Origin of the sequence: Rossellomorea aquimaris TF-12 (genome assembly GCF_001648555.1) — a bacterium.
Lineage (GTDB): Bacteria > Bacillota > Bacilli > Bacillales > Bacillaceae_B > Rossellomorea > Rossellomorea aquimaris.
In genome coordinates this window covers 114923-230265 of the sequence record NZ_LQXM01000028.1, presented here as the reverse complement: position 1 = coordinate 230265, position 115343 = coordinate 114923, and the positions used below count along the sequence as shown (strand labels likewise).

134 protein-coding genes, 1 pseudogene and 2 riboswitches (2 of these 137 running past the window's edge) are annotated in these 115343 nt (G+C 37.7%); of the genes and pseudogenes, 101 read left to right on the top strand and 34 right to left on the bottom strand.

Annotation, left to right across the window (positions count from 1 at the left end; translation table 11 throughout):
- Positions 1-565, bottom strand: partial view of a sensor histidine kinase gene (locus tag IQI_RS12565; RefSeq protein ID WP_064092991.1) — the start only. The gene continues 797 nt to the left of window position 1, outside the view; only the first 565 of its 1362 coding nucleotides appear in the window; its start codon is at positions 563-565; its stop codon lies off the left edge, out of view.
- A 195-nt stretch (positions 566-760) separates the two neighbouring features.
- Here IQI_RS12565 and IQI_RS12560 point away from each other — a divergent pair, with 195 nt between their 5' ends.
- From IQI_RS12560 to IQI_RS12430, 30 genes and pseudogenes are all read left to right on the top strand, one after another.
- Positions 761-1357, top strand: a complete 597-nt coding sequence (locus IQI_RS12560; RefSeq protein ID WP_082892693.1) for a YdhK family protein — start codon at positions 761-763, stop codon at positions 1355-1357.
- A 246-nt stretch (positions 1358-1603) separates the two neighbouring features.
- A complete protein-coding gene (locus tag IQI_RS12555; protein WP_156509898.1) occupies positions 1604-2065 on the top strand; it encodes a CopY/TcrY family copper transport repressor in 462 nt (153 codons plus the stop codon).
- Between the two features lie 16 nt (positions 2066-2081).
- Entirely contained in the window at positions 2082-2297 is a 216-nt protein-coding gene (locus tag IQI_RS12550) for a heavy-metal-associated domain-containing protein (RefSeq protein WP_064092990.1), read from the top strand.
- A gap of 19 nt (positions 2298-2316) precedes the next feature.
- Positions 2317-4773, top strand: a complete 2457-nt coding sequence (locus IQI_RS12545) for a heavy metal translocating P-type ATPase (RefSeq protein WP_064092989.1) — start codon at positions 2317-2319, stop codon at positions 4771-4773.
- A gap of 26 nt (positions 4774-4799) precedes the next feature.
- Positions 4800-5081, top strand: coding sequence for a glutaredoxin family protein (locus IQI_RS12540; protein WP_064092988.1), 282 nt, complete (start codon positions 4800-4802; stop codon positions 5079-5081).
- A gap of 164 nt (positions 5082-5245) precedes the next feature.
- On the top strand, positions 5246-5482 hold the full coding sequence (locus tag IQI_RS12535; protein ID WP_082892692.1) for an SHOCT domain-containing protein: 237 nt from the start codon (positions 5246-5248) through the stop codon (positions 5480-5482).
- Between the two features lie 152 nt (positions 5483-5634).
- Positions 5635-7161 (top strand): multicopper oxidase family protein, encoded by a 1527-nt coding sequence (locus IQI_RS12530; RefSeq protein WP_064092987.1) that lies wholly within the window; start codon positions 5635-5637, stop codon positions 7159-7161.
- 124 nt (positions 7162-7285) lie between these two features.
- Positions 7286-7765, top strand: coding sequence for a hypothetical protein (locus tag IQI_RS12525; RefSeq protein ID WP_064092986.1), 480 nt, complete (start codon positions 7286-7288; stop codon positions 7763-7765).
- Between the two features lie 159 nt (positions 7766-7924).
- Complete coding sequence (locus IQI_RS12520) at positions 7925-8122, top strand: hypothetical protein (RefSeq protein ID WP_064092985.1); 198 nt, start codon at positions 7925-7927, stop codon at positions 8120-8122.
- Between the two features lie 174 nt (positions 8123-8296).
- Positions 8297-8818 (top strand): DinB family protein, encoded by a 522-nt coding sequence (locus IQI_RS12515; RefSeq protein WP_064092984.1) that lies wholly within the window; start codon positions 8297-8299, stop codon positions 8816-8818.
- A gap of 127 nt (positions 8819-8945) precedes the next feature.
- Positions 8946-9542 carry a YdeI/OmpD-associated family protein gene (locus IQI_RS12510; RefSeq protein WP_064092983.1) on the top strand — a complete coding sequence of 199 codons (597 nt, stop codon included), beginning with the start codon at positions 8946-8948 and terminating at the stop codon, positions 9540-9542.
- A 72-nt stretch (positions 9543-9614) separates the two neighbouring features.
- On the top strand, positions 9615-9773 hold the full coding sequence (locus IQI_RS20650; RefSeq protein WP_156509897.1) for a hypothetical protein: 159 nt from the start codon (positions 9615-9617) through the stop codon (positions 9771-9773).
- Between the two features lie 71 nt (positions 9774-9844).
- Positions 9845-10216 carry an iron chaperone gene (locus IQI_RS12505; protein WP_064092982.1) on the top strand — a complete coding sequence of 124 codons (372 nt, stop codon included), beginning with the start codon at positions 9845-9847 and terminating at the stop codon, positions 10214-10216.
- Positions 10217-10315: 99 nt separating this feature from the next.
- The gene (locus IQI_RS12500; RefSeq protein ID WP_064092981.1) at positions 10316-10918 is read left to right on the top strand and encodes a TetR/AcrR family transcriptional regulator; all 603 of its coding nucleotides are present in this window, start codon (positions 10316-10318) and stop codon (positions 10916-10918) included.
- Positions 10919-10987: 69 nt separating this feature from the next.
- Positions 10988-12250 carry an MFS transporter gene (locus tag IQI_RS12495; protein ID WP_064092980.1) on the top strand — a complete coding sequence of 421 codons (1263 nt, stop codon included), beginning with the start codon at positions 10988-10990 and terminating at the stop codon, positions 12248-12250.
- Between the two features lie 153 nt (positions 12251-12403).
- Positions 12404-12883, top strand: a complete 480-nt coding sequence (locus tag IQI_RS12490) for a DUF2975 domain-containing protein (RefSeq protein WP_408007461.1) — start codon at positions 12404-12406, stop codon at positions 12881-12883.
- A 9-nt stretch (positions 12884-12892) separates the two neighbouring features.
- Entirely contained in the window at positions 12893-13111 is a 219-nt protein-coding gene (locus tag IQI_RS12485; RefSeq protein WP_064092978.1) for a helix-turn-helix domain-containing protein, read from the top strand.
- Positions 13112-13154: 43 nt separating this feature from the next.
- On the top strand, positions 13155-13946 hold the full coding sequence (locus tag IQI_RS12480; RefSeq protein WP_064092977.1) for a DUF817 domain-containing protein: 792 nt from the start codon (positions 13155-13157) through the stop codon (positions 13944-13946).
- Positions 13947-14049: 103 nt separating this feature from the next.
- Positions 14050-14436 (top strand): annotated as a pseudogene (locus tag IQI_RS21325) (PAS domain-containing protein); the annotation flags it as partial.
- Between the two features lie 45 nt (positions 14437-14481).
- The gene (locus IQI_RS21320) at positions 14482-14871 is read left to right on the top strand and encodes a methyl-accepting chemotaxis protein (RefSeq protein WP_408007525.1); all 390 of its coding nucleotides are present in this window, start codon (positions 14482-14484) and stop codon (positions 14869-14871) included.
- A 145-nt stretch (positions 14872-15016) separates the two neighbouring features.
- Positions 15017-15322 (top strand): PadR family transcriptional regulator, encoded by a 306-nt coding sequence (locus IQI_RS12470; protein WP_064092975.1) that lies wholly within the window; start codon positions 15017-15019, stop codon positions 15320-15322.
- Between the two features lie 16 nt (positions 15323-15338).
- Complete coding sequence (gene chrA / locus IQI_RS12465; protein WP_064092974.1) at positions 15339-16541, top strand: chromate efflux transporter; 1203 nt, start codon at positions 15339-15341, stop codon at positions 16539-16541.
- 382 nt (positions 16542-16923) lie between these two features.
- On the top strand, positions 16924-17355 hold the full coding sequence (locus IQI_RS12460; protein WP_064092973.1) for a cytidine deaminase: 432 nt from the start codon (positions 16924-16926) through the stop codon (positions 17353-17355).
- Positions 17356-17650: 295 nt separating this feature from the next.
- Positions 17651-17827: an amino acid transporter gene (locus IQI_RS20645; protein ID WP_156509896.1), complete on the top strand. Its 177-nt coding sequence runs from the start codon at positions 17651-17653 to the stop codon at positions 17825-17827.
- Between the two features lie 96 nt (positions 17828-17923).
- On the top strand, positions 17924-18376 hold the full coding sequence (locus IQI_RS12455) for a nucleoside deaminase (RefSeq protein ID WP_231893418.1): 453 nt from the start codon (positions 17924-17926) through the stop codon (positions 18374-18376).
- A gap of 784 nt (positions 18377-19160) precedes the next feature.
- Entirely contained in the window at positions 19161-19742 is a 582-nt protein-coding gene (locus IQI_RS12450; protein WP_064092971.1) for a hypothetical protein, read from the top strand.
- A gap of 197 nt (positions 19743-19939) precedes the next feature.
- Positions 19940-20386, top strand: coding sequence for a chemotaxis protein CheX (locus IQI_RS12445; RefSeq protein ID WP_064092970.1), 447 nt, complete (start codon positions 19940-19942; stop codon positions 20384-20386).
- Positions 20387-20604: 218 nt separating this feature from the next.
- The gene (locus IQI_RS12440; protein ID WP_064092969.1) at positions 20605-20988 is read left to right on the top strand and encodes a glyoxalase superfamily protein; all 384 of its coding nucleotides are present in this window, start codon (positions 20605-20607) and stop codon (positions 20986-20988) included.
- A gap of 220 nt (positions 20989-21208) precedes the next feature.
- Positions 21209-21553, top strand: coding sequence for a DoxX family protein (locus IQI_RS12435; protein WP_064092968.1), 345 nt, complete (start codon positions 21209-21211; stop codon positions 21551-21553).
- A 233-nt stretch (positions 21554-21786) separates the two neighbouring features.
- Positions 21787-22623 (top strand): STAS domain-containing protein, encoded by an 837-nt coding sequence (locus IQI_RS12430; RefSeq protein WP_064092967.1) that lies wholly within the window; start codon positions 21787-21789, stop codon positions 22621-22623.
- A gap of 117 nt (positions 22624-22740) precedes the next feature.
- Here the strand turns inward: IQI_RS12430 and IQI_RS12425 are convergent, their stop codons facing one another.
- A complete protein-coding gene (locus IQI_RS12425; protein ID WP_064092966.1) occupies positions 22741-23844 on the bottom strand; it encodes an HD-GYP domain-containing protein in 1104 nt (367 codons plus the stop codon).
- A gap of 192 nt (positions 23845-24036) precedes the next feature.
- Between IQI_RS12425 and IQI_RS12420 the strand changes: the two genes are divergently transcribed.
- From IQI_RS12420 to IQI_RS12370, 11 genes are all read left to right on the top strand, one after another.
- Positions 24037-24483, top strand: a complete 447-nt coding sequence (locus IQI_RS12420) for an NUDIX domain-containing protein (RefSeq protein WP_064092965.1) — start codon at positions 24037-24039, stop codon at positions 24481-24483.
- A 334-nt stretch (positions 24484-24817) separates the two neighbouring features.
- Positions 24818-25357: a GNAT family N-acetyltransferase gene (locus tag IQI_RS12415; RefSeq protein WP_064093178.1), complete on the top strand. Its 540-nt coding sequence runs from the start codon at positions 24818-24820 to the stop codon at positions 25355-25357.
- A gap of 102 nt (positions 25358-25459) precedes the next feature.
- Entirely contained in the window at positions 25460-26014 is a 555-nt protein-coding gene (locus IQI_RS12410; RefSeq protein WP_064093177.1) for a sigma-70 family RNA polymerase sigma factor, read from the top strand.
- Complete coding sequence (locus tag IQI_RS12405; protein ID WP_064092964.1) at positions 25998-26996, top strand: hypothetical protein; 999 nt, start codon at positions 25998-26000, stop codon at positions 26994-26996. Before IQI_RS12410 ends, IQI_RS12405 begins: the two co-directional genes overlap by 17 nt.
- A gap of 312 nt (positions 26997-27308) precedes the next feature.
- Positions 27309-27665: a membrane lipoprotein lipid attachment site-containing protein gene (locus IQI_RS12400; RefSeq protein ID WP_064092963.1), complete on the top strand. Its 357-nt coding sequence runs from the start codon at positions 27309-27311 to the stop codon at positions 27663-27665.
- A 142-nt stretch (positions 27666-27807) separates the two neighbouring features.
- On the top strand, positions 27808-28185 hold the full coding sequence (locus tag IQI_RS12395) for a hypothetical protein (protein ID WP_064092962.1): 378 nt from the start codon (positions 27808-27810) through the stop codon (positions 28183-28185).
- Entirely contained in the window at positions 28182-28670 is a 489-nt protein-coding gene (locus tag IQI_RS12390; protein ID WP_064092961.1) for a hypothetical protein, read from the top strand. Before IQI_RS12395 ends, IQI_RS12390 begins: the two co-directional genes overlap by 4 nt.
- A 237-nt stretch (positions 28671-28907) precedes the next feature.
- Positions 28908-29831, top strand: a complete 924-nt coding sequence (locus tag IQI_RS12385; RefSeq protein WP_064092960.1) for an AAA family ATPase — start codon at positions 28908-28910, stop codon at positions 29829-29831.
- The gene (locus IQI_RS12380; protein WP_082892691.1) at positions 29828-30922 is read left to right on the top strand and encodes a DUF58 domain-containing protein; all 1095 of its coding nucleotides are present in this window, start codon (positions 29828-29830) and stop codon (positions 30920-30922) included. Before IQI_RS12385 ends, IQI_RS12380 begins: the two co-directional genes overlap by 4 nt.
- A gap of 79 nt (positions 30923-31001) precedes the next feature.
- Positions 31002-31682 (top strand): hypothetical protein, encoded by a 681-nt coding sequence (locus IQI_RS12375; protein ID WP_156509894.1) that lies wholly within the window; start codon positions 31002-31004, stop codon positions 31680-31682.
- A 170-nt stretch (positions 31683-31852) separates the two neighbouring features.
- Positions 31853-32404 carry a 2'-5' RNA ligase family protein gene (locus IQI_RS12370; RefSeq protein ID WP_064092957.1) on the top strand — a complete coding sequence of 184 codons (552 nt, stop codon included), beginning with the start codon at positions 31853-31855 and terminating at the stop codon, positions 32402-32404.
- A gap of 11 nt (positions 32405-32415) precedes the next feature.
- Here IQI_RS12370 and IQI_RS12365 read toward each other — a convergent pair whose 3' ends face one another.
- On the bottom strand, positions 32416-32910 hold the full coding sequence (locus IQI_RS12365) for a L,D-transpeptidase family protein (RefSeq protein ID WP_064092956.1): 495 nt from the start codon (positions 32908-32910) through the stop codon (positions 32416-32418).
- Positions 32911-32991: 81 nt separating this feature from the next.
- Between IQI_RS12365 and IQI_RS21055 the strand changes: the two genes are divergently transcribed.
- Entirely contained in the window at positions 32992-33084 is a 93-nt protein-coding gene (locus IQI_RS21055) for a putative holin-like toxin (RefSeq protein WP_231893417.1), read from the top strand.
- Between the two features lie 123 nt (positions 33085-33207).
- On the opposite strand, the gene IQI_RS12360 is transcribed toward IQI_RS21055, so the two are convergent.
- A complete protein-coding gene (locus IQI_RS12360) occupies positions 33208-34653 on the bottom strand; it encodes an MDR family MFS transporter (RefSeq protein ID WP_064092955.1) in 1446 nt (481 codons plus the stop codon).
- A gap of 129 nt (positions 34654-34782) precedes the next feature.
- Positions 34783-34935, bottom strand: a complete 153-nt coding sequence (locus IQI_RS20885) for a hypothetical protein (RefSeq protein ID WP_197489749.1) — start codon at positions 34933-34935, stop codon at positions 34783-34785.
- Positions 34936-35093: 158 nt separating this feature from the next.
- Between IQI_RS20885 and IQI_RS12355 the strand changes: the two genes are divergently transcribed.
- On the top strand, positions 35094-35363 hold the full coding sequence (locus IQI_RS12355; protein ID WP_064092954.1) for a helix-turn-helix domain-containing protein: 270 nt from the start codon (positions 35094-35096) through the stop codon (positions 35361-35363).
- A gap of 45 nt (positions 35364-35408) precedes the next feature.
- Here the strand turns inward: IQI_RS12355 and IQI_RS20640 are convergent, their stop codons facing one another.
- The 3 genes from IQI_RS20640 to IQI_RS12345 form a co-directional block, all read right to left on the bottom strand.
- On the bottom strand, positions 35409-35561 hold the full coding sequence (locus IQI_RS20640; protein ID WP_156509893.1) for a hypothetical protein: 153 nt from the start codon (positions 35559-35561) through the stop codon (positions 35409-35411).
- 221 nt (positions 35562-35782) lie between these two features.
- Positions 35783-36337: a CBO0543 family protein gene (locus IQI_RS12350; RefSeq protein WP_064092953.1), complete on the bottom strand. Its 555-nt coding sequence runs from the start codon at positions 36335-36337 to the stop codon at positions 35783-35785.
- A gap of 202 nt (positions 36338-36539) precedes the next feature.
- Positions 36540-36872, bottom strand: a complete 333-nt coding sequence (locus IQI_RS12345; RefSeq protein ID WP_064092952.1) for a hypothetical protein — start codon at positions 36870-36872, stop codon at positions 36540-36542.
- Positions 36873-36969: 97 nt separating this feature from the next.
- On the opposite strand from IQI_RS12345, the gene IQI_RS12340 reads away from it, so the two are divergent.
- On the top strand, positions 36970-37596 hold the full coding sequence (locus tag IQI_RS12340; RefSeq protein ID WP_064092951.1) for a LysE family transporter: 627 nt from the start codon (positions 36970-36972) through the stop codon (positions 37594-37596).
- A gap of 60 nt (positions 37597-37656) precedes the next feature.
- Here the strand turns inward: IQI_RS12340 and IQI_RS12335 are convergent, their stop codons facing one another.
- A complete protein-coding gene (locus IQI_RS12335; RefSeq protein ID WP_064092950.1) occupies positions 37657-38742 on the bottom strand; it encodes a diguanylate cyclase in 1086 nt (361 codons plus the stop codon).
- 185 nt (positions 38743-38927) lie between these two features.
- On the bottom strand, positions 38928-40571 hold the full coding sequence (locus IQI_RS12330; RefSeq protein WP_064092949.1) for a M4 family metallopeptidase: 1644 nt from the start codon (positions 40569-40571) through the stop codon (positions 38928-38930).
- 365 nt (positions 40572-40936) lie between these two features.
- Here IQI_RS12330 and IQI_RS20150 point away from each other — a divergent pair, with 365 nt between their 5' ends.
- The 4 genes from IQI_RS20150 (at position 40937) to IQI_RS12310 (ending at position 44329) form a co-directional block, all read left to right on the top strand.
- Positions 40937-41092: a DUF1540 domain-containing protein gene (locus IQI_RS20150; protein WP_064498968.1), complete on the top strand. Its 156-nt coding sequence runs from the start codon at positions 40937-40939 to the stop codon at positions 41090-41092.
- A gap of 273 nt (positions 41093-41365) precedes the next feature.
- Positions 41366-42337: a nuclease-related domain-containing protein gene (locus tag IQI_RS12320; protein ID WP_064092947.1), complete on the top strand. Its 972-nt coding sequence runs from the start codon at positions 41366-41368 to the stop codon at positions 42335-42337.
- Between the two features lie 81 nt (positions 42338-42418).
- Positions 42419-43267, top strand: a complete 849-nt coding sequence (locus tag IQI_RS12315) for a VOC family protein (RefSeq protein ID WP_064092946.1) — start codon at positions 42419-42421, stop codon at positions 43265-43267.
- Between the two features lie 84 nt (positions 43268-43351).
- On the top strand, positions 43352-44329 hold the full coding sequence (locus IQI_RS12310; RefSeq protein ID WP_064092945.1) for an LLM class flavin-dependent oxidoreductase: 978 nt from the start codon (positions 43352-43354) through the stop codon (positions 44327-44329).
- Here the strand turns inward: IQI_RS12310 and IQI_RS12305 are convergent.
- Positions 44271-44867 (bottom strand): DUF6944 family repetitive protein, encoded by a 597-nt coding sequence (locus IQI_RS12305; protein ID WP_064092944.1) that lies wholly within the window; start codon positions 44865-44867, stop codon positions 44271-44273. The genes IQI_RS12310 and IQI_RS12305 overlap by 59 nt on opposite strands.
- A gap of 161 nt (positions 44868-45028) precedes the next feature.
- Positions 45029-46111 (bottom strand): MBL fold metallo-hydrolase, encoded by a 1083-nt coding sequence (locus tag IQI_RS12300; RefSeq protein ID WP_064092943.1) that lies wholly within the window; start codon positions 46109-46111, stop codon positions 45029-45031.
- A 185-nt stretch (positions 46112-46296) separates the two neighbouring features.
- Between IQI_RS12300 and IQI_RS20325 the strand changes: the two genes are divergently transcribed.
- Genes IQI_RS20325 through IQI_RS12275 form a run of 5 tightly spaced genes read left to right on the top strand, consistent with a single transcriptional unit; the run spans position 46297 to position 50358 of the window.
- A complete protein-coding gene (locus IQI_RS20325; protein ID WP_082892689.1) occupies positions 46297-46830 on the top strand; it encodes a DM13 domain-containing protein in 534 nt (177 codons plus the stop codon).
- A 13-nt stretch (positions 46831-46843) separates the two neighbouring features.
- Positions 46844-47551, top strand: coding sequence for a response regulator transcription factor (locus IQI_RS12290; protein ID WP_064092942.1), 708 nt, complete (start codon positions 46844-46846; stop codon positions 47549-47551).
- Positions 47541-48596: a sensor histidine kinase gene (locus IQI_RS12285; RefSeq protein WP_064092941.1), complete on the top strand. Its 1056-nt coding sequence runs from the start codon at positions 47541-47543 to the stop codon at positions 48594-48596. Before IQI_RS12290 ends, IQI_RS12285 begins: the two co-directional genes overlap by 11 nt.
- On the top strand, positions 48593-49732 hold the full coding sequence (msrB, locus tag IQI_RS12280; RefSeq protein ID WP_064092940.1) for a peptide-methionine (R)-S-oxide reductase MsrB: 1140 nt from the start codon (positions 48593-48595) through the stop codon (positions 49730-49732). The genes IQI_RS12285 and msrB overlap by 4 nt, the downstream gene beginning before the upstream one ends.
- The gene (locus IQI_RS12275) at positions 49729-50358 is read left to right on the top strand and encodes a Crp/Fnr family transcriptional regulator (protein ID WP_064092939.1); all 630 of its coding nucleotides are present in this window, start codon (positions 49729-49731) and stop codon (positions 50356-50358) included. The genes msrB and IQI_RS12275 overlap by 4 nt, the downstream gene beginning before the upstream one ends.
- Positions 50359-50400: 42 nt before the next feature.
- Here the strand turns inward: IQI_RS12275 and IQI_RS12270 are convergent, their stop codons facing one another.
- A complete protein-coding gene (locus IQI_RS12270) occupies positions 50401-50814 on the bottom strand; it encodes a VOC family protein (protein ID WP_064092938.1) in 414 nt (137 codons plus the stop codon).
- Between the two features lie 124 nt (positions 50815-50938).
- Complete coding sequence (locus IQI_RS12265; RefSeq protein WP_064092937.1) at positions 50939-51361, bottom strand: organic hydroperoxide resistance protein; 423 nt, start codon at positions 51359-51361, stop codon at positions 50939-50941.
- A 182-nt stretch (positions 51362-51543) separates the two neighbouring features.
- Here IQI_RS12265 and IQI_RS12260 point away from each other — a divergent pair, with 182 nt between their 5' ends.
- Positions 51544-51975 (top strand): MarR family winged helix-turn-helix transcriptional regulator, encoded by a 432-nt coding sequence (locus tag IQI_RS12260; protein WP_064092936.1) that lies wholly within the window; start codon positions 51544-51546, stop codon positions 51973-51975.
- 251 nt (positions 51976-52226) lie between these two features.
- Positions 52227-53285 carry a nuclease-related domain-containing protein gene (locus tag IQI_RS12255; protein ID WP_064092935.1) on the top strand — a complete coding sequence of 353 codons (1059 nt, stop codon included), beginning with the start codon at positions 52227-52229 and terminating at the stop codon, positions 53283-53285.
- Here IQI_RS12255 and IQI_RS21050 read toward each other — a convergent pair.
- The 3 genes from IQI_RS21050 to IQI_RS12245 form a co-directional block, all read right to left on the bottom strand.
- A complete protein-coding gene (locus IQI_RS21050) occupies positions 53188-53475 on the bottom strand; it encodes a hypothetical protein (RefSeq protein ID WP_082892688.1) in 288 nt (95 codons plus the stop codon). The genes IQI_RS12255 and IQI_RS21050 overlap by 98 nt on opposite strands.
- Before the next feature lie 104 nt (positions 53476-53579).
- Complete coding sequence (locus tag IQI_RS12250; RefSeq protein ID WP_064092934.1) at positions 53580-54116, bottom strand: flavodoxin family protein; 537 nt, start codon at positions 54114-54116, stop codon at positions 53580-53582.
- A 21-nt stretch (positions 54117-54137) separates the two neighbouring features.
- Complete coding sequence (locus IQI_RS12245; RefSeq protein WP_064092933.1) at positions 54138-55412, bottom strand: APC family permease; 1275 nt, start codon at positions 55410-55412, stop codon at positions 54138-54140.
- Positions 55413-55521: 109 nt separating this feature from the next.
- Here IQI_RS12245 and IQI_RS12240 point away from each other — a divergent pair, with 109 nt between their 5' ends.
- A complete protein-coding gene (locus tag IQI_RS12240; RefSeq protein ID WP_064092932.1) occupies positions 55522-56400 on the top strand; it encodes a LysR family transcriptional regulator in 879 nt (292 codons plus the stop codon).
- Positions 56401-56501: 101 nt separating this feature from the next.
- Positions 56502-57665, top strand: a complete 1164-nt coding sequence (locus IQI_RS12235; RefSeq protein ID WP_064092931.1) for an iron-containing alcohol dehydrogenase — start codon at positions 56502-56504, stop codon at positions 57663-57665.
- 550 nt (positions 57666-58215) lie between these two features.
- Here the strand turns inward: IQI_RS12235 and IQI_RS12230 are convergent.
- Complete coding sequence (locus IQI_RS12230) at positions 58216-58671, bottom strand: hypothetical protein (RefSeq protein WP_064092930.1); 456 nt, start codon at positions 58669-58671, stop codon at positions 58216-58218.
- A 91-nt stretch (positions 58672-58762) separates the two neighbouring features.
- On the opposite strand from IQI_RS12230, the gene IQI_RS12225 reads away from it, so the two are divergent.
- The 5 genes from IQI_RS12225 (at position 58763) to IQI_RS12205 (ending at position 65784) form a co-directional block, all read left to right on the top strand.
- Complete coding sequence (locus IQI_RS12225; protein ID WP_156509892.1) at positions 58763-60148, top strand: DEAD/DEAH box helicase; 1386 nt, start codon at positions 58763-58765, stop codon at positions 60146-60148.
- A gap of 863 nt (positions 60149-61011) precedes the next feature.
- The gene (locus IQI_RS12220; protein WP_064092928.1) at positions 61012-62592 is read left to right on the top strand and encodes a long-chain-fatty-acid--CoA ligase; all 1581 of its coding nucleotides are present in this window, start codon (positions 61012-61014) and stop codon (positions 62590-62592) included.
- A 119-nt stretch (positions 62593-62711) separates the two neighbouring features.
- Positions 62712-63188, top strand: coding sequence for a hypothetical protein (locus tag IQI_RS12215; protein ID WP_064092927.1), 477 nt, complete (start codon positions 62712-62714; stop codon positions 63186-63188).
- A 180-nt stretch (positions 63189-63368) separates the two neighbouring features.
- Positions 63369-64226 carry a dimethylarginine dimethylaminohydrolase family protein gene (locus IQI_RS12210; protein WP_064092926.1) on the top strand — a complete coding sequence of 286 codons (858 nt, stop codon included), beginning with the start codon at positions 63369-63371 and terminating at the stop codon, positions 64224-64226.
- Between the two features lie 178 nt (positions 64227-64404).
- On the top strand, positions 64405-65784 hold the full coding sequence (locus tag IQI_RS12205; RefSeq protein WP_064092925.1) for an alkaline phosphatase: 1380 nt from the start codon (positions 64405-64407) through the stop codon (positions 65782-65784).
- Positions 65785-65838: 54 nt separating this feature from the next.
- Here IQI_RS12205 and IQI_RS12200 read toward each other — a convergent pair whose 3' ends face one another.
- Entirely contained in the window at positions 65839-66018 is a 180-nt protein-coding gene (locus tag IQI_RS12200; protein ID WP_064092924.1) for an H-type small acid-soluble spore protein, read from the bottom strand.
- A gap of 117 nt (positions 66019-66135) precedes the next feature.
- Here IQI_RS12200 and IQI_RS20635 point away from each other — a divergent pair, with 117 nt between their 5' ends.
- The gene (locus tag IQI_RS20635; RefSeq protein WP_156509891.1) at positions 66136-66291 is read left to right on the top strand and encodes a hypothetical protein; all 156 of its coding nucleotides are present in this window, start codon (positions 66136-66138) and stop codon (positions 66289-66291) included.
- 50 nt (positions 66292-66341) lie between these two features.
- On the opposite strand, the gene IQI_RS20880 is transcribed toward IQI_RS20635, so the two are convergent.
- Positions 66342-66482: a hypothetical protein gene (locus IQI_RS20880; protein ID WP_197489748.1), complete on the bottom strand. Its 141-nt coding sequence runs from the start codon at positions 66480-66482 to the stop codon at positions 66342-66344.
- Positions 66483-66669: 187 nt separating this feature from the next.
- Between IQI_RS20880 and IQI_RS12195 the strand changes: the two genes are divergently transcribed.
- A complete protein-coding gene (locus tag IQI_RS12195) occupies positions 66670-68070 on the top strand; it encodes an esterase/lipase family protein (protein WP_064092923.1) in 1401 nt (466 codons plus the stop codon).
- A 187-nt stretch (positions 68071-68257) separates the two neighbouring features.
- Here IQI_RS12195 and IQI_RS12190 read toward each other — a convergent pair whose 3' ends face one another.
- Entirely contained in the window at positions 68258-68572 is a 315-nt protein-coding gene (locus IQI_RS12190; protein ID WP_064092922.1) for a thioredoxin family protein, read from the bottom strand.
- 133 nt (positions 68573-68705) lie between these two features.
- Here IQI_RS12190 and IQI_RS12185 point away from each other — a divergent pair, with 133 nt between their 5' ends.
- Positions 68706-69746, top strand: coding sequence for an oxidoreductase (locus tag IQI_RS12185; RefSeq protein WP_064092921.1), 1041 nt, complete (start codon positions 68706-68708; stop codon positions 69744-69746).
- A gap of 44 nt (positions 69747-69790) precedes the next feature.
- Here the strand turns inward: IQI_RS12185 and IQI_RS12180 are convergent, their stop codons facing one another.
- The 5 genes from IQI_RS12180 to IQI_RS12160 all read right to left on the bottom strand — a co-directional run bounded on the left by IQI_RS12180 (position 69791) and on the right by IQI_RS12160 (position 75781).
- Positions 69791-70897: a Ger(x)C family spore germination protein gene (locus IQI_RS12180; RefSeq protein WP_064092920.1), complete on the bottom strand. Its 1107-nt coding sequence runs from the start codon at positions 70895-70897 to the stop codon at positions 69791-69793.
- The gene (locus tag IQI_RS12175) at positions 70894-71985 is read right to left on the bottom strand and encodes a GerAB/ArcD/ProY family transporter (protein WP_064092919.1); all 1092 of its coding nucleotides are present in this window, start codon (positions 71983-71985) and stop codon (positions 70894-70896) included. The genes IQI_RS12180 and IQI_RS12175 overlap by 4 nt, the downstream gene beginning before the upstream one ends.
- Positions 71986-72000: 15 nt before the next feature.
- Positions 72001-73506, bottom strand: coding sequence for a spore germination protein (locus tag IQI_RS12170; protein ID WP_064092918.1), 1506 nt, complete (start codon positions 73504-73506; stop codon positions 72001-72003).
- A gap of 658 nt (positions 73507-74164) precedes the next feature.
- A complete protein-coding gene (locus tag IQI_RS12165) occupies positions 74165-74686 on the bottom strand; it encodes a GNAT family N-acetyltransferase (RefSeq protein ID WP_064092917.1) in 522 nt (173 codons plus the stop codon).
- A 135-nt stretch (positions 74687-74821) separates the two neighbouring features.
- Complete coding sequence (locus IQI_RS12160) at positions 74822-75781, bottom strand: ABC transporter substrate-binding protein (RefSeq protein WP_064092916.1); 960 nt, start codon at positions 75779-75781, stop codon at positions 74822-74824.
- A 231-nt stretch (positions 75782-76012) separates the two neighbouring features.
- Here IQI_RS12160 and IQI_RS12155 point away from each other — a divergent pair, with 231 nt between their 5' ends.
- Genes IQI_RS12155 through IQI_RS12135 form a run of 5 tightly spaced genes read left to right on the top strand, consistent with a single transcriptional unit; the run spans position 76013 to position 79949 of the window.
- On the top strand, positions 76013-77002 hold the full coding sequence (locus IQI_RS12155) for a FecCD family ABC transporter permease (protein WP_064092915.1): 990 nt from the start codon (positions 76013-76015) through the stop codon (positions 77000-77002).
- Between the two features lies 1 nt (position 77003).
- Positions 77004-78059, top strand: a complete 1056-nt coding sequence (locus IQI_RS12150; protein WP_064092914.1) for a FecCD family ABC transporter permease — start codon at positions 77004-77006, stop codon at positions 78057-78059.
- A 15-nt stretch (positions 78060-78074) separates the two neighbouring features.
- Positions 78075-78893 (top strand): ABC transporter ATP-binding protein, encoded by an 819-nt coding sequence (locus IQI_RS12145; RefSeq protein ID WP_064092913.1) that lies wholly within the window; start codon positions 78075-78077, stop codon positions 78891-78893.
- A complete protein-coding gene (locus IQI_RS12140) occupies positions 78890-79627 on the top strand; it encodes a (2Fe-2S)-binding protein (protein ID WP_064092912.1) in 738 nt (245 codons plus the stop codon). Before IQI_RS12145 ends, IQI_RS12140 begins: the two co-directional genes overlap by 4 nt.
- Before the next feature lie 58 nt (positions 79628-79685).
- Positions 79686-79949 carry a DUF2573 family protein gene (locus IQI_RS12135; protein WP_064092911.1) on the top strand — a complete coding sequence of 88 codons (264 nt, stop codon included), beginning with the start codon at positions 79686-79688 and terminating at the stop codon, positions 79947-79949.
- Between the two features lie 320 nt (positions 79950-80269).
- Here IQI_RS12135 and IQI_RS12130 read toward each other — a convergent pair whose 3' ends face one another.
- Positions 80270-80614 (bottom strand): spore coat protein, encoded by a 345-nt coding sequence (locus IQI_RS12130; RefSeq protein WP_064092910.1) that lies wholly within the window; start codon positions 80612-80614, stop codon positions 80270-80272.
- A gap of 16 nt (positions 80615-80630) precedes the next feature.
- Complete coding sequence (locus IQI_RS12125; protein WP_064092909.1) at positions 80631-80894, bottom strand: hypothetical protein; 264 nt, start codon at positions 80892-80894, stop codon at positions 80631-80633.
- Between the two features lie 272 nt (positions 80895-81166).
- On the opposite strand from IQI_RS12125, the gene IQI_RS12120 reads away from it, so the two are divergent.
- A complete protein-coding gene (locus IQI_RS12120; RefSeq protein ID WP_064092908.1) occupies positions 81167-82084 on the top strand; it encodes a proline dehydrogenase family protein in 918 nt (305 codons plus the stop codon).
- Between the two features lie 51 nt (positions 82085-82135).
- On the opposite strand, the gene IQI_RS12115 is transcribed toward IQI_RS12120, so the two are convergent.
- Positions 82136-82516 (bottom strand): hypothetical protein, encoded by a 381-nt coding sequence (locus IQI_RS12115; protein WP_064092907.1) that lies wholly within the window; start codon positions 82514-82516, stop codon positions 82136-82138.
- 209 nt (positions 82517-82725) lie between these two features.
- The gene (locus IQI_RS12110; protein ID WP_064092906.1) at positions 82726-83661 is read right to left on the bottom strand and encodes a bile acid:sodium symporter family protein; all 936 of its coding nucleotides are present in this window, start codon (positions 83659-83661) and stop codon (positions 82726-82728) included.
- Between the two features lie 393 nt (positions 83662-84054).
- Here IQI_RS12110 and IQI_RS12105 point away from each other — a divergent pair, with 393 nt between their 5' ends.
- The gene (locus tag IQI_RS12105) at positions 84055-84543 is read left to right on the top strand and encodes a hypothetical protein (RefSeq protein WP_064092905.1); all 489 of its coding nucleotides are present in this window, start codon (positions 84055-84057) and stop codon (positions 84541-84543) included.
- A gap of 126 nt (positions 84544-84669) precedes the next feature.
- Positions 84670-85065, top strand: a complete 396-nt coding sequence (locus IQI_RS12100; RefSeq protein WP_064092904.1) for a DUF4181 domain-containing protein — start codon at positions 84670-84672, stop codon at positions 85063-85065.
- A gap of 165 nt (positions 85066-85230) precedes the next feature.
- On the opposite strand, the gene IQI_RS12095 is transcribed toward IQI_RS12100, so the two are convergent.
- From IQI_RS12095 to IQI_RS12090, 3 genes are all read right to left on the bottom strand, one after another.
- Positions 85231-85863 carry a YczE/YyaS/YitT family protein gene (locus IQI_RS12095; RefSeq protein ID WP_064092903.1) on the bottom strand — a complete coding sequence of 211 codons (633 nt, stop codon included), beginning with the start codon at positions 85861-85863 and terminating at the stop codon, positions 85231-85233.
- A 295-nt stretch (positions 85864-86158) separates the two neighbouring features.
- Positions 86159-86296: a YuzL family protein gene (locus tag IQI_RS20315; protein WP_082892687.1), complete on the bottom strand. Its 138-nt coding sequence runs from the start codon at positions 86294-86296 to the stop codon at positions 86159-86161.
- 63 nt (positions 86297-86359) lie between these two features.
- Positions 86360-87931 (bottom strand): bifunctional metallophosphatase/5'-nucleotidase, encoded by a 1572-nt coding sequence (locus IQI_RS12090; RefSeq protein ID WP_064092902.1) that lies wholly within the window; start codon positions 87929-87931, stop codon positions 86360-86362.
- A 428-nt stretch (positions 87932-88359) separates the two neighbouring features.
- On the opposite strand from IQI_RS12090, the gene IQI_RS12085 reads away from it, so the two are divergent.
- From IQI_RS12085 to IQI_RS12040, 10 genes are all read left to right on the top strand, one after another.
- Positions 88360-90744 (top strand): 3-hydroxyacyl-CoA dehydrogenase/enoyl-CoA hydratase family protein, encoded by a 2385-nt coding sequence (locus tag IQI_RS12085; RefSeq protein ID WP_064092901.1) that lies wholly within the window; start codon positions 88360-88362, stop codon positions 90742-90744.
- 36 nt (positions 90745-90780) lie between these two features.
- A complete protein-coding gene (locus tag IQI_RS12080) occupies positions 90781-91959 on the top strand; it encodes an acetyl-CoA C-acetyltransferase (protein WP_064092900.1) in 1179 nt (392 codons plus the stop codon).
- Positions 91960-92027: 68 nt separating this feature from the next.
- Positions 92028-93812: an acyl-CoA dehydrogenase family protein gene (locus tag IQI_RS12075; protein WP_064092899.1), complete on the top strand. Its 1785-nt coding sequence runs from the start codon at positions 92028-92030 to the stop codon at positions 93810-93812.
- A 221-nt stretch (positions 93813-94033) separates the two neighbouring features.
- Positions 94034-94813, top strand: coding sequence for an SDR family NAD(P)-dependent oxidoreductase (locus tag IQI_RS12070; RefSeq protein ID WP_064092898.1), 780 nt, complete (start codon positions 94034-94036; stop codon positions 94811-94813).
- Positions 94814-94845: 32 nt separating this feature from the next.
- Positions 94846-95148, top strand: a complete 303-nt coding sequence (locus tag IQI_RS12065; protein ID WP_064092897.1) for an ArsR/SmtB family transcription factor — start codon at positions 94846-94848, stop codon at positions 95146-95148.
- A gap of 152 nt (positions 95149-95300) precedes the next feature.
- Entirely contained in the window at positions 95301-95657 is a 357-nt protein-coding gene (locus IQI_RS12060; RefSeq protein WP_064092896.1) for an arsenate reductase family protein, read from the top strand.
- A gap of 127 nt (positions 95658-95784) precedes the next feature.
- Positions 95785-96168: a glycine cleavage system protein GcvH gene (gcvH, locus tag IQI_RS12055; protein WP_064092895.1), complete on the top strand. Its 384-nt coding sequence runs from the start codon at positions 95785-95787 to the stop codon at positions 96166-96168.
- A 95-nt stretch (positions 96169-96263) separates the two neighbouring features.
- Positions 96264-96500: a YusG family protein gene (locus IQI_RS12050; protein WP_064092894.1), complete on the top strand. Its 237-nt coding sequence runs from the start codon at positions 96264-96266 to the stop codon at positions 96498-96500.
- 153 nt (positions 96501-96653) lie between these two features.
- Positions 96654-97013, top strand: a complete 360-nt coding sequence (locus IQI_RS12045) for a toprim domain-containing protein (protein ID WP_408007430.1) — start codon at positions 96654-96656, stop codon at positions 97011-97013.
- 5 nt (positions 97014-97018) lie between these two features.
- Positions 97019-97333: a thioredoxin family protein gene (locus IQI_RS12040; RefSeq protein WP_064093175.1), complete on the top strand. Its 315-nt coding sequence runs from the start codon at positions 97019-97021 to the stop codon at positions 97331-97333.
- A gap of 378 nt (positions 97334-97711) precedes the next feature.
- Here IQI_RS12040 and IQI_RS12035 read toward each other — a convergent pair whose 3' ends face one another.
- A complete protein-coding gene (locus tag IQI_RS12035; RefSeq protein WP_268874492.1) occupies positions 97712-98287 on the bottom strand; it encodes a GNAT family N-acetyltransferase in 576 nt (191 codons plus the stop codon).
- A gap of 374 nt (positions 98288-98661) precedes the next feature.
- On the opposite strand from IQI_RS12035, the gene IQI_RS12030 reads away from it, so the two are divergent.
- From IQI_RS12030 to IQI_RS11950, 18 genes are all read left to right on the top strand, one after another.
- Positions 98662-99015 (top strand): hypothetical protein, encoded by a 354-nt coding sequence (locus IQI_RS12030; protein ID WP_064092891.1) that lies wholly within the window; start codon positions 98662-98664, stop codon positions 99013-99015.
- Positions 99016-99123: 108 nt separating this feature from the next.
- Positions 99124-99231: riboswitch (SAM riboswitch) on the top strand.
- A 150-nt stretch (positions 99232-99381) separates the two neighbouring features.
- Positions 99382-100404 carry a methionine ABC transporter ATP-binding protein gene (locus IQI_RS12025; protein WP_064092890.1) on the top strand — a complete coding sequence of 341 codons (1023 nt, stop codon included), beginning with the start codon at positions 99382-99384 and terminating at the stop codon, positions 100402-100404.
- Complete coding sequence (locus IQI_RS12020) at positions 100401-101069, top strand: methionine ABC transporter permease (RefSeq protein WP_064092889.1); 669 nt, start codon at positions 100401-100403, stop codon at positions 101067-101069. The genes IQI_RS12025 and IQI_RS12020 overlap by 4 nt, the downstream gene beginning before the upstream one ends.
- Positions 101070-101084: 15 nt before the next feature.
- Positions 101085-101906: a MetQ/NlpA family ABC transporter substrate-binding protein gene (locus tag IQI_RS12015; RefSeq protein WP_064092888.1), complete on the top strand. Its 822-nt coding sequence runs from the start codon at positions 101085-101087 to the stop codon at positions 101904-101906.
- Positions 101907-102034: 128 nt separating this feature from the next.
- Positions 102035-102400, top strand: coding sequence for a carboxymuconolactone decarboxylase family protein (locus tag IQI_RS12010; protein WP_064092887.1), 366 nt, complete (start codon positions 102035-102037; stop codon positions 102398-102400).
- A gap of 319 nt (positions 102401-102719) precedes the next feature.
- The gene (locus tag IQI_RS20875) at positions 102720-102878 is read left to right on the top strand and encodes a hypothetical protein (RefSeq protein ID WP_197489747.1); all 159 of its coding nucleotides are present in this window, start codon (positions 102720-102722) and stop codon (positions 102876-102878) included.
- A gap of 309 nt (positions 102879-103187) precedes the next feature.
- Positions 103188-103973, top strand: coding sequence for a Fe-S cluster assembly ATPase SufC (sufC, locus tag IQI_RS12005; protein WP_064092886.1), 786 nt, complete (start codon positions 103188-103190; stop codon positions 103971-103973).
- 17 nt (positions 103974-103990) lie between these two features.
- The gene (sufD, locus tag IQI_RS12000; RefSeq protein ID WP_064092885.1) at positions 103991-105301 is read left to right on the top strand and encodes a Fe-S cluster assembly protein SufD; all 1311 of its coding nucleotides are present in this window, start codon (positions 103991-103993) and stop codon (positions 105299-105301) included.
- Positions 105301-106530, top strand: coding sequence for a cysteine desulfurase (locus tag IQI_RS11995; RefSeq protein WP_064092884.1), 1230 nt, complete (start codon positions 105301-105303; stop codon positions 106528-106530). The genes sufD and IQI_RS11995 overlap by 1 nt, the downstream gene beginning before the upstream one ends.
- On the top strand, positions 106520-106960 hold the full coding sequence (gene sufU, locus IQI_RS11990) for a Fe-S cluster assembly sulfur transfer protein SufU (RefSeq protein WP_064092883.1): 441 nt from the start codon (positions 106520-106522) through the stop codon (positions 106958-106960). Before IQI_RS11995 ends, sufU begins: the two co-directional genes overlap by 11 nt.
- Before the next feature lie 38 nt (positions 106961-106998).
- Positions 106999-108396, top strand: coding sequence for a Fe-S cluster assembly protein SufB (gene sufB / locus IQI_RS11985; protein ID WP_064092882.1), 1398 nt, complete (start codon positions 106999-107001; stop codon positions 108394-108396).
- Between the two features lie 390 nt (positions 108397-108786).
- Positions 108787-109629, top strand: coding sequence for a DUF72 domain-containing protein (locus IQI_RS11980; protein WP_064092881.1), 843 nt, complete (start codon positions 108787-108789; stop codon positions 109627-109629).
- A 24-nt stretch (positions 109630-109653) separates the two neighbouring features.
- Complete coding sequence (locus IQI_RS11975; RefSeq protein WP_064092880.1) at positions 109654-110478, top strand: sulfite exporter TauE/SafE family protein; 825 nt, start codon at positions 109654-109656, stop codon at positions 110476-110478.
- Between the two features lie 23 nt (positions 110479-110501).
- Positions 110502-111860 (top strand): bifunctional metallophosphatase/5'-nucleotidase, encoded by a 1359-nt coding sequence (locus IQI_RS11970; protein ID WP_064092879.1) that lies wholly within the window; start codon positions 110502-110504, stop codon positions 111858-111860.
- Between the two features lie 58 nt (positions 111861-111918).
- Positions 111919-112221, top strand: coding sequence for a YunC family protein (locus IQI_RS11965; RefSeq protein WP_064092878.1), 303 nt, complete (start codon positions 111919-111921; stop codon positions 112219-112221).
- Between the two features lie 248 nt (positions 112222-112469).
- The gene (locus tag IQI_RS11960) at positions 112470-113582 is read left to right on the top strand and encodes an HD-GYP domain-containing protein (protein ID WP_064092877.1); all 1113 of its coding nucleotides are present in this window, start codon (positions 112470-112472) and stop codon (positions 113580-113582) included.
- A 59-nt stretch (positions 113583-113641) separates the two neighbouring features.
- Positions 113642-114406 carry a sporulation protein YunB gene (gene yunB, locus IQI_RS11955; RefSeq protein WP_064092876.1) on the top strand — a complete coding sequence of 255 codons (765 nt, stop codon included), beginning with the start codon at positions 113642-113644 and terminating at the stop codon, positions 114404-114406.
- A gap of 80 nt (positions 114407-114486) precedes the next feature.
- A riboswitch (Lysine riboswitch) is annotated at positions 114487-114670 on the top strand.
- A 118-nt stretch (positions 114671-114788) separates the two neighbouring features.
- Positions 114789-115343, top strand: the 5' end (the start) of a protein-coding gene (locus IQI_RS11950; protein ID WP_064092875.1) for a Na+/H+ antiporter NhaC family protein. The gene runs 1005 nt beyond the window's last position; the window shows 555 of its 1560 coding nt (coding positions 1-555); it begins with the start codon at positions 114789-114791; its stop codon lies off the right edge, out of view.

Sequence of the window (115343 nt, the reverse complement as noted above, 5' to 3'; positions counted from 1 at the left end):
TCTTGATTAATGGGCGGGTCAGCATTTTCGATAAGAGAAAATGAATGCCGGCTAATATCATGATGCTCATGATTCCTGCCAGTAAAAAATGTCCATTTAATTTACTAATTAAGTTTCGTAAAGGGGAAGCGCTTTTAAACATATACACATAACCTTCGTTACTGTCATTCTTGTAAGATGTGACGGTAGCTAAATAATTCACGTCTTTCCAGTTTGCTTCGATGACTCTTCCTTCACGAGGTAAGGAGTTGGGTTTATCGTTGATTAATTCATGCATTCCATTCGTTAATTGTTTTGAGCTGATAATGACATGATGGTTCTTATCTGTAATGACAACTTCCGTTTCCGTTTTGGATTCCATGAGGGCAATATGGTGCAAGGTGTTATTTGAATAACGATCCTCAAGCACGTCACGATGACTGTTCCCCCGGGATAATATAGACTGAAACTCCTCCTGGATCCTGGAATCGATAATATTATCATGGAGATAGAGCATCAATAACCCTTCCATGATGAATACGGCTATCGTAAAATAAGCAGCTAATTTAGTTGAAATTTTATTCAAAGTGAAAACCTCATTTATACATTTGTTTCTCTAGTTTATCGGAAAAGTATGAAAAAAGTATGCAAAAGAAAACCTCTCATTTAAAAAGATAGCATTTGTCATGAAAATAACATACTTCATTGTTATTTTCTCCATATTTTCTGCGTATTTACAGGATAAAATTTATTAGATACTATTTGAAAGGAAGATCCTACCATGGTGAAACATAGAAGAAAGTCGTTCCTATTCATTCTGACCGCTTTGTTTCTCATTTTTGGCGCTTGCTCAAACAATCAAGGTGAGAATAAAGGTAAGAATGATAGTGAACATGACGCTGAGATGAAGGAAGAAATGGACGGAATGGAACATGGTGACGTGAATTATTCTGGTTCAGGAGAAGTACCAGAGGGCTTGAAAGAGTCATCAATCCCAACATATGAAATAGGGAGCAAAGCTATCCTTAAGGATAACCATATGGAAGGGATGAGGAATGCAGAAGTAACGATAACAAGTGCTTATGATACTTTCGTTTATACCGTTACCTATACACCAACCACAGGTGGAGACAAAGTGGAAGAACATAAATGGGTCATTCATGAAGAGCTTAAAGATTTCCGTGATCAGCCGTACAAACCTGGAGAAGAAGTTCTCCTCAATACCGATCATCTGAAAGGGATGAAGGGAGCAATAGCTACGATTGACTCTGCTGAAGAAATGACTGTGTATATGGTGGACTACACGTCAACCACAAGTGGAGAAGAAGTAAAGAATCATAAATGGGTCACTGAGAGCGAATTATCGTCAGTTGAATAAATAGAATAAAGAGATGATTCGCGTTTTTACGAATCGTCTCTTTTTTGATCTACTTCCTCATTATCTTTTTTTATAAAGGTAACGAAGTTTATAGAATATCGCTAGTGGTACAGAATAAAAAAATAGGACAAGGACAAAAGTACATTTTTAAAAAATCCAAATCAAATCAGTTGACCAAAATCGATTACAGTTGTAAACTATAAATATAAATCGATTACAAATGTAAACTGAAAAGGGGGGATCACCTTGCCCAAAGAAGAAAAACCGGAAATCACGGATTCTGAGTGGGAAGTCATGAGAGTCGTCTGGACGCTTAAAGAAGTGACCAGTAAGGAGATAAGCTCTGTCCTTCAGGAAAAGAAAGAGTGGAAGCCGGCCACGACGAAGACCTTTATTGGGCGACTTGTCAAAAAAGGAATGCTGACAACTGAGAAAATTGGCAACCGGTTCATCTATAGGGCAGGAGTCAGTGAAGAAGAAAGCCTTAAGACCCTGAAGTCTGGATTATTCGCTCATATATGCAGCCGGGCTGTCGGAAAGACGATCGCCGACTTGATTGAAGAAGCAACCCTGAGTCATGATGATCTCGCCCTGCTCGAACAAGCTATACAAACCAAGAAAAAGGATGCTGTCGATCACATCCCATGCAATTGCGTGCCTGGACAGTGTACCTGCAAAAAAAATCATGGCATGGACTGCCAACATTAAAAGGAGTGTTTATACAATGGAAAAAACATTATTAAACGTATCGGGAATGACATGTGGAAATTGTGTAAAAAAAGTAGAAACGGTTTTGAATGAACTGGACGGAGTGGAAAAAGCAAAAGTGGATCTTGAAAATGGAGCGGCAAAGGTGAAGTATGATGAATCAAAGCAATCTCCAGCCAGTTTAAGTAAAGCGGTGTCTGATGCGGGGTACCAAACAGAACCAACGAAATAATAAAAGGTGGTTGGCGGAAATGACGGACAAAACAGTAAGCATCGAAGGAATGACCTGTGCCTCATGTTCCCAGGCTGTTGAGAAAGCAACGAAGAAGTTGGCCGGTGTTCAACAAGCAAGCGTAAACCTTGCAACGGAAAAATTAAATATTACCTTTGATGAAAATAAAATTTCACTTGAAGATATCAAGAAAGCGGTGGATGACGCAGGTTATAAAGCGGTGACTGAAATGGAGAAAAGGACATTCAGTGTGACTGGGATGACGTGTGCATCTTGTGTGCAGTCTGTAGAAAAGGCGACAAAGAAGTTGGATGGCGTCACGGAATCGACTGTCAACATGGCAACAGAGAAAATGGTTATTCAATACGATCCCGCTCTTGTATCGGTTTCTGATATCAAGGATGCGGTTTCGGATGCTGGCTATGAAGCACATGAAGACACAGACTCAGAAGATTCAGTGGACGTAGACAGAGACAAGAAAGAACAACATATCAAGAGCATGTGGAAACGCTTCTGGGTTTCAGCGGTATTCACGGTACCCTTACTCCTGATCTCCATGGGGCATATGTTCGGCATGCCGCTACCGGAAGCCATCGATCCGATGGTGAACCCAACTGGATTTGCATTGATACAACTCGTTCTTACGATTCCTGTCATGACGATGGGAAAACCATTTTTCACCGTAGGGTTTAAGACGCTTTCCAAACTCCACCCTAATATGGATTCACTGGTGGCACTCGGGACAGGCGCAGCGTTCTTCTACAGTTTGTTTGCCACCATCATGATCATAACGGGTAGTGAAGGCTATTCACAGAATCTCTATTATGAATCGGCAGCTGTCATCCTGACCCTCATTACATTAGGGAAGTATTTCGAGGCCCTTTCGAAAGGGAAAACGTCTGAAGCGATCAAGAAACTGATGGGGCTGGCACCTAAAACAGCTAAAGTAGTAAGAGATGGAGAAGAAGTCGAGATTTCAGTTGAAGAAGTGGAAGTTGGAGATATCATTATCGTGAAACCTGGTGAGAAGATCCCTGTGGACGGAGTGGTAACAGAAGGAAAAACATCCGTCGATGAAGCGATGCTTACAGGGGAAAGTATCCCCGTTGAGAAAACGCCTGGATCGAATATTATCGGAGCGAGCATCAATAAAAACGGTACCATCCGATACGAGGCCACAAAAGTCGGGAAAGATACGGCATTATCTCAAATCATCAAGCTGGTTGAAGAGGCTCAAGGCTCAAAAGCACCCATCGCCAAAATGGCAGATATCATTTCAGGGTATTTTGTTCCCATCGTCATCGTTCTTTCCATCCTATCTGGTCTTGCCTGGTATATTGCAGGGGAGTCAGGCCTCTTTGCTTTTACGATTGCCATTTCGATTCTAGTCATCGCCTGCCCTTGTGCATTAGGACTCGCGACACCTACCGCAATTATGGTTGGTACAGGTAAAGGTGCTGAAAATGGCGTACTGATTAAAAGCGGAGGTGCCCTTGAAACGACACATAAAATAGAAACCATCGTGTTCGATAAAACCGGTACCATCACAGAAGGAAAGCCTGTAGTGACGGATATTGTGACGTCTAAAGATATTTCAGAAGATGAGCTCCTTACTCTTGCCGCTTCAGCTGAAAAAGGATCTGAGCATCCCCTTGGTGAAGCGATTGTCAAGGAGGCAGAGGAGAGAGGACTCACTCTTCGGAAGACTGACTTTTTTGATGCCATTACAGGACACGGGATTGAAGTGACGGTAGAAGGAGACGATCTACTGCTTGGAAACCGCAAGTTGATGGATGAAAATGGCGTAGAAGTCGGTGAATTGGCAGAAGTCTCGGACCGATTGGCAGCCGAAGGAAAAACACCGATGTATATCGCGATTGAAGAAGAAATCGCAGGTATCATTGCAGTCGCCGATACAGTGAAAGAAACTAGTTTTAAAGCCATTGAAAAGCTTCACAATATGGGCCTTGAAGTGGCGATGATCACAGGAGACAACAAACGGACAGCAGAAGCAATCGCGAAGCAAGTCGGTATAGACCGCGTGCTGAGTGAAGTACTGCCGGAAGACAAAGCAAATGAAGTCAAGAAGCTTCAGGAGGAAGGCAGGAAAGTAGCGATGGTAGGAGACGGAATTAATGACGCTCCTGCACTTGCACAAGCCGATATCGGGATTGCTATCGGCTCTGGTACAGATGTTGCCATGGAGTCCGCAGACATCGTCCTGATGAGAAGTGACCTCATGGACGTACCGACAGCCGTCGAACTAAGTAAAGCCACCATCCGGAACATTAAGCAAAACCTTTTCTGGGCATTTGGTTATAACATCCTTGGTATTCCCATTGCCATGGGTATCCTGTATTTGTTCGGAGGCCCCTTATTGAATCCAATGATTGCAGGAGCAGCGATGAGCTTCAGTTCCGTATCTGTACTGCTGAACGCACTTCGCCTAAAAGGTTTTAAACCTTCAGGAATTTAGTCCTTTACGAAAGGAGCTGAGCTACCATGAGTAACGACCTAACATTAGAGCTTTATACCCGACCAACCTGTTCAGATTGTCAAGCTGCAAAAGAATACTTGAGTGGTAAGAATTTCTCCTATGTTCATAAGAATGTAGGGGAACATGAAAAATTTGAAAAAGAGCTCAAGGAGGTTTCTGGTTCCAGAATCGTTCCTTCCTTTGCCATTTACAAGAAAGGACTGTTCGGTAAGAAAAAGCTTGTAAAGAATTATATTGGATTTGAGAATAATAAAGAAGAGATCAAGGAATGGTTAGGATTGAAATAACTTAATTAGGTGAACCAGAAATGTCCTGTGAATTGTCACAGGGCATTTTTTTGTTTTGGATCTTTAGGTAATTCATAATTTGTTAAATATTCTTGAAGGAGTAATCGTTTATTTTATACTAATAGGGGTATATTATAAGTGAAAATAATAAAGGAGATGATTCTATGATGAATGGTGGAGGTATGGGCGGTGGCTTCTTTGGAGCTGGCTTTCTTTTTATCCTATTGATTGTGGCGATTGTGGGCGTATTTTTTTGGATGATGAGGACGAACTCTGGGAAAGAAAATAATCCAACTCAAGATAAGAATCATCATTCATTAGGGTTATTAAAGGAACGTCTGGCAAAAGGGGAAATTACGGAAGAAGAATATGAACGACTTAAACGAAAAATCGACGAATAGAAGGATATTTGTCATATGAAATTCTAGGTTTATTCCTTATTTAAGATACAGCCTTATATTTGAGGAGTTTTCATAAAATATGTTTCTTGCAAAGATTCTGCAAGAAAAAAAGGTAACATGAAAGTGGGTTTGAAAAATAAGGAGAGACAGCGATGAATAGAAAAATAATTGGGACTATCCTCATTGCTATATTAGTGGCAATCGGGGTCATAGTGTTTCTTCAATCTCCTTGGTATAAAAGCGGAGAAATGACATTACCAAAGGGAGCGAAAGACGGAGAAACGAGTATTTTAGAAGTGAGTGCACAAGAAAAGAGTGACCGTGATGTAAAAAAATTCGTTTTAACTGCAGAGGAAAAACAGTGGCAAATCAGTGAGGGAGAAAAAGTCACTGCGTGGACCTATAATGGTACGGTCCCTGGAGAATCTCTTCGTGTCACAGAAGGTGATTTTGTACAGGTGAAGCTGAAGAATGAGCTTGATGTCCCGGTTACGATCCACTGGCACGGAGTCCTGTTGCCAAACAAAATGGATGGAATTCCAGGGCTGACTCAGGATGCCGTGCAACCTGGGGAAAGCTTTACCTATGAGTTTATCGCAAATGATGCAGGTACTTATTGGTATCATTCCCATCAACAAAGCTCAATACAGGTGGACAAAGGTTTATATGGATCACTCGTTATTGAAGAGAAGGAAAAAGAGTATGAGAGGGATGAAGTGTTCATCCTGGACGAGTGGGCAGTAAATCAGGAAAGAGAGGATTTGTCCAATATGGGAGGTATGATGATGGGGGCCATGTCCGGAGATGGTGAAGCGGATACGAAACAAATGTACGATACCTTTACCGTGAACGGAAAATCGGGGAGTGCCATTGATCCTCTTACGATGGAAGCCGGGGAAAAGGCACGTTTGAGATTCGTTAATGCCGGGTACCAGGTGCATCACTTAGTTTTCCCTAAAGGGTCTATGAGGGTGATTGCAAATGATGCAGAAAAAGTGGCCTCTGACGATCACGAATCCAATGTTCTTGAAATTGCACCTGGAGAACGGATGGATGTGGAATTCACGAAGCCCAACCAGGAAACGGTGTTCATCGGTCAGGAACAGAATGTGGAACACGCAGAAGATATGATCATACCGGTCGTTTCAAAGAAAAACCAAGGTCCTTATGAAAAAGCTTCACTTGCTCAAGAAGCAGGGGTTGCAAAAGGAATTTCATATGGAAGTGAGAAACGTATTTTCGAAAAAACACCTGAACCAGATGTTACCTACAACATGGATCTAAGCATGGGAATGTCAATGGGTGAAGGCATGTCCTTCCAAATTAACGATCAAACCTTTCCCGATACGCCACCTATTAAGGTGAAGGAAGGGGACATCGTCAAAGTCACTCTTCGAAATAAAGGCAGGATGAATCATCCCATGCATCTTCACGGCCATCGCTTTCAAGTGAATTCTAAGAATGGAAAGAAATTTGAAAAGCCCATCGTCAAAGACTTGATTCATGTCAAACCCGGCGAGGAATACGTCATCTACTTTAAAGCGGATAATATGGGAGAATGGTTGTTTCATTGTCACGATAACAATCATGCTGCCAGGGGAATGGTGACGATTGTTGATTATAAGGAGGTATATTCACCGTTTGAATTAGGAGGGAAAGACGAGAACCAACCTAACTGAAGTATGGACCTGTATCAGATTGATATGATGATAACGAAGTTTATATAAAAATGAACCCTACTAAATTCTAAAGTTTTTTAATAGAATAAAGTAGGGTTCGTATTTTATATAGGAGGAGATCATAATGAAATTATTTAATAAATGGATATTTGCTTTGTCTTTCGTTCTTTTCATTGCTGGTTGTAGTAACACGTCTACAAACCCAGTTGCAGAAACTGCAGAAGATAATATTCTACTATTTAATAACCATCATTCAACTTCACTTCTCCAATTTGAGATGATATTAAAAAGCTTATTAAACAATGATAGATCTCATGATTATACACTAGGCTTAATCGACCAATTTGATTCCAATAATATTCGTTTGATTGCTCATGTAACTTTAAACAATATGGAGATTCCCGGTAATCAAAGGCATAATCTGCTAGTACTATATGACAATATACAAGATTTCGTCTCAAATATTAATCCTGAAGAGATAGAAAAAATAGATAAAGAAAAATTAAATAAGATGATTATCCTATCAGAAGAGCTCAGAGGAATAGATGTAACGAAAATAAACTATGATGAATCAGTCAAAGAATTGAACGATTTATTGGACTAATTTATTAAAATATGCTTTTTACAACGCGATAGAAAATATATATTTAAAGAATAAGAAGATTGCTATGAAAGAGTTCGCAGGTAATGAATGTTCAACATACCAGGGAGCATACGGATTAAAGTGGTTGTGACAAAGTGATCCATGAAGGAGTGGAGTTGAATGTCAAAATACATTACAATTTTCTTCTTGTTTCTATTAGTAAGTGGAATATTATTTATCATCCTTGGATCAATCATTAAAGGAGGAGATCCTGCTGAGGATGTTACTCGTATCTTCGGAATAATTATTGTTATCCTACTTTCATTTCTGATCTCGCAAATTTTCTACTTAATAAATATTGTGAAAAAGAAAGGCTAGTATGCTTGTTTGTTAGTGTCTAGTAATTTTATATAAAAAGGCAGCCTGCAAAAACAGGCTGCCTTTTTTGTATCTACTTTAATTGTAACACTACTTTCATAAAAATTTCAGTCTTTATTTAATTGAATAAAATAAATTGGTAACCTTAATATAGATTTGACGGGAGGTAACGGGATGATAGATTACCGAATTAAAAGCATTGGGGATTTCACACCAAAGATTGGTGAACTCGTATCTATGTTAACACATACAAGAGCAGTTACATTAGAAGAGGTTAAGGATTTAAGTGAAGAGGACTTAGATTATTTGGTAGATGAAAGTTCCAACTCGATCGGCTCCCTTTTGCTCCATATGGCTTCAATTGAATTTGTGCATGGGGTTATTTCATTTGAACAACGTGATCTTAATGAGATGGAACTGAAAAAATGGAAAACGGCACTGGAACTTGGTCTAGAGGCTAGAAAAAAGATAAATAATAACTCCATTCGTTTTTATTTAAATGAATTAACTAAGGTAAGAGAGAAAACCTTGTCGCAACTCAGTGGATTTAATGATGAGTGGTTATTTGAGGAGAAGAAATGGGGAAATGGAGTTCCTTATAATCATTATTATCTTTGGTTTCACGTATTTGAAGACGAAATGAATCATCGTGGTCAGATTAGAACGATTAAACGTATACTCCAAAAAAACAAATAAAGGATTATTTTAGCAAGAAATGAACTTATTCTAAAGAAGTAGTAGAATAAAAATAATTAATACATTGTATAATCAAATAGATTCAAAACTGACAAAAGAATGACAAATGCTGAGGGGTGTTTCCATAATGACAGATAGTAGAAAGACTCGTAAGGTTGATGGATTTTTAAAAAAAGCGAAGAAGTGGAAGGAAGAGTTTGAGAAGCTAAGAAGTATTATTCTTGACTGTGAGGAGCTGACCGAAGAAATTAAGTGGATGCATCCCTGTTACACATTAGAGGGTAAAAACATTGTGTTAATGCATGGATTTAAGGACTATTGCGCACTTCTTTTTCACAAAGGGGCCTTGTTAAAGGATACCCATGAGATTCTCATCCAACAAACAGAGAATGTGCAGGCAGCGCGCCAGATCCGATTTACCAGTTTACAAGAGATCATTGAAATGGAAAGCATCTTGAAAGACTATATTCATGAAGCTATTGAAGTGGAAAAAGCCGGTTTGGAAGTAGAATTAAAAAAGACGGAAGAATACTCAATTCCTGAAGAACTTCAAACTAAATTCGAGGAAGTCCCTGACTTGAAATCGGCTTTTGAAAGATTAACGCCGGGACGGCAACGAGCATACATTCTTTATTTTTCTAAAGCCAAACAATCCAAAACCCGCGTGTCAAGGATTGAGAAATATATGGAGCACATTCTTGATGGTAAAGGAATGAATGATTAGGGTCTTTGTTAGTCTGAAAGGTACACTTTTCGAATACGTCTTATAAACAAATGAAGCGATAGGGGTAGAGAAATGGAAGTCACTATTATGGGTGTATTCTTTTACGTAATCCTATTCCTTGGCATTTTCGTATTTATACAAAACCGTCTTCGTTCGAGAAATGATAAAATAAATAAAATGGAAAAACGAATGAACAGGCTAGAAGATGACGTGGAAGAACGAAAATCATAAACATGGTCATCCTGTTAAAGGGGCTTGTTGCACATATTGCGTAGAGGGATAAAGAGATAGGAGGGAATACCGTGGAAGTTTTCGCAGAATATTTAGCACGTATTGATAACCAGGAACACCGTGCCCGAACGGAGGAGGTTTTGGCTTGGGTAACGAAGAAATTCCCGAATTTAATGCCTAAAATTGCGTGGAATCAACCTATGTTTACTGATCATGGTACGTTTATTATTGGCTTTAGCGTATCTAAGAATCATCTTGCTGTTGCTCCTGAAAAGGAAGGAATTCATCATTTTTCTGATGACATTGTCCAGGCTGGTTATGATTATACCAAGCAGTTGGTGCGTATCAAGTGGGGTAGTTCCGTAGATTTCTCATTACTTGAGAAAATGATTGAGTTTAATATTTTGGAAAAGGCAGACTGTTCAACTTTTTGGCGGAAATAATGCTCATATGTAATAATAAAAATTCAGTTTACTTCTTTTTACAAATAGCATATAATAATGATTGATTAATAAATCATTCGTAAAATGGAGTTGGTCAGGTTGCCTTTATCAGACAAACAAATAAAAGCGATGGAACAAAAACGAGAGAAAATTTTACAGCAGGCGATCATTTTATTTGCTGAACAAGGGTATGAAAGCACGACAATTGCTCAGGTTGCAAAAGCATCGGGTGTGAGCTTCGGTAGTGTTTTTACTTATTTTGAAAACAAAGATCAGCTTTTTTATCATGCCGTTACAGAGCCTTTGGAGAAATACTATAAGACTGAGCTTCTAGATTTCAATCCTGATGCAGTGGATTCGCTGAGTGAAATCAAGAGTATGATAGACAATCATCTACGGATATTTACCGAGATGCGTATGTATTTACAGTTAGTTGTGCAAGTGGTAGGGCAACATACTAAATATCCAGAACCCTTTAAAATACTTGATGAATTTAGCTTAGAGTTTCAAAAAAAAATCAGTCATGCCATACAAAATGGTCAAAAAAATGGTGTTCTTGAAGAATCCAATCCTGAAATCACAGCCTCGGCTTACCTCAGCTTTTTATTAGGGGCGAGATTGACCTTTACCGACCATGCTGTGTCACAAATTTGGGAGCAGCTTAAAGTCCCAGTTCTTCGTTTATTTAATCCGAAACGTTAAGTATAAGTTTCGGTTTATTTTTAAATTAAAAACGATTGATTAATCAATCGTAAAAGGGAGGGTGTCAAAATGAATTTTCTTTCGTTTCATCGAAACATTCAATTGCGGTTAACTTTGCACTTCTTCACCACTCTTGCAACATCGGCTGTGATCCCATTTTTGGCTATTTTTTTCTCAAATCAGGTAGGAGAGGTAGCAACAGGGCTCATGTACATTGGAGTTATATTATCGGGTATAACTGGAGCTTTAGCAGGAGGAAGAAGAACAGATCGTGTCGGAAGGAAAAAGACGATCTTGTTAAGTGAAGGGATGATTAGTGGTGGTTACTTTGTAGCTGGAGTTAGTAACCTCATATTTCCACTATCTCCATACGCAAACTTTGGCATTTTTATCGTCATCTTATTTTTTACCGGGATGGTTGCACCTGCTTATGGTGCAATCATTATTGATGCAAGCTCTAAAGAAAACAGAAAAGCGGTTTATACCTTCTCGTACTGGCTTACTAATTTGGCAATGGCAGCAGGAGGTTTAATAGGAGCTCTTCTTTTTAAAAAATATCCTTACGAGCTTTTTATTGGAATTTCGGTTGTGGTTTTTTTCTCTTGGGTCGCGACAAAGTATGTACTGGAAGATACCTTTTTAATTACGGATAAAACCCTGTTGAATGCTCCAAGTACAACATCGGGATTTCAAGATTATAAAGGTATTTTAATGAATAAACGTTTTGTATTGTTTACTGTTGCGGGCTTGTTCCTACTTTCCCTGGAAGAGAGTCTAACAACGTACATGGGAATTAAGCTTGTTGAGGAGATTACAACCCCTGTTCCCCTGCTGGAATTCAACTCTTTTGTTGAAGTAAATGGCTTCCAACTGATCGGTTTGCTTAGAGCAGAGAGCACAATCATCGTTGTAGTCCTCAGCTTGGTGGTTGCAGGTGTGCTGAAAAAGTTTCAAGATCGATGGTTACTGATTAGCGGAGGTTTTTGTTATGGTTTCGGCTATATTGTTATTAGTTATAGCAGCATTCCCCTTGTATTGATCATTGCAATGTTTATCGCTACGGTTGGAGAGCTAGCGCACATCCCTGCTAAACAAGCATATGTAGCTTCACTGGTTCCAGATGATGCACGGGGTACTTATATGGCTGTGTACGGATTGTCTTTTCAGCTATCGGGTATGATTGCTGCTTTATTTGTTATGGCAAGCGCCGTACTTTCACCAGAAGTCATTACTTCAATCTTTATCATTATGGCGCTATCCAGCATCGTTATCTACTTTGTTTTATTTATGAAAGAACAGGAAAGACAAATGAATCTTAAAACGATTGCATAAAGAATGGATTCAAATAAGGAGAGCTCCCAAAACTGGATTACGACTTATTAGGCAATAACAATATCATTAAAATCAATAATTATTTATTGTAAAACAATAAATAATAAATTAAAATTAAAATTAAATAGATAATAAATAAGTGAGGTGTGTTTGATGAAACGAGAAACACTCTTTTTGAAGGTGGCTGTTTTTCTAATTGGTACTCCAGTTCTTGGCCTGTGCCTTTTTGGATTACCGTGGTTAGCTAAAGATGCAGCAGAAAGTGGTTCAGAAATGGCTTATATCATCTATGGCATTTTAGCCGTCATGTATGTATCAGCCATACCTTTTTACATTGGGTTGTATCAGGCATTTAGGCTTTTGAATTATATTGATAAGAATAATGCATTCTCGGAACGATCTGTAAAAGCTTTAAAGACAATAAGAAATTGTGCACTGGCAATCAGTCTCGTGTATGTGGCAGGCATGCCATTCTTTTATATGCTTGCGGAGAAAGATGATGCCCCAGGTCTCATAGTGATCGGAATGATGTTTATTTTCGCTTCACTTGTGATTGCAGTTTTTGCCGCTGTTCTTCAGAAGCTATTGAAAAATGCCATCGAAATAAAATCAGAAAATGACTTAACGGTCTGAGGTGAAAATATGGCGATTATAATCAATATTGATGTAATGCTGGCTAAAAGGAAAATGAGCGTAACAGAACTTTCTGAAAGAGTTGGAATCACGATGGCTAACCTTTCTATATTGAAGAATGGAAAGGCGAAGGCAATTAGGCTATCTACTTTAGAGGCCATTTGCAAAGCATTAGAATGCCAACCTGGAGACATTTTAGAATATAAAAGTGACGAAGATACTCTATAAACAGGATATTTCGTAGATTCAAAAAATCTTTGGAGGCAAAATTATGAGAGCACTAAAACAACTCCTTCGTTTTGGTTGGGAGCAGGCACTATCCTGCTTGTTTCCTGTCGTTATTTTTGCCTTTTTGGCTATTACGCAAATGATTCCCCTTCCCTTCCTGCCACGGTATGACTGGCTGTTCATCATCTGCCTCCTCATGCAGTGGGGGATGGTCCGTTCTGGACTTGAAACACAGGATGAATTGAAGGTGATCACATTGTTCCACGTTATTGGCCTAGCTCTAGAAATCTTCAAGGTATATATGGGCTCCTGGTCTTATCCAGATGAAGGATATTTTAAGGTTTTTGGAGTGCCTTTGTATAGCGGTTTCATGTACGCAAGTGTAGCGAGTTATCTTTGCCAGGCATGGAGGAGGTTAAAGGTTGAACTGGTTAGGTGGCCGCCGTTCTTGATCGTTGTGCCTCTTGCAGCTGCAATTTATTTGAATTTTTTCACTCACCATTATTGGATAGACATTCGCTTTTGGTTATCCGGACTTGTCATAATCGTCTTTTGGCCATCCAGGGTCATATACGAGGTGGGTGGAGTCCGTTACCGCATGCCACTTGCCCTTTCTTTTGTGCTCATCGGATTTTTTATATGGATAGCCGAAAATATTGCCACGTTCTTTGGAGCTTGGGAATACCCAAACCAAAGCGATGCATGGAGTCTCGTTCATCTTGGTAAAGTGAGTTCCTGGCTCTTATTGGTCATTGTCAGCTTTCTTATAGTAGCGACACTCAAACAGGTGAAAGGAAAAAGTGTCCACGGGATGGATACTAGTCAATTTTTATAACGCCAGCGTTTATTGTAAAAAGAGTTCCAATTTAATATTTCCTGAATTTTTCCGATAATAGAAGTAAGAATCAAATTATAATTGGAGAATAAAAGGAGCCTATATGACTAATCTTTCAAATATTAATAGAAGCACACAGGTTTTAGACCCCATATCTATCTTATCTTCCCTAGAAAAAAACTTAGCCATGATTGAATTCGACCTTGATAGAAGAGTAATCTGGGCAAATGATAATTTTTCACAAGCCATCGGTTACAATTCCAGCGAAATCATTGGTATGGATCACCTGGAATTTTGTACTCCAGAATTACAGAATAGCCCCGATTATGTAGAGCTATGGAATAATCTCCGAAAGGGCAAAAAATTTCAAGAAAAGATAGAACGAGTGAATAAGGAAGGTCAGTTATTATGGCTTGAGGCTACATACATACCGATCTTAAACGAGGACGGAAAAGTCCATGCTGTCTTAAAAATAGCAACAGATATTACGAATCGTGAAAATAACACAATAGAAATAATCGATAAATTAAAAAAGATGCCAAATGAACTTGTGAATGTAGTAATGGAAAATTCCACGGAGAAAATGAAAGCTGTCCATGCTTTGGAAAACCAAATAAATCTAATTGATGAAACATCCAAGTTGATTAAAAACATTTCTGCTCAGACGAATTTATTGGCATTGAATGCAGCCATAGAGGCAGCTCGTGCCGGGGAGCATGGCAGAGGGTTTAATGTAGTAGCCCAGGAAGTCCGTAAATTATCAGGTAACGCAGACGAAGCGATTAAAGAAGTAAACTCTAACATTGAAAACATCACAAAGGAGCTTTCAAAAGTTAATCAAATAACGAAAGACCTCCAAGAAATGGTGGAAAAAACGAAACTTACATTTGATCAGACGATAGAAGAATTTGAAGGAATGTATTAATATTATTGGAGGCTTATCTTTAAAGATAAGCCTTTTTTTATTGTTACTAGTGTGAAATTTTGCTGAATAGCCTTGATTAATGCCTTTATTTGCTATATATTCATATTCGAAAATCGATATCGGAATTCGATATAGGAGGGATCGTTTGGAACATAAAGTGTTGAGAAAACTTTTCCTGGGATTTATCCACATTCATATTTTGCATCACGCGAAAGAGGAACAGATTTATGGATCATGGATGTTAGAGGAGCTGCATGAGCATGGGTATGATATTAGCGCTGGAACCCTCTATCCTATTCTTCACAATATGGAGAAAGATAAGCTCTTAAGCAGAGAAAACGTCAATGTGAGTGGAAAGATTCGAAAATATTATCGCATTACGGATAGAGGGGAAACTGTGCTACAAGAAGCAAGAGCGAAGGCGTATGAACTTTTTAAAGAAATAAAATAAAAGCAGGTGAACGAAGTTGGAAAAACAGTCAAGAGAGAAAAGTCGTTTATCGACGCTATTAGAAATATTATTCATATCAACCAAATTAGGGCTCACATCGTTTGGTGGACCAGTAGCCCACTTGGCTTACTTTAAAGATGAATATGTAGATAGAAGAAAATGGTTGAATGATAAAACCTATGCAGACTTGATTGCTCTGTGCCAGTTCCTTCCCGGTCCAGCGAGCAGTCAGGTAGGGATCTCAATTGGCATGCTTCGAGGTGGAATACTAGGAGGAATCATTTCTTTCTTAGGATTTACGCTTCCTTCTGTCATTGTCCTTGTCATTTTTGCTTTACTCTACCAGAGCTTTTCCCTTGGAGATGCTGGATTTATACATAGCCTGAAGGTAGTCGCAGCCGCCGTTGTTCTTCATGCCCTCCTTGGATTGGGCAAAAAGCTGACTCCAGATAAAAGCAGGCTCGCCATTGCTATTGTAGCAGCGGTGATTATGCTATTCTACCCATCGGCTTGGATACAGATCTTCATTATTTTGGCAGCGGGATTGCTAGGCTTAAAACTGTTTAAAGATAAAGCCGAATCAAAAATCGAGCCATTTCACGTGAGTATATCGAAAAGAACAGGTCTAACCTCTTTACTGATTTTAGTAGGAACTTTAATCCTTTTGCCCGTCCTAAACAACACATTCAACAATTCATTGCTCAACATTTTTGATATCTTCTTCAGGGTTGGATCGTTAGTATTTGGCGGTGGGCATGTGGTCCTGCCCATCATTGAAAGAGAACTAGTCCCACAAGGCTTCCTATCACCCGATGAATTCTTGGCAGGGTATGGAATGGCTCAAGCTGTCCCAGGTCCATTGTTTACTTTCTCCAGTTATCTAGGAACCATGATGGAAGGAATCGCAGGAGCAGTAGTGGCGACCATCGCTATCTTTCTACCCTCTTTCCTGCTAATTGTAGCTGCCTTGCCTTTCTTAAGTGAACTGAGAAAAAGAGCCGCCTTTCAAGGCATCCTTATGGGGGTAAATGCCAGTGTGGTGGGCATTCTGTTAGCAGCCTTCTATGATCCAGTAATAAAAAGCTCCATCCTCGATGGATCTGATTTTGCCCTGGGTGTGATACTATTTGCTTTACTGAATGTATGGAAAGTACCTGCCTGGCTGATCGTCATCATCGGAGTGGTAGGAGGATATATCTTTAATTTATTAGGCTTTTAATATCTGTCACCCCCTCGTTTAGTATTGAGGGGGTTCCGTTTAGGGAGAGAAAATAACAAAAAGCATAATAAATAGCAGACTAATTCGCAAATGAATTAGACCTGTTTTTATTATTGTTAAATCAATGGTTATACCCATTTTTACACTGAATTAGCACACCAACTAGCACCCTAATCTGCAAGCGTACAATAATTATTGTCCAGCTATAAAACGTGTTGCAAATTAGAATGTTAAAGACTTACCAATTCACATCCTGCTCCACTCAGTATTAAATCTCTCTTACAAGGAGTTTTATGATAAAATTGTAAATATTGGATATTCCATTAAAGGGCAGGATTGTTGAATATAAGATTTTTTGAACCATCAAAAGGGGAGAATAATTATGTTAAAAGTAAGACCTTTAGAAGATAGAGACTATGAATTGATTAAGCAAGCAGAAGAAGTAATAGAAAAGAATTATAGATATGGACGACATCACATTGGTTCAGCAGTTAGAACTATAAATGGAAATGTTTTTTCAGCAGTTCACGTAGAAGCGAATGTGGGAAGAATAACAGTATGCGGTGAAGCAATGGCTATTGGTAAGTCTATATCTGAAGGAGACCACGAATTTGAAACAATTGTAGCAGTTGCTCACCCTCATCCACACGAAGATATAAAAAATTGTTGGGTAGTTGCTCCTTGTGGTATGTGTCGAGAGTTAATTAGTGATTATGGAAAAAATACAGATGTAATTATTTCTTATAATGATAAATTAGTGAAGTGCAATATAATGGAGTTACTACCAGAAAAATATACAAGCGATATGGAATAACATCTTCAACAAACTAGGAGCTTTAATGGAGTAAGAGTAAATAAAAATACAAAAAACCCAGAAATATTTGTTCTGGGTTTTTTGCTGTGTAAATTTAGTTACTAAATGCAGTGTTAATTTCACTGCTATTTCAATTACTATTTAGGGTGTGATTTAAGGTTTTCCCTCCCTATACGGAACCCGTTAGTTTAGTATTGATGGAGTTTTATTTATCCGGAAATTTGTTATTGAGTTAATGTTAGTAATTTGAAATAATTGGTATTAATAAGATCTTTTTTAAAGAAAGAGGGATATTATGTCCAAAAAGAAGCCAATGAATGATGCAATGGATCATTTGAGAAATATTGAAGGATATCCAACTGATGTAAATCTAAATACATTGCCAAAGCCTTTAAAGTATTTTGGTTATTTTTTTATTGTGTTCTTTGCTTTAGCTGTGCTTTTTATCTTGATAGGTAATCTGTTTACTTAGTATTTGGGGATAATCCTAGGCAAGGGGAGAAAAATATGAATATAAATAAAGATAGATATTTTTTTAGAATTAGCTCTTGAGGAAGCAGAAAAAGCATTGAATGAGAATACCTATCCTGTTGGAGCTGTTATTGTAGATGAGAATCAAAACATAATTGCAACCGGGCGTAATAAAGTACACCCTCAACAAGATGCAACTGCCCATGCTGAAATTGACGCTATTCGTAATGCTGGAAATTCAATATTTAAAGCGAAAATAAACCGTGAAAAATTTACAATATACACCTCTTTGGAACCTTGTCCAATGTGCACTGGTGGAATCCTTTTTGCCAATATTAAAAAAGTAGTTTGGATACTAAACGACGACATAGGTTTTGGTGGTTTTAATAAAATAAAAGATGCAAGAATATTTGATAAGAGGTTTCGAGAGGTTGAAGCGATCGAAGAACCTTGTGAAGACTTAAAAGAGAAACAAATGGATTTGATGAGTAAATGGCTAACTAATTCTAACAATGTTGTAAACTTACGAAAAGCTGCCATCCGGGAATAAGGAATTTTAATATATGAAAATTTTCATTCCAGGGGGGATTTTGTTGAGACGACTATTTATAGGTTTATTTTTCTTAATGATGATCCTTATAGGTATGTACTTTTTGACTACTGCTGGTTCTTAGAAGACTTCTTAAAAAATAAAAGTTGATAATAAAGCTTTTTAGATGATAAAAAACAATCATTGTTGATACTAAACGATTAAAGTTGATTATATTTTCAAGCTGATTATTAAAGTTGAAAATAAAAGTAAAGAAGTTGAAAATAAAATCCGAAAAGTTGAAAATAAATCCTTGAATTTCGCTAATATCTCTTAAATGAAGTATTCATCCTGTCTATAAATACCCCAATTTGGTACTTAATTGCTTTAAGAATACAATTATATTAGTAATTTGCTTGTATATATGTAAAAACGTGTACAAAAAGAGTATAAAATATAAAAAAATTCAGCGATTATTACGTTAGAAATCGCTTTTCCACTCCCCAATGCACCACTACCTGTCAAAAACCCCATAATCGATCACCATTCTTAACATTTCAAAGAGGGACGGACCTTAATCACCAACAAAAATGCGTCCTACCGCACTTTCTCTGAATAAAGGTCCGTCCCTCAAAACTAATCCCCTAATTAGATTAAAATTCAGATGGAAGAATAATACTCTGTGTTAATCTTGTTAAATCAATTAGGTTTACTGGTTGTTTAAACCACTTTATAAAGGGAATAAAAACTAGTAATCTCTTCATCATTGATCTTTATAAAAACTACAATTAAGGGAGGAAATCGAATGAAGTTTGCGAAGGTTATTTACTATAATAACCGGGGATATAGGTGTGATTCACCCATTTCTAATGCCACAATCGGAAGTGGAAATCCTCCTATATTTATTAATCGAAAAATCAATAATCTATATAAAACGAGACAAAAAATCATTACTTCAGAAATGACCATGCCCCGAGAGGAAGATGGAAATTGGTCTGGTTGTTTCTGCTACTTAAATGAACATAAACTTACATGGTCCTTCCATATGCCACATAAAGAGAGAGAAAATAGGAATATCGGTTTTCTTCCTGTCAGGAGTGAAATATGGGTAAGGAATTTGAGTCATTTAGAAGGGATGCCACCCTATTTTAGTCATTTTTCTTTTGGAACAGATGAAGCAAAAAGTACGAATCTAGGAAGTGTGTTTCCAAATACATGGGTGAAAATGAGCGTGAAAGACGCTTTGGAACGCAAGAGATTATGGAAAGAGAAATATCAGATGATTCCACAAGGGTTAACAGAGTGTTTTCTTTTTGAAGATCAGATAAAGGAATTATTCTATCCTTCTAAGGAAAAAGCAATGGAGTTTTGGTTAAGTGAAATGTAACCATCTTTTCTAGGATAATATGCAAACTAAGGTCTAAAATCTCTATTTCTTTTTTGGAGAGATTTTGGCCTTTTTTATGTTGTATTGAAGTAAATAATAGGATTTTAGTCCCGGTTTTTTCTATTTTTTTGACTGAATAAATCCCTTGTATATCCGATATATAAATTAAATAAACGATTTGTTTTAGGAGTGTAGGGATGTCTAACCAGGTAGTAACGAATCTATTAAATTCAACAACATCAGCTATAAAATCAGTAGTCCCTTTTGACATTCAAATGGATAAGCCGACTCTTTATACTGAGAAGGAAATCAACACTGAATTAGGTGTATTGATTGGGATTACTGGAGATATAAGAGGCTCAATTTATTTAAACACATTAAGAAAGACCAGTAGTAGTATTGCAGAAAAAATGTACGGTATGAAAATAGATGGAGATATGTTGGTCTCATTTCAGGGTGAATTAGGGAATATGATATCAGGAAATATTAGTAGAATTATATATGAGAATGGGGTAGAAATTGATATTACACCTCCTACAATTGTGGAAGGTAGAATCATCACAAATGGACACAAAGTAGCACTTAAAATTTCTACCAATATAGAAGATATCGGAGGCATTGATATCATTTTGACGATCCATTAGTGACAAATGACACTAACTTGAAAATTTAGCAGGGCAATTGGGAGTGACAGGTAAAGGATGAGGAACTTCCTATTATTTTTTAAATTTTAATGACAAGTTTATTTGGTTTACTTATGTTTTTTATCTTCTAGCAGCATTGTGCTTTGTTATTTTGACTTTTATGATAAGAAAAAATTGATTTCATTCTTCCAGAATAGTAGTAAAGGTGGTCGCAATCAATGAGTACCTCTAAAATAACGATGAATAACCTGACACCAATTCTCCGTATTTTTGATGAGGAAAAGGCGAAAGAATTTTATTTGACATTATTGGAGTTTACGTTGGACTGGGAACATCGCTTTGAGGAAAATCTTCCTTTATACATACAAATTTCTTATGGGAACTGTAAAATCCATCTTTCAGAGCATCATGGAGACTGCTGTCCTGGAGCTGCGATCAGAATTGAAGTTGATGACATTGAGCTTTTACATTCAACTCTTTTATCAAAGAATGATAGATTCTCTCGTCCTGATCTGGAAACCACCCCATGGAATACGAAAGAGGTTAACATAAAAGACCCATTTGGCAATCGAATCATATTCTTTGAAAACACGGAAAATTAATTTTGTGTCAACTAAAACTTAAGTCCTTATTGAACGTCCATATATCAAAAAACATGCCATGGTCCTTTCCCGGCTAATGCGAGCTCGGATGCCGGATAAATCTCCCAACCTAATAAAACGGCACCCATTTGCCCTTTGAGAAATAATGTATGAAATGGCAATCACTCTTATATATATAAGAGTGATACCATTTGTGTGTAATCGATAAGGGGGAATAAGGGTGACTATTTTTCCTTGGATTTTACAGGGCTTATTAGCTCCAATGTTTTTAATGGCGGGTCTTGGAAAAGTGGCAGGATTAAAAATGCACAGGGAAGCATTTGTTCACTGGCGTCTACCCCAGTGGTTCCGAGTGGTTACAGGGTTAGTAGAACTAACGGCGGCAACGTTGTTAATCGTTGGTTTTTGGCAAAAAGATTTCGCTCTTGCCGGAGCAGTACTACTTACTGTGACAGCCATAGGTGGGTTCATTACCCATTTACGTGTGAAAGACGGCTTTAAAGACACATTTATGATTGTATTATTAGGGATTATTGCTATTATCTTAGTATTCATTTTAGTTTAAACTTGCAGAGTCATAGAATTATATAAAACGGGCATACAAAAAATTCAGTATGCCCGTTTTATATGTTTCTAGGATTAGAGAAAAAGATGTGGCGAGAGGATATCCTAGAAGTGATTTATAATTATCTTCCAATTCAAAAATTTATATAGTAAGTTAATCTTAAAGCATTATTTTTTTAATAGACACTTTTTACCGCTTTATAAATAATGATTAACATAGAAAGTTGGGGGAGAATGGAAGCAAATCAGCAACTATATCAATTTATGAGCGATAATACATGGAATTTAACAGAGGATTGGTATGAGTCATTAGATAAGAGTGATCCGTCAGGGATATATTCTTCAAAAGACCCCGTTGTCATACAGAATATGAAACGACAAAACCATGCCTTCCATGAGCATTTCTGCGAACTTTTTCGTCAAAATAAATGCGAAGGAATTGAGAGTTTCGAAGAGTGGATAACAGAAATTGCACAGGATGAGGAACATTTAAAAACTCCCATTCATTATATTTTAAGAGAATTTTTTAGGACACAAGAACAGTACTTAGAGTTAATTCAAAAATTTATTGAAATTCATGAAGGTGAGTATACCGAACAAGTAAAAAGTACTTGGAGAGACATGGTTGTTAAGGTGTTCTCATTAGTGATGACTAGGTTTTCAGAGGAAAACTATAATTATTCTCAAGTCAGACTGAATGCCCAGCAAGCAGTTATTAAAGAGTTAAGCTCCCCCGTCATTTCTTTAAATAAGAACACTGCTGTCTTGCCTTTAATTGGAGATATAGATACTGGGAGAGCAAGATATATCTTAGAAAATACACTAACAGAATGTGCCAGTAAAAATGTTGAACACCTCTTTATCGATTTATCCGGTGTAATAATGGTGGATACGATGGTTGCACACCAAATTTTTCAAATAGTCGATAGTTTAAATTTACTAGGAGTGAATTGTACTTTATCAGGAATTAGACCTGAAATTGCTCAAACGGCCATTCAATTAGGAATTTCTTTTGAAAAAGTCTCTGTCACCTCAACATTGGAAAGAGCAATAAATAATCTAGGTTTATAGAATGAACTGAGCTACTTTCATTGAAAAAATCTCAACAAAATTAAATCGAGATAAAATCTTATTGATTTTATCTCGATTTTTATAAATACCCCTTTATTTTTAACACAAGTAATTCAACTACACGGTCGCTTTCCTTTCAATAATCGCATCACACTTCACAATCATTGCGGTTAGGTCCGTTAATAGATCTATATCATAAAACTCAGATATAGCCAGCTTTTTCCCTTCTTTATCCTTAAATATTCTGACCTTTGGACGTTGAGGATATTTTGGGTTATACCCGATGACAACACCACGTTCCCCAGTACTTAACGTAACCGTTACACCAATTGGGAAAATGGCTACGGCTTTTTTAAAAGCCTCAATGATGTCAATGTCATATCGTATATAGCAGTATCCATACAGTACTTCGATGGCTTCATGAGGAAGCATGGACTTCTGCCTGATCAATTGATCAAATTTTTCTGCAACAGCAACAATTCTTGCAAACAGGTGAATATCATCTTTTTTCAACCCTCTTGGATAACCACTTCCGTCTACATGCTCATGATGTTGAAAGGCACAGTGAGCAACCAGCAAATGAAGTTCAGATTCTTTTCTCAGCATTTCAAAACCAATTTCAGTGTGCAATCTCATCATTTGCTTTTCTTCTTCAGATAAGTTCGTTTTCGTCAGAAGTGAATTTGGTAATTGGAGCTTCCCGATGTCATGGAAAAGTGCCCCAAGCCCTAAAATATGCAGTGAATTCTCCGGGATGCCAAGTGCTCTTCCGATAGAGATTGAGTACAGGCTTGTATTTAAAGAATGCTCAAACATGAAATCATTATTGATTTGTAAATGTGAAATCAAGTTCAAATGATCACTTGAATTTTGAAGCTCATGGACAACTTTAGAGAATGTATCTTTCAAATTTCTAAAATTATTCAGCCTGTTTGTTATAGCTACCTTGTTCACTGGTTTACTTGTCATTGTTGAAAAAACATTTGAGATGGTGGAAATAGTCTTTGTTCGTAGCTCAAATGGAATATCATCATTAACCTGTACAATATCATCCGTCATTTCAGATTTAACATATATAAAGGAAATACGCTTTTTGATCCGAGTAATATGCGCTTCAGTCAGTACGGTCCCGACATTTAAAAGAAGTCGGGCATCTTCGTTATAAATTGGTTTTGCTAAAACCATTCCGGTTTCGCAGTTGTTAATGGAAACTAACCTCACCTAAACCCCTCACTTTTGAACGTGTAAATATATAAACTGTTCAATACTATTTTACTATGAATTTAGACCTGTTAACATAAAATTCTAAATAAAAAATCATTATTATTCTTTTTTCTGCTGTTGGGAAATAAAGGGTTCTATAAGAAGTGTATCGAATAGGTAAACTTACTCAGTTTTAGGGGGAGAAATACCTTGAATGAATGTAAAAATAATGGGTTAGAGTTTTTGGATTTTATTTATACAAAAGAAAAAGAAATTGTTACATATCAACCAGTAGCCGGCTCCTTTGCAGTCATAAAATGTAAAGGAAAGTATCTGATGTGCTACAACGTATGGCGAAAACAATGGGAATTGCCAGCAGGGCGCAGAGAAGGGGAGGAGACTCCTAAGGAATGTGCCATTAGAGAGCTTTATGAAGAAACAGGGCAAGTGATATCTGAATTAGAATATAAAGGTTTAATGAAATCTAAAAAAATAATAAACGGAGAAATAAAATTTAATCCTGTTTATTTTACAGAAGTTGAAGAACTTCAACCATTTAAAGAAAACGAAGAGACGTCTGAAATTAGGCTTTGGGATTTAGAGGAAGAGATTGGATATATTGATTGTGTTGATATTAGAATACTAGATTTTATTTAATCATTGATAAGGTGAAAAAGTGTTGATGCTGTAATTTCAATGAAACCAAAGAGGGAATTTTGACTGTGCGAATCAGAAGAGTACATCATTTTTTACAGATGGGGGAATAGAGAGTAATGAAAATCATGCAATGTGCCTCAACCAGGGGATAATGGAAGAGACGGGATACGGCATAGAGGTGGGCAGTTTCATAGGAATCCTAAGAGGTATTTTATATCATCCTGTAACCGACGACCACGAATTGAAATGGATCAGTTTACAGGAATTAGAGTCTAAACTGCTTCTCCCCGTCATATTTGGGCAGTACAACAGACAAGACATAGGGAGAATAAAAATGAAAATAAAATCAAAAGAATTTAATGTTCGTAATGTACGGTATATAGTGAGATCCGCCGATAAAAATGATGCGAAAGCATTGTCGCAAGTGAGATTGCAGGTTGACGGAGAAACAGAGAATTTAGATCGGGAAAAAGGTGAGAATTACATAGATGAATCAGGTTTTAAGCAGGTCATTGAAAATGATACAGATAGTATGACGAACCTGTTTATAGTAGCTGAAGTAGGTAGTAGAATTGTAGGTTTTGCAAGGTGTGAAGGGAATAAATTGAAAAGAAGCGCTCATAAGGTTGAGTTTGGTGTATGTGTATTAAAAGAATTTTGGGGATACGGAATAGGCAGGACTTTATTAAACGAATCAGTGTCTTGGGCAGATGGAAATGAAATAAAGAAAATAACGCTGAAAGTACTTGAAACGAATCGTAAAGCAATAGAGCTTTATGAAGGATGTGGATTTGAAGTGGAAGGTATTTTAAAACAAGATAAATTACTTTCTGACGGAAATTACTATAATACTATTTTAATGGGAAGGTTATAAGGGGATTCCATCAAATTGGGAGTTCCCTCTTTTACTAAAAAAAATGAAACCAATACAAAACTTATTCGTCTTAGCATTAAAGGGGATTGGGGGGAGAAGAGGTTGAGGGGAATTAGAGATAATGCAACTCTCGAAGGTATGGACGAATGGCTTGAGACAATCATGGATGAATATGGGGAACGACTGACAAAAGTGGCTTTCAACTATGTGAAGGATTGGAAGATGGCCGAGGATATTGTTCAAGAGGTTTTTATCACTTGTTATAAACAATATGAAAACATAGATAAGATTATTTCTTTCAAGTCCTGGATCTTTCGAATAACCATTAATCGATCAAAGGATGTATTGAAAAGTTCTTCTTTTCGGAAAATGGTTATGAACTCTTCTCTCTTCAATCTTTTCACGTCACAAGACTTGTCCCCTGAAAGGTCCATGGTGAAGCGTACCGAGGAAGAGTTTCTGTCTAAATGTGTTCTTGCCCTGCCTGTAAAGTACAGGGAAGTTATTATCCTTTATTACTATGAAGAGTTATCGATGGAAGAGATCGGTGGAATTCTTAACATGAATCTCAATACGATTAAAACCAGATTAAATAGAGGAAGAAATAAGCTAAAGAATATGATGGAAAGGGGTGAGTACAGTGGAGAACAAGCTTAAAAACCTGCGGAGAGCGATGAACTCTACGACTCACAAAGGCCATCACTTCACGGAAATTCAAAAAAATAATATTAGAAGAGCGACTCGGACAGAAGCGAGTTTTAGGAGAGACAGACCTAATAAATATTTGATATTCTCACTAATCATTGCAGCGGTGTCAATATTCATCTTATTGATATCGACTGAAGTTATGATACCACCTGGAACTTCAAATGGAAATACGGATGAATCAACAGTTGATCAATGGGAAGTGCGACATGAATATAGGGAAAACAATCAAATACTATTTAACGTATATCCAGATCCTCAACTGACAGCCGGTAAACCATTCGGCTATCTCTTCAGCTTCAGGGAGCCCTTTGAAACTTATGAGGGAAAAGAACTTTCTATTAATGCTTACAATAAGAAGACCGGCGAACGAATGTTAGTATCTCCTCCGCAAAAAATAACAGCCCCGTCCCCTGGTTATGTAAGCTTGCAACGATTCACGACAACATTCCTAGTACCTTACAGTGGCCTGTGGAAATATGAAGTTCTCCTGAATGGAAAAGTGTACGGCGATGTCATCGTCTCCGTTAGTGAAAAGCCTGAAGACAATCTTCCTGAATTCGTTCAGGAGAGCGATTATGAACAAATTAATTGGGATCGTAAAGCAACAGCATTCGGTCACAATATCATTGGAAATAAAAATAAATCAGGCGTAATCGGTGCAGATATGCCAAGTCTAACCAATCAAAAGTGGATGTGGCATCTTTGGGGTACTGATGCTAAGGAATTAACGGTAGTCGGATACCATAGAGAAACAGGAACTGTTCATCCTGTTCTAAACAATGGCTGGACAATCGATCTCGCGGGAGAGCATAACGGAGCAGATGCCCATGCAGTATCCAGTGTTAAAATTCCAATGCAAGGAGAATGGGCCATCCTTCTTTATGCTGATGGTGAATTATTTGATGTGTTGGTTTATGACATAGAGGAATGAGTTGAAGGAAGAGAGTGGCAAGTTGATCTTAAAGAATTTTGTTGATAATAAACAAGAATAGTTGGTAGTAAATATTGGAAGTTGATAGTATCTTTGCGTGGATTTTAAAAGTTGAAAATAAAAGTCGAAAAGTTGAAAATAAAGTTTGAAAAGTTAAAAATAAAAGTTTGAAAGTTGAAAATATATTTTATTTTAAGGACTAGTTTTGTCTATTTACCAAGCAATTTAGCTAATAAAGTGTACTTTTTATATAAACGACACAGTAATTCCAGTGAAAATGAGGAAATTAATCCCCTATAAAGGAGCATTCTCTTGAAAAAAATTATTTACCTAACGTTTGCCATCGTCCTGTTTTTAACGGGCTGCTCCATTTCTTCTCCTGAACCTCAAGTGGAAGTTGAATGGTCAGATGTTGTGAAATGGAATAATGATATTTATTCTTTTGATGAAGTGAAAAGTAGACAAAAAGAATATAGAGAAGCCGATAAAGAAGTAGGAGTGATCGCATTTAGCTTGGTGGGAAGTAAACAGGAAAAAAATCCAAAGTATCAACTCAAAAATGGGGAAGCTACATTTGCAGGAAAGGGAAGTAAAATCTATTCAATAAAGGGTATGCCCACCGAAAAATTAATTCTCGTTCAAAACAAAGTATATCGTGTTAGGGACTAGAACATTTGTAACAAACATATAGGGGATTTTCTGTTAGGAACACAGGACTTTTGTGGTATTTTGTCGTTTTAAATCGAATTCCCTTGGTAGTCGAGGTATAATTTACTTTGATAAAAAAGATTCATATAAGGGGGATCACATGATGGGATGGGTTTTAGCCATTTTGTTTGGTTCGGCAGTTGTGCTGCTCATTTTATCGTTTATTAAAACGACGCATTCAAAATCACAACTTGAGCAACAAATTGAACATGTTTCCATTGCCGTAATGAATGAAGTTCACGAACTGGAGAAGCAGGTGCGAAACATTGAATTAGATGCAGAAATTACAGCACACCAGTCAGGAGTATTACCAGCTGCTTCAGAAGATCGTGTTTTGCTGCGGGATATTCTTGATCTGCACAAACGCGGGTATTCATTAGAAAGTATTGCATCAAAAAAACAGATTACACCAATTGAGGTAGAGCATATGCTTGCTCCTTACATGACAAGAAGGGCTGAAAGGGGAATGGTAGCGCAATGACACCTAATTCCTTACGCATTTTTGCCATCGGCCTATTAGTGGCAACAACATTAATTAGTGCAGTATATATCTTTGGTCCTTCGGAAGCGAAGAGTACGGAAAAGACGACAAAAACAGTCAATTCCGCCAAGCTTTCAGAAGACGAAATGATTGATCAGCTGGCATCTAAAGGCTTTGTCATACATACAAAAGATGAATGGAAGAATTATCTCACTAATAATGCGAAATCAGCAGAAAAAACTGAAAAGAAACCAGAGAAGAAGTCTGATGAAAACATCGTTTACCGAACCATACTTACCGTTTCCTCAGGAATGACGAGTATTGATGTTGGTACTGCTCTTGAAAGAGGGAACATTATTGAGAGCGGAATAGATTTTTATAAAGAAGTAGAGAAGCGAGGACTTGAGAACGATTTAAGACCTGGTACGTTCGAAATTGAAAGTGGAATGACCACAGATGAAATGATTTCAATTATTTTTAAATAGTATGATTGGAAAAGCTCTTTTTTTAGAAAAAAGGAGCTTTTTTGTATGGCGATTTTGGGGAAAGAGCCATCACTATAACTTCTCTTGTTTTTCTTCCATCAACTACCCCTTTCTCCTCGTAACAAAAGAACTTCTTATAAATCCAGTCGAAATTATTGCAATTTTCAGTTTTAAAGTACCGCGAGTCCACCGAAAATGTTACCATATTATTACATATACAAGCTGAGGAGTGAAGAAATGCTAGAACACATAAAAGAAAACATATCAAAAGTGATGATAGATAAAGAAAAAGAAATCGAATTGATGATTATTGCTCTGTTAAGTGACGGTCATGTTCTATTGGAGGATGTACCAGGTACGGGAAAGACGACAATGGCAAAGTGTTTTGCAAGAAGTATTGATGGTACGTTTAACCGATTGCAATTCACGCCTGACACGCTGCCATCTGATATAGTTGGACAGGAATATTTTGATGTGAAAACGAGTGATTTTAAAGTGCGGAAGGGACCTGTCTTTAATAATGTTCTTCTCATTGATGAAATCAATCGCGCTGTTCCTAGGACTCAATCTGCTCTTTTAGAGTTAATGGAAGAGAAGACGGTGACATTAGGGGGGGTAACCCACCCACTGCCAAAGCCGTTCTGTGTCATTGCGACCCAAAACCCGTTTGACTCCATTGGAACCTTTCCCTTACCAGATGCTCAACTGGACCGTTTCCTTTTGACAATTAAACAAGGCTATCCATCACCTGAAAAAGAGAAAACCATGCTAAGAAGATTCCGTTCATCTAATCCAATGGAAACCATTGAAACTGTGATTTCTAATTTAGATATTATCGAGCTTAAAGAAAAAGTTAAGGGGATAACCCTCTCAGAGGAAATTGAAGACTACTTAATGAACATTATTCAGGAAACGAGAAAGCACAAATATGTAGAGATAGGCGTAAGTCCAAGAGGGTCTATTGCTTATATGAGGGCCATTCAATCAAGGGCATTTCTATATGGACGAGACTTCTGCACCCCTGAAGATGTAAAAGAGCTGGCATTGCCTTTACTTGCCCATCGAATTTCTTTAAATGTAGAAGGTGAAGTGAAAACATCGAAAGAAACGATCATCGAAGAAATACTCCACAGCACTTCTGTGCCTGTTGAAACTGTATGAGGGTTCATAAAGAAACACCCTTTATCCTCTTACCGGTGGTCTTGGTACTGGTGGTCGTCCTCTTCATCATCAGTAGTTTGTCAGGCTCATCCGTACTCGTATTTTTGTTTGCTATGATTTTATCTCTGGCTATTCTGTCTTTCGTTTATTTAAAGTATCAGCACGATAAGGTTTCTTGGAGTATCAAAAAATATCAGGATTCATCAAGTATTGATGAGACATTCAAGTGCTATATTGAAGTGACGAACGATTCAGCTCTGCCCTTGTATCATCTTAAACTCAACATCGAAAGCAGAAGCGATAAAGAACTGGTATTTATTGATAATGAGAGGGAAAGTAGTATTCTCTCGATGGTGATGGATCTTCCTGCAAAATCACAAAAAACCATTGTTGTGATGATGAAAGGGAAGAGTAGGGGGAACCACCAGTGGTCTAATTTTGAATTTCTGGTGAGAGATCCTCTCATTCTTCAATCTTTTCGCCTGGAATTCGATGATTTACCACAATTCAAGGTAATTCCACGTATTTTAAAATTAAATGATTTAAAATTAAAATCATTGCTTCAAGGGTACAAACAGACCAACTCTTCTTTATATATGGACGAAGCAAGCATTATTGGAACGAAAGACTACGAGAATGAAAGCTTTCGGCATATCCATTGGTTAGCGACGGCAAAAGAAAACAAGCTACTCGCAAAGAAATACCAGAAGGTTCATGGGGATGTTTATTCGATCTTCCTGAATATAGTAGGGGCGGGACAGTTCCATCTTCGAAAGGACATGGAGGAGCTCATTGAATACGCAGTTTCAGTTTGTCTTTACCTCATTAAGGAAGGCTGTAAGGTTGAGTTATGGGTAAATTACTCAACAGAACAAAATGGCATTTTAAAGTTAGAAAATGATTTAGATCGCTCCCAGGTGAAAAAGATTATCGGTACTCTGGCCATGATTCATACAAATGGAGTGTTTTTTTCAACAGAACGTTTTTTTCAATATTCACTACGGAAGAAGGATAGTAAATCACTAGGGTTGATTATTGGTACGCCACCAGTTCCTAATAGACGTGATCAGCTTCTGCATATTAAACAATAAGCTGCTTTGGTTGGCACCCGTTCTAATCAACTATCTTGCCGAGCTTATCCATACTTAAAAGTATTGGGGGGGATTTACAGTGCACAAAAAAATAGTATATAGTTTTCTATTCATCGTCCTGCTTTCAAGTATTAGTTATTTTTTAGGGAGTACATCTTTGATGGTAGCTGAAAAAGTAAAAGCACAGTATACCTATGAAGAAGAGGAAGAGTCAGTTGGTGGTCTCACAATTATTAAGTATGTTTCCAAGTGGACGGAATTAGATGAGGAACCAGATCCTGATCGGAAGGGAAATAGAGTGATCGTTTTAAAATGGGGAGAAGAGATAATAAATGGTAGTAATGAATTTATTGAAACATTAAAGAAGACGGCAAAGGTTATTCTTCCATTTCTTATTCTCATTAGTTCTCTCTATTTGTATAAACGTTATAAAAAAAGAAAGAAACAAAGAATGAACGAAGAAAGCTTTGTTTCTGAAATGAATTCCTACAAAAAAGATGAAGTCCCAGACAATCTAGGGGATGTTTCTATGCCAACTCCAACTCGCGATATTCATCAAATTCGAAAACTATTAATTGAATGGGAGAAAGGTTTAACTAATATAAAGAAGAAAAAACCACAAGAAACTATCCAAGAATGGTTCAAAAGAATAAATGGACCTTCTGATATTATTCCAATCTATGAAAAAGTTCGCTATGGAGAGAAGGAGTGTACTCATCAAGAAATAGTCTATTTGAGAAAATTATTAAAATGGAAGTGAAATAGTGTTAAAAAGGAGGGATAATTAAGCACTAAGAAGGTAATGGATATCTTGTTTTTATGAATCTCTCAAGAACGTATATAAAGAAAAGCGATCGTAAACATTGAGTTAATCCAAACTCTTTGAAATAATTGTACGAAAGAGATAAAGAGTTGAAAGGTGGTTTAACCATGTATTGGGTCATCGCTCTATTTGATGAAGAGACGGAACAAAAGATCAAACAGATTTGGAAAGAGCTTAGTGAAGAGAAGATTTCATACTATGAAGAAGAAATCAACGATGCGAGACCGCATATTACATTAGGAAGCTATACTGAATTAGACAAAGACGAATATATCAAACAACTGGAGAGCTTCTATGAACAAAAAACCTCCATCCCTCTTACATTTAACACGATAGGTTCGTTTTTAAATTATGGGACACTCTTTTTCTCCCCAACCATCACAAGAGAATTACTTGATTTCCATAGTGATCATCATAAATCGTTCCAGCAGTTTAAGGCTACTGCGAACTCGCTATATTTACCTGATCAATGGATTCCCCATTGTACTTTAGCTAATAAATTGCCCCCTGAAAAATTATCCGAGGGATTCGAGTATTGCTTAAAAAGAGGTGATACGATTAAAGGGCAGATAAAAGAAGTCGCCCTGATCGAACTGGTTGAAGAAACGGAAGAGTGTGTGGAGGCCCCTGTTATCTATTCAAAACAATTAAAAGAATAAAGGGTAATTATTTATGGACGAATGAAAACTGATGTCCCTATTGGAACCGTCCTTGCTAATTCCTCCACATCTTTATTGTACATTCGAATGCATCCCTTTGAGACGGCTTTTCCAATCGAGCTGGGATTATTCGTTCCATGAATCCCATAGTGTTGTTTTGATAAACTCATCCACATCGTACCAAAAGGCCCTCCAGGATTGGGGGCTTTATTAATGATGATGAAATTTCCAATCGGTGTCTCGTTTAGGATTCTGCCAACAGCAATGGGATATTGCTTTTGTTTTATACCGTTTTTGTATAATAGTAGCCATCGATTGTTGACTGACACTTCAATTTGAAAAGGAATTGTACCTGCCGATGGGATCCCTGGTATCACAATGGACTGACCTGGATAAATGATGTCAGGATTGATGGAGGGATTCGCATTCAAAATGACGTTTAAAGGCTTGCGATAATCTTTAGCTATCTGAGTCAGTGTTTCTCCTGTTTTGACCGTATGAATCAAAGGGTGCACCTCCATTTTAATCCTTTTGTATAGGACAAACTTAGTTACGGGAAGGCTTTAGAGTAAGGAGGCGATTTATCAATGGAGACATTTGAAGTCCTGACTCTAATGCTGAGCTTTGGTATGTTTGTCATCGCTATTCTAAACAGTAACAACAAAGATAAAAATTCTTAAACACGCTCAGGCGCGTGTTCTTTTTTTGTTTCTTTCTTTTTAACTATATTCTTATTAGTGTTCAATGGTGTAATTAAAAAGAGCCTCGTTACATTGTAACGAGGCTCTCTTTACGAACTGAAACTAATTTTGTGAGGCATCTTCATTTGACTCAAAATCAGGAGCAATGGCTTTTCGAATAAATAATGAAATGATGAAAGCCACTCCTGTTAACCCTAAGGCAAACCAATAAGCATGATGGACGCCTAGGGTCATCGCTTCACTCATTAGTTTTTCCGTTGTCGGCACTGTTTGTTCCTCTAAAAATTGCATTCGACTTTGTGTCATGATGCTGACAAATACAGAAACCCCTAATGCCCCTGCAACGGGTTGTAATGTGTTGGCAATGGCTGTCCCGTGAGGATACAGTTTCTTTGGTAATTCATTTAAAGCATTCGTTTGTGCAGGCATTAATATAGCTGAAATGGATAGCATCAACACAATATACGCAAATACAAACAACCAAATAGGAGTGGAAGGATTAATGTTGCTAAAGAAGATCATGACTCCAACTAAGGTAACGGTACCAGGAATAATGAGCTTTCTTGGTCCATACTTGTCAAATAAAGCACCCATAGTAGGTGACATAAGACCATTTAATAAAGCACCAGGTAAAAGTAATAATCCAGCGACTTTGGCTGAATAACCAAGTGGTCCTTGTAAATACATTGGCATAACAATTTCTGAAGCAAACATGGCCATAATCACTATGACGAAAATACTTACCCCTCGCAAATAGCTTTTATATTGAAACACTCGAACGTCTAGTAATGGTTCCTCTAACTTCAATTGTCGTACTGTGAAAAGCACGATACTAATGATGCTTATGGAGATAATCAAAATGATCTTGATGCTCATAAATCCTTCAGGGTCTTCACCTGCGGAGCTAAATCCATATACAATTCCACCAATTCCGATGGTAGAAAGGATGATGGAGAAAACATCCACGCTTGGTCGAGTCACCTCTCCAACATTTTGTAAGTACTTTAGGGCAAAAAGAATAGAAAATACGGCGAAAGGAATAACCGTGATGAATAGCCATCGCCAGCCTAAAAAATCAACAATGACACCTGATAATGTCGGCCCTATAGCAGGAGCAAACATGATGACGAGTCCAAAGGTCCCCATGATTTTCCCTCTGACTTCCGGGCGATAGATCAATAGCAAGGCGTTCATAATGACTGGAATTAACAAACCTGTACCGATAGCCTGAATCATTCTTCCCGTTAACAGCATGGGGAAATTCACGGCACAGGCAGCAATAATGGTCCCGAGTAAAAAGACGGTCATAACACCGATAAACATTTGTCTAGTCGTAAACCACTGAATAAGTAAAGCGGAAATAGGCATTAGAACACCCATCACCAGCATAAAACCTGTGGCAAGCCATTGAACAGTGGGAGCATCCACATTAAAAACAGCCATAAGCTCTGTTAAAGCAATGTTTAATAACGTTTCGTTTAATATGGCAAAGAATGCTCCGATCATAAAGGTAATCAATATCGCTTTTGAATTTATTTGTGATTCCATGTAGTCCTCCAAAATGTATGATAATCTCACTTTTCTATAATCCATCATTCGAAGCCATACCACAAGTATAATTCACTGTTTTTTTGGGAGAGTCACAATAAAAAATAAACGCCTCAAAAGGCGTTCCATTTATTCTTCCTTGTTATTCTCTTTGCCATCATTTCCTTTATCAAGTCCAGTCATGTTATTAACGATTTGGGAAATAAGGTTTATCCCTTGATCCATAGAATTCATGGAATCGAACTTTTGACCAGTTTTATTTGATGTTGTTTCCTTTTCCAACTGAAACACCTCCAGTAAGTAGGGTTTGTTATCTGTGAAAAAGTATTCTTATCTGTAAGAAATTATACTGATATATCCAATTTAGGCTTGAAACCTTAAGGGATTATCATTATATTTAGTTAATAATGATAAACAGGAACGCAAGGGAGCTGAATTTTATGGAGGATATGACCAAATTTTGTACTGCTTTTTGTAATCAATTCAGTCATATATCTTATTCTGGAAAAATGGATATAGGCAAAATCATTTATATCTTCCGTGTGAAATCCTTATTAACACAAGAAGACTTAGCCAGTCGTGCCAATTTATGTACGCAAACAATTAAAAGGATTGAAAGAGGAAAAGGAGGGGTGACGGATATCACTTGTAAAAAGATACTTGATGCTCTTGGGATCAATATCGTTGCACTAACTAAATTATTAGATTAATGAGGTTTAACATTAGGCTCCTAATATAAGGAACCGTCTGTTAAGTTAATATGTTCGAAACTGCGTTACCTCTGAACATTTCACCAGTTTATAATTGATGTCATCTTGAGTGATTTCAATAAAACCACTCTCATAAATCCAAAACACACTGTATTCCTCTTCTTCATACAGGACTTTATCACCTGGTTGAAGCCTCATTTTCTACCTCCAAAACAAATGTTAGGTATATTTTACTACAACCCGCTCCATGGTGAAATCTCATTCTATCTGCTAATTTCTAACAAATTCAGTATATTTCTACTTGATTCATCCGTTAAGAGCAAAAAATATTCATTTAGGCATTATTTGTAGATGAAAGTACTTTACACCTAAAAGGCATTTGCATCAAGGTTATTTAAAGTATTTAAAAGAAGATACTGCTAGGAACGCAATTGTTTATTGCATAGTATATTCATGATTATTTTTGAAAATAGCCCTATTCCAAAATAAGCTAAAAATGAGTAAAATGAATTCCAATGAATATATTGATAAATATGTAACAAACGCAATAATTTTTCTATAATAAAGGCTAAAAAAATACATGTAATGATATTTGCAACTAGATATGACTTCCAGCTGGAGAAAAGCTGATATAACAGCATATATATCACAGGTAGAATGATATATGTTGATACGAAAAAGGATGGGGTTAGAGGTGTTAAGCTAGTTGGATAAGAAGTTAAACCATATTGTATAAGGATCGTGTCTAACATCGTACTAAAGGAAATGATGATTCCCGCAACTGTTAATAATTCGAACAATCGGCTTCTATCCAGTATTTTTACAGCCATATATATGAATAAAAGATTTATGGCCAAAAGAAGCCACCAGCCAAATGAAAATAAGTCATTATGCTTCCAATATTCCCAATAGTACTCCCTATAATCTGCTCTTGTTTTTGAAATCATTTCCCAAGTTGGATGATGGCTCTTCAACTAAATCACTCCATCTCATTAAGTAGACAGTGTTTATAGTGGGCACTTTTTGTGTTATTTATTCAAGAATATTATAGCAGGGTACTAGTATATGCTGGTGAGGTGAATCATGACTATATCCATTGATATTTGGTCGAGGGATCTTTTTTGATTGCACATAACAAAAAGGCTGATTACCCCAGTAGGGTAATCAGCCCATCCGTCAGTTTAATTCTTGGAATAATAAATAGCGATCATCATCTGTTTTAGCTATCACATATTCCCCGGAATCCTTTACACTGTATATACTTGTTCCTGCTTCTAGAATATTTGATGTGAAATCTTCCACTGGATGATAGTTTTCTCCAATTTTTTCTGTAATAAGCCCAATTTCAGAACCGATAATTACTTTCTTTTTTACAGGTAAATGAACATAATCTTTTCCATTCACCTTCATCATAGAACCGTAAACGCACAGTTCTTGGGATACAGATTCCTTAATCCCACAAGCGCTTAACATTATGACACATATCAAGAACAGAACAAGTCGTTTCATCTTTCTCCTCCTTACTCTAAGTACCTATATGAATGATATTCAAGCTTGTCTAAAAACATGTATAAATTGATAGGTCTCATTATCGAAAGGGGTTATCATGAGTATCTTTTTCAGTTACATATTATTAGGACTTTCTTTATCTGCTCCTATGGGCCCCATTAATGCTGCCCAGCTGGATAAAGGAATACGTTTTGGTTTTTTACATGCATGGTTAGTGGGCATAGGAGGAATGGTAGCGGATGGAGTCTTTATGCTGATGATTTATTTCGGCTTGGCTCAATTTTTAGATAAGCCAGTGATCCAAATTCTGTTGTGGTTACTGGGCTTTGTGGTATTAATCTATACTGGTGTCGAAAGCATTGTTCAGTCAAAAGATATAAAAAGTGGTCCATTCATTACCCCTAATGAGACTAAAGGGAAAGCCTTTCGGACTGGCTTTCTTATGGCCATTTCAAATCCACTTAGCATATTGTTTTGGATTGGTATTTATGGCTCGATATTAGCTCAAACTTCTCAATCCTATGAATCCCTAGAAGTTCTCATATACAGCGCGGGAATATTTATTGGAATCAGTCTTTGGGATGTAACGATGGCTGGTGTATCAGCTGGGGCAAAAAAATGGCTAAAGCCTCATTTTCTTATATGGGTTTCCATCATTTCTGGGGTGGTTTTGATCGGGTTTGGACTATATTTTGGAGTGCAGGCATTTTTATTAATCATTTAGCTTAATATTACTCATTCATAAGAGCACAGATCTTATAAGATATGTGCTCTTCGTAACCCTTTATACTGCTTGAACCATCTGAAAATCACAAACTTTATTTCGGCCTGTTCGTTTCGCTAAATAGAGTGCTTTATCTGCCTGCTCAAAAATTTCCTCCCCTGTAGAAGAAACAGTGTCAGGAAAAGTAGATACCCCAATTGAAATCGTGATGGAAATGGATTGTTCTCCATTAATAGGGAAGGTATGTTGTTCTACTTCTTTTCTAATCCGTTCAGCAATTGTCATGGCATGCTCATGAGGGCAATCTAATAAAAGAACACTGAATTCTTCTCCCCCATTTCGGGAAACGATATCAAATGATCTTGAATGAAAAGTAAGAACCTTACCGAGTTCTTTTAATACTTCATCTCCTGCATGATGTCCAAACGTATCATTCACGGTTTTAAAATGATCGATATCAATCAATAAAAAGGAAAGCTTTTCGTTTTTTTCTTTTGCCTGTCTAAGGGCATCGTTATAGCTAATATCAAACTGTCTTACATTATTAAGGTTTGTTAAGAAATCCTTCGTAGCACTTCTTTCTAGACGGTGGAATTGTTCATTCGCCCGTTTGATTTGTTCAGCGATAGCGTAAGCAATAAAACCGGCAAGAAGTGAAGTAATAAAGTGAAACGGGAAGATTTGAAAGGTTAATGGTAGTCCTAAATTTATAAATAAGGCGATAAAAATAATGAGTAAGCTCGCAATATTCATCACTTGAAGCTTGTGAAGATTTTTAAGGGGAATACGAGTAAATAAACTGCAAATCAACCCGATACCTATCATCCCAATTCCTGCGACAACCGATGAAGTACTTACACCATACATAACGATTCGCCCTATAGTAATAATGATGGCAGATATGAGAGCTGGTACCCACCCAAAATAAACTGCGGGAGTAACGGCAGCCAAATGTCTTAAGTCGACTATCGTGTTATTGTTCAAAGGGATCGTAAAATACATAAGAGCCAGACCGAGTATTCCAAAAAACAATCCCATTAATAATAATAATCTAAAGTGTAAACTCTCTGTCTTCTTAAGAATCATTCCCGTGAAGTATAAAAAAGAAATGATGATACAAACATTAACAAATAAGTGCTCTAGCATTTTAATCCCTCCTAGGAAAGGTCAACTTGGTATGAAAAGATAAAAGCGTGACAATTTTCCTATATTTCTATTATATAATGAAATCGATTCATTGTGGATATTTTTGTGATTGAAAGAGGAGAAATGAAGAAAGTACAAAAAAACCATCCTAATGGATGGCTTTTTTTGAGGTTTACCCTATTAAATTAGTATACTCCCACAGCATCCCATGCTGATTTAACAGAGTTGTAGGTAGAGCTTCCGCTTCCATATAAGTCAGCAGCTGACTGAAGAAGAGCGGCGCGAGCGTAGCTAAAGTTACTAGTTGGTGTTAAGTATACGGTTAACGCACGGTAGTAAATTTTCTCAGCTTTTGTTTTGCCAATGCTGGAAATGGTGTTATAAGCAGCTTTATTTGGGATACCTGAGTTTGTATGAACTCCTCCATTATCGGAAGACGTGTTCACATAGTTGTTCATATGTGCAGGCTGTCCAAAACGTGTCGGATCTGAAAGACTGCGAAGGGCATCTCCTGAAACTCCTGGAGTATAAATGTCTTCCCCTAATAAGTAATCACCTGGATCAAGGAAATAACCAAATACATCAGAGAAGGATTCATTTAGAGCACCTGACTGATATTGATATTGTAAACCAGCTGTACGCTCCGTCACTGCATGTGTTAATTCATGTGCAACGACATCCAGTGCGCCGGAAAGAGAAGTGAAAGTAGATCCATCACCATCGCCATACACCATTTGAGAGCCATTCCAGAAAGCATTATTGTAATTAGATCCATAATGAACAGTGGAACGAATCGTTGCACCATTGTTATCATAGCTGTTGCGGTTATGGGTGTTCTTATAGTAATCATAGACTTTCCCTGCATACGCATGGGCATCGACTTCAGCAGCTTGAGAGTAAGCATACCAAGTATTACCACTATCAACTGTATAGTATCCTGGAAGACTTGAGCCATTACTTGCTGTTCGAGTCTCGATTACTCCATTCATTGGCTTGGTTACATCGTATAAGTAATACGTTCCATTAGAATAATAAGTATTTAAAGTCTTATAGTCATCTAGTACACCGTAACCAGAACCTGTTGTTGCCCCATCAGCTACTGCGTTATACGATTCCAGGATGGAACCATCTTTAGCATCAACAAAAATTTGCCAATTCGCTCCATAAGGCTGAATGAATTGAAGCTGCACTTTATATGCAAGATTAAATTCTCCATCCTTTTCATGAATCACTAAATCGTTTTTCACTGTTGTGCTTTCAACATCACTTTCTTTATGTGCATCAATCACTACTTCATCATGAGAACCATCAAGTGTATCCTTTTCTGTCAAGGATATATGTTTCCATGCCTGATCTGTGGCAGTACTTTTATTAATATTCGACTGAGTCTTCTTCACTTTAGTGGAAGCTTCTTTATATAGTTGACCAGTCGTAGCCGTAACCTCGTTATTCTTATTCGTGTGAACAATAAAGATTGCTCCATCAATAGGAACGTCATTTATGGATTGGGTAAACTTATAATGAGTCATTCCTAGATCGTCTGTTGTCTGTTCTAGCAATGTTAATTCAGAATGTGGATCGATAGAAAATAGATCTTTATTGTCCTGCATAAACTTCTTTACATCTTTATCGTTCTTTACAACACCTTTTGATAGTTTACCAGATAAGAAGCTTGGACCATTTTTATCTATATTCATCACTTTTTGATGGATTTCCATCTTTGAAGTAATTGAATCTGAAGACGATTGTGCAAAAGTAGAGGCTCCTGTGAAAGAAGCACTAAATACAAGAGAAGTTCCTAAAGCTAAACTTACCAATTTTTTCGACATGTTTACAATTCCCCTTTTTGATAGAAATGGAGAAATAGCTATTTCTTTATAACCTCCGGCGGCTAATTAAAGTTTAGTAGAAATAGGTGAAGTAGACAATGTAAAAAATGGAAATTATCAGTAAATTTAAACTATTTTGATTTTCCGTTTTTCCGTACTAAGAAAATTGTCAGGGGCTATCTACTTAAATCTCTTCATTTTGATTAAAATTATTTTTCTAGGCATATTTTAATATTACTTAGGTATTATTGGATACGTAGGAAAAAACAGGTAAATAATGATGGTTCCGCTTGCGGATTTACAAAAGAATCACGAATGAAATAAACTCCCTTAGCAAATTCTAAACGATAGGGAGGTGAGATACGATGGCACAAGATGTACTATGTGAAGTAAGCAATTGCAAATTTAACCGTGAAGGTAAAATGTGTTCAGCTGATCAAATTTTTGTGGTGAGCCATAAAGGAGACAAAGCCCAAAAAAGTGAAGAAACAGATTGCAAAACATTTGAAGCGGGTATGTAAGGATACAGAAGGCAGCCATGAGGGTGGCTGTCTTCTTTTTTTATATTATTGATAATAGTTCTCAGTATTATGCAAAAAAAGTTGGTTTGATTTGTCGAAAAATCTTTGACTCGCAAATATATTTGATATTTCGCAAATATTTTAATGATTTCGCTCGATATAATGAAAATTTCGCAAATATAATTTTCAATGCACAAAATTTTTCATACATTAAAGGATTTATCCTTCTATTTATAGAATCTTGTAGTACTAAAACTGAATTGGAGTGTTGAAATGATTGTTAAAGAACGAAAATACCCTCGTACTCTTCAAAAATTAGACGCACTTCTGAAAAGGTTGCATTCACAGCATCCTAAAATTCCACTTATTCAAGAGGAATGGAAAAAAAGAAAAGCCGGTTACAAAGGAGAAGCTTCAATTGACTATCCTCTTAGTTTTTTAGACCCAAGTGAATATTTCATTTTCCATGACTTACGACTACAGGATACAAACAGTTATTTTCAGATAGATACACTGATATTATCAAAGAAATTTTTTCTTATTATAGAGGTGAAAAATCTGGCGGGTACTATATTTTTTGATTCAGTCTTTAACCAACTCATCCAATTAAAGGATGGTCAGGAAACGGCTTTTTCAGATCCAACCATACAAATTCAACGTCAAGAAAACCAATTGAAAAAATGGCTAGTAGACAAAGGTATTCCCCTTGTACCCATCTCTTCTATTGTTGTGATTAGCAACGATAGGACCATTATCAAATCCTCCCCTGAAGACAAATATCTTAACGAAAAAGTAATTCATAGACATCTTCTCCCTCAAAAGATCGATAAAATAAAAACCTCTAAAATTGGCAACTCTCTCTCAGACAAACAAACCAAAAAAGTCATTCGTCTACTTAAAAAGCATCATAATGAAGCAAATTACTCTATCCTCAAAAGGTTCAATCTTACAAAAGAAGATCTTTTACCTGGAGTATTTTGTGGGAATTGCGATTACGCTCCTTTAGAAAGGAGACATGGTACATGGTTTTGCCCTAGATGCTTAATAAAAGATAGTAAAGCCCATCTTCAGGCATTAAAAGATTATGAGCTTTTGATCTCTCCAACCATTTCAAATCAAGAATTACGTTCTTACTTATGTATCCCATCAACCTATGTTGCATCAAGAATTTTAAAAGCAATGAATTTACCTCAAATAGGGAACAATAAAGGGAGAAAATACACTCTAACCTCCCCCAAAAAATAACCCATCCAAGTCTTCAAATATCTCTAAAACCTTCAATAATGATACAATTTCCCTAAAGACCCATTGATCAGGAGGATTCCTATGAACTTTCATCAAAAACCAAACATATTTGTAACGGAAGTAACGATAAAAGTGCAGAACTTAGAACGTTCGCTTTCTTTTTACCAAAAAGTGATGGGGTTTAATATACTGCAGCAAACGAAAGAGACGGCAATATTAACAGCAAATGGTCAAACGCCTTTGGTTACGTTAGAACAGCCTCCAAACGCAACACCAAAACAGGCGAGAACGACTGGTTTGTATCATTTCGCCTTACTTCTTCCGAGTCGTTCGGATTTAGGGAGAATGTTACAACACTTATTAAATCAAAACATTCCGTTAGGTTCCTCTGACCATCTTGTGAGCGAGGCCGTCTATTTATCAGATCCAGATGGAAATGGAATTGAGGTTTATTGTGATCGCCCTTCTTCACAGTGGACGTGGAATGACGGACAGGTGAAAATGGCTGTGGACCCAATTGATGCTACTGCTATTATTGAAGAAGCAAGGGGACAGAAGTGGACCGGATTGCCTGAAGGAACTGTCATGGGACATATCCATTTACATGTTTCTGAATTGGAAAAAACAGAGGAATTCTATACAATGGGACTCGGATTCGAAGTGGTTAGTCGATTTGGACATCAAGCCCTATTCATTTCAACTGGAGGCTACCATCATCATATTGGATTGAACACCTGGAATGGTGCAGGTGCGCCTAAGCCTTCTGATAACAGTGTAGGATTGCGTTCCTTTACAATACATTTCCCTTCCAAAAAACAACTAAATGAATCAATCCAACTGCTAACAACCATGGGGGCAACTGTCACTGAAGAAGATGGAAGAATGCATACAGAGGATCCATCTGGTAATCGAATCTTTATAAAAGCATAGGGACGGACCTCTAAAACAGTCAGCAATTCAAATTCAATCTGATCAAGATTTTACATTCACGGCTTTTTTATAGGAGTGACACCAATGAAATTAAGTGTACTAGACCAATCGGTCCTCACTAAGGGAGAACGGGGGGGAACAGCATTTCACCATACAGTACAGTTAGCGAAGCATGCGGAAGAGCTGGGGTATACTCGATTTTGGGTAGCAGAGCATCATAATACGAACGGGTTAACAGGATCAGCTCCACAAATACTGATTTCTCATCTTGCCTCTATGACAAACAGGATTCGTGTAGGGTCCGGTGGAGTGCTGCTACCTCAATATAGTCCTTATAAAGTAGCGGAGGATTTTAAGGTACTAGAAACGCTTTTTCCAGACAGAATTGATTTAGGGATTGGCCGATCACCTGGTGGATCATATGAGACTCGATTAGCTTTAACGGATGGAGTAAACAAAAGCATGAATGAGTTTCCAAGACAGGTGAGTTCGTTACAAAAGTATTTGCATGATAAAAACGAGAGTGTAAGGGCATATCCTTTAGTGGACACTCCACCTCTGATTTGGATATTAGGAATCACACATCGAGGGGCTAGAGTTGCTGCTGAAAAAGGGACTGCTTTTACATATGGGCATTTTATCAACCCTACAAATGGAAAGAGAGCTTTAGACTATTATCGATCTCATTTTCAACCATCATTTGGGTCAGCAAAACCGACTAGTAATGTGTGTATTTTTGTCGTATGTGCTGAAACAGATGAAGAAGCTGAAGAAATGGCACTGACTCAGGATTTATGGTTATTAGCAGTGGAAAAAGGAGTAGACACCCGTATTCCTTCGAAAGAAGAGGCGAAAAGACGTGTGTTAACGTCAAGAGAAAAAGAAAAGATAAAAGAAAATAGAAAAAGGACCATTGTGGGAAGTCCCCAAAAAGTGAAGGACGAATTGCTTTTACTTCGTGAAATATATGAAAATGAAGAGTTTATTCTCATCACGAATATCGCTAATTTTGCAGACAAGCTTCGGTCCTATGAGTTGGTAGCCAAGGCTTTTCAGAATTAGAGGAGCTTTCTTTGCTTTGTACTAAGGCTGAAATAATAGAACCTATCGCTTGAATCCAGCTACCAACTACATTGATGTTTCCACTATCCTTTCCATTTAACTCAAGGATTCCGGATATGGCTTGTAAAGAGTTACCGATGACTTGGAGAAGGTTTCCGTATATCGAAAAGAGTTCATCTAACGTATGTTCTTGAAGATATGATTCGCCAACAGCTGCACTTCCTCCTAAAGCTTGTAGGAGGTTTCCTTTAATATTCAATTCTTGTTTTGTTACGTCTCTAAAATCAATCACAAGACCTGCGACGACCGTAACATTTCCGATGGCTTGAATTTGATTTCCTATTTTGGTTAAGGTGACCTTTTCAGCAGCGTCTGCTTGTAAAGCATTTCCAGTACCTTGTAGTTCATTTCCAATAAGATTGAAGGCACCCAGTGTATCTTCAGGAATACTCTCAATCGGAGTACTACCGATAGCAGCCAAAACTGTACCGATGGCTGCTATCCATGCCCCAAGTGTCGCTTTCTGTTCATTCCCCATATTTAACCGCCTACTTTAGAGTACTGAGATATTGTATACAAAAACTCTATAAACGGTTAAAAAAAGGTGTTTTTCGTAAGGCTTTCTTCTTGAAAAATAAAGTTTTATCGTATCAATCAAAAAGCCAAACAAAATAATTGTTTGGCTTTTTGTCTCTATGTTCACTTCCACCATTTATAGGTTGGGTGCAATTCTTCATGTACTAAAAAGGTTTCCCCTAGCATTGGCGTCACAACCTTAACTCCCTGTTCCTCTCCAGCCTTTGTTACGCGTTTTATTGGATCGGTCCATTCATGGAAGGACAGGGTGAACGCTCCCCAATGAATGGGAAGTAAGAGCTCTCCTTTTACATCTAGATGAGCTTGAACTGTTTCTTCAGGAAGCATGTGGATGGGTGCCCATCTCGGATCATATTGTCCACATTCCATTAAGGTAAGGTCAAAGGGGCCATACACTTCTCCGATGTCTTTAAAGTGGGGACCATATCCACTGTCTCCACTAAAGAAGATATTAGAATCTTTTCCTTTAATGACCCAGGAACACCACAGCGTACTGTTACGGTCATGCAAGCTTCTCCCGGAAAAATGTCGTGCAGGGGTGGAAGCCAAAGTAAGACCTTCAAATTCAATTTCATCCCACCAATCAAGTTCACTGATGTTTTCAGGATCAATGCCCCAACGTTCAAGGTGACTTCCTACTCCAATGGGTACAAAGAATTGTTCGACTTTATTACGTAGTTTTTGAATCGTCCCGTAATCAAGGTGGTCATAATGATCATGAGAGAAAATAACGGCATCGATTTTTGGAAGCTCTTCTATTGAAAAGGGCAAGATTTTGCTATACCTCTTGCCTCCAATCCATGGAAATGGAGATGGGGCATCGCCAAACATAGGATCAAGAAAGAGATGTTTTCCGTCAATCTCAATCATACAGGCTGAGTGACCGAACCAAGTGACATTTGTTTTATGATACGGGTGAATGAGGGTAGGGAAATTCGTAATCGGAAGGACATCAGCAGGCTTTCGATTAGCACTTCTCTTCATAAGATCTCGAACCATCGTAATGGAAGAAGACCAATCAGTACTCATAGAAGTGGAAATTTGATTATTAAATACTCCGTTTAAATACTGCGGAGAATCTTGAACCCTACTTTGTGATGGTTTCTGCCCAAAAGCCGGGTAAAATTTTAATAGTAAATAGACCAATAGTACAATCACACATAGGAGTAATAAAACAGTTAACATACTAGGAATCCCCTTTAATAAGTAATCAATCTTTATTTAACTATCTCAAATAACAAACTCTCTGTCCAAATTTAAGATGTACGCTGGTCTTACAGTTATTTAAGAAATAGTTAAGAATTTCGTTAATCTTCTATAATGTTTGTTTCTTACACTATCCTTAACGCTGATAAAAGAGGAGAGATAAAATGAAGAAGTGGATGATTAGTATAGTTGTAGTAGCAGGGTTAGGCATCGGATGGTGGCTCGCTTCTCCTTTGTTTATCGATAAAGTAGTAAACGAGGAACCAGTAATGGCTGAGCATGAAACTGAAAAGGATGATATGAAAGAAGAAGAAATGGATAGCGATATGAAAGAAGACGACTCATCTTCGCAAGACGGGTTGACAAACGATACAATGGAGAAAAGCGAAACATATACAGGATCTTTTACGGGAGCGGATTCTTCTCATCAAGCAATGGGAATCGTAACTGTTTCTGAAAAAAATGTTCGATTGGAAGATTTTGAAGTGACCAATGGACCGGATCTTTACGTTTACTTAGTAGAAGAAGGTCAGGAGACAAAAGAAGGAGTGTCCCTGGGTAAGCTAAAAGGAAATATAGGAAATCAGAATTACGAGCTTCCTGAAGATAAGATGGCAACAGATGGTATGAAGATTGTGATTTGGTGTAAACAGTTTAATAAAGACTTTGGAATGGCAGAATTAAGTAAAGGAATGTAAGGGAGAGTTTAGAATGGCGAACAAAGTGCTGTTAGTAGATGATGAAGAGAATATTATTGACGTATGTTCTCGTTACTTGGATCGAGAGGGGTATGAGGTTCAAAGTGCCTCCAATGGAAGGCACGCTCTTGAAATTTATCACACATTCAAGCCGAACATTGTGGTATTGGATATTATGATGCCTGAGATGGATGGGTGGAAGGTGGCAGAGAGAATTAGACAAGAAGACGATACCCCGATTATCATGCTAACAGCCCTTGGTCAGGAGAAGGATCGCATATATGGACTAACAATCGGAGCCGATGATTATGTGACCAAACCCTTTAGTCCCCGAGAACTTTTGCTTAGAATAAAAAATATTTTAAGGCGGTCTGTTGCAGTACCTTCTTCGACAGTTGAGGAGGAGGTACTTCAGTGGAACGGGTTAGTGATCGATCGTAAAAAGAGAAAAGTGTTAGTGGATGAGAAAGAAATGGATATGACTGTGAAGGAGTTTGAGTTGTTGTCTTTATTGGCAAGACATCCTTCCCAAGTGTTTTCAAAATCACAATTGATAGAGACATTGTGGGGATATGATTATTTAGGTGATGCCAACACTATTAATGTTCATATTAGAAGACTAAGAGAAAAGATTGAAGACGATCCGTCGAACCCCCAGTGGATCAAAACGATTTGGGGAATCGGATACAAATTCGAAGGACGTCATCATCATGAAAATTAGAACCCTTCTTATATTAGCAAATACCATTTCCCTGGTTGTGATATTTGTTTTTTTACTTATTTCCTACGTCCAAATGTTTATTTCAAACGATATCATCATCCTGCTGTGCCTCATCACCCTTGGTGCGGGAATTTTATCCTTTGGAGTGAATTTACTCATTACCTCTCCATTATTAAAATCAGTGGGGCAAATGACAAATGAAGCTGAAAGGATAGCAAAAGGGGACTTTGATGTGAGAGTCACAGAATCAGGGCCCCAGGAGATAAAGGAACTGGCTTCAAATTTTAATCATATGTCTGAGAGAATTCATGAGATGTTTGAAGAATTGAAGGAGTCAGAACGCTTCAAAAGTGAACTGATTGCCAATGTTTCTCATGATTTACGTACTCCTTTATCATCTATTCATTCATTTGTTTCTGCATTGAATGATGACATTATAGAAGACAAAGAAACTCGAAAACATTATTACGAAACGATTTTATCTGAGACTAATCGATTAAGTTTATTAATAGAGGAAGTGTTAGAGCTTTCACAATTAGAAAATAGGAAGATTCCCTTTGAACCTGTTCCAACATTAGTCGATCGATTGGTAGTAGAAACCATTCCTCAATTCGAACGAGTACTAGAAGAAAAGAAAATGGCTATTGAAGTGGAGTATGATGATGCACTGCCTATGATGTCTTTAATGCCCTTTCATATTAAAAGAGTCATGACGAATTTAATCCAAAATGCTGTTGAGTTTTCCCTTGAAAACAAAACCATAAGGATCACTGTGAAGAAGGAAGAGGACTACATGTATTTTGCTGTTAAAGATGAAGGCAAGGGTATACCAATTGAGGAGCAGAGCTCAATCTTCCAACGGTTTTACCGTGTGGAAAAATCTCGGCATAAATCCAAGGGTGGTTCAGGCTTAGGTCTTTCTATCTGTAAAGAAATTATTGAACTACATGGTGGATCCATTGGAGTTGAAAGTAATGGATTAAATGGCAGTACTTTTTGGTTTAAGCTGCCACTGAAACGAGAATCAAAGGAGGAGATCAAATGAAGAAGGTAGGCATAGCAATAGGCTCACTTGTGTTCCTAAGCCTCGTTGTCTTTTTTGGTCCGAAATTATATGCAAGCATGACACAAAAATCCTTAGGAAGTGAACCCGTAGAGCAAAATGAAATCAATTCGGATTATGCTATTGCCACATTCGCAGGAGGCTGCTTCTGGTGTATGGAGCCTCCTTTTGAAAAATTAGACGGGGTGTATTCAGTTATATCAGGTTATACGGGTGGAGAAGAAAAGAATCCGACTTATGATGAGGTTTCGTCCAAACAAACAGGTCACGTAGAAGCAGTTCAAATTCAATATGACCCGGATGTGATTACCTACGAGCAATTGCTAAAAGTATTTTGGAGACAAATAGATCCCACAGACGCTGGCGGGCAGTTTGTTGATCGGGGTCCTCAATATGTAAGCGGGATTTTTTATCATAGTGAGGAACAGAAGCAACAAGCCGAAGCATCCAAACAAGAATTAGCAGATTCAGGTCGATTCGATAAAGATCTTGTAACAGAGATTCTTCCTGCCAAAACCTTTTATAAGGCAGAAGAGTATCATCAGGACTACTATAAAAAGAACGAGCTGAGCTATAAATTTTACCGGAATAACTCAGGTAGAGATGATTTCCTCGATGAAGCCTGGGGAGCGGATCGTGAAATAAAGCTAGAAACAAACTCAGCCTATCCTTCCTATTCAGAAGAAGAGTTAAAAGAAATGCTGACAGACATCCAATACGAAGTGACTCAGGAGGATGGAACGGAAAAAGCATTTGACAATGCCTATTGGGATAACAAAGAAGAGGGAATATACGTAGATGTTGTATCTGGAGAGCCCTTATTTAGTTCCAAGGATAAATACAAAAGTGGAACCGGGTGGCCTAGTTTCACCAAACCATTAGTAGAAGAGAACATTGTAGAAGTAGAAGATCGAACGTTTTTTATGGTACGGACTGAAGTGAGAAGTAAACATGCAGATTCACATTTGGGCCATGTATTTAATGATGGCCCAGAGCCTACTGGTTTACGATATTGCATGAATTCAGCATCCCTTCGTTTTGTTCCAAAAGATGAATTACAAGAGCAGGGATATGGGGAGTTTGCTGCATTATTCGATGAGGAGGGAGAAGGGGAATGAACACGGTTGCTTCGTTCGAAGTTTATGATGAATTTTCTTTAAGGAACGTTCCAACATCGGTTTTCCGATACAAGAAGAAAGAAATCATATTTCAGCCCTTTACCTTAAGCAAAAATCTCTATTTTGTTCAAAATGGCAGTGTCAAAATGTATAAATACAATGAGGATGGAAGAAAAACCATTCTTGCTTTGATAGGAAAAGGAGGAGTCTTCAGCAATATTTCTCCTTTTACACTCGATGATGAGGGTGTGTATGCCAAAGTCATGGATGATACCATCTTATACGGAATTTCACATAAGCAGCTTGATCAACTAAGTGTAACTCAGCCGAGTATTTTTACCACTTTGTACTCGAATATCAATGAACATATCAAAGATCGTAACGTATTTTTAGAAAAAATCATGTATGCAAGTGTCAAGGAAAGAATCCTTCATCTTTTTTCCCACCTGGTGCCTCAATTCGGAGAGAGGCAGGGAAATGGCATAAAAATAAATGTATCTCTAACACATCAAGACATTGCCTGCTTCATCGGCTCAACAAGAGAGACGGTTACCTCCCTCACTAAAGAGCTCTTATCAGAAGGCCATATTCAAAAAAAGAAACGAATCTATCACTTATGTTTGTAGAAGAGGGACGGACCTCCCTGGGAGGTCCGTCCCTCTATGTAATTATTGCTGTTTTGTATAGTTTAGATCCCAAATAACCCCGAATGGATCTTTTACTTTTGCATAAATGGCGCCCCAGAAAGTATCCTGAAGCTCCATGATAGGAGATCCCTTTTCAGTTAAACGTTTATAGTATTTATTGATTTCTTCTTCACTTTCAAGCTCTAAAGCTAATGAAATATGATTGCCTGTTGTAACTTCGTGATCTGGAAAAGAATCTGACATCATAAGAAAGAGTTCACCTTTTTTAAATTGAGCATGCATAATGTGATCATCAATTTCAGGAGGATTTGGAAAATCTGCTTCTCCAAAGGTTTGAATACTTAAAGACTCTCCTTCAAACACTTCTTTGTAATACTCTAATGCTTCTCTTGCCTGGCCATTGAAACTTAAATAAGGTGTAGCTTGATGCTTCATACATTCTCCACTCCAATTCACAAGAATTTTCTTACTTCTTTATTATAGACAGGTTCCTTGGAAATAACAAGAACATACGTTTGTTTTTTGAGAAAAGGATTGGCTGCTATGCCAATCCTTTTCATTAAAATAATTCAGTGTGCAATTCTACGTCAATATTTCCACTAGTTGCTTTAGAATAAGGACAAACGCCGTGAGCTTTTTCAACCAATAGTTTTGCTTCTTCCAATTCAACACCATTCATTGCAACGGAGAGGACCACTCCTAATTTGAAACCGCCATCTGTATCTTTTCCAATCGAAACTTCAGCTGACACTTTAGACTGGATAGACTTTTTCTCTTGTCTAGCGACTAGATTAAGAGCGCTATCGAAACAAGCGGCATATCCGGCAGCAAACAATTGCTCAGGATTTGTCGATCCTTCAGAACCGCTTCCTCCAAGTGCCTTTGGCATAGCCAATCCAATATCCAAAACTCCATCACTACTAGTTACTTTCCCTGTACGTCCACCTTGTGCTGTTGCTTTTGCTGTATATAATGCGTTCATGTATGAAACACTCCTTTTTTAGTTGTGCGCAATTTAATATCACAAGATCATCATACCTCTTTCATTTTATATAGTCAACAATTAAATAGTCAACAATTAAATTGTACACAATTTAATTTGATGTATGATATTTTCTTTTGTATGATGGATACATTAAGTATGGTTTAGAAGGGAATCAAAATATGAAGGATCCACTTTTATTAGAAAATCAAATTTGTTTTAAAATATATACAGCAGAACGGGAAATTACGAAATTGTATCGAGGCCTTCTAGAAGAAATAGGTGTTACGTATCCTCAATACTTGGCTTTACTTGTGTTGTGGGAAGAAAAGAGGGTAACCGTAAAGGAATTAGGAATGAAATTATTCCTGGATTCCGGAACATTGACTCCTATGCTCAAGCGAATGGAAGCGAATGGACTAATAGAACGCCGTCGATCTGCAGAAGATGAGCGTAGCGTCATCATCACCCTCACTCAAAAGGGTGAAGACTTTAAAGAAAAAGCAAACTGCGTTCCTACACGCTTACTGGAGCGATTGGATATGAAGCCTGATGAATTAGAGCAGTTGGACTCAATGTTAAGTACGATATTGGGGACGTTGCAGGGGAAGTAGAGAAAAGGTGGCTGTTGCCACCTTTGAATTAGTTTTGTTATAATTTGTAAAAAAGAGAGTGTTAGAGATTTTTTAAAATGTTATAATTTGTAAAACTGATTGAAACGTTCTTAATTTGGCTCGATTTTCGTCAATATTGGATCGATTTCACCTCAAATCGGCTTAATTCCTCGTCAAACCCGCTCGATATCTCTCTATATCGGCTCGATTCCAATCCAAATCCCCTCAAATCCCACCAAAGGAGCAGTTAAATGATCAAAAAACAACGCACTCCCCCTCTAAAGCTACTAAAACTACAAGCACTATTAAGGTATCTTCCTCCCAATCATCAGAAAAAGCCAGACGTAGAGTCTCAATTAGCGAAGTTTCAAGCAGGATTCCGAGGAGAGGAATCGATTGACTATCATTTGAATTTCCTTCCAGAAAAAGAGTATGTAATTCTTCATGATATCCGTCTTCAACACCGTAACTCCTTCTTCCAGATCGACTCTTTAATCCTACATTCAAGTTTTATCCTTATTTTAGAAGTGAAAAATATTGCTGGAGAAATCTTTGTGGATCCATATTTTAATCAGATGAAGAGAAGCATAAACGGGGAAATAGAGGTATTTCCTGATCCAATTCTGCAAGCGTATAAACAAAGTGTGGAGTTGGAAAAGTGGCTTCATCATAATCATTGTCCAACTGCTCCTATTGAATATCTGGTTGTTTTAGCAAACCATCATACTTTAATAACTAATTCTCCTCAAGACAATAAGGTACACCAAAGGCTTGTTAGGAGTACAGCACTACCATATCGAATCATGAGCTTCTCAACAAAACATCGAGGGCATCAGCTATCAAAAAAAGATCTAACAAAGATTGAAAAACGAGTAATGAACCATCATGTTTCTCTAAATAAAAATGTCCTGGAACATTTCGGTATCTCTCCATTCGAATTAAGTACAGGTGTATATTGTTTAAAGTGTGATACTTTATCAATGGAAAGAATAAGTGGTACATGGAAATGCAGGCTTTGCTCACAAGAAGAGAAAGAAGCCCATATCCTGGCATTAAAGGATTACGCACTTCTTCAAAACGCCTCTATATCAAATTGGGAAATGAGACAATACTTAAACCTGGATTCCAAATCAATAGCAAGTAAGCTCCTAAAACAAATGAATCTTCCATCCACTGGCTCCACCAGGAACAGGAAATATATCTTAACCTCCCTCACCGGACAACCTCTTTTTGACGACGAAAAGCTAAAACAGTCGTCTTCAGGGAAGCATAGTTACCAATCGCAGCGTACCCATAAAAGAATCCCATAAAAATACCCGTGGCAAGGTGTCCTTTATGACTAATAAAAATAGAGATGAGTAGGCCTATAATGACGGCTATATTTGGAACAAGGAAGGCAGGTGGCTTAAAGTAAATTTTGATGAGCTGAGTCAGAATAATAATAACTGGAATGGCAATGACGGCATCCCAGAAATTTGTGTGAATGGTTGGGAACTCCATATAGCATCCTCCGATAACAAGTGTAATTGGTATATTCTTTCCACAATTGAAGGTTTTTTATGAAATTCAAAAAGGATGATTCACATTGAACCATCCTCTTTCACTTATTTAAACTTTTTATTCCAAACATCTGCCTTCTCTAACGCCGCAACGTCATTCACAATCTCGAAAGGCTTCACCCCTGCACCAATCATGTAATCAGTAAACTCCATATTCACAAATTCAAAAATATATTGGAACTGCTGAACGAGAGGTAAGCCTTTAATCTTTGCGCTGCTGCCACCTGTAATGACGACATAGGCTTTTTTCTTCGTTAGTTCTTCTTTTAAATTGAAGCGCTCATCCCGTAAATATTGACTCCATCGATCAAAGAAGTTTTTCATAGGACCACTCATGCCGTACCAATATAGTGGAGTAGCAAAGAGTAAAACATCATGGTCCTGCATTAATTGAACGAGCTCTTCGTAATCATCCTCCACTGGTGAAAATCCTTCTTCCGTATGTCTCATATCAACAATCGGCTCAATATGTTGTTCAGCTAAGGATACAATCGTGTGATCCGTGCCTTCCACAATTTTATTGACAAGGTACTCAGAGTTCCCGTTTTTTCTTGTACTTCCTAATAGGGCTAATACTTTCATGTTATTTACACTCCTCTATCGTTATTGTATTTGAGAAGAAACGGTGTGTTTCCATTTTTTTCTTTTTGAATTCCAAAAAAACACGACAAGAAATACGCTAATGGGGTAAAGGGCAATCCACCCTAGAAAAGGGAAGAATCCAATAGTCAATACTAGTGAGATCATAGAAGATTTGCTTCCAACAGGGTGGTCTTTTAATAGCTTAACCCCAGCAGCTGCTCCTCCAATATAAGTAGCAAAATACGTTGCGTTTGGGAAAGGAAGAAGCGTCTCAAAGGAGAGCACCTTAGAAAAGACTCCTATTAATATTAACGCAAAAATAAGACCAATAAATAATAATCCACCCGTAGGAGTTTTATATTTTGAGTGTACAGCACCGAACCATTTTGGTGCTACCTTTTGATTCGACAAGGTATAGGCAATTCGTGAACCTGCACTCACATAAGCATTGGAGCTGGCAACTGAGATAAATAATGCTGTAACACTCACTCCAATGGCTCCGGCTTTGCCTAATGAAAGCTCCACCATGTTGCTTAGAGCTGTTTCAGCTAGTCCGTATTGATAACTTTGGGTCCCAACAACCATAACAGCTAAAAGAATATAAAGAATAGAGACGATTCCTGCACTCCATAGTACTCCTTTTAAAGCATCTTTGCCCGGGTCATTAAATTCTCCAGACATATGCGTCACACTCTCCCATCCAATAAAGCACCAGAAAAGAATGGCGATAGTCGGAATCGATGACCAAAGTCCATTTGGAGCAAAAGGAGTAAAGTTTTTTGTGTCAACGTGGGGGACGCTTGAAAATATAGCAAATAAAAGTACAAACAGTATGAGTGAAATGACTAAGGTTTGAATAAAGCCCATTGTCTTAACTCCAAAGAAATTAATCATTAGCACAATCCCTAATATTACTGCCGCACCGGTGACCATTTGACCGTGACTCCAGTTAAAAATCTGTCCTAAGTAAGAGCTTCCTGTTAAGGCAATAATCGGAACTCCTGTTGGTACTGAGAGTAAGAACATCCACCCGATCACGGTTCCAAAGGATTTACCAAATGCCTCCGAAACAAAATGGGAAACCCCTCCTGAACTGGGATGGAATGCAGATAACAGCCCCATAGTCAGAGCTAGTGGAATCGCAGCAAGAGAAATGATTGCCCAAGATACAATAGAAAGGGGGCCGCTCATATTTGCTGCCACTCCAGGTAAAAATAATACACCTGAACCAAGGACAGCTCCTATATATAAAGCAATGATTTGTGGTAATCGTAAAGATTTTTGTAGTTGACTCATGTGAAACCTCCAGCTTTTTTGTCCAAAGAGGAGTATATCATTGAATGTACCATTAAAGTTATCTATAATTATCGATACTAACTATCGGAAAAAGTGATGGAGGTTTAGGATGGATTTAAATTACTTTTATACCTTTAAAGAAGTGGCGAAATGGGGAAGTTACACGAGAACGGGTGAAGAATTAGGATATGCCCAATCAAGTGTTACCACGCAAATAAAGAAATTAGAAGAACATTATCATGTGAAGCTTTTCGAACGTGTCGGTCGCAAAATGAGACTTACTCAATCTGGGGAAGAGCTTTATCACTACGTAGAAAAAATTCTAGCTCTAGTAGATGAGGCAGAAGCACAAATATCGAAAGAAAGTAATTTACGAGGAACTCTTCGGGTAGGAACGGTTGAATCTCTGGCAGCCTATTTTATTACACCCTACATTAAACAATTAAAAGAAAAGCATCCGGAATTGAAAATTCTTCTTGAATCAGGGCTGTGTCCTAATTTGAAGGAGGGTACCTTAGATGGGAAGTTTGATCTGTCTATTTTACTCGACCGTTATGTTGAGCATCCGGAACTAACAACCATTCCAGTTCGAAAAGAGCAGCTGGTGATGATTGCTCCACCTAAGCACAGACTCCTTTCCCTTACAGAAATGAGTTTAAAGGAACTTGAAAACGAGACTCTTATTTTAACAGAAGAAGGCTGTTCGTACAGAGTTTTATTAGAACAATTACTTAAAGAAGATAATGTGCAAGCGAAGTCAGTGATTTCCTTTAGTAGTCTTGAGGCCATCAAACAATGTGTTGCCGACGATCTCGGAATAGCTATTTTACCTAAAATAGCCGTAAGAAAAGAGATTGAAAGTGGAAAAGTGATTCAACTGCCCTTCGATCATGAAAAAATCAATGTATTTACCCAAATTGTCTATCAAAAGAAAAAATGGTTAACACCACCACTCACACAGTTAATAAATCTATTAACTCATGAGTAATATCAATATTATTGATAGCACATATGGCAAAGTATCAATATCACATATTATTTAACTCGTGCTAAACTGAAGTCTCAAAATCTTAAATATGAGGTGCTAACATGAATACATTTTTACAATATAATCCTACCAAGCTTTACTTTGGAAAAGGTCAAATTGAGCAAGTTTCAACCATTTTAGAAAAAGGGTTAAAGGTTCTTGTCGTATATGGGGGAGGAAGCATTCAGCGAAATGGTGTTTACGATGACGTCATGAAAGAGCTTAAAAAAATAGAAGCAAACATATTCGAGCTGTCAGGTGTAGAACCGAATCCACGTTTAACCACGGTTCGTAAGGGAGTAGATATTTGTAAAACTGAAGGAATCGACTTCATTTTAGCTGTCGGTGGAGGAAGTGTAATTGATTGTACCAAAGCGATTTCTGCTGGGGCGAAATTTGATGGTGATGCATGGGAATTGATTACTGGGAAAGCACCAATTGAGTCTGCTCTGCCATTTGGTACGGTTTTAACATTAGCAGCGACTGGTTCTGAAATGAATTCAGTATCCGTTATCACCAATTGGGAAACAAAAGATAAGTTAGGATGGGGATCTCCACTCGTATTCCCGACCTTTTCAATTCTTGACCCTAGTTATACATTCTCTGTACCCCGTGATCAAACTGTATACGGAATTGTGGATAGCATGTCTCATGCCCTTGAGCACTATTTCCACCGTACTGAAAACACACCGATGATTGATGGATTTATTGAATCTTTACTTAGAACAGCTATTGCCACTGGCCCTAAACTGCTCGAAGACTTAGAATCCTTCGAGCATAGAGAAACGATGATGTATATAAGCACAACTGCCTTTAATGGAACACTAATGAACGGAACAGACGGTGGAGATTGGGCAACTCATCGAATCGAACATGCCATCTCAGCTGTATACGACATTCCACACGGTGGAGGCTTAGCGATTCTTTTCCCAAACTGGCTAGAGCATGTTCTTCTAGAAGACCCATCTCGCGTGAAAAAATTAGCCGTCAATGTATTCGGCATTTCACCTGAAGGAAAAGACGATACTGAAGTCGCGAAAGAAGGGGCCAAAGCTCTACGTGACTTCTGGAACTCATTAGGAGCACCAAGTACACTGCGTGATTATGACATCGACGATCAAGAATTTGCTGCCATTGTAGAGAAGACGTTTATTAAGCCAGGTGTAGGAACGTATAAAGAAATGGATCATGAAAGCGTTCGTGATATTTTGAAACGGTCGCTGTAGCTTGTTTTAAAAAAGACGAATCCTTGGAAGGGTTCGTCTTTTTTCTTATTTCACGGTTAATATTTTAGAAGGTGGTGTTGGTGTTGTCGAAAAATCTTTGACTCGCAAATATATTTGAAATTTCGCTTGATATATTTCATATTTCGCAAATATTTTAATGATTTCGCACGATAAAATGAAAATATCGCAAATATAATTTCTACTGAACAAAATTCTAAAGGATTTATCCTTCTATTTAGTTGGATTTCCATTTTGTATGGTGAATCAATCCTTTTTCTTTCAAAATCGATCCAGTAACTACAAGAATCAATCGAAATCAGCGACTTATGGATCCGACTTCCAAAATAGCCAGAAAAAGGACGGGTCCCTCGATAAGGATTAGTCCTTTATCTTATTCACAGCTGAATTTCTCTACAATGTAGCAAGAATCTCCTTATTTTAGTTAGAAAAGATAGCTAATCCTAAATGGAGTTCTTTTTTTAAAGGCGAATCGATTAAAAATACCCACAAAAAAGACAAACCCACCTATCAGGTTCGCCTTCTCTCTACCTTATCGTCTACGAAATCCTTCTTCTCTCAAATACAAGGCAGCTTCATCGTACCCGCCAAAGCTATCTTCTAGATTCTCACCAGCGTAAATATTCCAACGGTCATCTTCTTCTAGCAGGGTAAGGGTATGACCTTCTAAGTCTTCCCAGTTTTGCTCTACAGGAGGAACAATTTCTTCTTCCGCAGCTAAATGATCAATGGAAGCACGGATGATGTCGCGAAGCTCTTCTTCATTAAAATCACGAATGTTCACCAGTCCTTTTTGATTTCCTTTATACTGGGGCATGTTTCCTGTGTACACAAATCCATTCCCATTTGGATGAAGGTGATAAACAACGATGGTTTTATCATAAAGGCTTTCCTCGTAATGAAAATTGACACGATTTAACGATACATTTTTTCTTGAAAGCTCTTCAAACGACTCGATAATTTTTAATTTTTCTTCAAATGTTAACACGGTTATTCCTCATTTCACTTTTACGATTTTTCCATTATAACATAGTCACCTATTTTCTCAGGCAAGTTAAAGGTATAATAGAACCAAAGAGGTGACTCCATTGAAAGATTTCACATCCTTAGGAATTCAACCTAAGTACGTTCATGCATTAAAAGAGCAATCCATTACAGAACCAACGCCGATTCAGGTGGAGACGATTCCTGCTTTATTACAAGGTCAGGACGTTATTGGACAAGCACAAACAGGTACAGGGAAAACAATGGCTTTCTTACTACCGCTGCTTGATAAAATTAATACGGAAAAAGATCATATTCAGTCACTCATAGTGACTCCAACAAGAGAGCTTGCGATTCAAGTAACCGCAGAGTTAAATCAATTGTTAGCTTCTACAGAAGATGACATCAATGTACTAGCTGTTTACGGTGGTCAAGATGTTGAGAAGCAAATTAATCGATTGAAAAATAAAGCCATTCATATTGTGATTGGGACGCCAGGTCGAATACTTGACCATGTACGTCGAAAAACAATTGATTTTTCCCATGTTTCTTTCCTAGTTTTAGATGAAGCGGATCAAATGCTTCATATAGGTTTTTTTGATGAAGTGGAATTGATTATTCGAGAGACTCCATTTACACGTCAAACAGCCTTATTTTCTGCAACCATTTCAAAGGACATTCGTAAAATCGGTAAAAGATATATGCGCAGTCCACACAATGTTCAGATTCGCGAAAAAGAAAAAATCGTCGAAGAGATTCAACAGGAAGTCGTGGAAACCACGGATCGTCAGAAGCTGGATGCTTTAAGTCAAACGATTCAAGAAGTACAACCCTTTTTAGGAATTATCTTTTGCCGTACGAAAAGAAGGGTCAGTAAGCTACATGCTGATTTAAAGGCGAGAGGTTTCCTTGTTGATGAACTTCATGGGGATTTATCACAAGCAAAACGAGAAGGGGTTATGAAGAAATTTAGAGAAGCTAAGCTTCAGCTCCTCATTGCTACAGATGTTGCAGCCCGCGGGCTTGATGTTGAAGGGGTTACTCACGTCTTTAACTACGATATTCCTCAAGATGTTGAGAGCTATATCCATCGTATCGGACGAACTGGCCGTGCCGGGAAAGATGGTCTTGCCATTACGTTTGTAGCGTTAAAGGATCGTCAAGCTATTGAGGACATTGAGAAAGGTATCGGAAACAAACTTCCACGTCGAGAAGTGGAAGTGATTCCATCTAAAGAAGCTTCACATTCTCGTCATGATACAAAGGATAATCCTAAAGATAGACGGGAGAAGAACATTCAAGCCAATAAAGACCGTAAAGCAAGATCGCCTAGAAGCTCTTCATCGAGAGGTAAAAGCTCTAATGAAGGTCGATCTCGAAATGGAGAATCAGCTTCTAGAGGAAGACGATCACGCTCTGGTGATTCTAGTTCTAGAAGAAATGGTTCTGGCAGAAGCTCTTCAAGCAGAAGAGGTCGTTGATAGGAAAAAGCATGGAGAGGAAAAGTTATGTAGTTCAGTGAGAAACATACGAAGTGAAATACTAATGAGCAGACCAGATCGCATATGATTTGGTCTCATATTTTTTCTTTAAATATCAATGATTATTGGATATTAACACTTGAATTAACATACATACGCAACCCAAATACCGTAAGCTGTTGTCAACGTGCTAATTAAGATGTTAATTGATAAGCTATTTGCTATGTTGATTTTTTATAAGACAAGTAGGTATCGTAATTTTATTTTTAAATATAGGTAGAGTTTGTGTACGGCTATTCTTTACTAAAGGAGCAGGAAAAGTGAATATTTTAGGAGGGGGGATGGATAATGTATGAGGCAATTACAGCGATAGTTATAGGGGTTATATTAACAATCACAATGCTGATAGTAGGGTTCAAATTAAATAAAAAGTGGTTAAAAATACTGTCCATATTCCCCCTCATAATTTCTCTACTCCCTTTGTTAATGTTGTTTCTCATTTTTGGCGACTGTTGTTAAAGCAACGGGAGTGTTAGTTTAACAAGAAAATATAAAAAATAAAACGCTTGGACATTAAAAGTTCAAGCGTTTTTGTATGCTATTTGTACTGTTATTTACAGAGCTAAACATAATGTGTTTTAGTATGCGATTTTACCTGTTATTTTAGGCTTTCTCCATATTATCAGAACTTCTTAAGGAAAAATCTCCAGCTTTTTTTATATTAAAATTATCTGAATATTACCAAAACATTCTTGAAATCTACTAAATTTTACTATATAAAGGAGGTAACACATATACCTAAGCTCTTTTCGTAAACTTTGTTGTTTTTAGCAAAAAGAATTAAAAGGAGATGAATGAGTCATATGCATGTGCCTTTGGTATTGACAGATTTTCTAGATCGAGCAGTGGAACTGTATGGAGAAAAGATTGCAGTCATTGATGATGTGAAGCGTTTGACGTATAAACAACTAAATGGAAGAGTGAATCAATTATCACGAGGGCTAAGGGATTTCGGTGTCGTAAAAGGAGATAAGGTTGCGTATCTTGCACCCAATACAACGGAAATGTTGGAAGGCTTCTATGGAGTGTATCAATTAGGGGGAATTATGACACCTCTTAACACCCGTTTGAAACCGGCAGATTATCAATTTATTCTAACCCACAGTGAAAGCAAAGTCCTTTTTGTAGATGAAGAACTATACCCATTAGTCCAACCTATCTTAAACAATGTTCCTCAGTTGGAGCATGTGGTGATTCATGGTGAAGAGAGGGACGGACATCTAAACTACGAGGAGTGGAGAGGTGCGTATAGTAAAGAAGCATTTGAAAGAGAAACCTTAGAAGAGACAGACATCGCTTCGTTATTATACACAAGTGGAACCACTGGGGATCCAAAGGGGGTCCTTCTGACTCATCGCTCGAATTATTTGCATGCTCTTTCAAGTATGCATCATTTGCGCGTGTCGGATCAGGATACTTTGCTTCATGTTCTTCCTATGTTTCATGTGAATGGCTGGGGATCGCCTTTCTACTATACGGCCAACGGTGCCACACAAGTGATGCTTCGAAAGGTTGACCCTAAAGTGATTCTTGAAAAAGTAGAGAAGCATGGGGTATCGGTTATGCATATGGCACCAACGGTTCTGAATATGCTTCTTGAACAATATCAGCTCCATAAGCCAACCATTGAGCAAAACGTGAGAGTGGTCATTGCAGGGTCTGCTCCTCCACCAGCATTTGTGAGGAAGGTTGAAGAGGATTTAGGCTGGGAGTTTATTCAGGTTTATGGAATGACTGAGATTTCTCCTCTTATTACAACGTCTGCAATAAGGTCTTCAGAGCTTAATCGACCAAAGGAAGAGAAATATCGACTCAAATCTAAAGCAGGCTATAGCATGATAGGGAGCAAGGTCAAAGTAGTAGATGAGTTGGGAGAAAAGGTTCCAGCCAACGGGAAAGCAATTGGAGAAATTGTCACTAGAACCAACACCATTATGGAGGGGTATTTTAAAAATCCAGACGCAACGAAGCAAACAATTCGAAATGGATGGCTACATACAGGAGATATGGCGGTTGTAGATGAAGATGGATATATTGAAATTGTCGATCGAATGAAGGATGTCATTATTAGCGGTGGCGAAAATATTTCTTCTATTGAAGTGGAGGGTACCCTTTATGAGCATCCCAGTGTATTAGAAGCAGCAGTCATTGCGGTTCCCCATGAAAAGTGGGGGGAAGTTCCTCATGCAGTTGTGGTGATAAGAGAAGGACATTCCTTGACCGAGGAACAGTTAATCCATTTCAGTAAAGAGAAACTGGCTAATTTTAAAGTTCCAAAAGGAATCACTTTTACTAAGGAACTACCGAAAACAGCATCAGGAAAAATTCAAAAGGTAGTGATTCGAAAAGATTTTTGGAAAGATCAGGATCGAATGGTACACTAATTTTTGATACAAAAACCTTAAAGAGAGGGCATTCACTTGAGAATGCCCTTTTTTCGAGTTCATTCAAACTGAAACTTTTCTAGTACCAATTCGTAATAAATAAAGAGGGGGGAACAAACATGAAGAAAATCATTATATTATTGCTAACCATCCCTTTGCTTTTATTAGGGTGTAGTAGTGGAACTCAAAGTACTTTAGTAGACTTTGATCACGCTCAGTTAAAGAAACAGATAGAAGTTCAGGGATTTCAACCAAAACTACCTGCAAAAATGCCATTTGAAGGAGCAAAGGCAGAATTTAGCCCACCTCCCAATCAACAGGATGTGCTTATTTTTGACTTTTTTAGTCATGGTGAAGAAAATAAAAATCATTTAGGTTTTATGATCGTGAATGGTAAAAATAGTTCATCTGATATGGAATTTGAAGATGTAAGCATTGGAGACATAAAAGGGAAATATGCAGTGAATAACGGGGATGCACAAATTCTCAGGTGGAAAGATGGGGATATTGAATACTCTTTAACCTATTATGGAAAACAGTCTGACAAGGAAGTTTCAAAAGGAGAGTTAATAGAAACAGCAAAATCATTTGAGTAAAAAAGCTTGGGGCTACCCAAGCTTTTTTTGGTAATAAGAAATAAGGTCTGGGTTTTTGCTTGTTTTACACTCCCATCATGCCTTCTTGTATCACTTTTGCATATGATAAAAAAAGGAAGTTTTATATGTGTGGTATCAGGGAAAACCAACTGAAAGAGAAATCAAATGGAGGGCATATAGATGAGTTTGAATTCCCCGTTAACTCCTAATAATAAATCGTATTGTAGGACTGAGTATGGAAAATTAAAAAAGGTAATAGTCGTATCTCCTGAGAATATGAGCATTAATGAAGTAATAAATGAAACTCAAAAGCATTATTTAAAAGACAATATAGATATTGATGTAGCTGTAAAGCAACATCAAGAATTCGTAGAAACCCTTGAAGAGAATGGAACTGAAGTCATTCGTCTTGAACCGAATGAAGAATTGAATGAACAGGTTTTCACCCGTGATATAGGGTTTAGTATACATGGTCACTTTATGGTCTCTTCCATGAGTACAGAGGTAAGGCGTGGAGAAGAAGAGGTGTTGGTTAATTGGTTGACATCTAATGAAGTGCCATACACCAGACTTCTTCATTCCATTGAGGGTGGAGACGTATTAGTAGATGAACAGAATATTTGGGTTGGTGAGAGTGGGCGTACGAGTGAGTTAGCCATTCAATCATTAAGAAAGCAGCTTCCCGAATACACTGTGCATGCTCTGCCTTTAAAAGAAGGGATTCTTCATTTAGATTGTGTATTTACAATCATCTCATCAGAATGGGCACTTGTATATCCACCGGCTTTTTCTAAAAGAGATCTTGAATTGATTAAGAAACATTACAATGTCATCACTGTGTCGGATCAGGAGCAATTTCAAATGGGACCGAATGTTTTAGCCATTGGGGATCAACAAATTATCAGTTTACCTCAAAACAAAGAGTTAAATGATCGTATACGAGAAAAAGGCTTTGACGTCATAGAAATTGATCTTTCTGAGATTATTAAATCTGGCGGATCCTTCCGTTGTTGTACTTTACCGGTTATAAGGGACTAATAAAGTAAGTTAAATAGATCAGTATTTGAAAAACAGGTGCTAATATACCTGTTTTTTCTCTGTTTACACAACTTTTACACTTTTGTAGTCGTTTTGAAAATAGAACTTCATAATTCCCCTTTATTATAAAAAATGTACCACACATCACATGCAGCACAAATCATAGGAGGTAGGGAAAATGAAGAAATCAATGAAGAAAATCCTTCCACTAGCAGTTGTTTCGACTCTAGCACTTGGAAGTGTAATAGGAATGAACCAGGAGAATACAGAAGCTCAAGCACAGGAGTCTAAAAATGGCAAACCTAAAAATGTAATTTTTATGATTGGTGATGGAATGGGCGTTCCTTATACAACAGCTCTTCGTTATATGAATGATAATCCTGAGACAGTGGAAATGGAGCCAACAGCTTTTGATCCTCATTTAGTTGGATTACAAACCACCTACTCTGAAGATGAAAAAGAGAATGTAACAGACTCGGCAGCGGCAGCAACGGCTATGAGTGCCGGGGTTAAAACATACAATGGTGCCATTGCAGTAGACAATGATAAAACAGATGTTAAAACAGTTTTAGAACAGGCTAAAGAGAATGAGATGTCAACGGGACTTGTATCTACATCTCAAATTACACACGCTACGCCAGCATCTTATGGAGCACATGAAGAACAACGTAAAAGTGAGAATGCGATTGCTGATGATTACTACAATGATTTAATTAATGGTGAACATAAAGTGGATGTAATGTTAGGCGGAGGTACTTCTTTCTTTGAGAGAGAGGACGAAAATCTAGCAGAGAAGTTCCAAAAAGATGGTTATAGCTATGTGAAAACTACGGAAGAATTAAAAAATGACGACAATAAACAGGTTCTAGGGCTATTTGCTGAAGAAGGAATGGACAAGATGATTGACCGTGACAACAAACAGCCTACTCTTGCAGATATGACAACTTCTGCATTAGATCGCCTTAAAGGTGATAAAGATGGTTTCTTCTTAATGGTAGAAGGAAGTGAAATTGACTGGGCAGGTCATGATAATGACGTCGTTGGAGCAATGAGTGAAATGCAGGATTTTGAAAATGCATTTAAAGAAGTAGAAAAATTTGCGAAAGAAAATGGAGAAACATTAGTGATCGTAACAGCTGACCATTCAACAGGTGGTTTCACCATTGGAGCAGATGGAGATTATAACTGGCACCCAGAACCGATTAAAGCGGCAAAACGTACACCAGATTTCATGGCGAAGGAAATTGTAAATGGTGCTTCTGTTGAAGAAACACTTTCTCAATATATTGATTTAGAGTTAACACAGGAAGAAATTGATTCTGTAAAAGAAGCAGCAGCTAAAGGTGATGAAGTAGCCATCGACGATAGCATTGAAGAAATCTTTAATAAACGTTCAGGTACAGGCTGGACAACTGGTGGACATACTGGTGATGACGTACCGGTTTATGCCTTTGGTCCACAGAAAGAAAAATTCTCTGGTCTGGTAGACAATACAGATCAAGCTAAATTAATCTTTGAACTTTTACAAAATAAAGGTCAAATTAAAGAAAATAAATAAGTAATTGGAAAAGACCATGTTAGCCTTGAGGGCTAGTATGGTCTTTTTTAAAATTTACGCTTCCTCTAAATCCGCAATGCTCACTTCTGATCTTTCTTCTAAAGGACCTCTAAGATGAACAACTGCCGTTTGACCATCTTCCATCAGTTGATCGATCCAGACAGATGTATCTTTGTATTTAACATCAATATCCGCTGAAGAAGAAAGAATTTGTTTCACTCGATTACTATCCATAAGTTGAATCCTCCTGTTTATCATTCTTCCATAGTGTAGTATGCCCAGATTCTCCGTAATGATGAGGGTATATTTTCTCGATTAATCTGAGATTCTATAAACGAAAGGGTGATGAAAATGGATAATGAGAAAGAGAAAACCTCAACAACTCAAGCGAATATGGAGCTAAACGATCGCTTTTATGGTAAGAAAAAACCAAAGACCGATCCAGCCCCACCTACTTATTTGCAAAATAGTACACCTGCAATAAAAATTACCGGAAACGAAGAATAATAATGGCCTGATTTTTCGAAAAAAAGTCAACGGAAAATTAGGCTTCTCTCTTATTTCGTTTTATTTCGCTGATCTTTATTATGTTTGTTTCCTTTGCTATTGTCTCCCCTCGTAAGTTCTGAAGCGAACTCCGTCGTTCCTCGTTTTGGTGAATTTTGATTTTCACTGCCTTTATTGAATTTTTTCGTCATATGAATTCCTCCTTCTATTTTCATATTCGTAGCATTTGAAGAAGTAGTTGATGTTATGCATCCTTCACAGAAGCCAGCACTGTATCTTTTTACCTAAATTCAAGCATTTTAATGCGAATCCTCTTGCTCTAAACGATAATAGAAATATGGAAATACTTTGGAGGGAATTTTAGGGGAGGTAAAAGGATTGAACGAAAAATTTTTCAAGCCGGCTAATGAAGAAGTTACCCCAGGAGAATGGTTTACAGGTGAAGTAGAGGGAGATGTTACTCCAAATAGTTATCCCATCTTATTTGTTCATGGAATCAATACGTCTTCAAAAACATGGTTATTAGATAATAATATGGATGACAAGGCGAATGAACATGGTTTTGAAACTGCCTTTATTGAACTGTACCCAGATGAAGACATGTGGAAGAATGGTCTGCTGCTAGCTGAAAAACTGAAAGAAATCTATGATTATTTTCAAGAGAAAATCGTTATTGTTGCTCATAGTAAGGGTGGAGTAGATATTCAAGCAGCTTTAGTTCATTTCGGAGCTACCCCATACGTTTTAAGGGTCATTACTCTTTCAACGCCACATAATGGGTCAGAGTTAGCGGACCTTGCATTTAGCAAATGGGCCAGCTGGTTATCAGAGGGGTTGAATATTAAAAGCAATGCCGTTTCTTCACTGCAAACAGGGTACATGAAAGCATTTCGGCAGTTAACAGATGAACATAAAGATGCCAAAGAAGTACCCTTTTACACCTTTGGAGGAACGGAGTGGGGTGCTATGAATTCTGAATTGTTTTGGGGGGGACTTTATTTAAGCCGGTTTGGGCAAAGCGACGGAGCAGTTACTGTTCGAAGCTCACGCCTGCTCTATGGAAATGAAGTGATGGTAGGGGATTGGTCCCATAAAACCATTAAGGAAGGGACAACGGTCTTTTCCTATATAAAGGATTTAGTTATGGAAGAAGTGAAAGAAACAGCTTCTGCTTATACTGAATCTTTACTTCAAGAGTCAGAAACCTCGGTTCTACATCGAGGTGGCAGTTATTTAGGAAAAGGGGTAGAGAGGTTTCCAGTGGATGAGAGAGTTAAGGAGCTTTCCATTGATTGGATCAGTAATCGGAACGATACAGCTCTTACACTAAAAAGTCCCCATCATACCATTTACAAGAGTTTTATTACCACAAAGGATGCTACGGGCTTCTTTCCTAATGCCTATCATCATTCCATACTTATTTCCGACCCGCCTGAGGGGGAGTGGTCTCTTCATTTCGAAAACTCGGGCAACGAAAATTATTTGTTGACGATTCTTTTTAAACAAGACATTTCAAATGAACTTGTTTCTTTATGGAAAGGTGAGGTTGTGTCTGCAGCTTTCTCGTCTAAGAAAACATACAGTAAAAAAATCACCATAATTTCATCCCTGCCTTCCGGGGAACAAAAAATAATTGAAGCGGCAGAAATTCCTTCTCAATTAAATGAAGGAATCCATAACATCACCATAGACATTTCTGGAACAACAAAGGATGGAAACAAATTTGAAAGAACCCAGGTTAAAAGCATTTATGTTGATGGAAATGGAGATATGTTCTAAAAGGGTCTTTTCTTAAAGTTTGTATGGTCAAAGATTGTTTCTATTTAAGATGAAAGTAGTAGTAGTTGATTGAGCGAGAATCATTTTTCTAAGCATGAGGTTCTTAATATAGACTAATATAAATTCCAGACTATCTGTGTTTTTACAAAAATAAAAAGAAAATGGAGGTCCGTCCCTCCATTTTCTTTTAAAGTTGGTTTAGGAATTCTGTTACTTGTTCGGGTGATTTGGCGTTTGCACTGTGCAGGTGTGCAATTTTTTCGCTGTTTTTGTAGACGAGTAGGCTTGGAATACCCATTACGTCGTATTTTTCAGCGATTTCAGGAATTTCATCTTTATTGATATCGTACCATTTATATTGATTGTATTCGTCCATAATTTCATCAATGAACATATCCATTCGACGGCAATCTGGACACCAGTCAGCATGGAACTTCACAACAACTGGTTCTGATGAAGCAATTACTTCTTCAAAGGTTTCTTTGTTTTTAATTGATTGCATGTTGTTAACCTCCCTTTGTATCTATTTTAAACAATACAGATCGTATTTGTAAAAAAAATGTTCTTATCATTTCTCGTATATACTAAGGAAATGATACGATAACCATACATTCTAAATAGAAATAGGTGAAATCATGGAACCCATTAAAGTAGGATTAGTTGGATATGGATTTTCCGGACAAAGCTTTCATCGTCCGTTACTTACTCATTTAGAGGAGTTTGATATTGATTGTGTACTTTCCTCCAATGCAGAAAAAGTCCGATCTGATCTTAAAGAAGTAAAAGTAGTTTCTACATTAGATGAGCTTCTTAGTCAGGAAGTTGAGTTAGTGGTAATTACTACTCCGAATCATCTTCACTATAAAATGATAAAACAGGCACTCTTAGCAGATAAACATGTTGTAGTAGAGAAGCCATTCGTCACAAAAAGTGAGGAAGGAGAAGAGCTGCTTAATTTAGCAAAGGAACGGGGACTACTTCTATCTGTGTTTCATAATAGACGATGGGACGCGGACTTTTTAACCATTCAAAAACTCCTTAAAGATGAGAAATTAGGTAAACTATTTACATACGAAGCTCATTTTGACCGTTTTCGCCCAACCATAAAAGATAGATGGAAGGAAAACAAAATAGAAGGAGCCGGTGTGTTATATGATTTAGGCTCCCACCTCATCGATCAGGCATTAAGTCTGTTTGGAAAGCCTCAATGGGTACAGGCAGATGTGTTCCCGCAAAGAGATTCTGAGAAAGCAGAAGATTATTTTCATATTACATTCGGTTACGAGTTTTTAAGAGTTCAATTATATTCACGCTCCATCGTTCTTGCACCTGGTCCGCGTTATCAGCTTCATGGACTAAGTGGAAGCTATGTAAAACATGGAATGGATCGGCAGGAAGAAGATCTTAAAGCAGGTAAGAATCCCTTTTCCAAAAACTGGGGCATAGAGGAAAGGGATCAATGGGGTACTCTGTCTTCCCTCTCAGGTGAAGAGATTACGTCTGAAAAAATCCCTTCTGAAAAGGGAGATTATACACAATATTATAAAGGGATATATCGAGCATTGAAGCATAAAGAAGCTCTCCCGGTTGAACCTCAAGAAGCGTTAGAAGTCATTAAATTAATTGAAGCTTGTCAAAAAAGCAGCGAACAAAAGAAAGCGGTATTTCTAGATTAATTAGAAGAGTCTAGGCATATAAGTATGCCTAGACTCTTTTTGCATTATTCAACGGTTCCAGCTTCTAAAATTTGAACATCTGCAACCACATTAAATTGCACGTTAGGGTAAATACTTTCTTCCCATTTTTTTATATCAAACCCTCGAACACCATGCTTTTGATGTTGACCTATACCAATAGGGTCAATCCCAAGTTTCTGAAATTTTTTCAGAAGCCTTTCACAATTTTTTTCGATATCTTTTTTCATTATCTTCTCTACTTCAACTACTTTTTTTGAAGTTAACTTCTTTCCTGTGTACTCTCTTACAATTCCTTTAATCTTAATTTTGATGGTGACTTTAACAGGGTCTGCTTTATGTTTAATCTTTATTTTGTGTTTGGCAATCAGACTCGTTACAGAAGCTTCTATCTCTTTCTCCGTATGCCCAGTTTTTTTTTCACCGAGCTTAATTACATGACTTCCTTCAGCTAGTCTATCTACTAATATTTTGAAAAAAAACATGTCTTTAGATTGGACTCTGTCAATCATTTTCGCTTTTTTGAATAAGGCAATGCCTGTAATAGCGATATCCCCTTCAGGTGTTTGTTTAATAAGAGGGAGATAAGGGGTCTTTCCATCTTGAAAATAATCAAACATAAACATATGGAGGTTGGTTTTAGGCAATTCCCTTCTCTTAATGTTATGGGTGATTAAATTAGAAATGAACATCCCATTTCCTCTTTGACCATAATTCCCTTGTATGAGTTCCCCTGCGTCTCCCTCCACTACCATTAAATATACTCTGGCTCCAACACTTGCATCTCTTTGTAAAGAATCTCCAATATCGATAATTCCATGTCTAGCCATTTCTTCTCCAATCAAGACAACGTCTAAACTTCCTCTTACAAGGGGTTGCTGTGATCTTCGTTCTAATTTTTCCAATACTTCACGTGTGGAAGAAGCCTCAGCAGACAATGTGCCATTTTTAATCGTTTTATCTTTAGAATATATTGGAAACAGGGCTGTTCCTCGAATTTTGTTTTCATCTACATAATCATAGGCTTTTCCTGTTTCGATATATAAGTCATCTAAAATCTCTCTCTCTACACATCCTGTTAATAAGAGGATGATGGTGGTAGGAAGAAGAATTATTTTTTTTAGATTTTTCATGTTTTATTTCTCACCTTCTTCATAATAATCACCAGCAATAAGAGTAGGGGAATATAGAAAAACGTGATATAAAAGCCAATTTGGCCAGATAAGTCATTCAATAAATTTACTTGTTTCCGGTTTGAGAAGAATGTTAAGGCACTTAAACAAAGGATACAAACTAATAATAGAGAATGTCGATGTTTCATAGGACTCATACGTTTGATGATTCGACTTGAACACCATAAGGCAATACATACATTCGGCAGAATGACTAAACACCAATTGGCAATTCCTATATATTCAAAGCGTTCCACAAAAGGCATTTCAACAATCTTCCACATGGATAGAGTAGCCCAAACGGTTTTCTCCAGTTGTTTTTTACTAAAAAAAGCAAAAGAAATGACTGCTATAATGGTGTACACCGTAGTAGTGGTAAATAACCCCCAGTGGGCATATTTTTGAGATTGCTTCGCATTTTTTATAAAAGGATAAATGAGTAATATGGACTCATATCCCAAATACGTAAGGGACATGTTTTTAGTTGAAATCAAAATATCCTTCAATGAATGATCAAAAACAGGCAAAATATTTTTGAAATCAGCATACGTAAAGGTGAAAGCAAAGGTTAACAGTAGGTAGCTAGGTAATATGGTCCCAAAAAAAGCCACTCCTGTAATCGTTCGTACTCCTCCGTTTACAAGATAAAAAACAAGACATAAAAATATTAGCGAAAAGAAAAAGGTACTTAAGCGAGGATACATCCATACCTGTAATACTTCTATATAGGTCCTTAAGATGGTGACGACAAGTAAACCAAAATAGAGAACAAAGACAAAGTTGAATAGGTTTCCAATCCATTTACCAAACGCAAATGTATGAGCCGATACAAGGTCACCACCACCTGATTTGTCCAGAATTAAGTACATTAATACCATTAATATATGGGTAAACACACCTGCCAATATAACGGAAATCCACCCGTCATATCCGGCGTTCATGGCAATGATTCGTTGAAATCCCAATACCCCTCCTCCGACCTGCATGGAATGAATCAAAAAGAATACAAGGAAGGGGGAGATCTTTCTTCTATCAGGAATTGGTTGCATCGTATCACCTCAATTCTATTCATCGATGTCTAATTTTCTCTTTCCTTCTTTAGGCTGAAAGCGAACAGGTTTTTTGGTTCTTAAATATTGAGGGCGGTGAGCTTGTTTATCAAATGGAAACCGAATGAGGGCATCCTTTAAATCACTAAATCTAGGTGGATAAATGGGCTCCAAAAATGGTCTTCCTATGGAAGTGAGCTGCAAGAGATGCCCCATTAATAAGCAGAAACAGAAAACGATTCCTACTAATCCCCAAAGCTGAGCAAATAGCAAAAAGGGAAAACGTAAAATACGAATTGTATTACCCATTCTATAAACAGGGGTTGTAAAGGAAGCAAGTGCAGCCAATGCAACTAAAATAAGAAGAACGTTACTGGTTAAACCAGCCTCAACGGATGCTGTTCCAATTACAATCCCTCCTACGATACCGATGGTTTGACCAACCTTTGTAGGAAGTCGAGCCCCAGCCTCTCTTAGAAGTTCAATGGTTAATTCTAAAAATAATGCCTCTAATATAGGTGGAAGTGGAATTTCCTGCCTTGAAGTAATGAGTGTAGCCATTAAATCCTTAGGGATAAGCTCATAATGATAGGTTAAGGCAGCCACGTATATTGGTGTAATCAGGATTGAAAATGTTACTGAAAATAAGCGAACGAGACGTAAAAAGGAAGAAATAAAGAAATTTAGAAAATAATCCTCATAGGCACTGAAAAACTCAACCAATGTAGTAGGTCCTATGAGAGCATGAGGAGAACCGTCCGCCATCACAACAACCTTCCCTTCAACAAGCACAGAGGCAACCCGATCAGGTCGCTCAGAGTCCAGTAATTGGGGAAAGGGGGATTTATTATTGTCAGCGATCAGTTGTTCAATAAAGGACGTATCCATGATCTGATCAAAGTCCAACGCCCTAATTCGTTGCTTAATGGTGTTCACATTGGATTCATCCGTCAATCCATCAATATATATAATGCCTACCCGTGTATGTGTGATTTTTCCGACGTTTAACTCTTCAATTACTAGCTCTTTAACAGGAATACGTTTTCGAATCAGGTTAAGGTTATCTTTTAAAGATTCTACAAATGCTTCTTTTGGACCCACGACACTAAACTCAACTTCAGGTTGAGAGACTTTTCTACCTGTTAAATTGATTGTTGCGATGAAAGCAAACTTTCGATTCGAGGCATCCATCGTTAACAACGTATAACCGTTATAAAGCTTTTGTTCAATTTCAGATTCGTCAGTAGAAACCTGTATGTCTATTAATGGAACAATTTTTTTCAAGTCATCAAAGTCATGAAATTCCTTTGATAACAGTGAAGGTAAGATATTCTCCTGAATGATTTTTTCATCAATAATAGTAGTGATGAAATGGAGGCTGAATTTCACTCCCGTATGAGTATTCTGATAGAAGGCCTGCTTATAGTCGGCAGATTTTTCTGCTTCCTTTTTTAAGGATTCATACGATTTTTTCTTTTTCGTGTCTTCGGAGTTTTTCTTGTTTTTGAAAAATGAAAGCATACTAATCCCTCAAGTTCGGTTGATGGTCTTTCGTGTAGTTTTACCGAAAATAGGATAATTATGAAAAAGGATGTGAGAATGGAAGGGGTTTTTAATATAATAGGCACTTTTCGAAACGATTGTAGCATTTGAGTATGGAAAGGGATAATTTCCTTTTTTATAGTATTAGATACAGAGGATAATTCGGTTAAAGGAGAGGTTAATGGAATTAGGGGAATATTGGTGAGTTAAGAGTTGCATATTTTACAACAATAAAGAATAGAAAATAGAGACAAACTTTGTATTAAATGGGGTGTCTCTATGCTATTTCTCACTAAAATCAATGAAATAAACCTTTGTGGAAGAACGGCTTGTGCAAGTTGGGATGAATTATTCATCGCTTTTCTCACAATAGTAGTATTATTTATTGCATATAAGGTAATTTATAAAAAATAGAATTAATGGCGATTACTTTGAATGAAAAAATCCCTAATTTCCGTTAAAGGGGTTTTTAACGGAAATTAGGATACAGCCGTTTCATAAAGAATGACTGTATCTTCACACCTCAAATAGGAGATACTATACGATTGGCAAGCACTGGTAGCATTCAATTTATTTGCTCTTTTCCACTAAATTTTACAGGAAACACTGAAACCAGTTTAATGACTCTCAGACTTTCTTATAAGTACTTCTCCATTCGGATATCGCACCACATTTGATTATTCCAAAAGGTGAAATCTGCTAGACGTCCAATCTCCTTGTAACCAAGCCTTTTATACAGCTTTTGGGCTTGAGTGTTAAATTCAAATACCCCTAGTTCAATTCGCATTAGCCCTTGTTTCTTAATTTGTGCTTCTAAATGCTTTATTGCCACGTACCCAATTCCTTTTCCGCGACCTTCCGGCTCACCAATTGTAATCCCTATCCAAGCGGTGCCGGTCTCTTTTTTGTAGAGATGACCGGGGTCTATCATGTAATTCATTTCCCCGATTAGTTGGTCATCCAGGTAGATAAGATAAATGTGATGGTGGTCAAGGCGATGTGTTAAATCATTAAGGGTCATGTTACATCGACGTTCCAATTCTTCTTTGTCTTGATTGGGACGAGTTAATGGAATCAATTCGGAATCATTTTCCCAGCGGTTAAATGCTTCCAAAAGAGATGTGGTTGGTTGGTTTAATTTAGTGAAATGAATATTCATAGGGCGTTCCGTTCCTTTCCAGTAGAAAGATATTTACAAAGTATTTTATCATATCGTGATTCGTCCTACGCTTATCAATACAATAAATAAAGGGCTAAATCCTAGGATTTAGCCCTTTATTTCGTATCTAATGGATTACTGCTCTAAGAAGAATTTCTCGACATCATCAAGCATTTTATTCGCAGCGATCACGCCACCTGCTGTATTCCAAATTGCATCGCTAACTTCATATACTTTATCATTTTTTGCTACTTCAAGGTTTTGGAAGAGGGGATCGTTTAGCCAGTCTTCAGCCAGCTTATTTGCTTCTCCGTCACCCGTTTCATAGGTGAAGTAGAATAAGACATCTCCGTCCATTGCAGGGATACGCTCTTTTGTTACACCTTTTTCAGCGAAGTCATCCACATCTTGACTTTCAGGTCGTGCAAATCCTATTTGATCAAGAATCACACCAGAGAAGGAGTCTTTATGATAGATTCGAACGTCACCTGCCATAAACCGAACCATGGATACTTTCTGATTCAGTTTATCTCCTAAATCTCCTTTAATATCTTCAATTCTTTGATCATATTCAGCAATGACTTCTTTTCCTTTCTCTTCTTTGTTCAGAGCTTTTGCATATAGTTCAAAGTTTTCTTTCCAATTTCCTCGAAGGGTTTCAGCCATAACCGTTGGGGCGATATCTTTTAGCTGGTTATATTGCTCTTCCTGACGCATTTTGTTTCCGATGATTAAGTCTGGTTGAAGCTTTGCAATGGCCTCAACGTTTAATTCACTTTCCGTTCCAACGACTTCTACATCTTGCATCTTTTCAGAAATGTGATCATACCATGGATCGCCGGTCCAGGATTGAACAGCTCCAACCGGTGTAACACCCATTGATAGTAAAGCTTCTGTTCCTTCATTTGTCAGGATGACGACTTTTTTAGGTGTACCTTCAATTTCAGTCGTTCCCATTGCGTGCTCCACAGTGTAGGTTTCTTTCTTGGTATCCTTACTTCCTGTTTCCTCTTTTTCTGCTTCCTTATTTCCACAAGCTGCTAAGAACAGAAGGGAAGTGATGAGTAAAAGTGATAATAGACTTCTTACTTTCATATGTATAATTCCTCCTAAAGAATGGTTTATAAGTGATAATGATTATCAATTACAATTATTATATTAATTGAGAAAATTATCAAAGTCAATATCTAATTGATAATGATTTTCAAAATCATTGACGGTCGTTTCTTTCTTCTCTAAAATATAAGGAGAAGAAATCGGTAAAAAGGAATAGAGCTTTCGCTGACAAGGTGGGTGTTTTGTTTCTGGAAATAGAAAGGGAAACCTATGATAAAACCGCAAAAACAACTAATGATTTATATAGGAACAACATTGTTTCTACTTATATGTATTGGATTAAGTATTGTATACGGTTATACAGATACCTCACTAAGAACAGCAGTTGAAGCCTTTACGAATCCAACACAGTCCACAGAACACTTAGTTCTCCAAACGATTCGCTTACCACGTGCTCTTATTGCAGCTACCGTTGGGGCGTCTTTAGGAATGGCAGGAGTCCTTATGCAAACCTTAACCAAAAATCCTCTCGCTTCTCCAGGTATTTTCGGGATTAATGCAGGAGGGGGGTTCATGGTGGTGGTAGCCGTTACTCTATTTGGGGTTACGAGTCTTCAATCCTTCACATGGCTGGCTTTTTTAGGAGCTGGGTTAGCAGCAGTAGGAGTATATGTCATTAGCTCTGTTGGAAATAACGGGTTAACTCCCATGAAACTGACGTTAGCAGGAGCGGCTATTACGGCGATGTTTTCTTCCTTTACACAAGGCCTTCTTGTTCTCAATGAATCAGCGCTGGAACAAGTGTTATTCTGGTTAGCAGGTTCAGTTCAAGGGAGATCTCTTGATATTTTACAAGGCGTTTTCCCCTATATTTTTATAGGGTGGACAGGGTCCATACTGATTGCTGGAAAGATGAATATATTAGCAATGGGGGAAGACGTAGCAAAAGGATTAGGTTTAAAAACAACTATTATAAAATTTATTGCATTAACCATCGTTGTGTTATTAGCAGGTGGCTCCGTTGCCATTGCCGGACCAATTGGCTTTGTTGGGATTGTCGTTCCACACCTTTCTCGGAAAATGATAGGCGTGAACCATAAATGGTTGATTCCGTATTCAGGAATGATGGGTGCCATTCTTTTATTAGTAGCGGACATTGGAGCACGTTATATCATTATGCCCCAGGAAGTGCCAGTCGGAGTGATGACTGCTGTTATCGGTGCACCATTCTTTGTGTATGTAGCTAGAAAGGGATTTTAAAATGAAGAAATTTGTTGGGAAGCGATGGCTTCAAGAGCGTATATCTTTATTAATCGATTTAACAGCCCTGAAAAAAATCCTTTTGCTAGGAATTATTGCTTTATTCGTGATGGTGATGAGCACTGGCATAGGGGATATGAAAATTGCTCCATGGAATGTGATAAGTGTTTTCTTTGGAGGAGGAACAAGCTTAGAACAACTGGTTGTTACATCATTTCGGTTACCTAGAATTCTGATTGCCTTGCTTGCCGGGATGGCATTGGCTGTTGCAGGTGGTATTTTACAAGGAATGATTCGAAACCCTTTGGCATCTCCCGATATTATTGGAATTACAGGAGGAGCCGGGGCAGCGGTTGTAGGTTTTTTGACTCTATTCAGTAATGATGATAATACATTGATGGTAAGCATTAAATGGCTGCCGGTGGCTGCTTTTATAGGAGCTACTGTGATTGCCTTCTTAGTATATATATTAGCATGGAGAAAAGGAGTATCTCCTGTTCGTCTTGTCCTGATTGGAATTGGAATATCTGCTTTAGCCCAAGCACTGACTACGATGTTAATGATAATAGGTCCTATTTATCGAGCGAGTCAGGCAAACATTTGGATAACGGGGACAGTAAACGGATCCGATTGGAATGACGTCTGGATTTTGTTACCTTGGAGCTTGATATTTATTGTGCTGAGCTTTTTTATTTCACGTCAGCTTAATATTCAAGAGCTGGGAGAAGAGATTGCAACAGGAGTTGGAGGTCATGTGCAAAGGCAACGATTTTTTCTTCTTATTATGTCAACGGCTTTAGTCGGAGGAGCTGTTGCCTTTGCAGGCGGGATTGGCTTCGTTGGACTGATGGCTCCCCACATGGCACGAAGAATGGTGGGGTCTTCCTTTGGTGCATTACTGCCAACTGCTGCTTTAATCGGGGGAATTCTAGTCATGGTGGCAGATCTAATTGGAAGGACCGTCTTTCTGCCATTAGAAGTTCCAGCAGGGGTATTTACGGCAGCGATCGGAGCTCCCTACTTTATTTATCTTTTATTCAAAACGAGAAACGCTTAAAGGAGTTGGCCATACATGAGTGACATATTGCAAACGAAAGATCTCACCCTGGCTTACGGGGAACGAATGATTATAGATGAATTAAATATAGATATTCCAAGAGGCGAGATCACCGTATTTATCGGAGGAAATGGATGCGGCAAATCGACCCTTCTTCGTTCCATAGCGCGTTTGCTTAAACCGAAGACTGGAACTGTACTTCTCGAAGGTGAAGCAATCTCAAGCTTATCGACGAAAGAAGTCGCTCGCAAAATGGCCATTCTCCCTCAGTCTCCAACTGCTCCAGAAGGGTTAACCGTTTTACAATTAGTAAAACAGGGACGTTATCCACACCAAACGTGGTTAAAGCAATGGTCTCAGAGTGATGAAGAAATCGTTCAAAAGGCTCTCCAGTCAACCAAAATGGAAGAACTCCAGCATCGGAAGGTCGATGAGCTCTCAGGTGGTCAAAGGCAACGTGCGTGGATTGCCCTTACGCTGGCACAAGATACGGATATTATTCTCTTAGACGAACCGACCACGTATTTGGATATGACTCATCAAATTGAAATATTGGATTTGTTATTTGAACTGAATGAAAATGAGAACCGCACCATTGTTATGGTATTACATGATCTCAATCTCGCTTGCCGGTATGCTCATAATATTGTGGCGATTCAAGATAAACAAATCTATGCCCAAGGAAAGCCTGAGGATGTTATCAGCTGTGAATTAGTCAAAAATGTTTTCAATATGGATTGCCAGGTTTCACGAGATCCTTTGTTTGGAACACCACTTTGTATCCCTTTTGGAAAAGGCAGATGCATTTTGAATAATGAAGGTGAAGCGGGATGAAAGTCTCTGCTCTGACACCTGATCAGTGGAACACTCTAAAGCAATATCGCTTGAATAAAGACCCGTTACCTGCTTATCAAGGGATACAGGTAAGCTCTTTTTTTCAGGAAGACGAAATGGAAAGGTTCCTTACTGATCGACTCAAAAGCATGGGAACAGACAATAGGATGGTAGCTGCTTCATTATTTATGAAGCGATACGCCTTTGTGGCGGCCATGGGATTGTATTCCATGACATACTGGAATCGTAAATTAAATCTTGCACCTGACAATCTTATAATGGTAGATGGAGAAAAGAATGGATTATGGATACCTCAATTCTATTTGAAGGATTCTACCGTCTATGAGTTCACCTCTCCAGAAGAAAAACAAACGTATATAAAATCTTTATTTAGTGACCATTTAAATAAAATCATGGATTCTTTGAAAAAACCGGCCAAGCTCATTCTGTGGGAAAATATAGCCGTTTATATTTTTTGGGTATATGAAAATGATGATTTTCTTCCTAATGAAGAGATGCGAGGGAAGAGAGAGGAAGATTTTCGACAGCTACTATTAGATGAAAACAGTCATTGGTTCGGACAGTACCACCGGAATCCCTTGTCTCGTTATTATTCTCCAAAAAAGAATGAAGAATTACGAGTACGGAAAACATGCTGTTTTTCATATAGATTGGAAAATGGAGAACAATATCGTTGTAAAACATGCCCTCAAACGTGTCGAGTGAAATCTTAAATTTTCAGAGTAAGTATGTTACGGTTGGTATATAGCCGAGCTAAGGAGGTTCAACGAAATGAAAGAATTTCCGGAACAATTTGATGCATTAATAGAAAAATATTCAGAACTGTTAATTGGCGAAACGTCACCAGAAAAGAAGGAAATGGTCACACAATACGCTCTCTATTCTTTCATCGCTAAGAACATGCCTGCATTAGTAAAGCACTGGAACTCTCTCTATCCTGAAGGAAAAGAAGAGATGAAAAAGATGATTGGCGAGATTAAAGAATTGAATGAGACACATCGTAAGGAAATAAATCGAAAAAAGAATGAAGAATAAGTGATTTTAAGTGCCTTTTTATAAAAATAGGGCACTTTTTTATGAAATGGGTACTATAAGGTCTGATTTTGCCAAAAATGTAGTAAATTCGCATGTTTGCAGGAAACTTATTATCGACTTTCGTGAAAATATTATCCACTTTTCGAAGCTTATTTTTAACAATGGCACTTTTATTTTCAACTTTTAGCTATGGTCAACATATATCTGCAAGTCAAAAAGGATATTATCGACTTTGGAAAGTGATCGTCGAGTTTCTATTTATATTATCAACCCAAAAAAAGAAGTGAACTCACTACTCGAGTCCACTTCCTTTTTCAATTTTACTGAACCTGTCCGCCCATTCCATATGGGAATTGAGTTGAATATTGCTGGTGCTGCTGATAGGATTGTTGAATCTTTTGGGCGTCGGCTGCCTCTAGCTTATACCAACCTTTGCGGAACATTTCATTATATAATTCCCTTTGAGCATTTTGTGTTTCGTTAAAAATGGTTAACAGATCTTGATACAATGCTTGATGACTTGCTTCATTGAGAGCCGTACAATAGGACGCCGTCATGTATTTTTCATGAGCAAGAACATCTGTAATAAAGTCACGATCATTCATTTGAGGTGTATCAGGTACTTGGGTTTGAGGGTTTTGGATTTTTTGATTTTGTTGATTCATGTATGGTTGCTCCTTTCTACATCATGTTTTGGTTTTGGTTTGTTGTGTTCAGGTGAGCTAGTAGTTGCTGATAATGACGCTGATGCATTTGTCCACACTTATCCAGTTCTGCTTTAATCTCTGCATCCTGACAGTGAGCTGCTGCGAAATGGCATTTTTTCATGGCAGTAAGGTTCCAGGCAAGCATATCATTTAAGTAAAGTGAATCCTTTGTTGTAAGCATTTGTGGTGGCTGCGTATACGTTTGTTGCTGATTTCCTTGTTGAGGTTGTTGCTGCATTTTGATTTCCTCCTTTTAGTTCTGCTGCTCTTGTTTGGGAAAGCTTCTAATCCATCAAACACATCTTATTTTTCCTCAATTCATTAGCCCTATACACTGAATTGCAGAATTCGATAATATTCTACTAAGAAAGTATATAAGGTATATTCAAAATGTTTAAAAGGTGATAAAATGTTGGTAAATATAACAGTAGTATGAACTTTTTCTTTTTTTGTCATTTAAGAAAACGTTTTCATAGTATGATATATATGTTTTTTCAGGGGGTAAGCAACATGGAGCAAACAATGCGTAATTTCTTTTTATTCCTGTCAAAAAATAAGCCTATGACCAAGCTGGCAAAGAAATATGGTCTCCGTTTTGGAGCTGGTCGATTTGTAGCGGGCTCTTCTATTGATCAAGCAGTAGAGGCAATTCGTCAGCTAAATAGTCAGAATCTTGTTGTAACTATCGACTATTTAGGAGAATTTGTGGATAATGAACAGGAAGCAAATGAAATGGCTCTTGAATGTGTCGAAGCAATTCGTGCTATTGGAAGAGAAAAATTAAAATCTCAATTATCGTTAAAAATGACCTCAATGGGCCTGGACTTATCTGAAGATGTTGTGATGAAAAATATGAGAATGATCCTTGAAGAAGCAACAAAACAGGACGTTTTCGTTACGATCGACATGGAGGATTACTCTCGTTGTGGTAAAACCATTGAGATATTTAAAAGGTTAAAATCGGAGTATGACAATATCGGTACTGTTATACAGGCTTATTTATATAGAACAGAAAAGGATATTGAAGAATTAAATGCGTATTCCCCTAATCTGCGACTAGTAAAAGGGGCATATAAAGAGTCACCTGAAGTTGCTTTTCCAGATAAAAAAGATGTAGATGATAACTTTAAAAAAATTATAAAAATGCACCTGTTAAATGGTAACTACACCGCAATTGCTACTCATGATGATGTCATGATTGATTATACGAAGAAACTCGTTGAAGAGCATAATATTCCTCGTGATCAATTTGAATTCCAAATGCTTTTTGGTATTTGCGTTGAGCGTCAGCATGAGCTTGTAAAAGAAGGTTATAAAATGCGAGTATATGTACCATACGGCACGGATTGGTATGGATATTTTATGAGAAGACTTGCAGAAAGACCAGCAAATGTGGCGTTCGTGTTAAAGGGCGTTTTAAAAAAATAAAACAACTTACGACTCCGTGGAAGGATATTCCATGGAGTTATTTATTTTGTTTTAAAATTGGTTACTCATTTCACTGTTCCCCTTATTCGTTTTCTCGAATTTACTTCTCCTTTTTTGAATCAGCAGGTAAAGAATGGAACTACCCATTAATAGATAATTGACGATGCTAAAAAGATTTCCGTAATGACGTGAATCCCAATAGGAAATGGAAGAGTGGAACACATACGGATGAACCGGATAAAAAATCGGGATAGCATCATTTGCATGTGTTAGAAAGTCAATGATTATATGTCCTAACCACCCATAAAGAAATGCATTCCATTTATTTAAAGTAAAGCCTTTGAACAAAGTTATCCCGGTAAATACAAGGGACCAGATGAAAAAGGAGTGCCCCATTTGTCTCATCACACTTCCAACCGGATGTTCAAACAATAAATGTATAAACCTATGGAAGGAAGAACTTCTATCATAGAGTAAGGTTTTCAGAGAAGCTTAAATAAATAAATCATGGCGTAATAAATAAGGTCCGGAGCGATTCAGCCTATAATGGCATACTTTACAAGCTTTTTCTTTTTTTTTGCAAAAAAATAAGTCCAATAACCATGATGAAAAGTATTCATGACATTCTCCCTCCCAATACCTCACTTTTCATTCCTGTGAAATAAAAACCCGAACAGAGAAGCCAGCACTTGCTGAAATAACATTCCAATGACAACAGGTACAGCAACAGCTGCTGGAAAGTATTGAACCGCAATGACTGCGCCGGCACTGATATTCCTCATTCCCCCAGTAAAGAGTAAACTTACCCTTGTGTCTCTTGTTTGCTTTAGAAGAATAGACAATACCCAGGAGAATGTAAAACCAGATACGGCAATGAAGAAAACGACTAAAGCAATCAGTATCAGTTTTAGATCTATATTTTTTAAATAAGGAGCAACGGCAGAACTATTGATGGAGACTACGATTCCAATTCCTAATTTGGCAAAAGGAGATAAGTGAACACCAAGCGTGTCTTTTATACGTCCTTTAGTTACATGATTACCAAGCATACCTATAAGAGAAGGAATCACCACCATGTAGAGCAGACCACTCATAATCACCCAAACGTCCATTTCCACCTTCTGTCCAACAAAAAGAGACAAACTAAAGGGTACGATGAAAGGGGATAAGATCGTATCAATTAAGATAATAGAAAGGGCTAAGCCGATATTTCCTTTATAAATTGAAACCCATACAAAGCTCGTAATCCCAGTAGGGATGACGGTAGCCAGCAATAAACCTGTAACAGTTAGACCGTCCCCTCCAAACATCAGCCCTCCAATCCCAAACGCCCAAACCGGCATTAGAATATGTAGAATAAATAGCGCCGTTAGCAAGGGAATAGGATATTGAAAAGCTCGCTTCAAAGAAGTAAAGTTTGAGCTTAAACTGCCAGAAAACGTCATAAACGCAAATACCCATGGAACGATAAAGGTGAACTGTTCTAAAGAATGGGCGAAAATCACTCCAATTAAAACTGCAGTAGGTGTAATGAGAGGCATGAGCTTTTCCAGGATTTTATTAAATGATTGTAGCATGACAAAACTCTCCTCTGAGATTTCTAGTTTTATCATACCATGAAGGAATTGGTTTACTGATTAAATGCTTTTTAAATAATGCTTCGAATACTGTCGTGTTTCAATAGTGATGGTTTCACTATCTTTTTCGAATAAAAGTCCTGAACCGGTCTGCTCTTTAAATTCCCACCATTAGTGTTATTCCAAAAGAAATTATAAGCTCAAAAGGGCAATATCTGAAGTCAGCCAATTAATCTTAATCTCCGATTGTATACTTCATTAACTATTCGGCTGTATATTGAACAAAAAAATTGCTGAGGTTAACGTTGACTGAGATTGCTTAAATAAGTGGATGTTTTTTCAATATATGGACACCTTAAAAAAGGAAAAGTTTAAGGTGAGGTGAATTCACTTATGGCATCAAAACGACACGTAATATTTAATGTATCGATGATAGTCATTCCATGGGTATCGTTACTATTTATAGGTAAGAGTAATATCAAACGATACTCTTTTGTGAGTGTTATTATAGGTTTTTTTGAAATGATAAATCATATTTATGGACACCAGCGGAAGTGGTGGACGTTTTACGACAAGCCAAATTCATTTATAAGAGATGAACTTCCATTTGATATTGGTCCCTATATGCCACTTTCCATGTGGATACTTAAATATTCGTATGGTAAGTTTAAAAAGTTTGTGTTAATTAATGCTATGGTTAATGGACTTTTTGCGTTTCTCTTCATTCCTTTTCTTAAAAAAATGAAAATCGTTCGTTTGACTCGTATAAATTATTTTCAATTCTTTATGTATGTACACTACAAAGCGTATTTATTGTATGGGGTACAATATTGGTTAGAAAAAACAGGCATAGTAGATAAGCAAGTTGAAAAACTTACTTAACTTAAGGAGACTTATCTAAAACAGGATAAGTCCTTTTTTATTGGGAATTTTTCTTGAGTAAACTCCTCTGTTTTGAAATAATTGGTATTAAGTTAAATGGCTGGCTAATGGGACAGGAGGAGTTATGTGTTCTGGGTGAAATTTAGTTTGATTATAATAATTGTTTTTGTCCTTATCACAATAGTTAAGTTTCTTTTAAGAAAGGTTTTTAAAATAGAGAAAGTGAAAAGAAGTTTTTTTTCCTATAATCATATTAATGAGTTACATCGTAAAGTTGATAGATGGGTAAGAAGTATTACTACAATTACTCTCATTATCTTAGTGGTTCTGGTGATAAACGATGAAGACTTAATCTACTTATACTCAATTGGAGTAGTCTCTTTATTTGCATTGGACTATGCTGTAAGGGTATTTTTTGAGTTGAAATATAGTGAGAATCCAAAACAATCTATTTTAACAGTAGCTGAAATGATCCTGGTGTTAACAGCAATCTTAATTGTGTTTCTAGTTTGGATTCCTTAGTTCTTATTTGAATTAGCAACAGACTTTACGAAAAGAGCATATTCAAAATAGAGAAAAAAGGGATCGACTTTTACTACAAGTCGGTCCCTTTTTTTATGGTAAAACATGAATAAGATGTTTTTATGTTTGCAACTCACATGTGTACTCGTTAAATGGTCGGTTTCTTTATACTTCTTTAGACACAACAGCCTGTTTAGCAAATGATTTTCTCTCAAACAACTGCTCAAACAGAGGAAAGCTATATTGAACAACAAATCCTAGAAGCAAAGTGACAAGAATCGTTCCAATTCCTATATCCCCTCTAAATAGGAAGGCTAAGGAAAGAGCGAATCCTTCACTTATAATGCGTGAATTTCGAAGGTTCAATCCGAATCGAGTATTAATCGCTACCATTAAAGTATCCATTGGGCTTGCAGGGAACTTTGCTTGTAAATAAATGGCGATTCCTAATCCCATCGTTAATATACCTGAAGCAAGGGCCAACAGCTGATTAAATAGTACTTCGGGAGCGAAGTTGTTAAAGACAACCAATAACCAAAAGTCGATTAGCATACCAATAATAAGTATTGATCCTGCAGCAAGGACATCAGGCTTCTTTTTCATAATAAGGGCATTAAGGACAATTAACACAATTCCATTAATAAATACGGCTGTACCAACCGTAATGCCAAACATATTTGATTCTCCAACAGCTAATGCGTCCCAAGCAGAAGCACCTAGGCCAGATTTTATAATAAGGGCAACCCCCATAGTTAATATAAATAGTCCGATGGTAAAAAATAAAAGTCTCCGTTTCATTAACACAATCTCCTTTATCTGTAAACGTTATCATCATATTCAAAGAGCAGACGGACACCTGTTCAAAAGTAGGAGGTCTGACAACTAAAATTTTATAATTTTAGTTTACTTCATAAGTGAGTGGAAGGCAAAGTAAATTTTTGCATGAATGGGAAATGGAAAAAATTTTATAAAAGAAGTGGTTAAATTCCCTGAGGGGATCAGATGACGGATTCCAGTGTAGTACAGCGTTCATACTAGGTTAATCAAAGAAAGAAGACACCTATCCATGGGAGATAGGTGCCGATTCTACTATTTAAGGCTGTTTTTTAAATTGATTGTTTTGACTGTTCACCTTACCGCCACCATCTCTTTCGACAGTAGGGCCGGCATCTCCTTTGATACTAGCAGCGCTTACTCCTGCTTTAGAAGGACTTTTCTTTTGCTTTGCCATAATATGAACACCTCCACTCCTAACATTCCCTTTTTCACTTGGAATTATAAACGAGGTCCGTCCCTACAATATTACTTTCCAGTTGTGGTTACAGGTGGCTTGGATTGTTTGGTGTGTTAGGAAGTAGTTGGTGATCAGTTCTGTCATGTCGAGTTGGATTTCTTTTAGTATGGGTTTGTTTTTAAACATGGGGTAGCCTCCACCACCTCCAGCTCGATAATTATTCATCACTACTGGGTAGCGTTTTTTTTCTTGCAATGGTTTTCCTTTATAGGTAAGGGAGGTAACCCTTTTTCCAATAGGAAGGCGTATATCTAAGATGTATTGGATACCCTCCCACATATCGTAGTTGTAATGCTGGGGCTTTGGTGTTGTGAAACTGGGATTTATACCAAGTTTTCCATCATTGGTTATCATGAAATAAGAAGCAGTCTTTTCAAGAGCTTGTCGAATATCTTCCCCTGTTAATTCAAGAACGGAAAGTGTATTAGGGTATATGTAGTTTGAAAGAATGTCTCTAATTGAAACATCTGTTGGGAGTCCGTTTACCTTATCATTAAATAAAGCAGTGCAAGAAATATCCACACCTGTTGCATCCATTTGAACTTTGTTGATAAATTCAATAAAGGGATGCTCCTGTTGACGAGCGAGAAATGGATCCTCAATGTGCATATTTCCATCAATGGTTCCAATGGTTTCGTTTAACCACTCTTGGGTATCCTTTTCTAGTATTTCTACAATTGAAATGATCTTCTTATCCACCGGCATCCCGTCCATTGAAATAAGGGAGCTTTTTTTCTTAGCTATTTTTCTTTTTCCATTGTCCAGATGGAAATCAACCTTTATCGTGCCAACCCTTTCTCCGTTCATTCCAGGTTGAACGATGGACACTCCGTTAACCTCAGTCGCAAGCATCTGATGCTGATGTCCTGTTAAAAGAACATCAATTCCCTGTATTTCATGACACATACGATAGCCCTGGTTTTCCTGGGGATTTTCGCCGGTGCTTTTTCCAGTATGCACATCATGTTCAAAGCCGCCATGATAAGAAACAATCATCAGGTCAGGATTCTCGGACTGTTGTAGGAAAGAAACCCATTTTTTCGTCGTTTCGAATGCATCCAGAAATTCAAGGTTTGTTATATGTGAAGGGTTTTCCCAATTTGGAATGTAGTGAGTCGTAACTCCAAGTACAACGGCTTTTATTCCATTTGTGAACGTTTTTGTAACATAAGGTGTACCGAAATAGGGCTGCTTTGTACGGTTATCGATAATGTTTGCGGCGAGATAGGGGAAGGCCGCTTCTTTTTTACATTGATCTAATACATCCATCCCATAGTTAAATTCGTGATTCCCAATGACAGCTCCATCATAATGAAGAGTATTTAGAATTTCGATATATGGATTCCTTTTATGAAAAGCATTTTTTATGTAGTAAGTGAAAAGAGGCGTTCCTTGAAAAAGATCCCCATTGTCTATTAGCAAGAGGTGATCACAACGCTTCCTCATCCGTTTAACATAGGTAGCAATTCTCCCTAACCCAATGGGAGCATTCTTTAAGTCTCCATAAGCATAAGGATAGATATGACCGTGAATATCACTCGTTTCTAGAATATAAACAGTCGTAGACTCCATCGTTATCATATCCTCCTTAGTGAAAGCACAATCAATCCTATTTACGAAAAGGTTGTTGTTATATTAAATAATCTTTGCTGGTCTATCTGTCAACCCCGCTCCGTGGAAAGCGAGTACCTCTCGCTGTAATCAACCACTACTATTTTAAAAGCAAAAAAGTTTACGAAAAAAGCAATTTTTTATCAACAGCATATAATGAAGCAAGATTTATATTTCTTTCCTCATTATAATGTCCGTTTTAGCTCATTATATCGTTTAGTCGATTGTACAATAAAAGTTTTTGTAAAATTTCTATTTTTATAACTTTAAATATTGCGATATTTTAGAAATTCCTATATATTAGAAGTAACAGAAACTCATTCGAGTCTTTTTTTTGAGTGAAAAATGAATGAGTATTCATTCAAAGTGTACAAAAGGGGGAAAATACATTGGTTCGTAGAATTCAGAAAGCAGCAGTGTTAGGATCAGGAGTTATGGGATCAGGGATTGCCGCTCATTTAGCAAATATCGGTATTCCGACAATGTTATTAGACATCGTACCAAGAGAACTAACGGACGAAGATAAGGCAAAAGGTTTAACAGAAGAGAGCAAGTCTTTTCGTAATCGCTTAAGTGAAAACGCTTTAAAAAAGCTTCTGAAGCAAAAGCCAGCTCCGTTAACCTCAAAACAAAACTTATCACTAATTACAGCAGGTAACTTCGAGGATGATCTTCAACACATTGGAGATTGCGATTGGATCATCGAAGTAGTTGTTGAAAACTTAGATATTAAAAAGAAAGTATTTGAGCAGGTTGAAATGTATCGTAAGCCTGGAAGTATTATCAGTTCAAATACGTCAGGAATTTCAATTGAAGCCATGGCGGAAGGACGCTCTGAAGATTTCCAACGTAATTTCCTTGGAACTCATTTCTTCAATCCACCACGCTATTTAAAGCTTCTTGAAGTGATTCCAACGAAGAAAACGGATGCTGAAGTGGTTGAATTCATGAAAGTCTTTGGAGAAGATGCCCTTGGCAAAGGGGTTGTCTTTGCAAAAGACACACCGAACTTCATTGCGAATCGTATCGGAACTTACGGTCTATTGATTACTGTCCAGGAAATGCTAAAGGGTGGATACAGTGTCGGAGAGGTTGACTCCATTACCGGCCCAACCATCGGCAGACCTAAAAGTGCTACTTTCCGTACCTTGGATGTTGTAGGTCTTGACACCTTTGCACATGTTGCAAAAAATGTCTATGACCAAGTTGAAGGGGAAGAGAAAAAAGTATTTGAAGTACCTGCATTTATGCAAAAAATGCTTGAGAAAGGCTGGTTAGGAAGTAAGAGTGGTCAAGGCTTCTTCTTAAAGAAGGGCAAAGAAATTCTCGAGCTTAATACAGAAACTCTGGAATATGAGCCTCGTAAAAAATTAAAGACGGCTTCAATCGAAATGAGTAAAAATGAAAAAGGCTTAAAAAATAAAATGAAGTCACTGGTGTATGCCAAGGATAAAGCAGGTTCACTACTATGGAACATTATCTCACCAGTATTAACTTATTCTGCCGAACTTCATGGTGAAATTGCGGACGATATCGTAGCGATTGACCGTGCCATGAAATGGGGCTTTGGCTGGGAAATGGGTCCTTTTGAAACGTGGGATGCCATCGGACTTGAGAAATCCGTTACACGCATGAAAGAAGAAGGCATAACCGTTCCTCAATGGATTGATGACATGCTTGGTGCAGGTCATACTAATTTCTATAAAGAGGAAGAGGGAGAGCTTTACTTTTACCATGAAGGCAGCTACCAGCCTGTAGATAGAAATCCTAAAGTAATTGATCTTAAACTTCTTAAAAAGCAAGGAAAACTAATTAAAAAGAATTCTGGTGCAAGCTTAATTGATATTGGTGATGGAGTAGCTCTACTTGAATTCCACTCTCCAAGCAATGCCATCGGACTTGATATCGTTCAAATGATTAACTTCTCAGTAGACGAAGTTGAAAAGAATTTCAAAGGACTTGTCATTGGGAACCAAGGGAAGAACTTCTGTGTAGGAGCAAACCTTGCCATGATCTTAATGGAAGCACAGGATGACAATGTATTCGAAATTGACATGGTGGTTCGTCACTTCCAACAAGCAATGATGAAAATAAAGTACTCTTCTAAACCAGTTGTTTCGGCACCATTTGGTATGACTCTTGGTGGAGGAAGTGAGGTTTGCTTGCCTACTGCCCACATCCAGGCTTCTATGGAGACATACATGGGATTAGTAGAGGTTGGTGTCGGATTAATTCCTGGAGGCGGCGGTAATAAAGAGCTATACATGAAGCACTTATCGAATCTGCCTAACGGAGTAGAATTTGACTTGCAAAAGGTTGCTAACAAAGTATTTGAAACCATCGCAATGGCAAAGGTTTCAACTTCTGGAGATGAAGCAAGAGACAACAATTTCTTAAATAAAGCCGATGGCGTAAGCGTTAACGGAGATCATCTATTATACGATGCGAAGCAAGCAGCTATCTCTTTATTTGACAAAGGATATACAGCACCAATTCGTAAAAAAGTTCCTGTGGTTGGAGAAACTGGATATGCTACTCTCCTCCTCGGTGCACAATCTATGTTCCAATCAGGCTTCATTTCCGAGCATGATTTAATGATTGCGAAGAAGCTTGCCTATGTCATCGCAGGTGGAAAAGTGCCATTTGGAACAGAAGTAGATGAACAATATCTATTAGATCTTGAAAGAGAAGCTTTCTTAAGCTTAGTCGCTCAGCCTAAATCACAACAAAGAATGCAGCACATGCTTGTTAAAGGAAAACCATTACGCAACTAGTCGAATGAAATACATTTAGGAAAGTGGGGGAGCCTCATGCGTGAAGCAGTTATTGTTGCTGGTGCAAGAACACCAGTTGGAAAATCAAGAAAAGGATCACTGGCTCATGTACGACCAGATGATCTGGGAGCTCTTGTAGTAAAAGAAACCCTTAAGCGTGCAGGAAACTACGAAGGAAATATAGATGATTTGATTATCGGTTGTGCCATGCCAGAAGCAGAACAAGGCTTAAATATGGCTAGAAATATTGGTGGCCTTGCAGGGTTACCAGATTCTGTCCCTGCTATTACAATCAATCGTTATTGTTCTTCAGGATTACAATCCATTGCCTATGCGGCTGAAAAGATTATGCTTGGCCACTCGGATACGGCGATTGCTGGTGGAGCAGAATCTATGAGTCTAGTTCCAATGATGGGCCATGTTGTTCGTCCAAATGCAAAACTAGCTGAAACTGCGCCACAATACTATATGAGTATGGGACATACGGCTGAAGAAGTTGCTAAAAAATTCGGCGTATCCCGTGAAGAACAAGATGCTTTCGCAGTGAGAAGTCACCAAAAAGCGGCAAAAGCGATTGCAGAAGGAAAATTTGATGATGAAATCGTACCAGTGGACGTTCTTCAACGCACAGTGAATGGAGAAAACAAACTTATCGAAAAATCATTCCAATTTTCTAAGGATGAAGGGGTACGTGCTGAAACAAGCTCACAGGTACTTGCCAAACTACGACCTGCCTTTAATGTGAAAGGTTCAGTAACAGCAGGGAACTCCTCACAAACAAGTGATGGAGCGGCAGCAGTTATGGTCATGGATCGAGAAAAGGCTGGTTCATTAGGACTTCAACCAATGGCGAAATTCAGAAGTTTTGCCGTAGCAGGAGTTCCACCGGAAATTATGGGAATCGGTCCAGTAGAAGCGATTCCACGTGCATTAAAGATGGCTGGACTTGAGCTTTCTGATATCGGTTTATTTGAACTGAATGAAGCATTCGCTTCTCAATCTATACAAGTCATTCGCCAATTAGGCTTAGACGAAGAAAAAGTGAACGTAAACGGTGGAGCCATTGCACTTGGTCATCCATTAGGCTGTACAGGAGCGAAACTAACCCTGTCCCTCATTCACGAAATGAAACGCAAAAACCAGCAATTCGGTATCGTCACCATGTGTATCGGCGGCGGAATGGGAGCAGCAGGCGTCTTTGAATTAATAGGTTAATAGGAGGGACGGACCTCTACAAAGAGGCTCCCCTTCTCCTTCAATATAATTATTAGGGGGATTCGAAAATGGCGAATCAAATAGAAAAATTGATTAAGGGTGGAAGTTTTTTAATTGAAGATGTAAGCTTTGAGCAAGTTTTCACACCGGAAGAATACTCTGATGAGCAAAAAATGATTGCTAAAACAACAGAAGACTATGTACTAAACGAAGTTGTTCCAGTGATCGATAATCTTGAAAACCATGAGTTTGATCATTCAGTACGTCTTTTGAAAGAAGCAGGGGAGCTTGGCTTACTGGGAGCAGATGTTCCTGAAGAGTACGGCGGTCTTGGTTTAGACAAAGTGAGCTCAGCCCTTATTGCTGAAAAAATGTCTCGTGCAGGTGGATTCTCTATCTCTCATGGTGCTCACGTTGGAATCGGATCTCTTCCGATTGTGTTATTTGGTAATGAAGATCAAAAGCAAAAATACCTTCCTGCTCTAGCAACGGGTGAAAAGCTTGCTGCTTACGCTCTAACTGAGCCAGGTTCAGGATCTGATGCTCTTGGTGCAAAAGCGACTGCAAAATTAAATGAAGCTGGAACTCACTATATTTTAAACGGTGAAAAGCAATGGATCACGAACTCTGCCTTCGCTGATGTCTTTGTCGTATATGCAAAGATTGATGGAGAGCACTTCTCAGCGTTTATCGTTGAAAAAGAATTCCCTGGCGTTTCTACTGGCCCTGAAGAAAAGAAAATGGGTATTAAGAGTTCATCTACAAGAACATTGATTTTAGAAGATGCTGAAATTCCTGTTGAAAACCTTCTTGGTCAATCAGGAAAAGGTCACATCATCGCCTTTAACATTCTGAATATTGGTCGTTACAAATTAGGAGTAGGTGCTGTTGGAGCAAGTAAACGTGCTTTCGAGGTGACGGTTCAGTATACAAACCAACGTCAACAATTCAAAACACCAATTTCTTCTTTCAACTTAACGAAAGAAAAGCTGGCTACGATGGCTTCTAAATTATATGCAGCTGAAAGCTCCGTTTATCGTACAGTTGGTCTATTCGAGGATCGTATGAGTCAATTAACGGACGAAGAAGTTAAAAATGGTACTGAAGTAGCGAAATCCATTGCTGAATATGCAATTGAGTGTTCATTAAACAAATTCTTCGCAACTGAAGTATTAGATTATGTAGTAGATGAAGGTGTTCAGCTTCACGGTGGATACGGATTCATGCAAGAATACGAAATTGAAAGAATGTACCGTGACTCACGTATTAACCGTATCTTCGAAGGAACAAATGAAATCAACCGCCTTCTTGTACCAGGAACGTATCTTCGTAAGGCAATGAAGGGTGAGCTGCCATTACTTCAAAAAGCACAAGCTCTTCAAGAAGAATTAATGATGCTAATGCCTGAAGAAGTTGGCGATGAGCCGTTAGCTCAAGAAAAATACCTTGTGAAAAATGCTAAGAAAATTGGTTTAATGCTGGCTGGATTAGCTGCTCAAAAGTTCGGTAAAGCATTAGAAAAAGAGCAAGAAATTCTAGTGAACATTGCAGACATCGTTTCAAACGCATACGCTATGGAATCTGTAGTTCTTAGAACAGAAAAAGCGATTGACAAAGTAGGAGTAGAGAAAGCTCAACAAAAACTTCTTTACACTCAAATCTTCTGTCAAGAAGCATTTAACGAAATCGAACAGCACGCGAAAGAAACCCTTGTTGGAACTGAAACAGGTGACTCACTGCGAATGATGCTTTCAGCACTTCGTAAATTCACTCGCCACACACCAATCAACGTAATCGCAACAAAACGTGCAGCATCAGAAAAACTAATCGAAGCAGAAAAGTATACAGTATAATCGATTTGAGGGACGGACCTCCATTTTGGAGGTCCGTCCCTTTTTTGATGGGAAGATCCAATAAAAGGTCATTCTCAATAATTTCAATGTTAACAATCTGTACGAATCCAGCCTGTTTTTAACCGCCCTTTGTTGACAACAATTTCTAAATGAATTACTATACGTTTAAACACTTAAACGTTTAAGTGTTTAAACGTTAAAGATAAGGTGGTTTTTAATATATGAACAAGACAGTATTAATTACAGGAGCTTCAAGCGGGATCGGCTTACATTTCAGCCACAAATTTGCGGAATCAGGCCATGATGTCATTCTCGTTGCTAGAAGTGAAGAAAAGCTTCGTTCATTGGCAGGTGAGTTAGAAAGTCAATATGGGGTGAAAGCCATTGTCGTATTGTCAGATTTATCAAAGCCAGAAGCCTCAAAAAGGTTATACGATGAAGTAACGACTCAAGGCTTACAAGTAGATTTACTCATTAACAATGCTGGATTTGGTTTGTTTGGAGAGTTTGAACAAACGGATGTATCGAAAGAATTAGACATGATTCAAGTGAATATCACAGCATTGACAGAACTAAGTAAATATTTTGGGAAAGATATGGTGAGAAGAAAACAAGGGAAAATTTTAAATGTCGCTTCCACTGCAGCTTTTCAACCAGGTCCATTGATGGCTGTCTACTATGCAACAAAAGCATATGTGCTATCATTTTCTGAGGCGTTGGCTAATGAGTGGGAACCACATGGAGTAAAAGTGATGGCCTTATGTCCAGGTGCTACTCAAACAGGCTTTAGCAACGTGGCTGAACTAGAATCCTCAAAACTGTTTCAGTCCGGTGTGATGAGTGTAGAAGAGGTTGTAGAAGCGGGATACAGTGATATGATGACCAAGAATAAAACAGTGATTATCCCAGGTTTTAAAAACAGAGTGTTAACCAAAACAATTCGATTTATTCCACGTAAAATGGTGACAAATATTGTCCGTAAAGTACAAGAACGGATATAATAGAATGTGAATGAGTTTGAAGGGAGAAAGCTATGGGTCAAAAAGCAATTGATACATTTCGTGCTTGTATACCATTATTTCAAGCGCTAAGTGATCCTTATCGTCAGGATATTATTTTACTTCTTGCCGAAGAACAACCTCTTACTGTCAATCAAATAACTGAGAATTTAACGTTATCACGTCCTGCCGTTTCTCATCATTTGAAAATACTGCGAGACCAAAAACTGGTATCACTAGAGCAAAAAGGGACACAGCGTTTCTACTCATTGGAAATAGAAAATGCAACAGTCCTTCTGAAAGAATTGGTTGATACTGTTGAAAAGCACTGTGAGTAGTAGAAAGAAAAAAGGATATAATAGAAATTTGTCGAATGTATGAAATAGATTCGGATTAATTTAAAAGATCATTGCAGCTATACATGGAAGTAGACTAAAGATTTGTTCTTTAGTCTTTGCTGCAAATTTTTACTGTGAAAGGTGGTGTAATCATGACATTGTCTTTTTACTCTTATCCCAAATGCGGTACTTGCCAAAAAGCAAAAAAATGGCTTGAAAACCAAGGGAAATCTTTTAATGAAATACATATTGTTGAAAACCCTCCAACAAAGGAGGAGTTAAAAAGCTTGTACGAAACGAGTGGACTGCCACTTAAAAAGTTTTTTAATACAAGCGGGAAGAAATATCGTGAGTTGGGCTTAAAAGATAAAGTTAATTCTTCATCTGAAGATGAATTGTTAGAGATTCTTTCAACTGATGGAATGCTCATTAAACGTCCAATCACAACAGACGGAGAAAAGGTGACAGTAGGATTTAAAGAGGACACCTTTGAAGAAACGTGGAAATAAATTGTTAAACAGTGATAGTGGGATCAACCCCATGAAAAACTTTCATGTGAAGGGCTAAGTTTCCTTGCTTTTTTATTTAAAAGTGTGTCAATATTAGGTTGTATAACTAGCATTTGGAGGGATTGAAATGAGTACACCGAAAGAACTTCGATATTCAGAAGAACATGAGTGGGTCAAAGTTGAAGGGGAAAAAGTACGAGTAGGAATTACATCTTTTGCACAATCTGAACTTGGCGACATCGTATTTGTTGAGTTACCAGAAGTTGGTGACGAAATTAAAGCTGACGAGCCATTCGGTAGTGTTGAATCTGTTAAGACCGTTTCAGAACTATATGCTCCTGTTTCAGGTAAAGTGGTTGAAGTAAATGAAGAGCTAGCTGATAGCCCTGAATTTGTTAATGAATCACCTTACGAAAAAGCATGGATGGTTGTAGTTGAGCCTTCAGACGCTGGTGAAGTAGACAAGCTTATGACAGCTGAACAGTATGATGAAATGATTAATGAAGGATAATTTCTTCAAAAACACCTTGAGAATTCTCAAGGTGTTTTGTTTTTATTTTTGGGCACCATATTCTTAAATGCTGTACAGAAAGGATGAAATAATCAATGGTGCTACAACCAAAAAAATTGGACGTAACCGAACGTGTTACAGGAAAATTGAAAAACGGCGAATTAGAATTATTTTTGGATAATCAGCCAATCGGTAAAATGTCTGTCCCATTAGAGGGGGTCACAATGGAGCCGAACTTCGAAGCAAAAGAAAATAAAATTTTTCAAAGCTACACAAGCACAGAACAACCAGAGGCGCGCTACACTGATTGTGACGAAGGTGGCTGGTGTTGAATATGGTGTCAGGCTCCTAAACAGGGGTCTGGCACCTTTTGTTTGCATTTTATCGCAAAAATGAGAAAATAAAAATAAGAAATGTGGACATCTTTTCTTATTATTTGAATATACTATCCTAATCTTATTTTGAAAGATAAGGTGATGATTATGATGGATTTTAGTGATGAAAAGGTAATCATTGTTGAGGGAACAAGTGATAAAAGAAAAGTAAAAGATATCATTAAAGAACCAATTGAGATCATCTGTACAAACGGTACCATTAGTATTACAAAAATGGACGAACTAATTGATGCATTATTGGAAAGAGATGTTTATATACTAGTGGACGCAGATGATGCGGGCGAAAAATTACGGAAGCAGTTTAAAAGGGAGTTTCCAGAGGCGGAGCATTTGTATATAGACCGCATGTACAAGGAAGTAGCGGCAGCTCCCGAGTATCATCTTGCATCGGTATTAATTGGTGCCAATATTGATGTGCATAAAGAATTTCTTGGAAGAAGGATGATTTAATTTTGATTGAGGTAAGTAGTACAGATTCAGTGAAACAATCGATTCAAGCCCATACTTTTCAAGCCGTTTACCTATATACTCCTATGTGTGGTACCTGTCAGGTAGCCAGTAAAATGTTGGACGTTGTAGAAAAGCTACCCCAGGCTTTTCATTTTATGAAAGCCAATTTGAATTACTTACCTGAATTTGCTTCAGAGCAATCAATTGAAAGTGTTCCTTGTCTCATTTTATATAGAGATGGAATTGAAATGGAAAGAATTTATGCTTTTCAATCCGTTCCATTTTTATATGAAAACATGAATAAGATAAGTTCTGATTAAATGAATGCTTTACCTTTAAGAGACCTTTAAAAGGTCTTTTTTATTGTCTCATTTTGCAAAGATAGGTCTCAGCTTGCAGCTAGCATTCGGCCGTCCTTTTTGCATTGTTTCTGGTTCTTGGCACGTCCGTACTTTCTCACTTTGAAAGCAAGTTTCTGGAGGGGAAATTCAAACATCTAAATCATGGATTGCTTTTTTAAAGTTGTACAAAGCCAAATGGTGAGTGAGACCCCACTGTCGCATCCGAGGATACTCAAAATTAAAATACTCGACAACAAAATAAGAAAATTCCAGGTGTGCTAATATGACTTTCAAAAGGTTCCTTGAAAAATTGGTAATTAAGTTGCTATTAATTCTGAAACTAACGAGGGAAGATGTTTAATTTAGTTCATTTAATATTGATGATTGTTGATTTAAATTCAATTCCAAATACTCATGTTGGAGAATGCCATAGATTCCACAATCCTTGTATTGGTTATTTTTACGAATCATGTCCCGTATGATGCCTTCTTGCTTCATTCCTACCTTTAACATTATTTTCCCCGAAGCAGGGTTATCCATCCCATGTGTTGCCGATATCTTATGAATGTTCATAGAACGAAATGCAAATTCAACAATTGCCTGTAAAGCTTCTGTTCCGTAACCCCGATTCCACCAATTAAAGCCAATGTCGTATCCAACCTCACAATTTTCTGTGTCTTCATTGATATTATAAAGGTCAATCGCACCAATTAAATCACCACTTTCCTTTAGGACTATCCCCCAATAACAAAACTTCTCGCACTCATATTGATTTGTAATTTCAGTCAGTCGATTGACTGTTTCAGAAATCGATTTATGTGGTCCTTTGATTAAATTATCCATCACTCGATTATCGGAGAATATGTAGTCAAACATTCTTTTAACATCCTTCATGTCCATTCTCCTTAAAATAAGCCTTTTTGTTTCAATCATTGGTGTCCCTTTAAAATTAATCATATAATCACCTACATTAAAATTTTGACAATCCCTTTCAACTATAACGTCAGTTGAATATTCTTTATAAAAACTATTCTACAAAGGATAAATTTTCTCCTTTTCTAATTTTACTTTTAATAGCAACAAACTTTACAAAAAGATCCTAATAATAGCCCTATTTTATCAACAATAGAAGACATATTTCTTGGGAAATGAAACGAAACAAACTCGAATTATGGTTGCTTTTTCTAAAAATAGAAAAGCTTCGACAAGAAAAACCTGACCATAAAAAAACATGTCGATAATGAATAAAAGGAATAAGTATCCATAAGTGGAATTAGTAAGTATATACATTTCACTGGAGGGTATTTATGAGACATTATTTAGAGTGTGTAGTAAAGGAATGTCATGAGCGATATCACTTGCATTTGTTGTTTCCGGACAATCCATTTATTTTACAAATAACGTGTGGAGAGAATATATTTGGGATATCTGTATCCAAAAATAAATGTGAAGTAATCGACGAAATAGATCCTTTACAATCTCAACTTGTTATTCAAGGTGAAGAAGAGATTCTTACTCGTCTCTTCAGTGGTCAAGAGCGTCTTTCTCAAATGGTTGATGATGGGTTACTTGAGGTAACAGGAGGCTATCGACCCTTGCTGTTTGGGGAGTCATTACTTTGGTTAACGAGGTCGGAAAAGGAAGAACTAATTGAAGTTTAAAAATTATTCTAAAAGTAATTGACACCCTCTTTAAACGGTGATAGAATCTCATTTGTAGCAAATTTTCTGAGTCTTTAAATAAACTAAAAATAAATAATAGATACTTTACTCTTATTAAGAGAGGTGGAGGGACGTGCCCTATGAAGCCCGGCAACCGTCAATGCAAATTGAAATGGTGCCAATTCACTCAAAGCGAATCGCTTTGATAGATGAGAGAAAGGATAATTGTATAATTATGCCTTTCTGCTTATCGCAGGAAGGCATTTTTTAGTAGATTCAATGACTTCCCTAAACAGGGGAGCGATGGTTTGCATACATTTAATTCTGATTAAACAGGTAGTTTTACTTAGGAAGAAGGTGACCAGCATGATAGCAATTTCAGATGCAAAAAAGATATTCCAAACCAAATCAGGAACAATTCCCGCTGTTGATGGTGTAAACCTGAACATTCAAGACGGCGAAATATTTGGAGTGATTGGCTACAGTGGAGCAGGTAAAAGTACACTGATCAGAATGCTTAATGGACTTGAGGTTCCAACGGAAGGAACAGTGAACGTAAACAATCAGCTTGTTTCAAAAATAAAGGGTCAAAAGCTACGGGAAGCAAGACAAAGTATTGGAATGATTTTTCAACATTTCAACCTTCTATGGTCTCGAACCGTACTGGAAAATATTCAGTTCCCTTTAGAAATAGCAGGTGTATCAAAAAGAAATAGAGTTCAGAAAGCTAATGATTTACTTGAACTTGTGGGACTTCAAGGTAGGGGAGATGCTTATCCATCTCAGTTAAGCGGTGGTCAAAAGCAGCGAGTAGGAATAGCGAGGGCGTTGGCGAATGATCCGAAGGTTCTTCTTTGTGATGAAGCAACTTCAGCACTTGACCCTCAAACCACGGATTCCATATTAGATTTGTTAGTGGATATTAATAAACGTTTAGGGTTGACCATCGTTCTTATCACCCATGAAATGCATGTGATTCAAAAAATCTGTCATCGTGTCGCTGTGATGGAGCTGGGTAAGGTGGTGGAGATAGGAGATGTTCTTGAAGTATTCCGAAACCCTCAAGAACAAGTAACGAAGAGGTTCGTCAAGGAAGTTTCCAAAGCTCCAGATTCAGAAGAATCCATTTCCCAGTTAGCTACCCAGTACCCAACTGGGAGAGTACTCAAGTTTACCTTTGTTGGTGAATCAACAGGTCAGCCATTAATTACGTCCCTAATACGAAATTTTGATCTAGAAGTTAACATATTACAGGGACAAATCTCCCAAACCCAAAAAGGTGCTTACGGAACCCTCTTTGTGCACTTAGATGGGAATGAAGATACGATTAACGAAGCCGTGAAATTTGCTGAAGGTCAATTGGTGAAAGTGGAGGTGATTGACCAATGATAGAGACATTGTTCCCAAATGTTGATTGGGAAAAAATGTGGGAGGCAACTACTGAAACTCTTTATATGACAGGGATGTCTGTTGGGATAACGTTTGTTTTAGGAATTTTCCTTGGGATCTTATTGTTTTTAACCTCAAAAGAAAATTTATGGGAAAACAAACTAACTTATTCCGTTACAAGCTCAGTCGTTAATATCTTCCGATCAATACCATTTATCATATTGATTGTCTTATTGATTCCATTCACCAAACTATTACTTGATACGATTCGTGGTGCAAATGCAGCGTTGCCTGCACTCATTATTGGAGCAGCACCCTTTTACGCGAGAATGGTGGAAATCGCATTAAGAGAAGTGAACAAAGGAGTTATTGAAGCAGCTAAAGCAATGGGTGCTAAAACAAGTACGATTATTTGGAAGGTGCTTATACCCGAATCAATGCCAGCATTAATTTCAGGTATAACGGTAACAGCCATTGCTTTAGTAGGGTACACAGCTATGGCAGGAGTAATTGGTGCCGGAGGGCTTGGAAATCTAGCCTACCTGGATGGTTTTCAACGCAGCCGCGAAGACGTCACGTTAGCAGCAACGATTATGATATTAATTATTGTATTTGCCATTCAATTTATCGGCGATTACTTTACAAATAAATTAGATAAACGATAAAAGGAGAGAGTGAAAATGAAAAAATGGATAGCCGGAGTTATAGCAGCAACAAGTATTTTTGGATTAGCAGCATGTGGAAGTGATAAGTCAAGCGGTGATGAGTCAAAGGAATTAGTAGTTGGAGCTTCTAATGTGCCTCATGCAGAAATTTTAGAAAAAGTAAAACCAATTTTAGAAGAAAAAGGCATTGAACTAAAAATCGAAACGTATCAGGATTATATTTTACCAAATAAGGATTTAGATAATGGAGATTTAGATGCTAACTATTTCCAACACATCCCTTATTTAGAGGCTCAAAAGGAAGAACACGGATATGATTTTGAAAATGCAGGTGGTATTCATATTGAACCAATCGGTGTATACTCTCAAAAGTATAAGTCCCTTGAAGAACTTCCAGAGGGTGCGACCATCCTTATGAGTAATTCAGTTGCTGATCATGGACGAATCTTGACCCTCCTTGAAGAAAAAGGTTTGATTACGTTAAATGAAGGCGTGGATAAAACAAAGGCAACCTTAGATGATATTGCCAAAAATCCAAAGAAGCTTCAATTTGATTATGAGTATGAAGCAGCTCTGTTACCTCAATTATATGAAAATGGAGAAGGAGATGCAGTACTAATTAACTCTAACTATGCAATCGATTCAGGATTAAATCCATTAAAGGATTCCATTGCGATTGAAGATAAAAATTCTCCATATGTAAACGTGATTGCTGTAAATAAGGGAGACGAAAACAAAGAAGAAGTAAAGGCACTAGTGGAAGCCCTTCGTTCAAAGGAGATTCAAGATTTTATCTCTGAAGAATGGGACGGAGCGGTTGTTCCTGTCTCTGAATAACATAAAAGAGTTAAAACCGATTTCACATAAGTTGTGGAGTCGGTTTTTTTGCTTAACTTAACATAATCAATTCATCAATAGCTCATACTATCTTCGATAAATCTTTTTGGAAATGGAGCTGAAATGTTATGCAGATGGAACCAAGAAATACCACTGAAGCTGCTCTTCATGATTATAAAATGGGGTTGGGAATATTTACTGAGAAAATGCCTGAGCTAGCCCATCATTATAGTACGTTTACAGAGCACTGTTTTAGAGAAGGTGTTCTGACAAAAAAGGAAAAACAATTGATAGCTCTTGGAATCAGCTTATATTCTCAAGATGAATACTGTATTATTTACCATACCAAAGGATGCATAGATCAAGGATGCACTGAAGAGGAAATTCTTGAAGCGGTTGGAGTTACAGCTGCCTTCGGTGGAGGAGCTGCCATGAGTCAGGCTGTTACCCTTGTGCAGCAATCCATCCAGGATCTGAATCAATTTAAACAATAGTTATGGGAAGGGGGAAACCTCTTCTTTTTTTGTGTGTATACGAAGGGGGTCCAAGATTGTATTTCTAACTGAAAAACCTGTATTAACACACTTTCCCTGTCGAATAAATGAACCTATCTATTATTTGCTAGTATAATGGCGGAATTTTGTGAAAACTTAAGGGTAGCCCTCTGTACTTCTTCTAAAGGTGAATTTTCAGAATATATGAGGAAATACAGGTTTTGTTTTCAGGTTGAGGGGGTAGTATAGTTATGAATATGAAAATTGAAAGGAATGATTCATTATCGACTCTCTTGAGAGTATCTCGTACACAAGTGAAATGGAAAAAGCAATGCATGGAGCCCATGGTGTTGGATATGAGGTGTACAAACGAAAGCATGATGTGAGAATGCAAGTAGAGAAGAAGAGAGAGCAGGACTATAGGGAAAGTAGAAGAATGATTGCTGACCTTGAACGTAAAGTACATGTTAATATATAATAGGAAGAAATAAGGAAGACCAGTGATGATTTGATCATGCACTGGTCTTTTTTCGTGGTGAATAAACCATGTTGATTTTGTAAAAGGAACGAGAAATGGACAACCTAATTGAAGGTTGAATCCATCACGAAGGCCTTATCTGAAAAAGTCATCAGCTTATTGTTTTTAAAGGTTAGGTTAACACTATCATCATAGTTGAAAAAGTTGATAATACCTTTTATTTGTTATAAGATTGTAATGAGAATAAATTGAGAATGATTAAAGAATTTAATTCTTAAATTCATTATAAAGTCACGGAGGTAAATACACATGGCAGGTTCTACATTAACAATCAAAGATCTTCATGTTGAGATTGAAGGAAAGGAAATCCTAAAAGGGGTTAACCTTGAAATTAAAGGTGGAGAAATCCACGCAGTAATGGGACCAAATGGTACAGGTAAATCAACTTTATCTTCTGCTATTATGGGTCATCCTAAGTATGAAGTGACAAAGGGAAGTATTCACTTTGACGGTGAAGATGTTCTTGAAATGGAAGTAGATGAGCGTGCACGCGTAGGTCTATTTCTTGCAATGCAATATCCAAGCGAAATTAACGGAGTAACGAATGCTGACTTCTTACGTTCAGCAATCAACAGTCGTCGTGAAGAAGGCGAAGAAATTTCATTAATGAAATTCATCCGTAAAATGGATTCAGAAATGGAATACCTGGAAATGGATCCAGACATGGCACAACGTTACCTAAATGAAGGATTCTCTGGTGGAGAGAAGAAACGTAACGAAATCCTTCAATTAATGATGCTGCAACCGAAAATTGCTATCCTGGATGAAATTGATTCTGGTCTGGATATCGATGCTCTTAAAGTTGTATCAAAAGGGATTAATAAAATGCGTGGGGAAGATTTCGGTTGCTTAATCATTACTCACTACCAACGTCTTCTTAACTACATTACTCCTGATCACGTACACGTTATGATGCAAGGACGTATTGTGAAGTCTGGCGGTAAGGAATTAGCTCAACGCCTGGAAGCTGAAGGATATGATTGGATTAAAGAAGAACTAGGAATTAAAGACGAAACTGTCGGCCAAGAAGCGTAAGTGTTAGGGGGATGAAAATGACTGTAGAAACGAAACTACCAGTAGATCAGGACTATGTCAGCTCCTACTCAAAACAACTGGGAGAGCCCGAATGGTTAACGAGCCTTCGTACAGATGCCTTTGATAAAGTAAAGGATCTTAGCCTTCCTGTTGCAGATAAAACGAAAATTACAAACTGGAACTTTACTCAGTTCCAAAAGCATACAGTGGAAAGTGATACGTTTTCATCATTGAGTGAGCTGCCAGATGAAGTAAAAGCATTGGTTGATTTAGAAAGCAATGACCAAAGCTTGTATATTCAACGTAATAACACACCTGCTTTTCTTTCTCTTTCTAACGAATTAAAAGAAAATGGTGTTATTTTTACGGACATCTTTACAGCAGTGAAGGAACATAGTGACCTTGTTCAAAAGTACTTTATGACAGAGGGTGTAAAAACTGATGAGCATAAACTAACAGCTCTTCATGCAGCCTTGATGAACGGAGGAGTTTTCCTATACGTTCCGAAGAATGTTGAATTATCAGAACCAATTCAGGCTGTCTATGTACATGACAATGCTGAAGTAGCAATGTTTAACCACGTATTAGTAGTGGCTGAAGACAATACGTCAGTAACGTATGTTGAAAACTACATCTCTACAACAAATGTAGAAAATGGTGTTTACAACATCGTAACGGAAGTCGTGGCAAACAATAATGCCAAGGTTGCTTATGGTGCTGTTGATAACCTGGCGAGTGGATTAACTACCTATGTTAACCGTCGAGGTATTGCTAATAGAGATGCTCGTATCGAATGGGCGTTAGGCTTAATGAATGACGGAGATACTGTATCGGAAAATGTAACAAACCTTATGGGTGATGGCTCTTATGGTGATACAAAGACCGTTGTAGTTGGCCGTGGAAAGCAGAAACAAAACTTCACAACAAAGGTTGTTCATTTCGGTAAAAACTCTGAAGGGTACATCTTGAAGCACGGGGTTATGAAAGATGAAGCATCATCTATCTTTAACGGTATTGGTAAAATCGAACACGGTGCGTCAAAGTCTAATGCAGAGCAGGAGTCTCGTGTATTAATGCTTAGTGAAAAAGCTCGTGGAGATGCAAACCCAATTCTTCTAATTGACGAAGATGATGTAACGGCAGGGCATGCTGCTTCTGTTGGACGAGTAGATCCTTTACAGCTTTACTATCTAATGAGCCGTGGAATTCCACAACATGAGGCAGAACGTCTTGTCATACACGGATTCTTAGCTCCAGTGGTAAAACAATTACCGATTGAAGGAGTTAAGAAGCAGCTTGTTGAGGTAATCGAAAGGAAAGTTAACTAATGGATGTAAAAGAGATTCGTAAACAATTTCCGATTCTCAACCAGGAAGTTAACGGACATCCACTTGTTTATCTTGATAGTGCTGCAACATCACAAAAACCTATTTCAGTTATAGAAGCGATGAGTGATTACTACCGTGGATATAACTCAAATGTTCACCGTGGTGTTCATACTCTTGGAACGCGAGCAACCGATGGGTATGAAGGAGCAAGAGAAAAGGTACGTAATTTCATCCATGCAGCTTCTACTCAAGAGATTATTTTCACTCGTGGAACAACAACGGCAATCAATACAGTAGCAGCAAGCTATGGACGTGCGAACTTAAGTGAAGGTGACGAAATAGTCATCACACACATGGAGCACCATAGTAACATCATTCCGTGGCAACAATTAGCAAAGGAAACAGGAGCTACTTTAAAGTATGTTCCTCTTCAAGAGGATGGAACGATTTCCATTGAGGATGTTAAAGAGACGGTTTCAACTCAAACCAAGATTGTTTCAATAATGATGATTTCAAACGTACTGGGTACGATGAACCCTATTAAAGAAATAACAAAAATTGCTCATGAAAACGGTGCAGTTATGGTGGTTGACGGAGCTCAGGCTGCTCCTCATATGAAAATCGACGTACAAGACTTAGACTGTGATTTCTTTGCATTCTCTGGTCATAAAATGGTTGGTCCAACGGGTATCGGTGTCTTATATGGTAAGAAAAAACACCTGAACAAAATGGAGCCGGTAGAATTCGGTGGAGAAATGATCGACTTTGTCGGTTTACAGGAATCTACTTGGAAGGAACTACCGTGGAAGTTTGAAGGTGGTACTCCAATTATTGCTGGCGCTATTGGACTAGGTGCAGCTATTGATTTCTTAGAAGAGGTTGGACTTCATAATATCGAAGAGCATGAGCATAAACTTGCAGCTTACGCATTGGATAAGATGAACGAAGTCGAAGGTATGAAAATCTTCGGCCCGAAAGATCCAGCGAAACGTGCCGGTCTAGTCACCTTTAACATTGATGACGTTCATCCTCATGATGTGGCGACGGTTTTAGACGCTGAAGGTATTGCCGTTCGAGCTGGCCACCATTGTGCACAACCATTGATGAAATGGTTGAATGTATCATCAACAGCACGTGCAAGCTTCTATCTTTACAATACCGAAGAAGAAATTGATAAGCTTGTAGCGGGCTTAGTGAAGACAAAGGAGTTTTTCAGCGATGTCTTTTAATAATTTAGATCAGTTATACCGCCAAGTCATTATGGATCATTACAAAAATCCACGCAATAAAGGGTCTATTGAAGATGGTAGTTTTACTGTCGATATGAATAACCCTACTTGCGGTGACCGTATCCACCTCACCTTAAAGGTAGAGGATGGAATCGTTCAGGATGCAAAATTTGATGGAGAAGGCTGCTCGATTTCAATGGCTTCTGCATCAATGATGACCCAAATTGTAAAAGGAAAAGAAATTGAAGAAGCATTAAAGCTTTCAAAAATCTTTTCTGATATGATGCAGGGGAATGATTATGATGATGATGTGGATTTAGGAGATATAGAAGCACTACAAGGAGTCGCTAAATTTCCAGCTCGTATTAAATGTGCAACATTAGCATGGAAGGCGATGGAAAAAGGAGTTCAAGAAGAAGAGCAAGAATAAGCTCTTTTTCCACTCTATTACAGAATGGAGGAATCAACATGGCAAAGAAGATGCCAGAGATCGGAGATTACAAATACGGTTTTAGTGATAAAGACGTATCCATTTTCCGTTCTAAACGTGGTTTAACACGAGAAATTGTAGAAGAAATTTCTCGTATGAAGGATGAGCCTAAGTGGATGCTTGATTTCCGTTTGAAGTCACTTGAGCATTTTTATAATATGTCTATGCCTCAATGGGGCGGAGACATGCAAGAACTGAACTTTGATGAAATCACTTACTATGTTAAGCCTTCAGAGAAGTCAGAGCGTAGCTGGGATGAAGTACCTGAAGAAATCAAACAAACATTTGATAAATTAGGTATTCCAGAAGCAGAGCAAAAGTATCTTGCTGGGGTTTCAGCTCAGTATGAATCTGAGGTTGTTTATCACAACATGCAGGAAGATCTTGAGAATCTTGGAATCGTATTTAAAGATACTGACTCTGCTCTTAAAGAAAACGAAGAACTGTTCCGTGAGCACTGGGCAAAAGTGATCCCGCCAACGGATAATAAGTTCTCTGCACTAAATTCAGCTGTTTGGTCTGGTGGTTCGTTCATCTATGTTCCTAAAGGAGTAAAGGTTGATACGCCACTTCAAGCGTACTTCCGTATTAACTCTGAGAATATGGGACAATTTGAGCGTACATTGATTATTGTTGATGAAGGCGCAAGTGTTCATTATGTAGAGGGTTGTACAGCACCTGTTTACACAACGAACTCTCTTCACTCAGCAGTTGTAGAAATTATTATTAAAAAAGATGCATACTGCCGTTATACAACGATTCAAAACTGGGCAAACAACGTGTTTAACTTAGTTACGAAGCGTGCGGTTTGTGAAGAAAATGCCACAATGGAATGGGTAGATGGAAACATCGGTTCAAAACTAACGATGAAGTATCCAGCCGTCATCCTTAAAGGTGAAGGTGCTCGTGGAATGACACTTTCTATCGCATTAGCCGGTAAAGGTCAGCACCAGGATGCAGGAGCTAAAATGATTCATTTAGCACCAAATACATCATCAACGATTGTTTCTAAATCCATATCTAAACATGGTGGTAAAGTGACATACCGTGGTATTGTCCACTTTGGCCGTAAAGCAGAAGGTGCGCGTTCGAACATCGAATGTGACACGCTAATCATGGATAATCAATCGACTTCTGATACGATTCCTTATAACGAAATTCTAAACGATAACATTTCGTTAGAGCACGAAGCGAAGGTATCAAAAGTATCTGAAGAACAATTATTCTATCTTATGAGCCGTGGTATTTCAGAAGAAGAAGCAACAGAAATGATCGTAATGGGCTTCATTGAGCCATTCACGAAAGAACTTCCAATGGAATATGCAGTTGAAATGAACCGTCTGATCAAGTTCGAGATGGAAGGTTCAATCGGATAATTGAAATATAGATAAACTCCTTTGATGTTTTCATCAAGGGAGTTTTTTCATTTTAGCTAAAATAAGAGTTATTTTTTGAATTTTACGATAAAATCACCTGATATTCTTGTTGAAAGGATGGAAAGTCAATATTTTTGATGAATAATGCATTATTTGATACAGTGCCATCCAAGATATTATCAACTTAAGGAATCGTGGAATTTTATTATCAAGATGGTAGGGAAATGATCGATTAGCCTTCTTTTAAGTAACTAGTGGCTTATATCATCAACTATTCAAAAATAGGTGTTACTTTTGGAAAAATCTGCAACAACCCGAAACCAATCATTAAGAATTTCCATTTTTCTTATGATAAAATGGACATGTTCATAATAAAGTAGGTGAATGCGGATGATATACATAGGAGTGACCGGTTGGGGAGACCATGATTCTCTTTATGAAAATGTTTCCCCAAGGGATAAGTTAAAAGAATATGGTGCTCATTTTCCAGTCGTTGAAGTCGATACGACCTTTTATGCCGTACAGCCCATAAGGAATGCAGAGAAATGGGTGAAGGAAACGCCAGAGGATTTTAAGTTTATTGTAAAAGCCTATCAAGGGATGACAGGGCATCAACGCGGAGACATTCCTTTTGAAACAAGGGAGGGAATGTTCAACGCTTTTAAGGAATCCTTGAAACCCTATTTAGAAGCTGGAAAGCTCGGTATGGTTCTTCTTCAGTTTCCTCCCTGGTATGATTGTAAGAAGGAGCATGTGGAGTATATTCGGTATTGTAAAGAGCAATTAAAGGGTCTGTCTCTTTCCTTAGAGTTTCGTCATCAAAGCTGGTTTAGACCACAATTCCGTGAGAAAACCTTAGCTTTCATGAAGGAAGAAGGTTGGATTCATAGTATTTGCGATGAACCTCAAGCAGGTGAAGGTTCTGTACCGACAGTTTTAGAACCAACTCATAAGGCCGCTACCCTTATACGATTTCATGGTAGAAATGTGTACGGGTGGAATAAGCCGAACGGAGAAGATTGGAGAGAAGTTCGCTACCTTTATCGATATAATCGTAAGGAGCTTGAAGAATGGATACCGCATATTCATGAGCTTCATGAGTCTTCAAAAGATCTTTATATTCTCTTTAATAATAACTCAGGTGGAGATGCTGCCGATAATGCGAAAGAACTGATTCATTTGCTAGGTATAGAGTATGATGGTCTTGCACCGAAGCAGCTAGATTTATTTTAACGTAGAACAGGAGATGAAAGGCCGATGGAATGGATTGTTCTTCTGTCAATTGGACTATTAGCCGGAGCAATTGGGTCCCTTGTAGGTTTAGGAGGAGGCGTAATCATTGTTCCGGCACTGATCTATTTTGGTACATATACAAGCTTAATTGAAGGAATGAACCCTCAGACAGCAGTGGGGACATCGTTGGTTATCATGATTTTTACAGGGTTATCATCAACCTTAGCCTATTTAAAGTATAAGACTGTGGATTATAAAAGTGGTTTCATATTTTTTGCCGGTAGTGGACCAGGTTCTATTCTCGGGGCATGGATCAATAAAGGATTAAATATGGAGAGCTTTAATTTGTATTTTGGTATTTTTATGATCATGATTGCCATTGTATTGATGGTTCGAAATAAGTTGAAACCCATTGAAAAATTTAAAAATGCATCATTTCAAAGAGAGTTTAAAGACCCAAATGGGAAAACCTTTCAATATGGATACCCACCTTTATTAGGTGTCGCCATAGCATTTGCTGTTGGTTTTACATCGGGGTTATTTGGGATTGGTGGAGGTTCCTTGATGGTTCCCGCCATGATATTGATTTTTCTTTTCCCACCACATGTTGCTGTTGCCACATCCATGTTCATGATTTTTTTATCCGCTATAGTAAGCTCTGGTACACATGTCGCATTTGGGAATGTAAAGTGGCTGTATGCACTGGCACTTATTCCTGGTGCATGGTTTGGTGCAAAGCTTGGAGCTTATTTAAACACGAAGCTCGAATCTAACATGTTAGTGAATATATTACGGATCATCTTAATATTGATAGGAATTCGCTTGATTTATCAAGGAATCACAGGATAACCTCCAGATAGGAGTGAGGGATAATGAGAGAAACCATTCATATCTATCATACAAACGACCTTCACAGTCATTTGGAAAACTGGTCTCGTATACGGGACTTTCTTAAAATGAGAAAACAATGGCACAAGGATGAAGGGGATCAAGTGTATTTATTTGATATTGGAGATCATGTGGATCGTTGGCATCCTTTAAGTGAGGCGACTCTTGGAAAAGAAAATATAGAGCTATTAAATGAAGTAGGCTATGATGCAGTCACCATCGGAAATAACGAAGGAATAACGTTAAACTATGATGATTTAAACGATCTATATGAAGATGCTGATTTTCATATCCTTGTGGGGAATTTACTGGATAAGTCGTCGCGAACGCCAAAATGGGTAAAGCCCTATCATATTTATGAAACAAATGGTGGGACAACTATTGGGGTTATTGGTTTAACAGCGTATTTTTATCCCTTTTATCGTGCGCTAGGATGGAATATTACACCTCCAATCGATGAATTGAAAAAATTGGTCAAAGAGCTTGATCCCAAGGTGGATATGCTTATATTGCTTTCCCATCTCGGAATAAGAGATGATGAAAATATTGCTGCTGAATTTCCGGAAGTAGATATCATTCTGGGAGCCCATACCCATCATATTCTGCACCAGGGAAAAAAAGTAAACGGTGTGTTGCTTGGAGCTGGGGGTAAATTTGGTCAATATGTTGGTCATATGATGATAGAAATAGATGTGACAAAGAAAGAAGTCATTTCAAAAAAAGCTCAATTGTATGAGCATCATGAACTGCCAGTTGTTAAAAATGAAGAAGAGGAAAATCTGCTCTGGTTTAAAAAGGGAGAAGAGTTGTTAAAACAGGAAGTAACAATTCTTAATGAGCCTCTTCAAGCAGAGTGGTTTAAACCTTCCCCCCTTCCCAAAATTCTAAGTGATGGCTTAGCAGAATGGTGTGGTGCTGATTGTGCCTTTTTGAATGCTGGCTTACTGATAGAAGGGCTCAATTCCGGCCCTGTTACTAAACAGGACCTTCACCGAATTCTGCCTCATCCGATTAATCCATGTTTAATCAGGCTATCAGGGGCGGAACTAAAAGAAATCATTAAGCAAACCTTTAATGAAGACTGGCCACATCTTCAAGTGAAAGGGTTAGGTTTCAGAGGGAAAGTAATGGGTCAGTTTGTCTATACCAACATACAAATGGGAGATACCAATCAGACCATCTATATTAACGGTGAACTCATTGATGCAAAGAAAATATATAAGCTTGCAACAACGGACATGTTTACGTTTGGACATTTCTTTCCTGATCTCCAACGATTAGAAAAGAAATACTTTATGCCTGAATTTTTAAGAGATGTCCTGGAGTGGAAATTAAACCAATAAATGTGCTCACCGTTTCCTGTCTCTTATCATACATATGAGGTGAGAGGAGCGATGAGATATGATGAATCTTTCTCCAATTACGATTAAGGGACATACCTTTTTAGCCATTTCCGTCCAGCTACCAAAGACAAATCTGCTTGTAGTGACGAGCGATAAAGGATATATAATGTGCGGTGCACTAGATGTTGCTTTACTTAATGAGAAGCTAAAAGACAGAGGTATTATTGCAGGAAGAGCAGTAGGTGTGAAAACCATTGATCAACTTCTCGATGCCCCACTTGAATCTATTACAGTTGAAGCTGAAAATCGTGGAATAACACTGGGAATGATTGGACGCGATGCATTGCTGAAAATGGTATAACCTCTCGAAATCAGAAGCCAGTTTAAATGGCTTCTGATTTTTATTGTGCATTTGGCCAATCGTTTTAACTCAGCTACTCAACATTCCTTATTCTCAACCGATGATACTATTAATGGAATCATTAATATTCTTTCATGAATAATTAATAAAATGTACAGGAATAGACCTTGCAAGATCTAGTATCTCCATTATAATGGAGATACTAGTAAATTTTGTCGGAAAATGAAAGAATTACATAGGAGAATTCTATGAGGCTTATATCAACTAGGGCATTAAGGCCAGAAATGGTTTTAGCTACAACTGTATATAATGAGAAAGGCCAAGCTTTAATTCATGATGGAGTCCCTGTAACAGAAAGGATGATTTCACGTTTGCAGGAGCTTCATATTCAGTATGTCTATATTGAAGACGCCCTTTCGAGTGGCATACAGGTGAAGGAGACGGTTTCAAACAAAGTTAGGCAAGAAGCGGTTGCGAATATTGAAAAAGCCTTCAATCAATTGAGTGTAGCGAAAGTGCCCCAAAATGTATTAATGATTGAAGATGGTGCCAAACAACTGAAACAAGTGATTGATGTTGTGTTAAAAGAAATAAAGACAAATCATGATCTTCTAATGATTCTTACAGATGTATTTACTTATGACTCTTATATTTTTCATCACTCATTTAATGTAACGTTATACACCCTATCAATTGGATTAGAATTAAATCTTTCAACGAAACAATTGGAGCAACTTGGTGTAGGAGCGATTTTACATGATGTTGGTAAAATGTTAATCCCTGAAGATATTCTTCTGAAGCCAGGGAAGTTAACTGAAGAAGAATTTGCAGAAATTAAGAAGCACTCTCAGCATGGCTACGATATTCTTCGCCAACTCCATACGGTTTCCTTAACGGTTGCTCATTGTGCCTATCAGCATCATGAAAGATTGGACGGTTCTGGATACCCGAGAGGTTTAAGGGGAGAGGATATTCATCCTTTTGCCAAAATAATTGCGGTGGCAGATGTTTTTGACGCTATGACTTCTAACCGGGTGTATCGAAAGGCGATGCTTCCTCATCAGGCATTAGAAGTATTGTATGCAGGTGCCGGTTCCTTATTTGATACGAACGTAATTGAAGCATTTAGACGTTCAGTCGCCATTTATCCCATTGGAATGGTTGTCGAATTAAATGACGGCAAAAAAGGAATTGTAACGGAGCAAAATAAAGGATTAACGGACCGACCGATTATTCGGATTATTGAAGAACAGGGTCAAGAAGTTCACAGTCCATATGAAATGAATTTAAGTAAAGAATTAGATATGGTCATCGCTGGCTTTGATCCAGATTATGAACCTGAATCTTCTAAAATTAAATAAAATTTTTGCGTTAAACCCCTCTTACTCTGCATAAGAATAGCTTGTAAGGGGGGATTTTCTTGTCTACTTTTAAAACATACAAACCCCGAAGAGGAGGACCGTTACCTTTTCGATATGTCATCATTATCACCTTTGTCTTTTTTATGATATCCACAGGCTTCGGGTTATGGATTATTAATAGAGGGCTAAAACCAACGCTGCTATCCTATGCTGAAACCCAAACGAGTACAATTGGGACAACGGTTATCAACAAAGCCATTAATAAAAAAGTTTCTGGTAATCTTGATTTAGAAGAAATAACAGAGGAAGTAAAAGATTCAGAAGGGAATGTCGTTTCGCTTCGCTTTAATACTCAGAAAATTAATCGGGTACTGGGAGAAATCACGAACCTGGTACAATTAAATCTTAGAGAAGCAGAAGAAGGAAATATTGAGAATTTAGAATTTATTACGGATGTAGAAATTGATGAAGAAGAGTCGAAAGCGTCAAAAGGCATTGTATATTCTGTCCCGTTAGGTCAAGCAACAAACAATGCATTACTAGGGAACTTAGGTCCGAGAGTTCCTGTACGGTTTCACTCTATCGGAAATGTTCGTTCAGATATTAAACATACGGTAGAGCCTTTTGGAATTAATAATGCCCTGGTAAAAGTGTATATACATCTTGAAGTAAATGTGCAAATTATTATTCCATTTGCTACCAAAACCGAAACGATCACTCAAGATATTTTAGTGGCAATGGATACGGTTCATCTGGATGTTCCACAATTTTTCAACAATGGTGGGGATGGAGGAGGAACGTCGATTCAGCTTCCTACTAATTAATCGAATAAAAAAGTTGTCAAAAGATTGATAGTTTGTTATATTAGAAAAGGAAAATTTGATAAAACACCACATCATCAGTCCGATGGGGTAGAGGCGCAGAGTTCAAAAGTAAGCTGTTTGAGGATGACAACGTAGAAAACAGACGAAAGGGAACTTTTGCCGAAGTAAATATAACTTGTCAAAAGTATATTTGCTGGGGTTATCTTAAATAAGGATAACACTGTCATTATAGGGAAATCTCTATAATGGGGAGCTACAGATCGTGATGGAGCACTTACATTACTAATAAAGGTAATGATAGGATTCTCTATCTTTACCTTTTTTTATTATATCCTCTGTCATGCTACGATGGTTCCCCCCTATCAAATAGGAGGAGGACACTATGGAAAACACGATTTACTCATTATTACCACCCCTTTTAGCCATTCTTATGGTTATTCTCACAAGACGGGTTCTACTCTCATTAGGAGTTGGAATTGTCGCTTCTGCATTTCTTTTAGCAGATTTCTCAATTACAAAAACATTTAGCTTTATGTGGGACGCCTTTAAAGGCATTTTTGTCTCAGACGGAGCCTTAAACACGTGGAATGTATACATTATCTTTTTCTTACTCATTCTTGGTGTCATCACAGCATTTGTGAATATTTCAGGCGGTAGCCGTGCATTCGGTGAATGGGCAATGAAACGTGTGAAGACAAGAAAGGGTGCACAGCTTTTAGCGGCCGTATTAGGTATTATCATTTTTATTGATGATTATTTTAACGCCCTTGCCGTTGGACAAGTTTCTCGTCCCATTACAGATCGTCACAAAATTTCCCGTGCAAAATTAGCATACATTATTGATTCAACTTCAGCACCAATTTGTGTTGTTTCTCCCGTGTCTAGTTGGGGAGCATATATTATTGGAATTATTGGAACAATTCTTGCAGCCCACAAC

Coding starts and splice junctions, on each gene's coding strand:
- IQI_RS11975 (WP_064092880.1), top strand. CDS start 109,654: ATGGAATGGATTGTTCTTCTGTCAATTGGACTATTAGCCGGAGCAATT.
- IQI_RS12255 (WP_064092935.1), top strand. CDS start 52,227: ATGATCAAAAAACAACGCACTCCCCCTCTAAAGCTACTAAAACTACAA.
- IQI_RS12080 (WP_064092900.1), top strand. CDS start 90,781: ATGCGTGAAGCAGTTATTGTTGCTGGTGCAAGAACACCAGTTGGAAAA.
- IQI_RS12145 (WP_064092913.1), top strand. CDS start 78,075: ATGAGTGACATATTGCAAACGAAAGATCTCACCCTGGCTTACGGGGAA.
- gcvH (WP_064092895.1), top strand. CDS start 95,785: ATGAGTACACCGAAAGAACTTCGATATTCAGAAGAACATGAGTGGGTC.
- IQI_RS12380 (WP_082892691.1), top strand. CDS start 29,828: ATGAGGGTTCATAAAGAAACACCCTTTATCCTCTTACCGGTGGTCTTG.
- IQI_RS12060 (WP_064092896.1), top strand. CDS start 95,301: ATGACATTGTCTTTTTACTCTTATCCCAAATGCGGTACTTGCCAAAAA.
- IQI_RS12065 (WP_064092897.1), top strand. CDS start 94,846: ATGGGTCAAAAAGCAATTGATACATTTCGTGCTTGTATACCATTATTT.
- IQI_RS12360 (WP_064092955.1), bottom strand. CDS start 34,653: ATGGAATCACAAATAAATTCAAAAGCGATATTGATTACCTTTATGATC.
- IQI_RS12355 (WP_064092954.1), top strand. CDS start 35,094: ATGGAGGATATGACCAAATTTTGTACTGCTTTTTGTAATCAATTCAGT.
- IQI_RS12320 (WP_064092947.1), top strand. CDS start 41,366: ATGATTGTTAAAGAACGAAAATACCCTCGTACTCTTCAAAAATTAGAC.
- IQI_RS12090 (WP_064092902.1), bottom strand. CDS start 87,931: ATGGAGTCTACGACTGTTTATATTCTAGAAACGAGTGATATTCACGGT.
- IQI_RS20150 (WP_064498968.1), top strand. CDS start 40,937: ATGGCACAAGATGTACTATGTGAAGTAAGCAATTGCAAATTTAACCGT.
- IQI_RS21050 (WP_082892688.1), bottom strand. CDS start 53,475: ATGGAGTTCCCAACCATTCACACAAATTTCTGGGATGCCGTCATTGCC.
- IQI_RS12135 (WP_064092911.1), top strand. CDS start 79,686: ATGAAAGAATTTCCGGAACAATTTGATGCATTAATAGAAAAATATTCA.
- msrB (WP_064092940.1), top strand. CDS start 48,593: ATGAAGAAGGTAGGCATAGCAATAGGCTCACTTGTGTTCCTAAGCCTC.
- IQI_RS12180 (WP_064092920.1), bottom strand. CDS start 70,897: ATGAAAAATCTAAAAAAAATAATTCTTCTTCCTACCACCATCATCCTC.
- IQI_RS11980 (WP_064092881.1), top strand. CDS start 108,787: ATGATATACATAGGAGTGACCGGTTGGGGAGACCATGATTCTCTTTAT.
- IQI_RS12215 (WP_064092927.1), top strand. CDS start 62,712: ATGAAGAAAATCATTATATTATTGCTAACCATCCCTTTGCTTTTATTA.
- IQI_RS12510 (WP_064092983.1), top strand. CDS start 8,946: ATGACAGATAGTAGAAAGACTCGTAAGGTTGATGGATTTTTAAAAAAA.
- IQI_RS12530 (WP_064092987.1), top strand. CDS start 5,635: ATGAATAGAAAAATAATTGGGACTATCCTCATTGCTATATTAGTGGCA.
- IQI_RS12240 (WP_064092932.1), top strand. CDS start 55,522: ATGGATTTAAATTACTTTTATACCTTTAAAGAAGTGGCGAAATGGGGA.
- IQI_RS12535 (WP_082892692.1), top strand. CDS start 5,246: ATGATGAATGGTGGAGGTATGGGCGGTGGCTTCTTTGGAGCTGGCTTT.
- IQI_RS11965 (WP_064092878.1), top strand. CDS start 111,919: ATGATGAATCTTTCTCCAATTACGATTAAGGGACATACCTTTTTAGCC.
- IQI_RS12130 (WP_064092910.1), bottom strand. CDS start 80,614: ATGAATCAACAAAATCAAAAAATCCAAAACCCTCAAACCCAAGTACCT.
- IQI_RS21055 (WP_231893417.1), top strand. CDS start 32,992: ATGGAGACATTTGAAGTCCTGACTCTAATGCTGAGCTTTGGTATGTTT.
- IQI_RS12290 (WP_064092942.1), top strand. CDS start 46,844: ATGGCGAACAAAGTGCTGTTAGTAGATGATGAAGAGAATATTATTGAC.
- IQI_RS12480 (WP_064092977.1), top strand. CDS start 13,155: ATGAGAGCACTAAAACAACTCCTTCGTTTTGGTTGGGAGCAGGCACTA.
- IQI_RS12110 (WP_064092906.1), bottom strand. CDS start 83,661: ATGCTACAATCATTTAATAAAATCCTGGAAAAGCTCATGCCTCTCATT.
- IQI_RS20635 (WP_156509891.1), top strand. CDS start 66,136: ATGGATAATGAGAAAGAGAAAACCTCAACAACTCAAGCGAATATGGAG.
- IQI_RS20875 (WP_197489747.1), top strand. CDS start 102,720: ATGGAAAAAGCAATGCATGGAGCCCATGGTGTTGGATATGAGGTGTAC.
- IQI_RS20645 (WP_156509896.1), top strand. CDS start 17,651: ATGTCCAAAAAGAAGCCAATGAATGATGCAATGGATCATTTGAGAAAT.
- IQI_RS12150 (WP_064092914.1), top strand. CDS start 77,004: ATGAAGAAATTTGTTGGGAAGCGATGGCTTCAAGAGCGTATATCTTTA.
- IQI_RS12415 (WP_064093178.1), top strand. CDS start 24,818: ATGAAAATAAAATCAAAAGAATTTAATGTTCGTAATGTACGGTATATA.
- IQI_RS12185 (WP_064092921.1), top strand. CDS start 68,706: ATGGAACCCATTAAAGTAGGATTAGTTGGATATGGATTTTCCGGACAA.
- IQI_RS12160 (WP_064092916.1), bottom strand. CDS start 75,781: ATGAAAGTAAGAAGTCTATTATCACTTTTACTCATCACTTCCCTTCTG.
- IQI_RS12265 (WP_064092937.1), bottom strand. CDS start 51,361: ATGAACGCATTATATACAGCAAAAGCAACAGCACAAGGTGGACGTACA.
- IQI_RS12370 (WP_064092957.1), top strand. CDS start 31,853: ATGTATTGGGTCATCGCTCTATTTGATGAAGAGACGGAACAAAAGATC.
- IQI_RS12015 (WP_064092888.1), top strand. CDS start 101,085: ATGAAAAAATGGATAGCCGGAGTTATAGCAGCAACAAGTATTTTTGGA.
- IQI_RS12020 (WP_064092889.1), top strand. CDS start 100,401: ATGATAGAGACATTGTTCCCAAATGTTGATTGGGAAAAAATGTGGGAG.
- IQI_RS12175 (WP_064092919.1), bottom strand. CDS start 71,985: ATGCAACCAATTCCTGATAGAAGAAAGATCTCCCCCTTCCTTGTATTC.
- IQI_RS12200 (WP_064092924.1), bottom strand. CDS start 66,018: ATGGATAGTAATCGAGTGAAACAAATTCTTTCTTCTTCAGCGGATATT.
- IQI_RS12430 (WP_064092967.1), top strand. CDS start 21,787: ATGGAAGCAAATCAGCAACTATATCAATTTATGAGCGATAATACATGG.
- IQI_RS12285 (WP_064092941.1), top strand. CDS start 47,541: ATGAAAATTAGAACCCTTCTTATATTAGCAAATACCATTTCCCTGGTT.
- IQI_RS12045 (WP_408007430.1), top strand. CDS start 96,654: ATGGATTTTAGTGATGAAAAGGTAATCATTGTTGAGGGAACAAGTGAT.
- IQI_RS12385 (WP_064092960.1), top strand. CDS start 28,908: ATGCTAGAACACATAAAAGAAAACATATCAAAAGTGATGATAGATAAA.
- IQI_RS12495 (WP_064092980.1), top strand. CDS start 10,988: ATGAATTTTCTTTCGTTTCATCGAAACATTCAATTGCGGTTAACTTTG.
- IQI_RS12515 (WP_064092984.1), top strand. CDS start 8,297: ATGATAGATTACCGAATTAAAAGCATTGGGGATTTCACACCAAAGATT.
- IQI_RS11960 (WP_064092877.1), top strand. CDS start 112,470: ATGAGGCTTATATCAACTAGGGCATTAAGGCCAGAAATGGTTTTAGCT.
- IQI_RS12035 (WP_268874492.1), bottom strand. CDS start 98,287: ATGATTGAAACAAAAAGGCTTATTTTAAGGAGAATGGACATGAAGGAT.
- IQI_RS12300 (WP_064092943.1), bottom strand. CDS start 46,111: ATGTTAACTGTTTTATTACTCCTATGTGTGATTGTACTATTGGTCTAT.
- IQI_RS11995 (WP_064092884.1), top strand. CDS start 105,301: ATGGATGTAAAAGAGATTCGTAAACAATTTCCGATTCTCAACCAGGAA.
- IQI_RS12140 (WP_064092912.1), top strand. CDS start 78,890: ATGAAAGTCTCTGCTCTGACACCTGATCAGTGGAACACTCTAAAGCAA.
- IQI_RS12335 (WP_064092950.1), bottom strand. CDS start 38,742: ATGCTAGAGCACTTATTTGTTAATGTTTGTATCATCATTTCTTTTTTA.
- IQI_RS12025 (WP_064092890.1), top strand. CDS start 99,382: ATGATAGCAATTTCAGATGCAAAAAAGATATTCCAAACCAAATCAGGA.
- IQI_RS12205 (WP_064092925.1), top strand. CDS start 64,405: ATGAAGAAATCAATGAAGAAAATCCTTCCACTAGCAGTTGTTTCGACT.
- IQI_RS20650 (WP_156509897.1), top strand. CDS start 9,615: ATGGAAGTCACTATTATGGGTGTATTCTTTTACGTAATCCTATTCCTT.
- sufC (WP_064092886.1), top strand. CDS start 103,188: ATGGCAGGTTCTACATTAACAATCAAAGATCTTCATGTTGAGATTGAA.
- IQI_RS12340 (WP_064092951.1), top strand. CDS start 36,970: ATGAGTATCTTTTTCAGTTACATATTATTAGGACTTTCTTTATCTGCT.
- IQI_RS12050 (WP_064092894.1), top strand. CDS start 96,264: ATGGTGCTACAACCAAAAAAATTGGACGTAACCGAACGTGTTACAGGA.
- IQI_RS12485 (WP_064092978.1), top strand. CDS start 12,893: ATGGCGATTATAATCAATATTGATGTAATGCTGGCTAAAAGGAAAATG.
- IQI_RS20325 (WP_082892689.1), top strand. CDS start 46,297: ATGAAGAAGTGGATGATTAGTATAGTTGTAGTAGCAGGGTTAGGCATC.
- IQI_RS12330 (WP_064092949.1), bottom strand. CDS start 40,571: ATGTCGAAAAAATTGGTAAGTTTAGCTTTAGGAACTTCTCTTGTATTT.
- IQI_RS12120 (WP_064092908.1), top strand. CDS start 81,167: ATGGAGCAAACAATGCGTAATTTCTTTTTATTCCTGTCAAAAAATAAG.
- IQI_RS12525 (WP_064092986.1), top strand. CDS start 7,286: ATGAAATTATTTAATAAATGGATATTTGCTTTGTCTTTCGTTCTTTTC.
- IQI_RS12445 (WP_064092970.1), top strand. CDS start 19,940: ATGTCTAACCAGGTAGTAACGAATCTATTAAATTCAACAACATCAGCT.
- IQI_RS12310 (WP_064092945.1), top strand. CDS start 43,352: ATGAAATTAAGTGTACTAGACCAATCGGTCCTCACTAAGGGAGAACGG.
- IQI_RS12490 (WP_408007461.1), top strand. CDS start 12,404: ATGAAACGAGAAACACTCTTTTTGAAGGTGGCTGTTTTTCTAATTGGT.
- IQI_RS12560 (WP_082892693.1), top strand. CDS start 761: ATGGTGAAACATAGAAGAAAGTCGTTCCTATTCATTCTGACCGCTTTG.
- sufD (WP_064092885.1), top strand. CDS start 103,991: ATGACTGTAGAAACGAAACTACCAGTAGATCAGGACTATGTCAGCTCC.
- IQI_RS12545 (WP_064092989.1), top strand. CDS start 2,317: ATGACGGACAAAACAGTAAGCATCGAAGGAATGACCTGTGCCTCATGT.
- IQI_RS12235 (WP_064092931.1), top strand. CDS start 56,502: ATGAATACATTTTTACAATATAATCCTACCAAGCTTTACTTTGGAAAA.
- IQI_RS12270 (WP_064092938.1), bottom strand. CDS start 50,814: ATGAAGCATCAAGCTACACCTTATTTAAGTTTCAATGGCCAGGCAAGA.
- IQI_RS12190 (WP_064092922.1), bottom strand. CDS start 68,572: ATGCAATCAATTAAAAACAAAGAAACCTTTGAAGAAGTAATTGCTTCA.
- IQI_RS12070 (WP_064092898.1), top strand. CDS start 94,034: ATGAACAAGACAGTATTAATTACAGGAGCTTCAAGCGGGATCGGCTTA.
- IQI_RS12440 (WP_064092969.1), top strand. CDS start 20,605: ATGAGTACCTCTAAAATAACGATGAATAACCTGACACCAATTCTCCGT.
- IQI_RS20880 (WP_197489748.1), bottom strand. CDS start 66,482: ATGACGAAAAAATTCAATAAAGGCAGTGAAAATCAAAATTCACCAAAA.
- IQI_RS12105 (WP_064092905.1), top strand. CDS start 84,055: ATGGCATCAAAACGACACGTAATATTTAATGTATCGATGATAGTCATT.
- IQI_RS12460 (WP_064092973.1), top strand. CDS start 16,924: ATGTTAAAAGTAAGACCTTTAGAAGATAGAGACTATGAATTGATTAAG.
- IQI_RS12390 (WP_064092961.1), top strand. CDS start 28,182: ATGACACCTAATTCCTTACGCATTTTTGCCATCGGCCTATTAGTGGCA.
- IQI_RS12315 (WP_064092946.1), top strand. CDS start 42,419: ATGAACTTTCATCAAAAACCAAACATATTTGTAACGGAAGTAACGATA.
- IQI_RS12245 (WP_064092933.1), bottom strand. CDS start 55,412: ATGAGTCAACTACAAAAATCTTTACGATTACCACAAATCATTGCTTTA.
- IQI_RS12075 (WP_064092899.1), top strand. CDS start 92,028: ATGGCGAATCAAATAGAAAAATTGATTAAGGGTGGAAGTTTTTTAATT.
- IQI_RS12395 (WP_064092962.1), top strand. CDS start 27,808: ATGGGATGGGTTTTAGCCATTTTGTTTGGTTCGGCAGTTGTGCTGCTC.
- IQI_RS12520 (WP_064092985.1), top strand. CDS start 7,925: ATGTCAAAATACATTACAATTTTCTTCTTGTTTCTATTAGTAAGTGGA.
- IQI_RS12540 (WP_064092988.1), top strand. CDS start 4,800: ATGAGTAACGACCTAACATTAGAGCTTTATACCCGACCAACCTGTTCA.
- IQI_RS12220 (WP_064092928.1), top strand. CDS start 61,012: ATGCATGTGCCTTTGGTATTGACAGATTTTCTAGATCGAGCAGTGGAA.
- IQI_RS21320 (WP_408007525.1), top strand. CDS start 14,482: ATGCCAAATGAACTTGTGAATGTAGTAATGGAAAATTCCACGGAGAAA.
- IQI_RS11970 (WP_064092879.1), top strand. CDS start 110,502: ATGAGAGAAACCATTCATATCTATCATACAAACGACCTTCACAGTCAT.
- IQI_RS12095 (WP_064092903.1), bottom strand. CDS start 85,863: ATGAAACGGAGACTTTTATTTTTTACCATCGGACTATTTATATTAACT.
- IQI_RS12165 (WP_064092917.1), bottom strand. CDS start 74,686: ATGAATATTCATTTCACTAAATTAAACCAACCAACCACATCTCTTTTG.
- IQI_RS12260 (WP_064092936.1), top strand. CDS start 51,544: ATGAAGGATCCACTTTTATTAGAAAATCAAATTTGTTTTAAAATATAT.
- IQI_RS12210 (WP_064092926.1), top strand. CDS start 63,369: ATGAGTTTGAATTCCCCGTTAACTCCTAATAATAAATCGTATTGTAGG.
- sufU (WP_064092883.1), top strand. CDS start 106,520: ATGTCTTTTAATAATTTAGATCAGTTATACCGCCAAGTCATTATGGAT.
- IQI_RS12170 (WP_064092918.1), bottom strand. CDS start 73,506: ATGCTTTCATTTTTCAAAAACAAGAAAAACTCCGAAGACACGAAAAAG.
- IQI_RS20315 (WP_082892687.1), bottom strand. CDS start 86,296: ATGGCAAAGCAAAAGAAAAGTCCTTCTAAAGCAGGAGTAAGCGCTGCT.
- IQI_RS12125 (WP_064092909.1), bottom strand. CDS start 80,894: ATGCAGCAACAACCTCAACAAGGAAATCAGCAACAAACGTATACGCAG.
- IQI_RS12250 (WP_064092934.1), bottom strand. CDS start 54,116: ATGAAAGTATTAGCCCTATTAGGAAGTACAAGAAAAAACGGGAACTCT.
- IQI_RS12305 (WP_064092944.1), bottom strand. CDS start 44,867: ATGGGGAATGAACAGAAAGCGACACTTGGGGCATGGATAGCAGCCATC.
- IQI_RS12450 (WP_064092971.1), top strand. CDS start 19,161: ATGAAGTTTGCGAAGGTTATTTACTATAATAACCGGGGATATAGGTGT.
- IQI_RS12010 (WP_064092887.1), top strand. CDS start 102,035: ATGCAGATGGAACCAAGAAATACCACTGAAGCTGCTCTTCATGATTAT.
- sufB (WP_064092882.1), top strand. CDS start 106,999: ATGGCAAAGAAGATGCCAGAGATCGGAGATTACAAATACGGTTTTAGT.
- IQI_RS20640 (WP_156509893.1), bottom strand. CDS start 35,561: ATGAGGCTTCAACCAGGTGATAAAGTCCTGTATGAAGAAGAGGAATAC.
- IQI_RS12275 (WP_064092939.1), top strand. CDS start 49,729: ATGAACACGGTTGCTTCGTTCGAAGTTTATGATGAATTTTCTTTAAGG.
- IQI_RS12155 (WP_064092915.1), top strand. CDS start 76,013: ATGATAAAACCGCAAAAACAACTAATGATTTATATAGGAACAACATTG.
- IQI_RS12550 (WP_064092990.1), top strand. CDS start 2,082: ATGGAAAAAACATTATTAAACGTATCGGGAATGACATGTGGAAATTGT.
- IQI_RS12345 (WP_064092952.1), bottom strand. CDS start 36,872: ATGAAACGACTTGTTCTGTTCTTGATATGTGTCATAATGTTAAGCGCT.
- IQI_RS12030 (WP_064092891.1), top strand. CDS start 98,662: ATGAGACATTATTTAGAGTGTGTAGTAAAGGAATGTCATGAGCGATAT.